Origin of the sequence: Massilia horti (assembly GCF_004614195.1) — a bacterium.
GTDB lineage: Bacteria > Pseudomonadota > Gammaproteobacteria > Burkholderiales > Burkholderiaceae_D > Telluria > Telluria horti.
On sequence record NZ_SPUM01000146.1, the window covers coordinates 1 to 94014 of the forward strand.

General features: G+C 63.4%; 78 protein-coding genes and 1 tRNA gene. 33 read left to right on the forward strand and 46 right to left on the reverse strand.

The annotated features are described in order from the left end of the window. The 3 genes from tssM to tssK form a co-directional block, all read right to left on the reverse strand. Nucleotides 1–1893: type VI secretion system membrane subunit TssM (gene tssM, locus E4O92_RS22925; protein WP_135191958.1), on the reverse strand; the 1893-nt coding region annotated here is incomplete at its 3' end. Between the two features lie 18 nt (nucleotides 1894–1911). Next, nucleotides 1912–3174, reverse strand: a complete 1263-nt coding sequence (gene icmH / locus E4O92_RS22930) for a type IVB secretion system protein IcmH/DotU (RefSeq protein ID WP_135191959.1) — start codon at nucleotides 3172–3174, stop codon at nucleotides 1912–1914. Nucleotides 3175–3188: 14 nt separating this feature from the next. Further along, on the reverse strand, nucleotides 3189–4532 hold the full coding sequence (tssK, locus tag E4O92_RS22935) for a type VI secretion system baseplate subunit TssK (RefSeq protein WP_135191960.1): 1344 nt from the start codon (nucleotides 4530–4532) through the stop codon (nucleotides 3189–3191). Nucleotides 4533–4952: 420 nt separating this feature from the next. Here tssK and E4O92_RS22940 point away from each other — a divergent pair, with 420 nt between their 5' ends. Beyond that, nucleotides 4953–5735 carry a hypothetical protein gene (locus tag E4O92_RS22940; protein ID WP_135191961.1) on the forward strand — a complete coding sequence of 261 codons (783 nt, stop codon included), beginning with the start codon at nucleotides 4953–4955 and terminating at the stop codon, nucleotides 5733–5735. 21 nt (nucleotides 5736–5756) lie between these two features. Here E4O92_RS22940 and E4O92_RS22945 read toward each other — a convergent pair whose 3' ends face one another. The 4 genes from E4O92_RS22945 to E4O92_RS22965 form a co-directional block, all read right to left on the reverse strand. Further along, the gene (locus E4O92_RS22945; RefSeq protein WP_135191962.1) at nucleotides 5757–6824 is read right to left on the reverse strand and encodes a hypothetical protein; all 1068 of its coding nucleotides are present in this window, start codon (nucleotides 6822–6824) and stop codon (nucleotides 5757–5759) included. A gap of 202 nt (nucleotides 6825–7026) precedes the next feature. After that, complete coding sequence (locus E4O92_RS22950; protein WP_135191963.1) at nucleotides 7027–9255, reverse strand: zinc dependent phospholipase C family protein; 2229 nt, start codon at nucleotides 9253–9255, stop codon at nucleotides 7027–7029. 130 nt (nucleotides 9256–9385) lie between these two features. Beyond that, nucleotides 9386–10462, reverse strand: a complete 1077-nt coding sequence (locus E4O92_RS22955) for a lysylphosphatidylglycerol synthase domain-containing protein (protein ID WP_135191964.1) — start codon at nucleotides 10460–10462, stop codon at nucleotides 9386–9388. 228 nt (nucleotides 10463–10690) lie between these two features. Then, the gene (locus tag E4O92_RS22965; protein WP_135191965.1) at nucleotides 10691–10891 is read right to left on the reverse strand and encodes a glutathione S-transferase family protein; all 201 of its coding nucleotides are present in this window, start codon (nucleotides 10889–10891) and stop codon (nucleotides 10691–10693) included. Between the two features lie 80 nt (nucleotides 10892–10971). Here E4O92_RS22965 and E4O92_RS22970 point away from each other — a divergent pair, with 80 nt between their 5' ends. The 3 genes from E4O92_RS22970 to E4O92_RS22980 all read left to right on the forward strand — a co-directional run bounded on the left by E4O92_RS22970 (nucleotide 10972) and on the right by E4O92_RS22980 (nucleotide 18166). Continuing rightward, nucleotides 10972–14385: a DUF4450 domain-containing protein gene (locus E4O92_RS22970; RefSeq protein WP_135191966.1), complete on the forward strand. Its 3414-nt coding sequence runs from the start codon at nucleotides 10972–10974 to the stop codon at nucleotides 14383–14385. Nucleotides 14386–14425: 40 nt separating this feature from the next. After that, entirely contained in the window at nucleotides 14426–15187 is a 762-nt protein-coding gene (locus E4O92_RS22975; protein ID WP_135191967.1) for a nucleotidyltransferase domain-containing protein, read from the forward strand. A gap of 66 nt (nucleotides 15188–15253) precedes the next feature. After that, the gene (locus tag E4O92_RS22980) at nucleotides 15254–18166 is read left to right on the forward strand and encodes an FAD-binding and (Fe-S)-binding domain-containing protein (RefSeq protein WP_229483682.1); all 2913 of its coding nucleotides are present in this window, start codon (nucleotides 15254–15256) and stop codon (nucleotides 18164–18166) included. 45 nt (nucleotides 18167–18211) lie between these two features. Here E4O92_RS22980 and E4O92_RS22985 read toward each other — a convergent pair whose 3' ends face one another. Continuing rightward, nucleotides 18212–18946, reverse strand: coding sequence for a DNA-binding protein (locus E4O92_RS22985; protein ID WP_229483684.1), 735 nt, complete (start codon nucleotides 18944–18946; stop codon nucleotides 18212–18214). A gap of 38 nt (nucleotides 18947–18984) precedes the next feature. On the opposite strand from E4O92_RS22985, the gene E4O92_RS22990 reads away from it, so the two are divergent. Beyond that, a complete protein-coding gene (locus E4O92_RS22990; RefSeq protein ID WP_135191969.1) occupies nucleotides 18985–19428 on the forward strand; it encodes a GNAT family N-acetyltransferase in 444 nt (147 codons plus the stop codon). On the opposite strand, the gene E4O92_RS22995 is transcribed toward E4O92_RS22990, so the two are convergent. Next, entirely contained in the window at nucleotides 19421–19768 is a 348-nt protein-coding gene (locus E4O92_RS22995; RefSeq protein WP_135191970.1) for a c-type cytochrome, read from the reverse strand. The genes E4O92_RS22990 and E4O92_RS22995 overlap by 8 nt on opposite strands. Before the next feature lie 191 nt (nucleotides 19769–19959). On the opposite strand from E4O92_RS22995, the gene E4O92_RS23000 reads away from it, so the two are divergent. Next, nucleotides 19960–21660, forward strand: coding sequence for an oleate hydratase (locus tag E4O92_RS23000; protein WP_135191971.1), 1701 nt, complete (start codon nucleotides 19960–19962; stop codon nucleotides 21658–21660). Here the strand turns inward: E4O92_RS23000 and E4O92_RS23005 are convergent. Further along, nucleotides 21611–24835 carry an AAA family ATPase gene (locus tag E4O92_RS23005; RefSeq protein WP_135191972.1) on the reverse strand — a complete coding sequence of 1075 codons (3225 nt, stop codon included), beginning with the start codon at nucleotides 24833–24835 and terminating at the stop codon, nucleotides 21611–21613. The genes E4O92_RS23000 and E4O92_RS23005 overlap by 50 nt on opposite strands. 383 nt (nucleotides 24836–25218) lie before the next feature. On the opposite strand from E4O92_RS23005, the gene E4O92_RS23010 reads away from it, so the two are divergent. Continuing rightward, nucleotides 25219–25995 carry a glutaminyl-peptide cyclotransferase gene (locus tag E4O92_RS23010; RefSeq protein WP_135191973.1) on the forward strand — a complete coding sequence of 259 codons (777 nt, stop codon included), beginning with the start codon at nucleotides 25219–25221 and terminating at the stop codon, nucleotides 25993–25995. A 5-nt stretch (nucleotides 25996–26000) separates the two neighbouring features. Here E4O92_RS23010 and E4O92_RS23015 read toward each other — a convergent pair whose 3' ends face one another. Together E4O92_RS23015 and E4O92_RS23020 are read right to left on the reverse strand one after the other, a co-directional pair. Beyond that, on the reverse strand, nucleotides 26001–27014 hold the full coding sequence (locus tag E4O92_RS23015) for a zinc-dependent alcohol dehydrogenase family protein (RefSeq protein WP_135191974.1): 1014 nt from the start codon (nucleotides 27012–27014) through the stop codon (nucleotides 26001–26003). A gap of 310 nt (nucleotides 27015–27324) precedes the next feature. Continuing rightward, a complete protein-coding gene (locus tag E4O92_RS23020; protein ID WP_135191975.1) occupies nucleotides 27325–29808 on the reverse strand; it encodes a TonB-dependent receptor plug domain-containing protein in 2484 nt (827 codons plus the stop codon). Nucleotides 29809–30163: 355 nt separating this feature from the next. Between E4O92_RS23020 and E4O92_RS23025 the strand changes: the two genes are divergently transcribed. From E4O92_RS23025 to E4O92_RS23040, 4 genes are all read left to right on the forward strand, one after another. Continuing rightward, nucleotides 30164–30373 (forward strand): BrnA antitoxin family protein, encoded by a 210-nt coding sequence (locus E4O92_RS23025; RefSeq protein WP_135191976.1) that lies wholly within the window; start codon nucleotides 30164–30166, stop codon nucleotides 30371–30373. Between the two features lie 57 nt (nucleotides 30374–30430). Next, nucleotides 30431–30757, forward strand: a complete 327-nt coding sequence (locus E4O92_RS23030; RefSeq protein ID WP_267873799.1) for an HU family DNA-binding protein — start codon at nucleotides 30431–30433, stop codon at nucleotides 30755–30757. Nucleotides 30758–30850: 93 nt separating this feature from the next. Then, nucleotides 30851–31489, forward strand: a complete 639-nt coding sequence (locus E4O92_RS23035) for a LysE family transporter (protein ID WP_135191978.1) — start codon at nucleotides 30851–30853, stop codon at nucleotides 31487–31489. A gap of 155 nt (nucleotides 31490–31644) precedes the next feature. Further along, a complete protein-coding gene (locus E4O92_RS23040; RefSeq protein WP_135191979.1) occupies nucleotides 31645–33750 on the forward strand; it encodes a DUF6600 domain-containing protein in 2106 nt (701 codons plus the stop codon). Between the two features lie 302 nt (nucleotides 33751–34052). On the opposite strand, the gene E4O92_RS23045 is transcribed toward E4O92_RS23040, so the two are convergent. The 4 genes from E4O92_RS23045 to uraH form a co-directional block, all read right to left on the reverse strand. Continuing rightward, the gene (locus E4O92_RS23045; protein WP_135191980.1) at nucleotides 34053–34895 is read right to left on the reverse strand and encodes an outer envelope protein; all 843 of its coding nucleotides are present in this window, start codon (nucleotides 34893–34895) and stop codon (nucleotides 34053–34055) included. Next, nucleotides 34892–36388: a nucleobase:cation symporter-2 family protein gene (locus E4O92_RS23050; RefSeq protein WP_135191981.1), complete on the reverse strand. Its 1497-nt coding sequence runs from the start codon at nucleotides 36386–36388 to the stop codon at nucleotides 34892–34894. Before E4O92_RS23050 ends, E4O92_RS23045 begins: the two co-directional genes overlap by 4 nt. A 93-nt stretch (nucleotides 36389–36481) precedes the next feature. Next, complete coding sequence (locus E4O92_RS23055; RefSeq protein ID WP_135191982.1) at nucleotides 36482–37693, reverse strand: urate hydroxylase PuuD; 1212 nt, start codon at nucleotides 37691–37693, stop codon at nucleotides 36482–36484. Between the two features lie 212 nt (nucleotides 37694–37905). Beyond that, nucleotides 37906–38262: a hydroxyisourate hydrolase gene (gene uraH / locus E4O92_RS23060; protein ID WP_135191983.1), complete on the reverse strand. Its 357-nt coding sequence runs from the start codon at nucleotides 38260–38262 to the stop codon at nucleotides 37906–37908. 129 nt (nucleotides 38263–38391) lie between these two features. Here uraH and E4O92_RS23065 point away from each other — a divergent pair, with 129 nt between their 5' ends. From E4O92_RS23065 to E4O92_RS23080, 4 genes are read left to right on the forward strand one after another with little or no spacing between them, the layout of a single operon-like run. Further along, nucleotides 38392–39144 carry a GntR family transcriptional regulator gene (locus tag E4O92_RS23065; protein WP_135191984.1) on the forward strand — a complete coding sequence of 251 codons (753 nt, stop codon included), beginning with the start codon at nucleotides 38392–38394 and terminating at the stop codon, nucleotides 39142–39144. A gap of 8 nt (nucleotides 39145–39152) precedes the next feature. Beyond that, nucleotides 39153–40097 carry an allantoinase PuuE gene (gene puuE, locus E4O92_RS23070; RefSeq protein ID WP_135191985.1) on the forward strand — a complete coding sequence of 315 codons (945 nt, stop codon included), beginning with the start codon at nucleotides 39153–39155 and terminating at the stop codon, nucleotides 40095–40097. A gap of 2 nt (nucleotides 40098–40099) precedes the next feature. After that, nucleotides 40100–41875 carry a 2-oxo-4-hydroxy-4-carboxy-5-ureidoimidazoline decarboxylase gene (uraD, locus tag E4O92_RS23075; RefSeq protein ID WP_135191986.1) on the forward strand — a complete coding sequence of 592 codons (1776 nt, stop codon included), beginning with the start codon at nucleotides 40100–40102 and terminating at the stop codon, nucleotides 41873–41875. Continuing rightward, nucleotides 41872–43101, forward strand: coding sequence for an ArgE/DapE family deacylase (locus E4O92_RS23080; protein WP_135191987.1), 1230 nt, complete (start codon nucleotides 41872–41874; stop codon nucleotides 43099–43101). The genes uraD and E4O92_RS23080 overlap by 4 nt, the downstream gene beginning before the upstream one ends. Before the next feature lie 150 nt (nucleotides 43102–43251). Here E4O92_RS23080 and pyk read toward each other — a convergent pair whose 3' ends face one another. From pyk to gcl, 4 genes are all read right to left on the reverse strand, one after another. After that, the gene (gene pyk, locus E4O92_RS23085; RefSeq protein WP_135191988.1) at nucleotides 43252–44676 is read right to left on the reverse strand and encodes a pyruvate kinase; all 1425 of its coding nucleotides are present in this window, start codon (nucleotides 44674–44676) and stop codon (nucleotides 43252–43254) included. A gap of 216 nt (nucleotides 44677–44892) precedes the next feature. Beyond that, nucleotides 44893–45783 (reverse strand): 2-hydroxy-3-oxopropionate reductase, encoded by an 891-nt coding sequence (glxR, locus tag E4O92_RS23090; protein WP_135191989.1) that lies wholly within the window; start codon nucleotides 45781–45783, stop codon nucleotides 44893–44895. A gap of 41 nt (nucleotides 45784–45824) precedes the next feature. Then, complete coding sequence (gene hyi, locus E4O92_RS23095) at nucleotides 45825–46604, reverse strand: hydroxypyruvate isomerase (protein WP_135191990.1); 780 nt, start codon at nucleotides 46602–46604, stop codon at nucleotides 45825–45827. Nucleotides 46605–46619: 15 nt separating this feature from the next. After that, nucleotides 46620–48392 carry a glyoxylate carboligase gene (gene gcl / locus E4O92_RS23100; protein ID WP_135191991.1) on the reverse strand — a complete coding sequence of 591 codons (1773 nt, stop codon included), beginning with the start codon at nucleotides 48390–48392 and terminating at the stop codon, nucleotides 46620–46622. A 111-nt stretch (nucleotides 48393–48503) separates the two neighbouring features. Between gcl and E4O92_RS23105 the strand changes: the two genes are divergently transcribed. The 6 genes from E4O92_RS23105 to E4O92_RS23130 all read left to right on the forward strand — a co-directional run bounded on the left by E4O92_RS23105 (nucleotide 48504) and on the right by E4O92_RS23130 (nucleotide 52813). Continuing rightward, nucleotides 48504–49421 (forward strand): LysR family transcriptional regulator, encoded by a 918-nt coding sequence (locus tag E4O92_RS23105; protein ID WP_135191992.1) that lies wholly within the window; start codon nucleotides 48504–48506, stop codon nucleotides 49419–49421. Nucleotides 49422–49498: 77 nt separating this feature from the next. Continuing rightward, nucleotides 49499–49765: a DUF493 family protein gene (locus E4O92_RS23110; RefSeq protein ID WP_135191993.1), complete on the forward strand. Its 267-nt coding sequence runs from the start codon at nucleotides 49499–49501 to the stop codon at nucleotides 49763–49765. 95 nt (nucleotides 49766–49860) lie between these two features. Next, nucleotides 49861–50568: a lipoyl(octanoyl) transferase LipB gene (gene lipB, locus E4O92_RS23115; RefSeq protein ID WP_135191994.1), complete on the forward strand. Its 708-nt coding sequence runs from the start codon at nucleotides 49861–49863 to the stop codon at nucleotides 50566–50568. Between the two features lie 129 nt (nucleotides 50569–50697). After that, the gene (lipA, locus tag E4O92_RS23120) at nucleotides 50698–51681 is read left to right on the forward strand and encodes a lipoyl synthase (RefSeq protein ID WP_135192032.1); all 984 of its coding nucleotides are present in this window, start codon (nucleotides 50698–50700) and stop codon (nucleotides 51679–51681) included. 194 nt (nucleotides 51682–51875) lie between these two features. Then, nucleotides 51876–52322 carry a BPSL0067 family protein gene (locus tag E4O92_RS23125; RefSeq protein WP_135191995.1) on the forward strand — a complete coding sequence of 149 codons (447 nt, stop codon included), beginning with the start codon at nucleotides 51876–51878 and terminating at the stop codon, nucleotides 52320–52322. 56 nt (nucleotides 52323–52378) lie between these two features. Further along, nucleotides 52379–52813, forward strand: a complete 435-nt coding sequence (locus E4O92_RS23130; RefSeq protein ID WP_307721762.1) for an STY0301 family protein — start codon at nucleotides 52379–52381, stop codon at nucleotides 52811–52813. Nucleotides 52814–52948: 135 nt separating this feature from the next. Here E4O92_RS23130 and E4O92_RS23135 read toward each other — a convergent pair whose 3' ends face one another. Then, nucleotides 52949–53179: a hypothetical protein gene (locus E4O92_RS23135; RefSeq protein ID WP_135191997.1), complete on the reverse strand. Its 231-nt coding sequence runs from the start codon at nucleotides 53177–53179 to the stop codon at nucleotides 52949–52951. A gap of 511 nt (nucleotides 53180–53690) precedes the next feature. Here E4O92_RS23135 and E4O92_RS23140 point away from each other — a divergent pair. After that, entirely contained in the window at nucleotides 53691–54215 is a 525-nt protein-coding gene (locus E4O92_RS23140; RefSeq protein ID WP_135191998.1) for a hypothetical protein, read from the forward strand. Nucleotides 54216–54361: 146 nt separating this feature from the next. Here the strand turns inward: E4O92_RS23140 and rtcR are convergent, their stop codons facing one another. Next, entirely contained in the window at nucleotides 54362–55966 is a 1605-nt protein-coding gene (gene rtcR / locus E4O92_RS23145; RefSeq protein ID WP_135191999.1) for an RNA repair transcriptional activator RtcR, read from the reverse strand. A gap of 198 nt (nucleotides 55967–56164) precedes the next feature. On the opposite strand from rtcR, the gene E4O92_RS23150 reads away from it, so the two are divergent. From E4O92_RS23150 to rtcA, 4 genes are all read left to right on the forward strand, one after another. After that, nucleotides 56165–57718 (forward strand): vWA domain-containing protein, encoded by a 1554-nt coding sequence (locus tag E4O92_RS23150; RefSeq protein WP_135192000.1) that lies wholly within the window; start codon nucleotides 56165–56167, stop codon nucleotides 57716–57718. A gap of 9 nt (nucleotides 57719–57727) precedes the next feature. Further along, on the forward strand, nucleotides 57728–57958 hold the full coding sequence (locus E4O92_RS23155) for a hypothetical protein (RefSeq protein WP_135192001.1): 231 nt from the start codon (nucleotides 57728–57730) through the stop codon (nucleotides 57956–57958). 285 nt (nucleotides 57959–58243) lie between these two features. Beyond that, nucleotides 58244–59479: an RtcB family protein gene (locus E4O92_RS23160; RefSeq protein WP_135192002.1), complete on the forward strand. Its 1236-nt coding sequence runs from the start codon at nucleotides 58244–58246 to the stop codon at nucleotides 59477–59479. 59 nt (nucleotides 59480–59538) lie between these two features. After that, entirely contained in the window at nucleotides 59539–60582 is a 1044-nt protein-coding gene (gene rtcA, locus E4O92_RS23165; RefSeq protein ID WP_135192033.1) for an RNA 3'-terminal phosphate cyclase, read from the forward strand. Here rtcA and E4O92_RS23170 read toward each other — a convergent pair. From E4O92_RS23170 to E4O92_RS23190, 5 genes are all read right to left on the reverse strand, one after another. Next, nucleotides 60570–60782, reverse strand: a complete 213-nt coding sequence (locus E4O92_RS23170; RefSeq protein WP_135192003.1) for a hypothetical protein — start codon at nucleotides 60780–60782, stop codon at nucleotides 60570–60572. The two genes, rtcA and E4O92_RS23170, sit on opposite strands and share 13 nt — an antisense overlap. A gap of 221 nt (nucleotides 60783–61003) precedes the next feature. Then, complete coding sequence (locus tag E4O92_RS23175; protein WP_167759866.1) at nucleotides 61004–62224, reverse strand: ABC transporter permease; 1221 nt, start codon at nucleotides 62222–62224, stop codon at nucleotides 61004–61006. Then, a complete protein-coding gene (locus E4O92_RS23180; protein ID WP_206076931.1) occupies nucleotides 62221–62910 on the reverse strand; it encodes an ABC transporter ATP-binding protein in 690 nt (229 codons plus the stop codon). The genes E4O92_RS23175 and E4O92_RS23180 overlap by 4 nt, the downstream gene beginning before the upstream one ends. Next, nucleotides 62907–64130, reverse strand: a complete 1224-nt coding sequence (locus tag E4O92_RS23185) for an efflux RND transporter periplasmic adaptor subunit (RefSeq protein ID WP_135192005.1) — start codon at nucleotides 64128–64130, stop codon at nucleotides 62907–62909. The genes E4O92_RS23180 and E4O92_RS23185 overlap by 4 nt, the downstream gene beginning before the upstream one ends. Nucleotides 64131–64134: 4 nt before the next feature. Then, nucleotides 64135–64836 carry a YIP1 family protein gene (locus E4O92_RS23190; protein WP_135192006.1) on the reverse strand — a complete coding sequence of 234 codons (702 nt, stop codon included), beginning with the start codon at nucleotides 64834–64836 and terminating at the stop codon, nucleotides 64135–64137. Between the two features lie 290 nt (nucleotides 64837–65126). Between E4O92_RS23190 and E4O92_RS23195 the strand changes: the two genes are divergently transcribed. Beyond that, nucleotides 65127–67124, forward strand: a complete 1998-nt coding sequence (locus E4O92_RS23195) for a helicase-related protein (RefSeq protein ID WP_135192007.1) — start codon at nucleotides 65127–65129, stop codon at nucleotides 67122–67124. On the opposite strand, the gene E4O92_RS23200 is transcribed toward E4O92_RS23195, so the two are convergent. The 6 genes from E4O92_RS23200 to E4O92_RS23225 all read right to left on the reverse strand — a co-directional run bounded on the left by E4O92_RS23200 (nucleotide 67121) and on the right by E4O92_RS23225 (nucleotide 71356). Next, nucleotides 67121–67750 (reverse strand): hypothetical protein, encoded by a 630-nt coding sequence (locus E4O92_RS23200; protein WP_135192008.1) that lies wholly within the window; start codon nucleotides 67748–67750, stop codon nucleotides 67121–67123. The genes E4O92_RS23195 and E4O92_RS23200 overlap by 4 nt on opposite strands. Nucleotides 67751–68078: 328 nt before the next feature. After that, nucleotides 68079–68600 (reverse strand): peroxiredoxin family protein, encoded by a 522-nt coding sequence (locus E4O92_RS23205; protein ID WP_135192009.1) that lies wholly within the window; start codon nucleotides 68598–68600, stop codon nucleotides 68079–68081. A gap of 63 nt (nucleotides 68601–68663) precedes the next feature. Next, nucleotides 68664–69314 (reverse strand): BON domain-containing protein, encoded by a 651-nt coding sequence (locus tag E4O92_RS23210; protein WP_135192010.1) that lies wholly within the window; start codon nucleotides 69312–69314, stop codon nucleotides 68664–68666. Beyond that, nucleotides 69311–69904, reverse strand: a complete 594-nt coding sequence (locus tag E4O92_RS23215) for a phosphoheptose isomerase (protein ID WP_135192011.1) — start codon at nucleotides 69902–69904, stop codon at nucleotides 69311–69313. Before E4O92_RS23215 ends, E4O92_RS23210 begins: the two co-directional genes overlap by 4 nt. Nucleotides 69905–69960: 56 nt before the next feature. After that, nucleotides 69961–70308, reverse strand: a complete 348-nt coding sequence (locus E4O92_RS23220) for a YraN family protein (RefSeq protein WP_135192012.1) — start codon at nucleotides 70306–70308, stop codon at nucleotides 69961–69963. Nucleotide 70309: 1 nt separating this feature from the next. After that, a complete protein-coding gene (locus tag E4O92_RS23225; protein ID WP_229483688.1) occupies nucleotides 70310–71356 on the reverse strand; it encodes a penicillin-binding protein activator in 1047 nt (348 codons plus the stop codon). Between the two features lie 155 nt (nucleotides 71357–71511). Between E4O92_RS23225 and rsmI the strand changes: the two genes are divergently transcribed. Together rsmI and E4O92_RS23235 are read left to right on the forward strand one after the other, a co-directional pair. Further along, a complete protein-coding gene (rsmI, locus tag E4O92_RS23230; protein ID WP_135192014.1) occupies nucleotides 71512–72420 on the forward strand; it encodes a 16S rRNA (cytidine(1402)-2'-O)-methyltransferase in 909 nt (302 codons plus the stop codon). Between the two features lie 95 nt (nucleotides 72421–72515). Next, a tRNA-Pro gene (locus E4O92_RS23235) sits at nucleotides 72516–72592 on the forward strand. A 49-nt stretch (nucleotides 72593–72641) separates the two neighbouring features. Here E4O92_RS23235 and E4O92_RS23240 read toward each other — a convergent pair. The 13 genes from E4O92_RS23240 to E4O92_RS23300 form a co-directional block, all read right to left on the reverse strand. Continuing rightward, nucleotides 72642–74111, reverse strand: coding sequence for a glycosyltransferase family 39 protein (locus E4O92_RS23240; protein WP_167759867.1), 1470 nt, complete (start codon nucleotides 74109–74111; stop codon nucleotides 72642–72644). A gap of 250 nt (nucleotides 74112–74361) precedes the next feature. Then, nucleotides 74362–75273 (reverse strand): hydroxymethylglutaryl-CoA lyase, encoded by a 912-nt coding sequence (locus E4O92_RS23245; protein WP_135192016.1) that lies wholly within the window; start codon nucleotides 75271–75273, stop codon nucleotides 74362–74364. Between the two features lies 1 nt (nucleotide 75274). Beyond that, complete coding sequence (locus E4O92_RS23250; RefSeq protein WP_135192017.1) at nucleotides 75275–76204, reverse strand: 2-hydroxyacid dehydrogenase; 930 nt, start codon at nucleotides 76202–76204, stop codon at nucleotides 75275–75277. Between the two features lie 3 nt (nucleotides 76205–76207). Further along, entirely contained in the window at nucleotides 76208–78235 is a 2028-nt protein-coding gene (locus E4O92_RS23255; protein WP_135192018.1) for an acetyl-CoA carboxylase biotin carboxylase subunit, read from the reverse strand. 122 nt (nucleotides 78236–78357) lie between these two features. Further along, on the reverse strand, nucleotides 78358–79392 hold the full coding sequence (bioB, locus tag E4O92_RS23260; RefSeq protein WP_135192019.1) for a biotin synthase BioB: 1035 nt from the start codon (nucleotides 79390–79392) through the stop codon (nucleotides 78358–78360). A gap of 19 nt (nucleotides 79393–79411) precedes the next feature. After that, nucleotides 79412–80224 carry a dethiobiotin synthase gene (gene bioD, locus E4O92_RS23265; RefSeq protein ID WP_135192020.1) on the reverse strand — a complete coding sequence of 271 codons (813 nt, stop codon included), beginning with the start codon at nucleotides 80222–80224 and terminating at the stop codon, nucleotides 79412–79414. Nucleotide 80225: 1 nt separating this feature from the next. Next, complete coding sequence (bioF, locus tag E4O92_RS23270) at nucleotides 80226–81407, reverse strand: 8-amino-7-oxononanoate synthase (RefSeq protein ID WP_135192021.1); 1182 nt, start codon at nucleotides 81405–81407, stop codon at nucleotides 80226–80228. Between the two features lie 4 nt (nucleotides 81408–81411). Then, nucleotides 81412–82752 carry an adenosylmethionine--8-amino-7-oxononanoate transaminase gene (gene bioA / locus E4O92_RS23275; protein ID WP_135192022.1) on the reverse strand — a complete coding sequence of 447 codons (1341 nt, stop codon included), beginning with the start codon at nucleotides 82750–82752 and terminating at the stop codon, nucleotides 81412–81414. 18 nt (nucleotides 82753–82770) lie between these two features. Continuing rightward, nucleotides 82771–83559: an enoyl-CoA hydratase/isomerase family protein gene (locus E4O92_RS23280; RefSeq protein ID WP_135192023.1), complete on the reverse strand. Its 789-nt coding sequence runs from the start codon at nucleotides 83557–83559 to the stop codon at nucleotides 82771–82773. 10 nt (nucleotides 83560–83569) lie between these two features. After that, nucleotides 83570–85177: a carboxyl transferase domain-containing protein gene (locus E4O92_RS23285; protein ID WP_135192024.1), complete on the reverse strand. Its 1608-nt coding sequence runs from the start codon at nucleotides 85175–85177 to the stop codon at nucleotides 83570–83572. A gap of 16 nt (nucleotides 85178–85193) precedes the next feature. After that, nucleotides 85194–85634 carry a YchJ family protein gene (locus E4O92_RS23290; RefSeq protein ID WP_135192025.1) on the reverse strand — a complete coding sequence of 147 codons (441 nt, stop codon included), beginning with the start codon at nucleotides 85632–85634 and terminating at the stop codon, nucleotides 85194–85196. Between the two features lie 93 nt (nucleotides 85635–85727). Next, complete coding sequence (locus E4O92_RS23295) at nucleotides 85728–86960, reverse strand: D-amino acid dehydrogenase (protein WP_135192026.1); 1233 nt, start codon at nucleotides 86958–86960, stop codon at nucleotides 85728–85730. A 112-nt stretch (nucleotides 86961–87072) separates the two neighbouring features. Next, the gene (locus E4O92_RS23300) at nucleotides 87073–88437 is read right to left on the reverse strand and encodes a serine hydrolase domain-containing protein (protein WP_135192027.1); all 1365 of its coding nucleotides are present in this window, start codon (nucleotides 88435–88437) and stop codon (nucleotides 87073–87075) included. A gap of 329 nt (nucleotides 88438–88766) precedes the next feature. Between E4O92_RS23300 and murQ the strand changes: the two genes are divergently transcribed. The 4 genes from murQ to E4O92_RS23320 all read left to right on the forward strand — a co-directional run bounded on the left by murQ (nucleotide 88767) and on the right by E4O92_RS23320 (nucleotide 93956). Beyond that, nucleotides 88767–89648: an N-acetylmuramic acid 6-phosphate etherase gene (gene murQ / locus E4O92_RS23305; protein ID WP_135192028.1), complete on the forward strand. Its 882-nt coding sequence runs from the start codon at nucleotides 88767–88769 to the stop codon at nucleotides 89646–89648. A gap of 134 nt (nucleotides 89649–89782) precedes the next feature. Next, complete coding sequence (locus E4O92_RS23310) at nucleotides 89783–91102, forward strand: MFS transporter (RefSeq protein ID WP_135192029.1); 1320 nt, start codon at nucleotides 89783–89785, stop codon at nucleotides 91100–91102. A gap of 105 nt (nucleotides 91103–91207) precedes the next feature. After that, nucleotides 91208–92350: an acyltransferase family protein gene (locus tag E4O92_RS23315; protein WP_135192030.1), complete on the forward strand. Its 1143-nt coding sequence runs from the start codon at nucleotides 91208–91210 to the stop codon at nucleotides 92348–92350. A gap of 73 nt (nucleotides 92351–92423) precedes the next feature. Then, the gene (locus tag E4O92_RS23320; protein ID WP_229483690.1) at nucleotides 92424–93956 is read left to right on the forward strand and encodes a glycoside hydrolase family 10-like protein; all 1533 of its coding nucleotides are present in this window, start codon (nucleotides 92424–92426) and stop codon (nucleotides 93954–93956) included. The last annotated feature ends 58 nt before the right edge of the window (nucleotides 93957–94014 follow it).

The following is a 94014-nucleotide window of genomic DNA, read 5'->3' on the forward strand; positions in this document are numbered from 1 at the left end:
GTGCATGGGCATCACCCAGCACCACGTCGGCACCGCCAACGTGCGCGCGCTGTCGTCGCGCTCGCCCGGCGGCAGATGGGGTGCCCAGTCGGCCACCGTCCACGCCTCGACCGTACCCGGGTCGAGCCGCTTGTCGTCATACAGCATCAGGTAGGTCTTGAGCGCTTCGTACTGGCTTTCGCCCTTGGCGCCCTGGCGTAGCTGCTCCTCGAGGCGCAGCGCGATGCGCGCGAGCAGCACGTCACGCAGCAGTCGGCGGTAGAGCGTTACCGACTGCTCGCCCAGCTTGTCGCCCTGGAACAGCCCGAAGCGCAGCGCCAGCGGCACTTCGCGGCCACTTTCGGCATACCCCCAGGGCAGCGCGCGCGCCTGGTCCAGCAGCGCGAGCGAGGGCGCCAGGTCGGCCGTGCCGGCAGGCAGCGCCGCGGCTTGCGTCTGCAGCGCCCGCAGGCGCGCACCGTCCTCGCGCACCAGCTCCTGGTTGCGCGGGTAACTGGCGCCCCATCCTGCCAGCAGCGCCAGTGCGCCAACACACACCGCGCACACGCCGGCGCGCAGCAACCAGCGGTTGCGCCGCTCGCGCGCCGCGTTCAAGCCCGCCAGCCCGGCTTCCTGGAATACCACCTCGCGCAGCAGCCGCATCAGGAAGTAGCTCTTGCCGGTGGCGGCGGGCGCGGCCAGCAGCTTGTGCTCGAGCTCGAGCGTGCGTGCGAGCGTGCCGAGCACGCGGTCGAGCGGGGTCCCCTCCTGGGTGCCGCTGGTGAGGTAGACCCCGCGCAGCAGCGGCTGCTGGGCGAAGCGGCTGGCCATGAATGCCTGGCCGATGAAGTGCGCCACCAGCGGCCCGGCCAGGCTGACCTGCTGCGGAAAGCCGAAGATCGCGGCACGCCGCTGCGGGTCGCGCTCGGCCCGCAGGCGCTCGGTCAGGCCGGCGTTCACCCGTCGCTCGAGGTCGGCGAAGCCGGCCTGGAACGCGGCCTGGGCATCGAACCCCTGCACCTGCGCCTCGTGGTACGGGAAGGTCATGCCCCACACCTGGGTCCGTTCTTCTTGTCCGAGGTCGGCAAAGTATTCGGTGAAACCAGCCAGCAGGTCGGCTTTGGTGACGAGCAGGTAAACCGGGAAGCGCGTACCCAGCTTGTCGTACAGCTCGGCCAGGCGGCTGCGCACGGCGTCGGCATATTCGGCGCGCTTGGCCTGTGGCTGGGTCAGCAGGTTCGCCAGGTTGAGCGTGACGATCGCGCCGTTAAGCGGGCTTTTGGGGCGGAATTTGACGAGCAGGTCCAGGAAGCCCTGCCAGGCAGCGGCGTCCGCCTTGCGGTCGCTGTCCTGGGTGGTGTAGCGGCCGGCGGTGTCGAGGAACACCGCTTCATCGGTGAACCACCAGTCGCAGTTGCGGGTCCCGCCCACGCCCTTTACCGCGGCGGCGTCGCCGTCTTCGGCAAGCGGAAAGCGCAGCCCCGAACGGGTCAGCGCGGTCGTCTTGCCCGAGCCGGGCGCGCCGATGAACATGTACCAGGGCACCTGGTACAGGTACTGCTTGCCGCCTGCGCCGTCGAAGCGCATCCTGGACAACACGCTGGTGGCGTGCTCGAAGCGCTCCTTGAGCTGCGCCATCTCGTCGCGCCAGCACTGCGCGCCCGGGTCCTGGGTGACATGCCCCAGCTGGCCCAGCAGCTTGCGGTTGGCGTGCCACTGGCGCAGCGCGCGCACGCCCTCGTACCCCAGCCAGGCCAGCGCCAGCAGCAGCGCAGCCAGTGCCCGCGCGGCGCGCGTCTCGAGCGGGTAGCGGCCGGCGAAGCCGACCAGGTCGCCCGCCATCCAGACCAGCAGCATCAGCGCCAGCACGCCCATGCCACCCAAAAACCATCGATGTGTCAGCAGCTTTATCATGATCGGGAAAAATCAGGTTCAGGCGCCGCCCGTGCGCAGGGTGATTTCGACGCGCCGGTTGCGCGCCCGGTGGACACTGGAATCGTTGGGCACCAGCGGCTCCTGGTCGGCGCGGCCCTCGGCAGAGAGCCGGCGCGGGTCCTTGAGCATGGGCGCCATGTGGCGCAGCACCGAGCGCGCGCGTTCCTGTGACAGCTGCCAATTGGAGGGGAAGCGCGCGCTGCGGATCGGCAGGTCGTCCGTGTGGCCGGTGATGGTGACGCTGCCGGCGACCGCGTTCAGGGCCGCCGCGATGCGCGCCAGGGATGGCTCGAACGCCGGCGCGATGCTGGCGCTGCCCGATTCGAACAGGTCGCTCCCGCGCAGCAGCACCCGGCTCTCGCCCGCCGTTTCGATGACCTCGACCAGGCCCTCCTCGATTTCGGGCGCGAGAAAGCGGCGCAGCAGCGGTTGGGCGGGAGGCACGGGCTGCGGCACGTACGCCGGCATTTTCACCTGCACTTTGCCGAACGCGAGCGAGTCGGAAACCTCGTTCAGCGAGAAGCTCAGCCACAGGTAGCCGCACAGCAGCAGCAGGGCCGTGCCCGCCGCGGCCGGCCACAGCATCAGGAAGCGGTTGTGCTTGCCGATGGGCGCGTGCTCGCCGCGCCATGCGGGGCTGAGCTCGCGCTCGTACGACCCGCGCACGGGCCGGATGATGCCGGCCACGCGCTCGCGCAGCGCATCGAGCTGCGCGGCGCCGTTGTCGACGACCCGGTAGCGGCCCGCGAACCCCAGGCACAGGCAGACGTACAGCAGTTCAAGCAGGTCGATGTTGCGGGCCGGGTCTTCCGCCAGGCGATTAAGCAGGTGGAAGAATTTCTCGCCGCCCCAGGTCTCCTTGTGCAGCGTCACCAGCAAGCTGTTGCGGACCCACTCGGCGGTGCCGCCCCACGGGGTGCCGGCCACGGTTTCGTCGGCCATCGTCGCCAGCGCGTAGCGCGCGATCAGCACCGTTTCCGCAGCCACCCCGCGCGAGCGCGCGCCACTTTCAAACTGCTGGATCTGCTGCAGCAGCTTCGGGCGCAGGCCAGCCGGGTCGGGGTGGGTGATGCTGGCGCGGATCGTCGCCAGCGCGGCCAGCAGCCCACTGGCGCAGGCCACCAGCGGGTTCAGGCCGGCGAAGGCCTGCAGTTCGGCCAGCGACGCGTCAGGCAGCGGGGCAGCCGCGGCCAGCGCGGCGGGGCGCTGCCCGAAGACGCGCGTGGCGTCGTGGTCGTCGTACTGTATGGAACTCGACATGATGGGTGGCCTCTTCACACTGCGTCACGGACCGCCCACAGCTGCAGTGCCAGCCCTGGGAAGTCGCCGGCCACGTGCAGGGCCAACATGTGCGCCGCTTCCACCCCCTTCCAGAATTCGCTCTGGCGGTCCAGAGCGAAATAGGTATAGCCGGCGTGGTAGGGCAGCTGACGTGGCGCCACCGGCAGGGCCTGGGTGGCAATGCCGGGCAGGTGCGACATCACGAGGTCGCGCAGCTTGTCCGGCGGGCCGATCTTGATCTGGGTCGGAAACCCGCTGCGCAGCTGCTCCGACGGCATGTCGGCGCTCACCGCCAACACGAAGCTGGCGCCGCGCAGCAGCTGCACATCGCGCACCTCGCCGAGGAAGGCGCCGCGGCCCTTGTCGGCCAGCGGGATCGCGATGGCGGTCTGGTCCAGCACGGCGGTCAGGGCCTGCCGGATCTGCTCGATCACCGGGCGAAAGCTGGCCTCGGGGTCGCGGTGCTGGTATGGCTGGAACGAGACGGCGCGCCGGTCGCGCCGGGCGAAGCTCGCCAGTTCACCGGCCAGCATCAGCATCTCGCCGTACAGGTGCTCCGGATGCAGCCGCGCGCGCTGGCCAAGGTGCGTGAACAACGGGTCGACACGGTTGCACAGCTGCAGCAGCAGGAAATCGGCGAACTCGGCCACCCCTTTGCCGCCGGGCTGGGCGACCCGCGCCGCCAGGGCGGCTGCGCGGTGGCGTACCAGGCCGGCGACTTCATTGACATAGTCGAACAGGCGCGCCGACACCCGCACATCGAGGGATACCGGGATGAATTCGTCATCGAGGACCAGGCCGCCGTCAGCGCGCTTCTCACGCACACGCGCCAGGGGCAAGTCGCATTGGGCAGAGCTGACATCGGCCGCCAGGCGCAGCCGCAGGTTCAGGGTGCCAGCCTTGAGCACGGCCACAGCGTCGTGCTCCGCGAGCGCGTCGCGCACCTCGAATTCGCAGCCGTGCCAGCGCAGCACGTCGGTCGCCAGGCCCTCGGCCAGCGTGGCATCGGCCATCCCGGGGCGACGCAGCGGCAGGCACAGTGACACAACCGCATCCTTCACCTCGTCACCGACGTCCAGCGGCTGCGGCAGTGGAGCGTCGTCCGGCACACGGAACGGCGTGCCATCCGGCATGATGCCGGCCGCTGCCGCCAATCCTAGCTTGCCCAGCTTGAGCAGCTCGCGGTCCACTTGCAGCTCGGTAAAACCGAAACCATAGGCGAAGTGGCTGTCGAACCGCTGTTCGAGAAGGTGTTCGTGATAACGGTCTTGCTGCTGGAAATGGTGCGGCCGGACAAATAATCCTTCCGACCATAGCACCCGATTATGTTGTGACATTCTGAATTCTTTCCCGGTGGGCTTAAAACCGCTTTTTAATCCGCAACAGAAGCGTCGATTTTTGAATCCATTCAGAAATATTTGCTTGGAAAATACGAGTTCTATTTGCAAAATATTCTTTCCGAAATCAACTCGATTTCGGCTCGGTTTCCAAGCAACTCTTTTAAGGATAGCAGGGCCGTTAAGAGAGAAATTGTTCTAGCTCTAAATCTCCTGCGAAAAATCCTCACGTCAAAACCTAGGCTGGAGGGAAATATTTACTCCTAAAAACACCCGATCGGCAAATGGGTTATTAAGGATGTGCGGGACAGCGGAAAGGCGGGGAGAATAGAAAGTTGCCGAGCAAATCGCTGTAGGCAATAAAATGCGGACTTGTCCAGATTCAACGATTAACGCGTTAAAGCGATAAGGGAAAAATAAATGCCACGCTCCGTCCGTTTGCTTGCAGGCGTCTGCGTTATGCTGGCTTCGATTTCGGCACGCGCCGACTTGTACGATGAAATTCAGGTGTATGACGATTACATCAATCGTCCCAAGCAGTTTGGGCTTGAACTGCACCTGAACAGAACAATGAGCGGCCGGTCCACGCCCGACTATCCAGGCGAAATTCCGCCAGCGCACGGGACCAGGGCGACTTTCGAATTTTCCTATGGGTTGACCGAACAGGTGGAATTGGGCGCTTATCTCCCCACAGTGTTCGACCAGCACGGCAATTACTATCTGGCCGGCAGCAAGTTGCGATTGAAATGGGTGCCGCGCCGTGCTCCTGAGGAAGGCGGCGTCTTCTATGGCGCGAACTTCGAGTTGGGAAGCATCCGGCACCAGTTCGAAGCCTCGCGCTACGCGTTCGAACTGCGGCCGATCATCGGCTATCGAGACCCTGACTGGTTATTCGTTATAAATCCGGTTTTGGGATATCCACTCAGCCGAGGCTATCGTGCCGACGGTTTCGATTTTTCTCCCCAATTGAAGGTGTCCAGGAACGTCCAGCCGGGGATTGGCGTCGGCATCGAAACCTATATGAGCTTTGGTAAATTATTCAAGCCGACACCGCTGAGAAAGGGAGCACAAACCTTGTACCTGGCCTTGGACGTCGACCGGGCCCCCTGGGTGTTCAACGTTGGTATCGGGCGCGGCTTGACTGCCGCCAGTGACCGCTGGACGATCAAGGCAATCTTCGAGCTACCAGTCGACGTGCGCTGACCTGGTACGCGCAAGGCAGGTTCAGCTGCCGACCAGGATTACCGTGTAGCCGCCTACCAGTGTGCCGTTCATCCGCTGGCGCACGCGCAGCACGGCCGCCTCGCCGCGCTTGATGTCGGCAATGCTGGCATGGAACGGGATCGCCTGCGGATCGCAGCCGCGGCGTACCTTCTCGACGCGCTGGAGCAAACCCTGGCGTAGCTCGAACGGCAGCGTCGCCAGGCGCTGCAAACGGCTGTCAGCCACCACGGCCGGCGACAGGCCGTAACTGACCGGATTGGCCGGCAGGTGAAGCCCAGGGTCGGCCAGACCAGTGTACAGTTTGAGCCAGGGCATCGTGTCGGGCGCCTCGAGTACCGCTTCCACCTCGGCGTTGCCGGGCTGCCCCACGTAGCCCAGGCTCAGCGCGAGGTCAATCGCCGCGGGCGAGGACGAGGGCACCACCGCAATGTTGCGCTGGGCGACGTGGCGGTCCTCGGCTGCCGCGAATTGGTCGGGTGCAACCGGATCGAGGATCGGTTCGTGCACCCGCACCACCAGGCACTCGTGGCCACCGTTGATGATGCTCGGCACCCAGGTTTCAGGGCACTTGACGATGGCGTGGCAGCCGTGGCTCAAGTAGCGCCCGTCCGGGCCGTCGACTTCCTGCCATTCCGTGGCGTTGTTGAATCGGTTGCCCAGGTCGACCGTGACCGCGCCGATGAAGTTGGCGTCGGCGCGCGAAATCCCAAGCGACGGGTTAAACCAGTAGAACTCGACCCGCACGAAGTACGCCGGCGCCTTGCCGAGGTTCCAGACGTGCGCGTACAGCGTGTTGGGTGCGTCGGCACGCGCGACGCCGCCGGTAGTGGCGGGCCGCAGCGGTGCGGTCGATGCTTCCTGGCCGGGCACCACGTAGATGTCGGGCGATTCCCAGAACACGCCCGACAGCCTGCGGGCACCGCTGTCGCCGGCGTTGGCACGCACGAACAGGAATGGCACGAATTCGTCCTTGCGCGGCCCGAAGGTCGGCCCGTCGCGCAGGATGCCGGCCAGCTGGCCGCGGAACCACGGGATTTCACCGGCGCTGCCAGGTGGCGGGCGGTTCACCGTTTCTGGCCGCTGAGGCGCGGTCTTCGTCTGGGGCGGGGCCGGTTGCGGCAACTCTACCGTTCCCGGAAACGGACAATGCGCGGGCGGGGGACAGTGGGGCGGCCGGGACGGTCCGCAGCGGTGGGCGTCGCAGCAGCGCGGGCATGGGTCGCTGCCGCCGTGCTGATGACAGTTACAGCGGCAGGGATGATCTTTGCCATCAGTTTTCATGCTGCCCCCTGTCGGAATCGGGTTGTACCAAAGGTTGCGCGCTTTCGCGTTTGGCGCGCGCCAGCGTAGCCTGAATCCCCGCCAGCCCGATCACGCCGCCGCAACCCGGATCGGGCAGGCCCGGGCCGGTCCAGTGGATCTGCAAGGGCACGTTCGGATTGTATAGCGCGTTGTACGGCGGGTCAGCCTGCGACGGCCAGGTGCACGGTGGCTGGTACTTGTAACCTTCCGGGTCGCCCACGCCGTCCGCGTTCGCATTGCGGTTCCAGTCCCAGCAGTGGTGGCCGTAGCCGCGGTCGGCGTCCAGGTTCCAGTCGACCAGCGGTACGGGCGTGCCCCCTGGCTGCGGGTTGGTGCGCGACTCGAGCCAGATCAGGTAACTGGAAAAGCCGACCGCATCGCCAAGGTGGCGGTTGGCGCGCAGCAGCGGCCCGACTTCGTTGGCGGCATCCTGGTCGGGCGCAATTTCGAGCTTGTCGCGAATTTCGGCGTCGGTTGGGGTGTTCTGGAACAGCACGTCCGGGCTGGCACGGCGCGGGTAGGGGCTGGACCAGGTGAGCGGCAGTTCCGCTTTCTGGTCGAGCGGGTATTTCCACGGATGTTTGTATTCGTCCCCCGGATGCAGGCGCGGGTAGTTGGGGTCGCGGAAGGGGCGCTGGTCCAGCGGCGCCGGCTCGAAGCCCGGAAAGATGTTGCCGACATCGTCGAGCGCGCTGCGGAAGGCTTGCGCGTCGGGGATGCCGATTTTCACCAGCCCGATCGCGATTTCGTCCTTCATCGGCACCAGGTAGCCGGCCATGACCAGCACCGCGCGGAAGTTCTTCAGCAGGTGGAACAGCGGCAGCTCCAGCGCGTAGTACAGGCCCAGGCGCAGCGGGTAGGTGGCGATGTCGGCCAGGACCGCCCATGGCAGCGTGGCCAGGTACACCGCCACCTCGACGATGTACATCAGCACTTTGATGACAGACAGGATGAAGTCCAGCACATCGTCCCACCAGTCGCCGTCCTTGCTGCCGCTGCCCGGTGCCCCTTCCTGCGGGTCGCTCATGGTCGGGAACTGCAGGTTGGGGAACAGCTCGGGCGGCTCTGGCGGCTCGTGAGCGAAGCCGTCCACCGTGGTCAGCTTGAGGAACTGGTACAGCAACCGGTAGGTTTCGCCGATCAGTTCCGCGTTGGGTTTGCCGTCGTTGTCGCGCAGGATTCTCGGGTGCTTGCCGTCCTTGTAGTAGACCGCGGTGATCGTGTTGTACAGCAGCTCGCCGATCGGGGCGGCCAGCTCTGAATCGAGGTCGAGCCGGCGCCGCCGGGTCCAGTTGTCGCGCAGCGTGCCGCCGCTCGGGTAGGCCGGGCGCGGCACGGCGGATTGGTCGCCTTCGTCGAACGCGATGTCGTAGTAGAGCGCCGATTCGGTCAGTTGCGGGTACTGGTCGCCATGCGCGGGGCCGGTCGGATCGCGCAGGTAGCGGAATGCGTCCATGTGGTTTTCAACCAGATGGTGGCGTTGCCAGTGCAGCCGGAAAGGGCCGCCGGCGATCGCATTGACCAGCGCGTGTCCGGTGACGTCGGTGGCGACGTGGGTCATGTAGCCCAGTGCGTATGCGCGCGCCCTGTCGCGCGCGTCGGCGTCCTCGAACTTGCCGGCCTGGTTCCACAGCTCGCGGCCGAACTGGCCGGTTTGACGGTAATGCAGCATGTCCGACCACAGGAACGCCTGTTCGTCGAAGCCCTTGTTCAGCCCGAGCGAGAAGAATTCAAAGATGTCGCCCTGCTGGATCACGAAGTCTTCCAGCGCCGTGACCAGGATGCCCGACAGATCGCCCGCGATATTGCCAACCACCTCCGACAGGCCGCCGGTCAGGCGGCTCATCTCCTCGGCGGTATCCTCCGAGATGGGCCCCAGATAGCGCTCGTACTTGCTGATGTACGGGTCGATCGCGTCGTAGATCTTCTGCAGGTAGTGCGACACATTTACCAGCACGCTTGAGAGCGGCAGCGGCCCCTGGTCGCGAAAGTCGGGAAGGAAGAAGAACAGGTCCGGGCCGATCGCACCAAGGCTGGCGAAATTTGGATGGCGCAGCATCAGCTGCGCCAGTTGCGCGGTGTCGGTTCCGACCCAGGCCGGGTTGATCCGGTCGCTGCGCACCGGGGTGAACTTGCCGCGGCTTAGCGCCAGCGCGGTGGCGCGCATAGCATTCAGGTGAATGTAAGGTCCGGGCATGGCGCCTCCCACGTACGCGAGCGGTTGTGCTCGCTGGAAGGTTTACGATAGGCGCGAAACTTGGCGACTTTTTGATCTATATCAAGACATGCAAAAGTATTATGAACTTTTGGGCAGGTCTAAGACATCTTCATCGGCGATCCCTTCCACGATCATCGGGAAAATGCGCCTGCCGGAGAGTGTCTGGTGCGGTTTCGTTGATAGATGTCGCCTGGCCGGGAAGCACGATGTGGCGGGCCTCCACGAGTTGCCAGAAAAAGAGCCCCGGAAGTCCCAGCGTGACGTCGGGTACTCGCTTGACCAGCGCGAGCGCGAGCGCGAATTCCACCGGTATGCCGTACGCCCGGCCAAGCAGGAGAAAAGCTGCCTCCTGCACGCCGAACGAGCCCGGCACGGGAAAGGCGGCAGTGCGTATTCCCTGGGCGAGACTCTCCAGCACCATTGCTTCCACAATGCCGGGTTTGGCTCCCATCCATTCGAGCGCAATCCACACTTCCCCTGTTCCAAAAAACCAGCCCAGCAAGTGAACCAGGATGGCACTGAAAATCGCCCCGTGATTTGCGTAGATGGCCTGCAGGTTCTCATGCAGCTTCGGATCGCCATGGAGGGGCACCTTTGACCAGCGGGCCGCCGCAAGCATGCGGCGTTCGATGAAGGAGAAGAAACCGGCGCGTTGCGCCACATAGAAGCCGGCCATGGCTGCTGCCCCGACCACGATCCCAACCAGTGCCCACCCGATGATGACACCCTTGCGCCCGCCTGCTGCGAGCAGCATTAGTCCAATGGCCGCGAACAGCAGTCCGCAAAAGGCCTGAATCAACAGGTCAGCCAATATTGAGGCAGCTGCAAGGCCAGCGGACACGCCGGTAAAAGTCAACAACCGTCCGCCGACGATCTCCCCGCCGACCGACGCGACGGGCAAAAGCGCGTTGACTGCCTCCCTCAGCCAGCGCAGGAAGACGAACAGCTTCAGGCTCTGTGCCGTCATGGGGCGGGCGATCAGGCCCCATGCTGTACCAGCCAACGCGATGATGACGGCACGGACAGCCACGATTGCGATAATGCTCCATCCAATGCGCATGATGGCATTCGCCACTTTAGCCGCGTCATTGTGCACGACGAGTGCAATGGCCGCCAGGAACCCACATGCAGCGAGAACCGCGCCGATCACCACGCCGCCGCCTTTCGTTGAACCATTACGCTTCATGCGACTTACATGGTTTGCAAATTCTGCGTCACGGGCTACATGCCGCCTTCGGACGGATTGATTTCAAAAGAAAAGGTATGAGTGCCCGCTTCGATTTTCGTTCGTCGCGCTGCGGGCGCCGCCAAAAGCCCGTTAAGCCTTGCGCTCAATTTTTTCGCAGCCACACGCTCATGCTTTTTGCTCAGGGCTCGCCATTGCGGCCAAATGCGCGAAAGCCCGGGCGTTCGCTCAACCGTTCGTAATAGTCGACCACCGCCGGGTACCGCGGCCGCTCGCTGCCAGTTGCTGGTCGAGGATTCCGATATGCCGGTTCCAGTTCGCGACGCTGGCTTGTATTTGGTCCGGGTCACGATAAGCCGGGTTGCCGCGCACCTCCAACAGAGGTAAGTCGAACTTCGCATCCTGGAAGCCGGCGCTGCGAATATTCATTTCTTTGATCGGAATTTCGCACACACCAGCAATTTGAACGCCCTAGAATCGAACCAATTCTTATCCGACGGAAAAGCAACATGACCACACGTCCAGGCGCCATGCGCGCAATTTTCCATGGCTGTGCAATGGCATGGGCGATCGCAACCGCCTACGCTGCCGAACCTGCGCCTTCCGCCACCGGTGGCTTGCGTCCTAATCTGGAAAATCAAGTCTCTCAGGCGCTTCGCTATCGGCCGGAGGGCGAGGATTTCGTCATCAAGAATGGCGGCGAGTTCTTCAACCGCCCGCTGTACGGTGGTAACACGGCGTTTCGTGTCGATGGCGGCGACAAGCCCGAATTCACGCTGTATCTGCCTGGCCGCGGCGGCAATCTGCGGCTGGCGGTACGCACTGCCGCAGGCATCAAATGGCTGCATGACGCGGCCACCATCGTCACCCGTTACCGGCCTGGCGAGCTGCGTTACGAGATCCGCGACCCCATTTTGGGGAACGAAGGTACGGTGGAGATCGTGGCGTTGGCATACCACTCCAGCGAGGGCATGGTGGTGCGCGCGCAGGCCCGCGGCCTGGCCTCGCAAGCCGAACTCGTGTGGGCTTATGGCGGCGTGAACAGGGAGCGCGGCAAGCGTGATGGCGACATCGGCACGGAGCGCGTCCCCATCAGCCAATACTTCCAGCTGCAGTCTTCCTTTGCCAAAGGTAACGAGATCACGCTCGACCAGAATGGGTTCACACTCAAAGGGGCCGCGACTATTGCCGGGGTCGTGCCAAGTGGCGCGGTGCTGCATGTGGCCGACGCCGCATTGTGGAACGATCTGCCGGCGTTGCTGCAAGCAGGCCAGGCGGCGACCAGTACCCCGGTCGTCGTCGGACGAGTTCAACTGCGCAACGACGCACCGCTGCTGCTGTCGCTGCAGCGCCTGGACCGCGCGCAGATCGGCGATCTGGCAACCTACGCTGAGGTGGGCGCACGCAAGGGGGCGCAACAGGCGCAGGCTGCTCCGGTGCCGCGCTACAAGCCCGACCAGCTACCGGCCGCGTTCGCGGCTACCCAGCAGCACTTCGCGGCGTTGCGCCATCAGGTCGTGATCGACACGCCCGACCCGTATCTGAACGCTGCGGCAGGCGCGCTCAACGTCGTCGCCGACGCGCTGTGGGATGATCAAGCACAGGCCATCATGCACGGTTCCATTGCTTGGCGCACCAAGCTGTTAGGCTGGCGCGGTCCGAATGCGCTGGACGCCTTGGGTTGGTACGACCGCGCCCGTCTTAATTTCGACACTTGGCTGACCAGGCAAGATACCTCCCCGATCCCGGCCAAGCTGCCGCCTGCCGACGCCGACAGCCATCTGGCCCGCAGTGAAGCCGCGCTCCATTCGAACGGCGACATGTCGCACTCGCACTATGACATGAACATGGGGTTTATCGACGCCCTGTTCCGGCATCTGCTGTGGACTGGAGACCTGGACTACGCGCGCCAGGTTTGGCCGATGATCGAGCGCCATCTCGCCTGGGAGCAGCGCCTGTTCCGGCGCGAATATGGACCGGATAAGCTACCGCTGTACGAGGCCTATGCGGCGATCTGGGCCAGCGACGACCTCTTTTACAGCGGCAGCGGCGCCGCCCATTCGAGCGCCTACAACTACTATGCCCACCGCAGTGCTGCCCGGCTGGCGCGCCTGATCGGCAAGGATGGCAGTGCATATGACCGCGAGGCGGACCTGATCGCGCAAGGCATGCGCAAATACCTGTGGCTGCCGGAACGGGGCGCGTTCGGCGAATACCGCGACCTGTTGGGCCTGCAGCGCCTGCATCCGAGCTATGCACTCTGGACCTTCTACCACACCATCGATTCCGAGGTGCCCTCGGCCCAGGAGGCATGGCTGATGGCGGCCGATCTGCGGCGCCATCTCAAGCCAATCCCCGTCACCGGCCCGGGCGTTCCCACCGATGCCGGCTACGCTGTCTTGCCCTCCACTGACTGGATGCCGTATTCCTGGTCGATTAATAATGTCGTAATGGGCGAGAACGTGCACACCGCGCTGGCGCTGTGGCAAGCCGGGCGCGCTGAAGAAGCCTATACGCTGACCAAGAGCGCGCTGCTGGCCAGCATGTACATGGGAATTTCGCCGGGTAATGTCGGCACGCTGAATTACCTGGACGTGTACCGCCGCGAATCCCAACGTGATTTCGCCGACGGCGCGGGTGTCACCGCGCGTGCACTGGTCGAAGGGCTGTTCGGCATCCATCCGGACGCGCTGGCACACACGCTGACGGTTCGCCCTGGATTCCCCGCCGGCTGGTCGCACGCGAGTCTGCGCCATCCTGCAGTGGGCCTGGCTTATCAGCGAACGGGCAAGACGGAACGCTGGACTCTCAGCCAGCCTGGGGATCGCTTTGGAAAGCTGGTCCTGCGCATTCCCGCACGTTATAACCAAATCAGGGAGGTGACGGCCAACGGCAATGCCGTCAGCTGGCGGGCCGCCCCGGACGCGGTGGGCAATCCGGCCGTGCTGATCGACACCCTGATGGGCAAGCAAACAGAGATCGCCATCGTGTGGGACGGCGAGGCCATTCCGGCATCCAAGCCGCAGCAAGGGGCCGGCACGGCCACAGGCGGCTTCGTCCCACAGCGCAGTGGGGAATTCACCTGGCTGGCGCCTACGGACGCGATTGCATCGTCGTCACCGTATCCGAAACCTGTGCTGGAACCGCTGGATTGGACGCGGCCACGCACCGGAACGCAATTGACCATGGTGGACCTGACGCCATGGTTCAATGACAGCGTGACCGAGATCTACAAAGCGGGCAAATATCTGTCGCCCCGTTCGCCCTATGTGTCGCTCAGCCTGCCTTCCCAAGGGCTGGGCGCATGGGCCGGCCACGTCAACGACATGGCGAAAATCGATGACAACGGCCTGCGCCAGAAGGCACCTCTGACAATGCCCAACGGCGTGCAGTTCACGACGCCGAGTGCGGCTGGGCAGCACAACATTATTTTCGCTTCACGCTGGGACAACTATCCCGCCCAGGTCGTTGTGCCGTTGTGCGGCAAGGCGTCTGACGCTTGGGTTTTAATGGCGGGTTCCACCAACTATATGCAGAGCCGCATCGATAACGGCGAAGTGGTCGTGACGTACGACGACGGCACCGAAAGCCGGCTGGCGCTGACCAATCCGGAGAACTGGTGGCCCATCGAAGAAGACTACTTCATCGACGATTATCAGTTCCAACGTCCAGGACCTCGGCCACCACGGATTGACCTGAAAACTGGCCGCATCCGGCTGTCTGGGGAGGGCAAGCCCGGCCAGCGCGTGGACGGCGGAGCGGCGAGCGCACTGCATTTGTCACTCAATGCCGGCAAATCGCTGCAGAGCCTGACCCTTCGCACGCTCAGTAACGACGTCGTGATCGGCCTGATGGCTCTTACGCTTGAAGGGCCCAAGTCTGCGAAGCCGACCGCGGCGGGCGCTGCGTGCCTGAGCAAATAACAGCTTCTTCAAGCTATGTTCTCATCGGAGGATTTTACAAATGAATTTGGATGAAGCGCGCCGCCTGGTCGAGCGTCAGATTCTGCCCCGCTTTGAAAATGTTGAAGCAGCTGTCATAGGCGGCTCCATCGCGCGTGATCAGGGAACGAATACTTCGGATATCGATTTGCTCGTCCTGTTTGGTAACGTTAAGAATGCTTGGCGTGAAACGCTCAGGATAGATGGCCAGACCGTGGAGCTCTTTGGCCACGACTTGAGCTCATTCGACTATTTTTGCAGGCAAGTAGATCGGCCTGCTGGACGAGTCCCGCTGGCGATGATGGTGATCGAGGGGAAAAATGTTCTCGAACACTCAGCGATATACGATGACCTCTATCGGCTTGCACGCGTCATTTACGAAGAAGGGCCGCCCGTCCTGTCGGAAGATGCCCTGGCAAGTCGGCGATATGAAATTACTACATTGCTTGAAGATTTGGTCGACAGCACCGCCTCAGATGAAACGCTCGCTACTGCCAACAAGCTGTACGACGTCTTGGCGAATTTCGTCCTCAGAGCGAGTGGCAACTGGACTGGAGTAGGCAAGCACCTTGCTCGTCGTCTCAAAGCATACAGTCCAGAAATCGCCCAGGGTCTTCACTATGCCATGACCCAAATTGTCACCGATACCCCTGCCGGTAAAGAAGCGTTCACTCAGCTGGTGGCCAGTGTATTACATCCTTACGGCGGGCTCTTATTGGACGGCCATATTTTGCATGCGCCTCCAGAATGGAAAAGTGCCATACCAATAGTTTCGGGCGCGTGAACAGGCGCCGTTGGATGCAGTCTAACCACGGGAAGCCGTACCTCGTCAGGCGAGTGAAGGACCATCGTGGGCAACATCGGATCACCTGCATTTCTTCAGTCGCCGGGGCTCACGCTCGATGCGCAGGCCCTGGCAGTCGAACTGTCGCGCGAGATTTCGGGCGAAGTCAGGTTTGATGGCGGAAGCCGCTCCTTGTATGCGACCGACGCCTCCAATTATCGCCAGGTGCCGATCGGCGTCGTGATTCCGCACACGGTCGACGGGCTGTTGAAGACGCTGGAAATTTGCCGCAAGCACAACGCCCCCGTTCTGGCGCGCGGTGCCGGTACCTCACTGTGCGGCCAGACCTGCAACGTCGCTGTCGTCATCGACACTTCCAAATACCTGAACCGGGTAATTTCGGTGGACCCGCAATCGCGCCTGGCCCGCGTGGAGCCCGGCGCAGTTTGCGACTCGCTGCGCCACGCCGCGGAAAAACACGGGCTTACTTTCGGCCCCGACCCTGCCACGCACAACCGTTGCACACTGGGCGGCATGATTGGCAATAACTCCTGCGGCGCGCACTCGGTCATGGCTGGCAAAACGGTCGACAACATCCACCGCTTGGAAATCGTCACCTACGACGGCTTGCGTATGTGGATCGGCCCGACCTCGGATCAGGAATTGGAGCAGATCATCCGCGAAGGTGGCCGCCGCGGCGAAATATATGCGGATTTGAAAGCGCTGCGCGACCAGTATGCCCAGCAGATCCGTACGAGATTCCCGAAGATTAAACGCCGCGTCTCCGGCTACAACCTCGACCAATTACTGCCGGAAAACGGCTTTAACGTTGCACGTGCGCTGGTCGGCACCGAAGGCACCTGTGTCTGGGTGCTGCAGGCAGAAGCGCAACTGGTGCACAGCCCGCCCGAGCGTGTAGTGGTGGTGCTGGGCTATTCCGACATTTACGCCGCGGCCGACCAGACGCCCGCGATTCTCCCCTTCGGGCCCATTGCACTGGAGGGACTCGACGGGAGCCTGATCGAGGACATGCGGCGCAAGCACCTCGACCTGAGAAATGTCGCCTGTCTGCCCAAGGGCAACGCCTGGCTGCTGGTCGAATTCGGCGGCGACACCAAGGACGAGGCGCAGGCCAAGGCCAAGGCCATGATTCAGGCGCAAGCGCAGCATACGGTCGCCCAGCAAATCTATCTGGACCGCGAAACCCAGAACCGGGTGTGGGCGATCCGCGAAACGGGTGCGGCGGCCCGCAATTCTGTCCCCGGCCAGCCGGAAGTCTATCCGGGCTGGGAAGACGCCGGCGTCGACCCACACCGGATCGGCGACTATCTGCGCGACTACATGAAACTGCTCCACAAATACGGCTACGACACGTCGCTCTACGGGCATTTTGGCGATGGCTGCATCCATGGCCGTATCAGTTTCGATTTCAGTACCAGGGAAAGCGTCGCGCACTGGCGCAAGTTCCTGTTCGAAGCGGCCGATCTGGTGGTGGCTTACGGCGGCTCATTATCTGGCGAACATGGCGATGGCCAGGCACGCGCCGAACTGTTGCCGATCATGTTCGGCGAAGAGCTGGTGAACGCTTTCCGCATCTTCAAATACATCTGGGATCCGCAGGGCCGCATGAACCCAGGCAAGGTTGTCGATGCGTATCCTCTCGATGCCAATCTGCGCGTGGGCCCGGAATACAAGCCGGTCCCGCTCAAGCCGATACACTTTGCCTTCCGCAAGGACAACGGCAGCTTCCTGCATGCCGCACAGCGCTGCGTTGGCACCGGCAAATGCCGCCGCATCGAAGGTGCCGCGATGTGCCCGAGCTATCGCGCCACGGGTGAAGAAAAAGATACCACCCGCGGTCGTGCGCGACTGCTGTTCGAAATGATGAACAGCGACTCGCCCATGGATCACAGCTTCCGGAATGAGCATGTGAAGGAAGCGCTCGATACCTGCTTGTCGTGCAAGAGCTGCAAGAGCGAATGTCCGGTACAGGTCGACATGGCATCGTACAAGGCGGAGTTCTTTTCGCAGTATTACCTGGAAAAACATCGCCCTATCCAGGCCTACACCATCGGCCAGATCGCCCGCTGGGCGCGCATCGGTTCCTTCATGCCCGGCGTTACCAACTTGTTCACCCAATCGCCCGTCCTGCGCGACGTGATGAAAATGTTGGCGGGCATCGCGAAGCAGCGGCAGATTCCGCGTTTCGCCAGCCAGACTTTCGTTCAGTGGTTCCAGAAGCGCCCGCCGAAGAACGAGCAAAAACAGAAACTCCTGCTATGGCCAGACACGTTCAACAACCACTTTCATCCCGAGGTGGCGCAGGCCGCGGTTGACGTGCTCGAACATGCCGGCTTCCAAGTCATCATTCCGAAACAACATCTGTGCTGTGGCCGTCCGCTGTTCGACTTTGGCATGCTGGACCAGGCAAAAAAACAGTTCAGCGAGATTCTTGCCGCGCTGCGCCAGCACATACTCGACGGTATTCCCCTGGTCGGCCTTGAGCCGAGCTGCGTCACCGCGTTTCGCGATGAATTGCTGAATATGTTCCCGGATGACGAGCTGGCGAAAAAACTCAGCGGCCAGTCTTACCTGCTTAGCGAGTTTCTCGACAAGGTGGGATACAAACCGCCGAAGATGACAGGCAAAGCCATCGTGCATATCCACTGCCACCACAAGGCCGTGATGGGCGCGGAGGCGGAGCGCAACATTTTGAATAAAACCGGATTGGCCATCCAGATTCTCGACTCAGGCTGCTGTGGCATGGCCGGATCATACGGATTCGAACCGCAACATGTGGAGGATTCGCTGAAGATCGCGGAAAAGGTACTGCTGCCGGCAGTGCGTAATGCGGAGCGAACCACGCGCGTGATCGCCGATGGTTTCAGCTGCCGTGAACAGGTATATCAGAGCACGGAACGGCGCACGCAGCACCTGGCCGAGGTGCTGCGCGACGGCATCAGGAATGCCAGTGACTGAGCTGCCATGAAAACGTCATCCTGCTGGTGACGCTTTCCGCGGTTCTTACCGGCTGGCGCGCAGCACTTCCATTTCGGCCCGCAAGGTGCTGCGTTCGGCATGGGCGGCGTCGAGCTGCGCACGCAGTTCCCTGACCTCCGCCGCCAGATTGTCACGCGCGGTGGTGGCCCCGATCAGCTCCATTTCGGCGGCAAGGCGAGCATCCGATTCCGCCGCCGACGCCGTCACACCGCGCTCGACCTGCTGGCGCAGTTCCGCCAACTGGGCATCCTTGCCTTCGATGGCCAACTGGTCTTTTGCCTTGCCGACCAGGGCATCCATCGCGACCTGGCGCGCATTGCGCAGCTCGACCGTCAGGCGCTCGATGGTTTCGGCGTGCTCTGCTGCCGTGGCCAGGGCCTGGTCGCGGGCGCTCGTGATGCTGGCCACCTGCGCGAGCAGTTCGTCGCGCTCGGCTTCGAGCTCCTCGCCCGCCTTGAGCAGGGCGTCCATATCGCTTTCGGCCTGCGCAAGCGCGTCGTTGGCGCCGGCGCCGGCTTGTTGGGCGAATTGCTGTGCCCAGCGGCCCAGGTCGGCGACAATCGACTCCGGAATTTCAGGCTTGGGCGCTTCCGGCTTGGCTTGGCTGGCGCGCCATTCAACCAGATGCTTGTGAATTGTGCTGGGGGAACCAGTGCCGAGGGCCTCGCGCACCGCTTCAATGGTTACCCGCATGCCGTCGTCTTGTAAGCTGATGGCCGCCGCCGTAACCTCGTCCAATGTGACTTCTTGGCGTGCCATATCCATCTTCATTCGGGGTATCGTTGTTGGAAGCTCATATGATACTCGAAATAAAAGACGACAAAGTTGTCTCAGAGCAACGATTTCGTTACGCAGCCGTGGCTGGTCATGGTGAACAACAATGGCGAGAGCGGGCCTCCTCCCGGACCCAACCGGAATTCTGGCTGGCCTACTGTTGCGGTGAAGCGGTCGGCATGGTCGGCGGCGGCGTCGATTCAGCAGGCCGATTCAACTTGATTGCCATGTGGGTGAGGCCGGATTGCCGCGGAGCGGGAATCGCCGCTGGCCTGGTCGATGCCGTAAAAAACCGGGCAATCGCCAGGGGACACACGCGCGTGATTTTGGACGTATCCCCAACTAATACCAGGGCGGCGGATTTCTATCGCAAGCAAGGCTTTGCATTCATTCCCGAATGGGAACCGCTTGCCAGTCATCCGCACATCCAGGTGCAGACGATGGAATGGCTGGCGCCGGCTACTTGAACGTGCGCAGGTAGGCCAGCAGGTTGTCGACCTTTTCCTTGTCGCTCATCCCCCAAAAGCGCATCTTGGTGCCCGGTACCACGTCGCTTGGCGAGGCGATAAATTGGCGCAGGGTGGTCTCGGTCCAGACGATTTTCGAGTTTTTCATCGCCGGAGAATACGCGTAATCGGTTGTGGCGCCGGCCTTGCGGCCGATGATGCCGTTCAGTTGCGGTCCGAATGCGCCGTGCGCGGAAGGTCCCACGCTGTGGCAGGACGCACAACGGCTGTCGAACACCGCTTTCCCCGCCTGTGGGTCGCCCGCTGCAGCCGCAAACAGGGGGACAGCCAGGGTAAACATAACAGCTACTTTTTTCATCATAAAACGCCGAATTCGAGGTGGACGTTACTCTAGCACTGCTGGCGTGCCTGGGGCGTCGCCCAAACAACAGTGCCGTATCAGTGCGGTATCAGTTGCGGTTCGCCTGATTTTTCGTTGTTCTTTCCTCGTAGAATCGCCACACAGATAATTACAAAGGGAAGGCAACCATCATGCAAAAAGCAATTCAGCCATTGCGCGTGGCAATCATCGGCGGCGGCATTTCCGGCTTGTCGAGCGCCTATTACCTGCTCAAGCAGGCCGACCGCCCGCTCCAGATCGACATCTTCGAACGCAAGGAAGTGCTTGGTGGCAACGCCGATACGGTCGTGGTCGACTTGGGCAGCTATGTCGATAGCCGGGGCTGCCGCCATGCCTACTTCCGCTGGGCCGATCTGGGCGTGAACGACGTCAACCTGGCCACGTACGTGGAGCTGAAGAAGGTGATGGAGGATATTGGTTACCTCGACCAGCTCAAGCCGCTGCAGGACACGGCGTGCTATTTCAACCGCGAAGGCTCGCTGACCATCACCGACGATGGCGCCCTGCGCGATGGCGTCAGCAATCCGCAATTCAGCCTGGCCAACGCGGATAACGGCAAACTCGCACCGCTGATCAAGGTCGTTCATCAGAGCGCGTTGAACCTGCTCGATACCGTCAACCCGCAATACACGGTCGGCCATTTCTTTAATGCGTGCGTGGTCCAGCCCGCGCAAATGCTCGGCAAGGCCGCCGCCCAGCTGAAGATCGAGATCGATTGGGACGACCCGAAACTGCCGGAACGCCTGGCCAAGGTCCGCGACGATATCTATTACCCGCGCATCGCCGCCATGTACTTTACCGACGAGCGCGGCCCCGCCTTTTTGCCCTTGCAGTCGCCCTTCCAGTACTACCGTCTGCAGGAGGGCGCCGAAGCGACCAATCCCGACCGGCGCTATTTTGATAATGGGGCGCAAAAATGGCTTGAGGCCCTCGAGGATCACCTGCGTAAGAAGTCTGGCAGGCATGTAAAAATCAACATTTACACGAATGCCGAGGTGGGTGTCCACGTGCGGCCGGGAAGTGTACTGGTGTTTGGCGAAGGCCATCCGCCTGCGAACTACGATTTGTGCGTACTCGGCACCCACGCGGACGATACCATCGGCCTGTTGAGCTTTGACCACGACATGACCGACTGGGGCCGGCGCATCAACGCGGTACTGTCAAAGGTCACCTATACGCGCACCTATGCCGTGTGCCACACCTACGGGGGCAAGCTGCCCCAGAACATCAATGTCTGGCGTACTTACAACGTGCTGCAGCGCGAGTCGACCGATACCAGTTTTCCGTATCGAATGACGTATGTGGAAAACCTGCACCAGAACGACCCGGTGAACCCGCGCTACTCGCGCGCGGGCCTGCCGCTGTTTTTGACGTCCATGGTCAAGTCGCTGGACGAGATTCCGGTCGAGTGCATGCTTGACCGTGTGCGCAGCCCGGAGCGCATGGACGCCAGCATGTTGGACGCCCTGCCCAAGGCCACCCAGCGCCAGCTGGAGGGCAAGATGATGCGCACCGGCTATCGCGCCAATCACGACATGCTGCATGCAGGCCTGGCGGACAAGGCCTGGACCGTGTTCAAGCACAACGTGCTGGACGCCGAGTGCATTGCGGCCCAGGAAAGCATCCAACTCTACAACCGCAGCGTCGCACAACAGATCGGCGCCGGCCAGCAGCCGACCTGCGCCCTGCTGTTCGGAGGCGGCTGGACCAACGGCGCGGGCTTGCACGAGCAGTGCCTGCTGCAGTCGAAACAGATTGCTACGTGGATCCTGCGCGGCGAGGTCAGTCCAGCGGCAGGTCTTGCGCCAGCCGCTGCCGCCACAACGGCATGACCCAGGCCAGACCCGCTACGCGGCCGTCGCGCATCAGGTCCAGCATGCCGGCCTGGTGCGCCGGCGTCGGCTGTTCGAGCCATGCCGCGCTGCTTCTGGCCAGCGCGATGTGATGGCTGGCCCAGGCGCATGGCTCCTGCGCCACCAGCTGCTCGAAACGATCGGCCAACTGCCGCGCTTGGGCCGCCTGCCGGTGCAGGAGCCGGTTTTCCATCGCGCTGACGTGGAAGCGATACAGGTTGTGCGCCACGCAGCCTTGTTCGAGCAGTTCCTGGCCGCGCGCCAGCATGCTGGCGCTGGTTTGTTCGTCGGGCTCGACCAGCGCCAGCGTCGACAGCACCCACGGCCCGATGAACTTGTAGAGCTTGAGCCGCTCCACGCTGTCCCACGCTTGCAAGGCCAGCGCATGCGCTTCGTCGTGCTTGCCCTCGAGCAGCAGCACCCGGACCATGCTTTCGTTCAGGAAGGGCTCGAAACGGCTGGCGCCGATCTTGCGCGCAAGATCGAGCCCCTGCTCCACCTGGGCGCGCGCATCAAACGCCTGCCCGGTCGACAGCAGCGTCCAGCCGGCCGTCAGCCGCGACACGATTTCCGCGCGCCGATTGCCCACCTTGCTGCCGAGCTCGGCGGATGCAAGCGCATCGGCCATGGCATCAAGCGTCTGGTTCAGGTAGATGCGCGTGGTTCCGAGCATGAAACGGTTTGACGCTTCGATGTCGGCCAGTCCATGCGCTTCGCACAGGGCGAGGCAGTCGCGGAACACCTGCTGGGCGGTAACCATGCGCCCTTGCGCGTAGTACGAGTCGCCGATTCCGCTGAGCGCGCGGGCCTGGGTCTCCTTGCTGCGCGCATGGTGCTGGGCTTGCTCATGCAATTGCCGGCTCATCGCAAAATCGCCGCGTGGAAAATAGATGTTGCCCTTGAGATAGTACAGCTCGCCCAGGCCTTCGTCGCTGCCCGCCGCCGCGGCTTCACCGATCGCCTGGTCGAGCAAGGCCTCCTCCGTGCGCAGGTCTTCCAGTACGTTCAGGGCCGTTGCCAGCCCGATCACGGCTGGTACTCTCTGGGCCTGCCCTTCGGCCAATCCCAGCGCCGCCGCGAAGGCATCCCTTGCCTGTGCGGTATGACCCATCTTGGCGTGGCACTGGCCGGCGAGCAGTTGCAGCCGGTATTCGTCACGCGGGGCATAGTCGACGCGCTGGCAGGTTTCGATCAGGTCGAGCGCGGCGTGGTACTGGTAGCCGGCGATGCATGCGGCAGCCACGTCCAGCAGCGCGGCGGGCGCGTCGCGATGCCGGGCCTTATCCAGGTGCCGTGCGCGCAGTTGCGGATCGACGTTCCCGTAGCGCTGGGCGAGCGCGACGTGGATCTCGGCGCGTTGCCCGGGCGGGATAGATTCATAGATGCCTTGCATCACCAGATCGTGGACAAACGCGTAGTTGTCGCGCTCGATTGGACGCACGATGTATTGCCTCACGCAGTCGAGCAGGTCATGGCCGGGCTGTTGCAGCACGTCGCGCAGGAAGGACAGCGAAAAATACTGGCCGATCGCCGACGCCACCCGCAGCGCGCGTCGTTGCTGTGGTGGCAGCTGGTCCAGCTTGGTCTGGACCAGGTTGGACAGGCTGCCGGGCAGCGCCTGCCCGCGATCGGCCAGCAGCAGCTGGGTCAGGAATAGCGGATTGCCCTGGGCGCGCGCCACACAGCGGGCATGAAAATCGGGATCGGAATCGCCGGCGTGGCGAGCCATCGCCATCGCTTCCGCATTGCGCAAGCTGGCCAGGTCGAGCATGGTGACCGGCATGCCGTGCAGGTAGGGGCGCAGCGCCTGCTCGAACGGGTCTTGCTCGAAGCGCGATGACAGCAGCCAGATGATGGGCGCTTCTTGCACATCGGGCAGCAGGGCTGCCAGCGTGGCCGTCAGTTCCGGCGAGCTCCAGTGCACATCTTCCAGCACCAGCAGCAACGGCCGCTCGACAGCCCGGCGCAGGATCAGCTCCCGGATCGCCTCGACCTGGCGCCGCTCGCGCGTTTCGTGGGCCATTGCGCCGTACACGGCCGCCGCCGGGGCGGGCTGCGGCATGCCCAGGATGGCGCGAAAGTACATCGCCAGTTCTTCTGGCAACCGGGCTTGTTGCAAATGCCGGGCAAGCTGGCGTTCGGTTGTCGCCTCCGGCGGCAGGCCGAGCAGGCTGCGCACGAACTGCGCCAGCGGGGTGGCGTCGTCGCGCACGCCAAAATCGAGCACGACCGCGGTGTGGCAGTCGATCAGGTTCTGTACCGCGATGTCGGTAAATTCCTGGACCAGGCGGCTTTTGCCGATACCCGCCACCCCGCGCAGGTACAGGATGTGGCCGCACTGGTAGGCCAGTGTCGTTTCCAGCGTTGCCTTGAACTGCTGCACTTCGACATGGCGCCCGATCAGCGGGTACTGCGCGACCTGCAAGCCCTGGCGTTCGTGCGTCAGGTGCAGCAGGCCGTCCGCGTAGACGGTGGGTTCAAAGACGAAGTGCTCGCCGACTTGCCTCGCAAGATTGTGCTCGGCGAAGACAAAGGGAATGCCCTGCGCCGCCGCACAGGCAGGCAACAGCGCCAAAAGGTGGTCCTGGAGCGCGGCGGCGGAATCCTCAGCCGGCCATTGCCGGTTGCGTACCACGAGCGCTGTTGCGCGGCCGCGCAATAGGTTCGCCAGCGCAAGGCCGCACTGCAGGCAGCGCACGGCATCGCTGCCATAGGCGCGCGGCAGTCCGAACACGGCAAGCCCTGGCCCCTGCTGCTGTCCCCCGTACTGGGCAATGATGTCGGCCATCTGCCCGGCCAGCTCAGCTGGCGCCGGCTCGGCCAGCAACAGCTGCAGTTCGAGCACATTGCGCTGCTCCTGCTCCTCTCCGTCTTGCTGCTCCGGCGCTGCCCCCGCGCGTTCAGCCGGCGCCTGGACCAGTTCTTCCAGTTCCCGCGCATACACCCGGGCCAGGTGGCTGGCGGTCCGGTACAGCACTGGCTTGCCGGTTTCGGCGCGCTTGATCGACGCGATCGACACGCACAGCCGGTGCTTCATGCACAACTCGGCCAGCGCATCCTGGCTGAGCCCGAGCTGTTTGCGCAAGGCTTTCAGCCGGTCAGGATTGAGGATGACTTTGCCGTCCTGGATCGACGCTTGCTCTTCGCCTTGCATTAGTGCCGTCTATTATGCATATGATAATTGAATGGCAATATATCATGAACTGCTGGCTGATTTTCCACTGGTTCGACGCGAGTGCCGATTTGCTTAAAAAATAAACAGATAAATCGTTTAAATGGGATAAATGAATTAAATCGTTAATACCGTTTATTTTGTTCTCTTTCGCAAGGAAATCGGAAAACCTGCTGTTTCTATTTTGTAACCACGATTTACCTTCGGCAACCCGCAGAAATGCATAGCGGGTAAAGTTGTCCACGTAGATATCCACAGCGGCGCGAGTCGACCCGTGGCAGCATCGGTGCCGCTGGCGTACTATACGGCTGCGCCCGGCGCGGCTGATCCTGCGCCGCCTGTTGGCCAACCTGATTGGAGTCGTCTTGAGAAAACTTGCCACCATCGCCCTCGCCTGTTCCCTGCTCGCGGCGCACGCGGCGCAGGCCGCCATTCCGGTCTATGGATTCCTGGTCAAGAACACTTATCCACATGATCCGATGGCGTTCACGCAGGGCCTTTCCTACCGTGATGGCTACCTGTACGAGACCACCGGCCAGAATGGCCAGTCCTCGGTGCGCAAGGTCGAACTCAAAACCGGCAAGGTTTTGCAGAAAAAGGAACTGGCGTCCGAATTTTTTGGCGAAGGCTCCGCACTTGTCGATCAGGAACTCATCGGCCTGACCTGGACCTCGCATGTCGGCTTCGTCTACGACCTCAAGAGCTTCGCCCTCAAGCGCCGTTTCAACTACGCTGGCGAAGGCTGGGGCCTGGCGAGCGACGACCGTTATTTGTACATGAGCGACGGCAGCGCCGACATCCGCGTGCTCAATCCGAAAACCTTCGAGGAAGTGCGGCGCATCCGGGTAACGGCCGAAGGCAAGCCGATTACCAACCTGAACGAGCTGGAGGTGGTCGACGGCCAGATTTTTGCCAACGTCTGGACCACCGACGTCATTGCCCGCATCGATCCCGCGAGCGGCAACGTGGTCGGCTGGATCGACCTCACCGGCCTGCTGCCACCCGACAAGCGCGGCACTACCTCGGTCGACGCGGTGCTCAACGGCATTGCCTACGACAGCAAGCACCGCCGGCTGTATGTCACCGGCAAGCTGTGGCCGAAGTTGTTCGAGATCGAGCTGGTGCAGATCAAGCGTCCGTAAGACGCCTAGCTGCCAACCGTAATGACCACTTTGCCAAAGTGCGCGCCTGACGCCAGGTAGCGGTAGGCTGCTGCGGCCTGGTCGAAGGTGAACACGCGATCGACCACCGGCTTCAAGCCGACCACGTCGGCGAACCGCACCAAGTCCGCAAGCATGGCGCGGCTGCCGACGACAATGCCGACCATGCGCTTGGCACCGGACAGCAGCGATGCAACATTGGTTTCGTCGCCAAACCCGCTGGCCCCGCCGATGATGGCGACGCTGCCGCCCATGCTCGCAGCCGCCACCGAGCGGCTCACCGTATCCTGGCCTTCGAGCACGACGTTCGCGCCCAACTCGTCCGTCAACCGCAGCACTTCCTCGTGCCATTCGGGTGTGGTGAGGTGATTGATCGTGTGGTGTGCGCCCAGCTCGCGCGCACGCCGCAGGTGTTCGTCGCTGTTTGAGGTGATGATGGTGCGCATGCCCGCCGCCTTTGCCATCTGCAGGCCGAGCACCGACACGTCGCCCGTTCCCAGCAACAGCACCGTGTCGCCCGGCTTGATCCGTTCGTTTGAGGCGAAGATTGCATTCCATGCGCTGACGCCGGCGCACGGCAGGGCGGCCGCATCGACAAAGCTCAGGCTGGGCGGAATCTTGACCAGCGCGCGTTGGTCGATAATGACTTCCTCGGCCAGCATGCCGTCGATATCGCCGCCGAGCGAATGGCGGATTTTTTCCGGCGACATTCCCCCCTCTTCCCAGCAAGGAAAAAAGGACGCCGCCACGCGGTCGCCCACCTTGAACCGGGTCGTTCCGTGGCCGACCGCCACGACTTCGCCGGCGCCGTCGGAACAGGGGATGATCGGGTCGTCGACCGTCATCAGGTAGTTGCCGCTCGCCACCATCAAGTCGCGATAGTTGAGTGATACCGCATGCACCCGTATCCGTACTTCGCCGGCCCCGAGCTCTCGGTCGGGAAGGTCCGCACAGCGCAAGCCGTCGATGTTTTCGCCGGGAAGTATTTGGTAAGCGCGCATCCATTCCTCCGGTGTCTTGGCCAACATCAGCCGCTACGGCATTCTAGCCGTGAGGAATAATTGGCAGCGCGCGTTCCGGGTAAGTACAAACCCCAACCGCTTGCACCGTCGTTCCCGGCACTGCCGGAAACGACTTCCTGCGGAGGCGGGAACCGCGCCACTGGCGCTGTTCCCCCCATAGGCCGCATGCTACGCCGGCTCAGTATGGGCCCCCGCCTTCGCGGGGGCGACGTGGTGAGGTAGCGCAGCGTGCTGGGTTTAACAGCGTTCCAGGTCGCGCTGCGCGCGAAGCACGCGCAGCGCGATTGGATCAGAACCCGTAGGTGGCGCGTGCGTAGACGAAACGGCCCGAGTGCCCGAACGGACCGTAGTTCGAGAACGGCGCGTTGTTGGTCGTGTTCAGCGCCGGCGGCAGCGTTTCTGGATAGACGTCGAACAGGTTGTCCGCGCCCAGCGCCAGGTTCAGGTTCTTGCTGAGCGCGTAGCGCGCCTCGAGGTCGACCACGGTTTTGGCGCCCATCTTGAAATCGAACGCCGCCGTGGTGCCTGGCGAGAGCACTTCGCCGTAACGGGTCGCGCGGACCGTCGTGCCCCACTGGCCCAGCTTCCAGTTCATGTTGGCGCTGAGCTTGTTCTTCGGCTGGCCCTGTTCCAGAGTCAGCACGTTGACGCGGTCAAACAGCGACGGCGCCGGGTTCAGTGCCGTGAGCTGGGCGGTGGTCGGCACCTTGGTCACTTCGGTGCGGTTGATGTTGCCGGCGACCGTGAAGTCGAACTTGCCCGCGTCGCCAAGGTTGACCGGCCAGCTCACCACCACGTCCAGGCCCTGGTTCTTGGTGTCGACGCCGTTGATGAAGAAACGGCCGCCGCCCACGCCGATGAAGCCCTGCGTGGTCAGGTAGCTGCGCACGTTGGCCTGGGTCAGGTTCTCCGACAGCACGATGCGATCCTTGACGTCGATGCGGTAGGCGTCGACCGTCACGTTGACCGGATCGAAACGCATCACCGCGCCCAGCGACAGGTTGACCGATTTTTCGGCCTTGAGCGGCGTGGCGCCGAGTGCCTTCGCGACCGGGTCGGTCGGCTTGAAGGTGGTGATCTCGAACGGCACGCCGTTGATGAAGTTGGTCGCGGTCGAGGTGTAGTTCTGCTGCTGCATCGACGGCGCGCGGAAGCCATTCTGCAGCGAGCCGCGCAGCGCGAACTGCTTGGAAAAGTCGTAGCGGCCCGCGACCTTGCCGGCCAGGCTGTTGCCGAAATCCGAGTAGTGCTCGGCGCGGATGGCCATCGAGCCGAGGAACTCGGGCGTCAGGTTCGCTTCCAGGTCGACGAAGGCGCCGACCGCAGTGCGGCGCTGGGAGGTCTCGTTGGCCGGACGGAAGCCCGGGAACACCTGCGCACCCGGGGCGGCCGGGGTGCCGTTCGCCAGGATTTCGCCGCCGTAGCGGTAGGAGTCCGGCTCACCGGCCTTCAGCTCGTAGCCTTCGCGGCGCGCCTCGGTGCCAACCGCCACGTTCAGGGGCGAAGCCAGGCCGCCCACCGCGACCGAGCGCACGCCGGTCAGGTTGAACACCAGCTGGTCATACGAAAAGCCGCCGGCATCGAACCGGGTCTTGCTGGATGGGCCGATCGAGCGGTTCAGCGTGTTCTGGATCTCGTAGCGCATCTTGTTCTGGCCGTAGCCGAGCGAGGCGTCCATGTCCCAGTCGCCGAGCGTCCAGGTCACGCCGCCGGTGCCTGCAAAGTCGTCCACCGTCGGCGCGATGATCGGCAAGAAGCCGTCCGGGTAGATCGACATGATGTTGCGCGCGTCCTGGGCCGGGCGGAAGTAGCCGGCCGAGCGCGCCTTGCGGTTCTGGTAACTTGCCCAGCCATACAGCTTGACGCCGTCGCCCAGCGTGTTGCCGGCGTTGGCGAACAGGGTCGACTGCTTCATCTCGGGGTCGCCGAACCAGGCGTTGAAGCGGTTGAAGGTCATCTCCTTCGGGTCGTAGGCGTTGTTCACCTTCGGGTACTGCTGGCGCATGTCGTAGCCGCCGCGCTCGGTGCGCGCCTGGTCCTTGTATTCGGCCGCCAGGGTGATGTAGCCGGTATCGCCCCAAGGCAGGCCCTTCCAGGCGCTGACGGTGGTGGCCTGGCCGTCGGTGCGCTTGCGCGAGGCCGGCGCGGTCCAGGTGCCGCCGGCCGGTGGCACGTCGTTCGACAGGTCGTATTCGGTGATGCGCGCGCCATAGGTGAGCGTGCCCTCGCCGCCGCTCTTGTCGGTGCGCAGGCGGACATTGACCACGCCGGCGATCGCGTCCGAACCGTACTGGGCGGCCGCGCCATCGCGCAGCACCTCGATGTTCTTGACGATCGCGGTCGGAATCGTGTTCATGTCGACCGCCGCCGAGCCGCGGCCGATGCTGCCGTTGACGTTCACCAGCGACGAGGCGTGGCGGCGCTTGGAGTTCACCAGCACCAGGGTCTGGTCGGGCGCCATGCCGCGCAGGGTGGCCGGGCGCACGGTGTCGGTGCCGTCGGTGATGGCCGGGCGCGGAAAGTTCAGGGACGGCAGGGCGACCGAGAGCGCCTGGTTCAGTTCGGTGGTACCGCTGGTCTTGAGCGTATCGACCGGGATGATGTCGACCGGCGAGGCCGTGTCGAGCGCGGTGCGGTTGGCTACCCGCGTGCCGGTCACGACCACGGTGCCGGCATCGGCGTTGGCAGTTTCCTGGGCAGAGGCACCAGCCGCGAACAGCGAGGTGATTGCGATGGCGAGGACTTTCTTTTTCGATACGACTTTCTTGTGCATATTATTGTCTCCCTGTTTGTTTTACGGCGCTTGTCGCGCACTTTGTTTTCTTCGCAACAAGTGCCGCAGCCATACTGGGGCGCGCACAGGTGGATGTCAATACTGACAACGAACCCTTGTCGGGGGAATAACAACAGTCGGGGCAGCTTGCAGGTCAGGGCGCGCCGCAGTCGGCTCAGGTTTTCGTGCCGCTGCCGGGCGTGCGCGGCGCCTGCATACGGTTTAGCCCGGCTTTTTGCATTTCATCCTTGAAAATCTGCAGCTCGTCGCGTTTCCGGGGCGGCCCCGATGACCGATACGTATAGTGTCAGCATCTCTGGCTGCGGGACTGCAGCTGGGTATTCAAGGAGACGACATGAACCTCGAAGCAAACGTGACCACCGCCCCGATCCGCCGCGCCCGCCAGGTCAAGCGCAAGACCCGCATCACGATCTACCTCGACGACGAAGTGCTGGCCGAATTCCGCTCGTTGTCCGAACGCAGTGGCACCGGCTACCAGACCCTGATCAACGCAGCGCTGCGCAGCGGCTTGCCGGCCGGCGGGGCCGAGCCGCGCCTGGCCTGACGGATTGGCGTTTCCGGGGCTTCCGCCCAAGGGGGGAAATGATTACACTTGGCAAGTATTTGTGCTAATCTTCCCGCTCTTTTAACCCCGGAGGGACTTATGAAAAAAGGCGAACTGATCGCGGAATTTGCGAAGCGCACCGAGATGTCCAGCGCCGCCGCCAACGCTGCGGTGAACACGGTCATCGACATCATCACCGAGCGTCTGAAAAAGGGCGACACGGTGGGCATCACCGGCTTCGGCACCTTCTCGGTGACCAAGCGCGCAGCCCGCAAAGGCCGCAACCCGGCAACCGGCGACGTGATCAAGATCGCTGCGTCGAAGACCCCGCGTTTTGCTGCCGGCGCCACCCTGAAGGCCGCCGTCAATCCGAAGAAGAAGTAAGCTGCACCCCCCACGGCAAGGCGCCGCAGCCCGGTCCTCGCGACCGCTGCGCGCCGCGCCTGCTTTTCCCTCCTCCCTGCCCCGAGCTGTCGCATGAGCTTTGCCACCTGGTTTTCGTTTTTCGTCGCCGGCGTATTGATCGCCGTGTCGCCCGGCTCGGGCGCGGTGCTGTCGATGTCGCACGGCCTGGCGTACGGCTTGAAGAAGGCCAGCGCCACGGTGATCGGCCTGCAGCTTGGGCTGATGCTGGTGTTTGCGATCGCCGGCGCCGGGGTCGGTTCGCTGCTGCTTGCGTCCAGCGTCGCGTTCATGGTCGTCAAGACGGTCGGCGCGCTGTACCTGATTTACCTGGGCCTGTCGCAATGGCGCTCCAAAGCCGAAGCCAGCGCGGTCTCGACCGATGGCCTGGCCGCGCATCCCTCGTTCGGCCAGCGCGTGCTCACCGGGTTCCTGACCAACGCCACCAACCCCAAAGGCATCATCTTCATGGTCGCGGTGCTGCCGGGCTTTATTTCGGCCCACGCGCCGCTGCTGCCGCAACTGCTGATCCTGGGCGTGACGATGATGGCAATCGACGTCACTGTCATGCACGGCTACGCATTCCTGGCCGCCTCGATGCAGCGCTTTTTTCGCGACCCGAGTGCGGTCAAGCTGCAGAACCGCTTCTTCGGCGGCATGCTGATGGTGGTCGGCACCCTGCTGTTCTTCGTCAAACGCACCCACGGCGCGTGACGGCCGGGGGCCATCGCTGGCCCCGGTCTTACACCTACTATTTACTGGCAGAGTGAAACTTTCTGTAACCCACGTCGTCCGACGTGGCATAGTTGCGTTATAACAGTTAAACGCCCTGAGTCCCGCCGGGACACGGTTTTTTGCTGGAGCCTTCGATGAGTAACAGTTTGCGCAAGACCGTGACGCTGCTGGCGTTCACCTTCGTCTGCACCACCGCATTGGCCGACGATCCACCGGCCAGGGTCGGCCGCGTATCCCTCACCCAGGGCCAGGTTTCGATCAGCGACGACGTCGGCGTGCCGGCTTTGAGCGCGCAGGTGAACTGGCCGGTCACGTCGCACAACACCATCACCACCGCGCCTGGCGGGCGCACCGAGCTGCGCATCGGCTCCACATCGGTGCGGCTGGATGGCGATTCGGCGCTCGAAGTGACCGAACTGGATGACGACAACCTGCGCCTGCGCCTTTACTACGGCAGTGCCAGCATTCGCATCGCCGATGCCGGTGTCCTCCCGGGCTTCGAGCTGGCCACGCCGCAGGCACGGGTGCGCTTGCAGCAGCCGGGCCGTATCCGGGTCGACGCCGAGCGCGTGCTGGACACCAGCACCGTCCAGGTGTTCGACGGCGTGGCCCAAATCGAGGGCGGCGGTACCAGCCTGACGATCCGCGCCGGCCGGCGCGTCGACGTCCAGAACGACGAGGTGCGCACCTTTCAAGCCACCAGCGACGCGTTCGACGACTGGTCGTCCACGCGTGACCAGTACGGTGACCGTTCGCAGTCGACGCGTTACGTCACGTCGGAGATGACCGGCTACGAGGACCTGGACCGCTATGGCAGATGGACCTCCAGTGCCGAATATGGCCCGCTGTGGACACCAACGGTGGGGCCGGACTGGGTGCCGTACAGCGACGGCAGCTGGACCTGGATCGAGCCGTGGGGCTGGACCTGGGTCGACAACGCGCCGTGGGGCTATGCGCCGTTCCACTACGGACGCTGGGTGTATGTGAACAGGCGCTGGTGTTGGGCGCCGGGTGTGCGCGACTATCGCCCTGTGTGGGCGCCTGCGCTGGTCGGCTGGGTCGGCGGCGCCAACTGGGACCTGACCTTCCGCGACCGGCGCCGGGCGCCTGCGCTGGGCTGGTATCCGCTCACGCCGCATGACCGCTTCGAACCGTGGTTTCGCACGTCCGACGACCACCGCCGCTCGTGGAACCGTAATCTGCGACCGGATAACAAACGCGACCAGGGGCATCGCGCCGGCCTGACCGTGGTGCCGAATGACGCCTTCCGTCAACGCGACCGGGTCGAGGTGTCGCGCATATCGCGCGTCACGCCGCCGACGCTGGCCTTGCAGAACGCGCCGTCCGTGCAGCCGCCGTCGCGCGAGGGCGCGCGGCCGGGCCGCGACCGGTTTGCGCCGGGTGGCTTCGATCGCGGCCAGCGCCCGCCGGTGCTGACCGCACCGACCGTGGTGGGCGCGCAGCCACAGCCCCGCCCGAGCCCTAGCTCGAATCCGAGCCCGAGCTCGGCACCGGTGTTCACTCCCGCGCCGGCCATGTCGAATGAGCAGGCGCAGGGCGCGCCGCGTGCAGGTCGTGGCGAGCGTGGAGAGCGTGGAGAGCGTGGAGAGCGTGGGACGTTCGACGAGGGCCGGCGCCGTAACCCGATGCCGATCGAGACTGGTGGACAGCCGTTCGAGCGGACCGCACCCGCGCCGGTACCGGGAACGGTGGTTAGTTCGCAGCCGGAGAACAGGCCGGTGCCAGGGACCGTGGTCGGGTCGCAGACGCGCCCGGGGCCGGTGCCGGGTACTGTAGTCGGATCGCAGCCGCGAATGGGGCCGGCACCCGGTACGGTGGTCGGGTCGCAGCCGAACATGGGACCGGCGCCGGGCACGGCGATCGGCTCGGAGCCGCCTACGCCTGCGCCGCTGTTCGTGCCCCGGCCGGAGCGGTCGCACCGCGAAGATGGCCAGTTCGAACACCGGGGCCAATTCGAAAACCGGGGTCAGTTCGAAAACCGCGGCCAGTCCGAACACCGGGGCGAGTCCGAACGCCGGGGCCAGAACGAACCCCGCTGGCGCGAAGCGAATGCCACCCCGCGCCCTGCACCGCAGCCAGCCGTTGCGCCGGCACCGCCGCCACCCGCAGCGCCGCCGCCCATGCCCATGGCGGCCCCGCGCGAGGCCCCTGCTTCGGCTCCGGCCAGAGAGCACCGGCGCGGCAGCAGCGAGGATCGCGGGCGCCAGGAGGAGCGTTGATGCAGGTAATGGTGCAAGCAAATTGCACCGTGAATTGCTAGCGTACGAAAGATTGCACGTCGTTCCCGGGCTCGGCGCCCCCCTTGGCGGGAACCCATGCTGAGCGTCATTTCACGCTGCCTATGGGGGGAACAGCGCCAGTGGCGCTGTTCCCGCCTGCGCGGGGACGACGATTGCGGGGGGCGTTTGGCGTGATTCATGATACGGGGTGGCACACCGCAGTTTCATATGAAAAAAGCCCCGGCTGGAGTAACCGGGGCTTTTTCATTTTGAACTCTCGTCCGAGGAGGAGGGCAGCCGTTCTAGAAGTGATAGTCGGCCCTGATCATCGGCGTTCTGGCAGTCGCGCCCGGGACGGTGCTGCTGTCATTGCCGAATTTGTTCTTCCAGTATTGATACGCCAACCCGACACGCAAGGTTTTAGGCTTGGCATCGAAGAAGTGACTCACGTCGTACATGAGCTGCACATCGATGTTGGTTTCGGGCGCCGTATCCTTCCCAAACTCGTTCTTTCCTTTGGCAGCGATAAAGTTGGCGTAGCCTTCCAGCGACAGCCCCGTCGAACCTAGCGGGATGCCCCACGCTGCGCTGAGCATGGGGTGTGTGTCATACCGGTAGCGTGGCGTGCTCACTTGGGTGAAGGTGCTGTAGGGCGCGTTGCTTTCCCAGAGGGCGAGCAGGCTCACGTTGAGCATGCCAGGGACGTCGAACATGACTGTCGGGCCCGCTACCAGCATGCGCTTCTTCGAGTTGTAGCCGGCATCGGTCTTGGTGTTGAGGTCGAATCCCGCGGTCAGGCCGACACCGCGCACCGGCCCGAACTGGATAGGCGTGCCTGTCACCTTTCCCAAATCCACGGTATTGCGATAGACGATATAGACCTCGTGCGCGCCGTTGGTCGAGCCCTTGGCGGACGGATCATTTTTGTCGGACAACAGCATGTCGACATTGAAGAAATTGGTTCCGTACTTGTAACCGCTGGCATGGTTCAGGTTCAGGATATTCTTGCTGATGTCATTGGTGTTGAACGGCTCGGCGAATCGGTTGCCGGTGCGATAACCGATGGAGGTGTCACTCCAGTCAGCGGCCTGGCTGGCCGCGGTGCCGCCGGCAAGGAGGGCGATGGCGAGCGCGGTGCGTTTCATGCTTTGCTTCCTTGTGCGATCGAATGTTCTGCTGCGCCGGCTTCTTCATGATGGGCTTCGGGTGCGATGTCCTTGGTGCCATTGAAGAACAGGTTCATCGCCACTGCGGCCACGGCGGTCAGCAAGATGCCGGAGTCCAGCAGTGGGTGCAGGTTGTGCTCCATTTGCTGCGCCCAGTGCGGCGCGACCAGGGGGACCAGGCCAAACCCGACCGATACGGCAACGATGTAGAGGTTAAACCTGTTTTTCCTGAAATCCACCCTGCTCAGGATGCGGATCCCGGAGGCGGCGACCATGCCGAACATGACCAGCCCTGCGCCGCCCAGCACAAACTGCGGGATCGCTTCGACCAGTGCCGCCATCTTGGGCAACATGCCCAACACGATCATGATGATGCCCCCTGCCACGCAGACCCAACGGCTCTTTACCCCGGTGACCGCCACCAATCCGACGTTCTGCGAGAAGCTGGTATGGGGGAAGGAATTGAAGATGCCCCCGATCAGGGTTCCCAAACCATCGGTACGCAGACCCGCCGCCAATTGCGCCTGGTCGATCTTCTTGCATGTCATGTCCGACAACGCCAGGAACATGCCCGCGGACTCGATCATGACGACGATCATTACCACGGTGATGGTCAGGATCATGACGATGTCAAATGTCGGCATGCCAAAGGCGAACGGGGTGATGAGCTGGAACCAATCTGCCTTGCCGACTTTGTCGAAGTGCATCTTGCCGGTCGCGATGGCGATGGCACACCCCGCCACGATGCCCAGCAGGACGGAAATGTTGGCGATAAAGCCGCGGGTGTAGCGCACAAGCAGCAGGATGGACAGCAACACGAAACCGGCGATCGCCATGTTGTCCAGTGCACCGTAGCCCGGGTTGGCAACCATCGGGATCGGGCCGGACAGCTTCATCACCGGCGCGGCCCCCGCGCTGGCTTTGGCCTGGTCGACCATTGCGATCAGTTTGGCCGTGTCGACGTTCTGCGCGAGCGAATCCGGACCGCCCATGGCCCAGCCCACGCCGACCCGCATCAGGCTGATGCCGATGACCAGGATGATGGTTCCCGTGACGACTGGCGGAAAGAAGCGCAGCATTCGGCTCATCAGCGGAGCGATCAACAAGGCGAGCGCGCCCGCGCCGATGCCGGCTCCGAAGATCGCCCTGGCGCCCTCGACCCCGGGCACGGCGGTGGCGATCGCTACCATCGGCCCGACGGCAGCGAAGGTCACGCCCATCATGACCGGCAGCCTGATGCCGAACCACGACGTCAGTCCGAACGACTGGATCAGGGTCACCAGGCCGCAACAGAACAGGTCGGCGGAAATCAGCATCGTCACTTCTTCGGGGCTCAACTTCAGTGCCCGGCCAACGATCAATGGCACCGCGATGGCCCCGGCATACATCACCAGTACGTGCTGCAAGCCGAGTGCGGTCAAACGCCCGAGGGGCAGTTTCTCGTCCACCGGGTGGACGCTGTGATGGGTCATGCTTGTCTCCTGATCATTATCGAATTGTCCGAGCACCAACGATGCGGCTTGTCGGAACGGTGAGCCGCAATGCGGCATCACCTCGCAGGGCGGTTAGTGGGTGGACGCGCCCTGCTCGTACCAGCGCTTGAGCAAGTCCCGCTCGTCGGCGGTTATCTGCGTAGCGTTGTTCAATGGCATGAGCTTGAGTACCACGGCTTGTTGGTACATCTGCTGGGCATGCTTCTGGATCGATTCGGGCGAGTCGAATGCAATGCCTTTGCTTGCCATTTGCGCCGAGTGGCAGAGCACGCAGCGTTGGTTGATCACCCCCCTGACCTGCTCGAAGCTGACCGCCTGCGGGGCGGCCGCGGCGGCGACGGAAGCTGCCGGTTGCGGCGCCGGCGCCATCCAGAACACCAGTGCGAGCAGGACAGCGACGCCGGCGGCGGCATGGGTCCAGCTCACGCGCTTGCCCTGAACCATCGCCTTGTGGCGGGCGACGAAGCTGTGACGGATGAGTGCGCCGGCCAGCATCATGAGCACCAGTACCGCCCAGTTATGCTCGCCGGCATAGAGCCAGCCGTAGTGATTGGAAAGCATCGCAATCAGGACCGGCAGGGTGAAGTAGGTGTTGTGCACGCTGCGCTGCTTGCCGCGCCAGCCATAAATCGGGTCGACCGGACGGCCGGCCTTGAGCTGGGACACCACCTTGCGCTGGCCGGGAATGATCCAGACGAAGACGTTGGCGCTCATGGTGGTCGCGAGCATGGCGCCCACCAGCAGGAATGCGGCGCGGCCGGCAAACAGCTGGCACGCGATCCATGCCGCGGCAACGACCACGCCGGCCACGATGGCACCGACGATCATGTCGCCGTTCTTTTTGCGGCCGAAGGTGCGGCAGATGATGTCGTAGATGAACCAGAAAGCCACCAGGAAACCCAGCGCGCACGAGATGGCAGCGCCGTTGGACCAGCTGTGGACGGACTTGTCTACGAGGAAGGTCCCGGCATTGAACAGGTACAGCACCGTGAACAGGCCAAAGCCGGAGAGCCAGGTGGCGTAGCTTTCCCAGTAAAACCAATGCAGGTTCTCGGGCATTTGCTTGGGCGCCACGAGATATTTTTGCGGGTGGTAAAAGCCGCCGCCGTGTACGGCCCACAGCTCACCGTCCACACCCTTGGCCTTCAGGTCCGGGTCAGTCGGTTTGGTCAGGCTGTTATCGAGAAAGACGAAATAGAACGATGCCCCGATCCAGGCAATCGCTGTGATGACGTGGGTCCAGCGCAGCAGCAGGTTGACCCAGTCAAGCAGGTAAGTTTCCATAGAGCCCCAAGCGAATAGAAAGTACGGCGTTACTGAACGCTGTACTGTCCCATCACCACAGCGGGCTCTGTGAAGGGCGAAATATCGCGACCATCAGCGACCAATCCCAGCGGTCAGCTGCCGATGTGCTCCGCGGCGACGCAGCTTAACTGTATACGATCCCCGAGCTCATGGGTACAAATTTTTGAGCTCGCCAGAAATCTGAATTCCCGTCACGAACCGCGGTAGGTCGAGTAGGCCCACGGGCTGACGAGCAGCGGGACATGGTAGTGCCCGGCAGCGTCGGCGATGCCAAAATCGATGGGTACTTCATCGATAAATGGCGGACTCGGCAAGGTAACTCCTCTTTCCTGGAAATACTTTGCCACAGAAAACACCAGCCTGTATCGTCCCGCAGACATGCCCGCCGCGTCAAGTAGCGGACCGCCATCCGTGCGGCCATCGGCATTCAGCGTGACCGTTTTGACAGTGGTGATGGTGTTGCCGTTGATCAGTTGTAACTGAACACGCATGCCAGCGGCCGGGCATCCGTGCATGAGGTCGAGCACATGGGTGGAGAGGTGTCCCATCGGGTTCCTTTCTTGAGTAGTTGATGTTCGGAAATCAGGTGGATTGCATACACTTTCTATTTTCTTTTTTTTGAAAAGTGTATACACTCTGAAGCCAGTGTCAATCGAATTATTGATTCGCCGCCATATATGCCACGCAACCCCTCGCCCCTGAAAATCGTGTCTCCCAAGCCCGAACCGAGCGACTCGCTCGGTGCCGGCGTCTTGCCCGGCGATGCGTCCGCACCCCAGGGGGCGACGCAGCGCATCGTCGATTCCATTACCAATGCCATCGCGGAACGCCGGCTGATGCCGGGCACCAAGCTGTCGGAGCAAAAGATCGGCGATATCTTCAAGGTGTCGCGGACCGTGGTCCGGCAAGCGTTCAACCAGCTCAGCCGTGATCGGCTGGTGGTGCTGGAGCCGGCGCGCGGCGCGTTTGTCGCCACGCCGACGGTCGAGGAGGCCAGGGACGTGTTCGAAGCGCGCGGCATCCTGGAAGCGGCGGTGACCAAGCGCTTGTGCGCGGTGATCACCGACGAGCAGATCAAGCAGTTGCGCGAGCATCTGGAACTGGAGCGGGCCGCGGTGGCCAATGCCGAAGTCCATGGCCGCACCCGCTTGCTGGCCGATTTCCACCTCGTCCTGGCGCGAATGCTGGGCAATCAGGTGCTGGTTCAGATGTTGAGCGAATTGCTGACGCGTTCATCGTTGATTGCGCTGATGCACCAGTCCTCGCATTCCGCCGAGGTGTCGCACAGCGAACATCTGGCCATCGTCGATGCATTCGAAAAGCGCGACGTGAAGGCGGCGCTGCGCCTGTTAAGCAAACACCTCGACAACGTCCAGCAAAACCTTCGGCTGGATCCGCAGCGCGTCGACCTGGCCGATATTCTCAAATAGGAATCACCATGAACCAAGCCTATCCACGGGACTTAGCTGGCTACGGCCGTAACAAGCCGCATGCCAATTGGCCAGGGCGCGCCCGCGTCGCGGTGCAATTCGTCCTCAATTTCGAAGAGGGCGGAGAGAACAGCGTATTGCACGGCGATGCCGGCAGTGAGCAGTTTCTTTCCGAGATGTTCAATCCGGCCGCCTTCCCGGCGCGGCACCTCTCCATGGAAGGCATTTACGAATACGGCTCGCGCGTCGGCGTCTGGCGCATCTTGCGCGAGTTCGAAAAGCGCGGCCTGCCGTTGACCGTCTTTGGCGTGGGCATGGCGCTGGCGCGCTGCCCCGACGTCACCGCTGCCTTCAAAGAACTCGGCCACGAAATCGCCTGCCACGGCTGGCGCTGGATCAGCTACCAGAACGTGGATGAAGCGACCGAACGGGAACATATGGCGCTCGGCATGCAAGCCATCGAGCGTTTGATTGGCGAGCGGCCCCTGGGCTGGTACACCGGCCGCGACAGCCCCAACACGCGCCGCCTGGTGGCCGATTTCGGCGGCTTTGAATACGACAGCGATTACTACGGCGACGACTTGCCGTTCTGGCTGCGCGTGCGCAAAACGGATGGCGCCCAGGTCCCGCATCTGGTGGTGCCCTACACGCTGGACTGCAACGACATGCGCTTCGCTCTGCCGCAAGGCTATTCGCACGGCGACGAGTTCTTCGAGTACTTGCGCGACGCCTTTGACGTGCACTACCAGGAAGGCGACGAGTCTCCCACGATGATGAGCATCGGCATGCACTGCCGGTTGCTCGGCCGGCCGGGACGGTTGAGGGCGCTGCAACGCTTCCTCGATTACATCGAAAAGCACGACCGCGTCTGGGTCACGCGGCGCATCGACATCGCGCGCCATTGGAAGAGCGCGCACCCCTTCAACCCGGACAGCGCATTTGCATGGGAGTGAACATGTTGACGCTTGAACTTCTGAACGCCGCGAACCAGGCGGACTTTACCGCCCTGCTCGATGGCGTCTACGAGCACTCGCCATGGATTGCCGGGCAGGCCTGGAGCCAGCGGCCGTTCAAAAGCCTGGCACAGCTCAAACTGGCATTGGCCGAGGTCGTCCGTACGGCGCCGCAGGAGGCCCAGCTCGGATTGATCCGCGCCCACCCGGAATTGGCCGGCAAGGCGATGGTGGCCAAGTCGCTGACCGCGGAATCGACCAACGAACAAAGCAAGGCCGGGCTGACGAACTGCACGCCGACGGAGTTCGAGACCATCCAGCGGCTTAACGCGGCCTACAACGCCAAGTTCGGCTTTCCTTTTATTCTCGCCGTGCGCGGCCCGCGCGGCCTGGGACTGACCAAAAGCGAAATCATCGCCACTTTCGAACGTCGCTTGGGCAACCAGCCCGACTTCGAATTTGCCGAGTCCCTGCGCAACATTCACCGCATTGCCGAAATCCGGCTCAACGACAAGTTTGGACATGAGCCGACGCTTGGCAACGCAGTTTGGGATTGGGCCGAGGAACTGGCCGTCGACAGCGACCCCGGCTACTTTGAGCGGGGCGAACTGTGCGTAACCTACCTGACCGACGCGCACCAATCCTGCGCCAAGCGCCTGGCCGGCTGGATGGCGGACGACTGCGGCTTTGACGAGGTGCAGATCGACGCCGTGGGCAATGTGGTTGGCATCTATCACGGCACCGACAGGCAGGCCAAACGTCTGCTGACCGGCTCGCACTACGACACGGTGCGCAACGGCGGCAAATACGACGGCCGACTGGGCATCCTCGTGCCGATGGCGTGCGTGCGCGAACTGCACAAGCAGGGCCGCCGCCTGCCATATGGCATCGAGGTGGTTGGGTTTTCAGAAGAGGAGGGCCAGCGTTACAAGGCGGTGTTCCTCGGATCGGGCGCGCTCACCGGGCAGTTCAATGCCCAGTGGCTGGACCAGGCCGATGCCGACGGCGTGACGATGCGCGAGGCGATGGCCCAGGCCGGCCTTGATATCAACGAACTAGCCAAAATCAAACGCGACCCCGCCCGTTACCTCGGTTTCGTGGAAACGCACATTGAGCAGGGCCCGGTGCTCAATGCACTGGACTTGCCGCTGGGCGTCGTCACCTCGATCAATGGCAGCGTTCGCTACCTCGGCGAGATCGTCGGCATGGCCAGCCATGCAGGCACCACGCCTATGGGAATGCGGCGAGACGCCGCCGCCGCAGCCGCCGAACTGACGCTCCATGTCGAAAGGCGCGCCGCCGCTGTGCCTGACCTGGTCGCCACGGTGGGCATGCTGGAAGTGCCCAATGGATCGATCAACGTGGTGCCCGGGCGCTGCCGGTTCAGCCTCGACGTGCGCGCCACGACCAATGAAGTGCGAGACGCCTGCGCACAGGACATTCAAGCCGAACTGCGCGCAATCTGCGACCGCCGCGGCCTGCACTTTACGCTTGAAGAGACGATGCGCGCCGCCGCCGCGCCCAGCGCCCCGGCCTGGCAGCAACGCTGGGAGCATGCGGTGCAAGCGCTTGGATTACCCGTCTTCCGCCTGCCCAGTGGCGCTGGGCACGACGCCATGATGCTGCACCAGGTGATGCCCCAGGCAATGTTGTTCCTGCGCGGGCTGAACGCCGGCATCAGCCATAACCCGCTGGAGGCCATCACCAACGACGACACCGAACTGTGCGTGCGCGCCTTCCAGAATCTCCTTGATCAACTTGCCTCGGATTTGACATGACTACTTCCCCCTACGATACCCTCGACGCCTGGGTCGACGCCCATTTTGACGAGGAGGTGCGCTTCCTGCAGGAACTGGTGCGCGTCCCGACCGACACGCCGCCGGGCAACAACGCGCCGCACGCAGATCGCACCGCGGCACTGCTGCAGGATTTCGGCTTCGAAGCTGAAAAACACGCCGTTCCGGCGCAAGTGGTCCAGGACGCCGGCCTGCAAACCATCACCAACTTGATCGTGCGCCGCAAGTACGGAGAGGGCAAGACCATCGCCCTCAACGCCCACGGCGACGTGGTGCCTCCCGGCGAAGGCTGGACCCACGCGCCCTACGGTGGCGAAGTGGTCGACGGCAAGCTGTACGGCAGGGCCGCCGCGGTCAGCAAATGCGACTTCGCGACCTTCACCTTCGCCACTCGAGCGATCGAAGCGTTGAAGACGCCGCTCAAGGGCAGCGTGGAACTGTATTTCACCTACGACGAAGAATTCGGTGGCGAGCTCGGCCCGGGCTGGTTGCTCGAGCAGGAACTGGTCAAGCCGGACCTGTTGATCGCGGCAGGTTTCAGCTATCAAGTGGTGACTGCACACAACGGCTGCCTGCAGATGGAAGTGACGGTGCACGGCAAGATGGGCCACGCGGCCGTGCCGGAAACCGGTGTCGATGCCTTGCAGGCGGCAACGCGGATCCTGAACGTGCTGTATCACCAGAATACGCTCTACAAGCAGATCAAGAGCCAGGTCAAGGGCATCAACCACCCCTACCTCAACGTCGGGCTGATCCAGGGCGGCACCAACACCAACGTGGTGCCGGGCAAGGTCGTGCTCAAGCTCGACCGCCGCATGATCCCCGAGGAAAACCCGGTTGAGGTCGAAGCGGCGCTGCATCGCCTTATCCACCAGGCGGTGGCTGACTGCCAGGGCATCACGGTGGAGGTCAAGCGCATGCTGATGGCAAATGCGCTCAAGCCGCTGCCTGGCAATCAGCCTCTGGTTGACGCGCTGTCGCAACATGCCAGCACGGTTTTCGGCGAATCGATCGAGGCTGCCGGCACGCCGTTGTACACGGACGCGCGTCTGTTCGGCGAACGCGGCGTTCCCGCGGTGCTGTATGGTTGCGGGCCGCGTACGGTTTCGGAGAGCAACGCCAAGCGTGCCGACGAACACATCTCGCTGGAAGATTTGCGCCGAGCCACCAAGGTGGTGGCACGTACGCTGTTTGATTTGCTCGATTGAGCATGAGAGCCGGCGCCTGACAGCGCCGGCTGCGTCAAGCTAAGGCGTAGGGTGCGCACCTGTGCGCACGTGGTCACCGCATACTGACTTGCGGCTGCTGCTTCGCTACGCTGCTTGCGCGAACCGCGTGCGCACGGGGTGCGCACCCTACTAATCGCGTTGCGGCACCCGAACCACGTGCAGCAGATTCGTGCTGCCTGGCTGCCCGGACGGAAAGCCTGCAATCACCACCACCTCGTCACCCGGCGCCGCAAGCTGGCAACGCACCGCAGCCTGGGCAGCATCCGCCACCATCTCATTGAGCGTCTTGGCTTCCTCGAAGCGCACCGGATGTACGCCCCACACCAGCGCCAGCCTGCGCGCAATCTCATTATGTGGCGTGAGCGCCAGGATAGGCGTAACTGGACGCTCACGGCTGGCACGAAGGCAGCTCGATCCACTAACCGTGTAGGCAACCGTCGCCGCCGGCGCCAACAGGCCGGCAACGCGCCGCAGTGCGCAGCAGATCGCATCGGACGTCGTCGCTTCGGCCGGCGTGTGGCTTGCATCCAAGCCGGTGCGCCATGCCGGGTCCTGTTCGACTTCCTTGATGATATTGTCCATGATCGCGACGGACTCGACAGGGTATTGGCCCGATGCCGACTCGGCCGACAGCATCACCGCGTCCGCCCCCTCGTAGATCGCCGTGGCAACATCGGACACTTCGGCCCGGGTCGGCACGGGCGCGGTGATCATCGACTCGAGCATCTGCGTGGCCACCACGACCGGACGCCCAGCCCGGCGCGCCGCGTGGACGATCCTCCGCTGCAAAATCGGCACCTGCTGCGGCGGAAGCTCGACGCCAAGATCGCCGCGTGCCACCATGATCCCGTCGGCCACCGCGACAATCTCTTCCAGGCAAGCGATTGCGGCAGGCTTTTCCAGCTTGGCCATGATCCAGGCCTGGTCGCCTACCAGTTCGCGCGCCTCGATGATGTCTTGCGGTCGCTGCACGAACGACAGCGCGACCCAGTCCACCCCAAGGCTCAAACCGAAGGCGAGGTCGGCGCGATCCTTTTCCGTCAGCGGCGAGATCGGCAGCACCACGCCGGGCACGTTGACGCCCTTGCGGTCCGACAGCACTCCGCCCACCAACACGGTGGTTTCGGCATGATCCGGGCCGCATGCGTCCACGCGCAGGCGCAGCTTGCCATCGTCGAGCAGCAGTTCCGTGCCGATTTCGAGCGCGGCAAAGATTTCGGGATGCGGCAGGTTGGCGCGTTGGCCATCACCTTCTGCAGGATCAAGGTCGAGACGGAAATGGCTGCCCGCCCCGAGAGTAATCTTGCCACCGGCCATGCGTCCGACGCGCAGCTTCGGCCCCTGCAAGTCCATCAGCACGCCGACCGGCCGGCCGATTTCACGCTCGACCTCACGGATCATGCGATACCGCTGCGCATGATCGGCATGGCTTCCGTGGCTGAAATTAAGACGGAACACATCGGCGCCGGCCTGGACCAGCGCATGGATGCGTTCGAAACTGGAACTGGATGGGCCAAGTGTGGCGAGAATGCGCGAACGGCGGTTGCGTATCATGAATTTTCCTAAGATGTGGTGATACTAGAGCAGAAGGATAGCCCGGAAGTCATTCACGTTGGTCAATTTTGTACCAGTCACGAATGAGCCGCCCAGCGCCCCAGAACGCAACGCGGCGCTACCGGCTGGCCATGCCGGTGCGCCGCGTGATGTTCATTGAGTTTCCTTTTCGCATCGGCACCCGCCAGGGCCGGCGATGCCGATTGCGAGCAGGGGTTATCGTCCCTGGCCGATTTCGAAGTTGGCCATGATCTCCAGCGCGCGCACCATGGCCGAGTGATCCCAGCCGGCGCCGTCATGTGCGGCGCAGGTGTTAAACAGCTCTTGCGCGGTGGCGGTATTGGGAATCGACACGCCGAGTTGCCGGGCCGTGGTCAGCGCCAGGTTCAGGTCCTTCCGGTGCAGGTCGATCCGGAAGCCCGGCGCGAAGGTGCGCTTGATCATGCGCTCGCCATGCACTTCCAGAATGCGCGACGAAGCGAAACCACCCATCAGCGCTTCCCGTACCCGTGCCGGATCGGCCCCGGCCTTGGCCGCCAGCAACAGCGCTTCGCCCACCGCCTCGATGGTCAAGGCCACGATGATCTGGTTGGCCACTTTCGTGATCTGGCCGTCGCCGTTGCCGCCCACCAGGGTGATGTTCTTGCCCATCAGCTGGAACAGCGGCTTGACCTGTTCGAACGCGGCCTCGCTGCCGCCCACCATGATGGTCAGGCTGCCGGCCTTGGCGCCCACTTCGCCGCCCGACACCGGGGCGTCGAGGTACTCGCAGCCCAGTTCATTGATGCGGCGTGCGAAATCCTTGGTGGCCACGGGCGAGATCGAACTCATGTCGACCACGATTTTTCCCTTGCCCAGGCCCTTGGCAACACCAGTCTCGCCGAACAAAACGTCCTCGACATGCGGCGTGTCGGGCACCATGATGATGATCACATCCGCATTGGATGCGACCTCGGCGCTGCTGGCGCATACGCTGGCGCCGGCCTCGATCAATTGCGAGGGAGTCGTGCCGTGCGTGAAAGTGAACAGGGTATGGCCGTTGTTGACGAGATGTCCTGCCATCGGGGCGCCCATGATGCCCAGGCCGATAAAGCCGATTTTTGCCATGTCCTTCTCCTTGTAATCGTTTTCGAAATTCGTTTGTTGGTTCAGCCGGCCAAAGCCTTGATCCAGCCAAGCCCCGCGCGCGTGTCGGCGGCCGGTTTGTATTCGCAACCGATCCACCCGTCGTAGCCCAGCTTATCGATATGGCGGAACAGCCACGGATAATTGAGCTCACCCGTGCCGGGTTCGTGGCGCCCCGGGTTGTCCGCCAGCTGAATGTGGCCGATGCGGGCCAGGTGCCTGGAGATCGTGTTGCCGATCTCGCCCTCCATGCGCTGGGCGTGGTAAATGTCGTATTGCAGGAACAGGTTGTCGGACGCGACTTCATCAAGAATGCCGATGGCCTGGTCGGTGCGGCTCAGGTAAAAGCCCGGGATATCGAAGGTATTGATCGGTTCGATCAGCAGGCGAATGCCGGCTTGCTTGAGCTTGGCGGAAGCGAAGCGCAGGTTGTCGACGAATGTCTGGTAAAGCGCCTCTTCGCTCACGCCGGCCGGTGCGATACCTGCCAGGCAGTTGATCTGCTTGCAACCGAGCGCGGTGGCGTATTCGATGGCGCGGCCCACACCGTCCTGGAACTCGGTCACGCGCTGCGGGTGGCAGGCAATGCCGCGTTCACCGGCTTCCCAGTTACCGGCGGGCAGATTGTGCAGTACCTGAGTCAGCTTATGTTTATCCAGCTGCGCGGCAAGCGCATCTTTGTCAAATCCATACGGGAAGAGGTATTCGACGCCCTTGAAACCCGCCTGCGCGGCGGCCTCGAAGCGTTCGAGGAAGGGGAGCTCATTGAACAGCATCGTCAAATTGGCTGCGAATTTTGGCATGTTTGTGTTCTCCGTTTAAGCGGCGCCAATGGCCGTGGGGGCGTCTTGAGCATGCTCGGCCAGCGGTTCAAATTCATTGACCGCATTGATTTCCGTGCCCATCGAAATATTGGTGACGCGTTCGAGGATGATTTCGACCACCACTGGCACGCGGTACTCTTTCATCCAGGCGCGCGCCTGGGCGAAAGCGGGCTGGATATCCTCGACATGGTGTACACGGATCGCCTTGCAGCCTAGTCCTTCGACGACTGCGACGTGATCGACCCCGTAACCCGCCAACTCCGGCGCGTTGATATTTTCGAAAGCGAGCTGTACGCAATAATCCATGTCGAAACCGCGTTGCGACTGGCGGATCAGCCCAAGGTAGGCGTTATTGACCACCACGTGCAGGTAAGGCAGCTTGAATTGCGCGCCGACGGCCAGTTCCTCGATCATGAATTGGAAGTCGTAATCGCCAGAGATGGCCACGACCTGGCGTTGCGGATCGGCTGCGCACACGCCGAGCGCGGCGGAAGCCGTCCATCCGAGAGGGCCCGCCTGGCCGCAGTTGATCCAGTGGCGCGGCTTGTACACATGCAGGAACTGGGCAGCGGCGATTTGGGACAGGCCGATCGTGCTGACATAGCAGGTATCCGGGCCGAAAGCGCGGTTCATTTCTTCGTACACCCGCTGCGGTTTGATCGGCGCGGCATCGAAATGGGTCTTGCGCAGCATGGTGCGCTTGCGCTCCTGGCATTGCGCTACCCATGCGCTGCGATCCGGCAGGCCGCCGATCGAAGCGAATCCACGCGCCACCTCGATCAACAGGTCAAGCGCGGCACCCGCATCGGAGACGATGCCGTAATCGGGACCGAACACGCGGCCGATCTGTGTAGGTTCGATATCGATGTGAACGAACTTGCGCCCTTGCGTATAAACTTCGACCGAGCCGGTATGACGGTTCGCCCAGCGGTTGCCGATACCGATGACAAAATCCGATTCAAGCAGCGTGGCGTTGCCGTAGCGATGAGAGGTTTGCAGGCCGACCATGCCGGCCATGAGCGGATGGTCATCCGGAATAGCGCCCCAACCCATGAGGGTCGGGATCACCGGCACGCCGACGATCTCGGCGAACTCCTGCAAGCGCGCGGCGGCATCGGCATTGATCACGCCTCCACCGCAGACAATCAGCGGACGCTCGGCGGCATTAAGCATCGCCAGCGCCTTTTCCGCCTGGGCGCGGGTGGCAGCGGGTTTGTAGGTCGGCAGGGGTTCGTAGGTGTCGATGTCGAATTCGATTTCCGCCATCTGCACGTCGAAAGGCAGGTCGACCAGCACCGGACCGGGACGGCCAGAACGCATGATGTGGAATGCCTGCTGCAGCACGCGCGGCACCAGCGCCGGTTCGCGTACCGTGACTGCCCATTTGGTGACCGGCTTGGCGATCGATTCGATGTCAACCGCCTGGAAGTCTTCCTTGTAAAGCCGCGCACGTGGCGCCTGGCCGGTCAGGCAAAGGATCGGGATCGAATCGGCCCATGCCGAGTACAGGCCGGTGATCATGTCGGTTCCGGCCGGTCCCGAGGTGCCGATGCACACACCGATGTTGCCTGCCTTGGCGCGGGTATAACCCTCCGCCATGTGCGAGGCTCCCTCGACATGCCGCGCCAGCACATGTTCGAAGCCACCGTTCTTCTTCATTGCGGAATACAGCGGATTGATCGCTGCGCCGGGGACGCCAAAAACCGTGCTCACGCCCTCTTTGCGCAGGACCTCCGCTGCCGCGTCAATTGCTCTCATACGGGCCACCTTCGCCTCCATTTCCTAAGTTTCGATGGGAATAATGGATTCAGAATATCGATAAAGCCGAGCACGAAGAATTGCTGCTACCATCGGCTCTGTCGATACTTGGAGTATTGAATGGACCGCTATACAGAAATCCGGAGCTTCGTTCTCGTCACCGAAAAAGGCAGCTTCGCCGCCGCCGCGCTGGTTGAGGGCGTCACTCCGGTTGTCATGGGCCGCAGGCTGGACGCGCTCGAGCAGCGCCTTGGCGTGCGCCTGATGCATCGCTCAACCCGCGGCCTGACCCTGACCGCCCTGGGCGAACAGTTCATCGAGACCTGCCGCCAGTTGCTGCGCGATTTCGATATTGCCGAGAACAGCATCAGTGCGGGGCGCAGCACGGTGCGCGGCCATCTTGTGGTTTCCGCGCCGGCCGCGTTCGGGCGCTCGCACGTAGCGCCGCACGCACCGGCCTTCAAGGCGATCAATCCCGAGTTGAAGATGTCGTTCAACTTCACCGACAGCGTGGTGGACCTGGTGCGCGAGGGGTACGACATGTCGATCCGCATCGGCGAAGTGCAAGATCCAAACTACGTGGCTGTTCCCCTTTTCCCAAACCGGCGAGTGGTATGCGGCACGCCCGAGTATTTTGAACGCTACGGCGTGCCCCGAACGCCCGAAGACCTGTCCCACCACAACTGCCTGGCCTTCAATTTGCAAGGCGGGCAGCAGCGCGGATGGACCTTCCAGCGCGACGGCAAACTGTTCGCGGTGCGTGTCGATGGCGATCTAGCCTGCAACGATGGCGAACTGCTGTTCGGCTGGGTCAAGCAGGGACTGGGGATCGGATGGCGCTCCACATGGGAAATTCAGGCCGAGCTCAAGCGCGGCGAACTGGTGACCGTGCTCGATGAATTCGCGGTGCGCAGTTACCCGATCCAGGCTGTGTATCCCCAGCAGCACTATCTGCCTGCCAAGATCCGGCATTTCATTGATTACCTGAAAGGTATCTACAACGCCCCGGGATATTGGGAAAAGCAAGGACTGAGCTGAATCGCGACACTTCTGCCGAGAGGACGATCCAAACTGGCGACTTTGGCTACAATGCGATTTTTGCACTGGATACCCCCATGGACCCGAAAGATTCCCTCATCGAATATCCCAGCGACTTCCCCATCAAAGTGATGGGCACGGCGCACGAGGACTTCGTCGCCACGATCACCGATGTGATACTCGAGTACGACCCGACCTTCCACGTCGGCCGGATGGAACAGCGCCCGTCGGCCAAGGGCACGTACATGGGCCTGACGGTGATCGTGCGCGCCACCAGCCGCGAGCAGCTCGACGACCTGTACCGCAGCCTGTCGGCCCATCCGATGGTCAAGGTGGTGCTGTAAGCACAGCGTTTGTGATGCGCTGGCGGCATGGTCCCGGCGGCGGGCATCCGCCTGGCTTATAATGACGGGGCTGTCCATTTCCCCACGACTTCCCCATGCAAGCGACCCGCCCCGCCATGCCGATCATTCGCGAGCTTGGCCGCGCCGACTACGAGCCGACGTTCGCCGCAATGCGCGCCTTCACCGACGCGCGCACCCCCGACACGGTTGATGAGCTGTGGATCGTCGAGCACCCGCCGGTGTTCACGCTTGGCCTTGGCGCCGACCGCGGGCACCTGCTGGCCGGCCCCGGCATCCCGACGCACCAGATTCCGGTAGTGCAGACCGACCGCGGCGGCGAAGTGACCTACCACGGCCCGGGCCAGGTGGTGATCTACCTGCTGATGGACCTGCGCCGCAACAAGCCTGGCGGCAAACTGTACGCGCGCCAGTTTGTGGCAAAAATCGAACAGGCGGTGATCGATGTGTTGGCGGCGTATAATCTCGACGGCGAACGCGTTGCCGGCGCGCCCGGCATCTACATCGCGCAAGGCCCGCTCAAGGGAGCCAAGATCGCCGCGCTGGGGCTGAAGGTGCGCGGCAACGGCTGCACCTACCACGGCGTTTCGCTGAACGTGGCGATGGACCTGGCGCCGTTCTCGTGGATTAACCCGTGTGGCTATTCGGGCCTGGCCACGGTCGACATGCGCACCATGGGCGTGGAAGCGCCGCTGGCCGACGTCCAGCACGCGCTGGCCCAAGCCCTGGTGGGCCACCTCGCTAACCTTGACCCGGTCCAGCCGCAAGAGGTCGTTTCAAAATGAGCAGGGCAAGGCGCGGCGACGAAGACAGTGCAGTTGCACGGCAAGGAGCCGCAACGCAGCCATGCTCAATTTGAAATGACCTCTTAACCGAACAACCCAAACTGAACGCCCCAAAAGGGCATGAGCCAGATGACTACCAACACCGACACCGGTACTGTTCCCTACAACGCCAGCGAAAAGCAGAAGGGCGCCAGCAAGACCTCGCGCATCCCGATCAAGATCGTGCCGGTCGAGCAGACCGAGCGCCTGAAGAAGCCGGACTGGATCCGCGTGAAGGCGGCGTCGGCTTCGTCGCGCTTCTACGAGATCAAGGACATCCTGCGCGCCAACAAACTGGTGACGGTGTGCGAGGAAGCGAGCTGCCCGAACATCGGTGAATGCTTCGGCAAGGGCACCGCGACCTTCATGATCATGGGCGACAAGTGCACCCGCCGCTGCCCGTTCTGCGACGTCGGCCACGGCCGCCCGGACCCGCTGGACGTGAACGAGCCGCACAACTTGGCAAAGACCATTGCCGATCTGCGCCTGTCGTACGTGGTGATCACTTCGGTGGACCGCGACGACCTGCGTGACGGCGGCGCTGGCCACTTCGTGCAGTGCATCCAGAAGACCCGTGAGATGAGCCCGAGCACGAAGATCGAAGTGCTGGTGCCCGACTTCCGCGGCCGTCTGGAAAAGGCGATCAACATCTTCGCCGAGGGTCTGCCGGACGTGTTGAACCACAACCTGGAAACCGTGCCGCGCCTGTACAAGGAAGCGCGCCCGGGCGCTGACTACAAGCACTCGCTGGTGCTGCTGCGCGACTTCAAGGAGAAGTATCCGGGCGCGGTGACCAAGTCGGGCCTGATGGTGGGCCTGGGCGAGACCGACGAGGAGATCCTCGAGGTGATGCGCGACCTGCGCGAGCACAACGTGGACATGCTGACCATCGGCCAGTATCTGGCGCCGTCGAATTCGCACTTGCCGGTGCGCCGTTATGTGCATCCGGACGTCTTCAAGATGTTCGAAGAGGAAGCGTACAAGATGGGCTTCGTGCACGCGGCCGTGGGCGCGATGGTGCGATCGTCGTACCACGCGGACCAGCAGGCGCATGAGGCAGGTGTGGCGGCGTAAGCGTCTCACCACTGAGCCAAAGCCGGGGTCAGGCAGCAGCCTACCCCGGTTTTTTTCTGGATCGGCTTTGATCGTCGCCGCTCTGTGAATTACTTTTGGTTAATGAGATAAATTGTCAATCTTCCTTTCGGTACGTCAATAGCGTTTCCGATAGGCACACCACAATGAGGCATGTACTTCTCGTGGAGAACGTCATGTCTTTCGTCTATCACGGTGCGCTCTTCCTAGAAAACAAACCGAAGGTCGATGGAGGAGAGTGCGCTCGGCTCATCCAAAACCTGCTGCCGTGGGTCGGCCACACATCGCGGTGGCAACCAGGGGAAAACGTCATTGACGTGCTGGCATCCGGCAGGCAAATCGAGCAGGGAACTGCCATCGCTACTTTCGTTGACGGCCGCTACCCTACCTATGGCCACCGTCACGCTGCATTGTTTCTGTGGCCCATTACCAGCTGCACATTCGACCCGAAGACTGGGCAGTGCAAGATTATGGCGATCAAGATGATGGACCAGTGGAATCCCCACCCCGGCGCCCACTTCAAGAAGGACCATATCAGTAGCCGTGACGTTCTGCCATACGGTAAGAACGCCGCTGCTTGGCCAATCTCGGACAATGCCAGCATGTTCTACATCATCGAGTAAAGGCCGCCATGCGCGCAAACGACATCAAGCACTTAACCTTAGCCACATTAGCCTTAATGCTCCTTTGTGTCCTGTTTTCTGGGGTTGCGAGAGCTGGACAGCGCATTGCCTGTCCCATGATGGTCGATGTCCGTCAGGTGACCGTTGAATCACCGGCTGGATGGACCGGAATCTACGGTCCTTCCGGCACGCGTCCTTTGCTCGGCGCTGAGGCGATTTTCACTACTGGATCGCTGCGAGATTCCTGGGGTGAGTTGCGCGATCCGCCGACCGTTAAGAAGAAGGGTGGGGCCGTGATCGAAACCAAGTACCCTCTGCCGCCAGAGCGGGAGCTGGGCAAGTGGATCATCTGCCACTACGGGGAGAGCTTGTACCAAGCCATGAAGCTGCCGACTGCGACGAAGGAATGCGCTGTGACGTATAACCGTGAATATACCGATTCCGCCAGCAAAAAGCCGGTGTATCGAGTCGCCGACATTACGTGTAAGTAGGGACTAGATGTGTTCCCTGTCGCAATTCAGTCCTTACTGCACAACTCTTTTTTGGCCAAGCCGGCCAGCTCTTCCGGCTCAAGCGAGAGAATTGTATTCGCATCTGGAACAAGGTCTGAAAGTGTGGCCATGCATCTATGCGTAAGGAATTTGGATGCTGAAGTCTTGCCCTTTAGCGTCCTTCCCCCAGACTTCGACACTTCTTGGCGGAGGCCCCCAGTCGTCACTTATCAGTTCATGTACAAGACGCTTTCCTGCAAGCCCCTGTGACTGAAGTAGATGCAGTCGGGATAAGAAATCCAGGTCTTTAGCATATTCCTGAAGACCTCCATCGACGAAGCGAATGGATACGTTGATTTCGCTCATAAGCTCTCCGTATTCGAAGTCAGGCCTCTAGCCTGAAACTATTTGCTCCTATGGGGATGAGCCGAAACTTTGGTGGGTGGTATGGCGGCCAAGGTATTGCTGATTCACGGAGGAGCCATTGTTCAATCCAGTTGGTGCCCGAATCCCTAAGCTCGGGACAGTTCTTCCAGAATCCGGGTGTCAGTTTGAATGGACGGATCGTACCGCCGAGGTCCAGAGTAATTTGACTCCACGCTGGTTTGAAGAATGCATCTCGATTGGCGCGTCCCACACGGACGCCGTAAGTCCCTTTACCGTTCGACCAAGGTGTTACATGCATTTGGTTTCCTTCTAGTTGATCTTGTGCCTTCTAGAGATCGGCCGCCATGGCGAGGGCTCAGCCCACCGGACATCCCATATCGCCCCCTCAGCTAAATAATGATCATACTAAAATTGCCAAGAGGAAATAAATCCAATATTCTGTACTTGCCGGCGTTTCTGCCGCGCTAACTCCAATTTGAGGGTATCTAAATTGAACATTGACACAGTACGACAGTCCCTCGAATGGCGTTTTACTTTCACCTACATTATCAGCTTTGTCGCCTTGTGCGGTTATAAGGTTGTCTTAGATAGGAACTACTTTCGAAAGCATTTGAGCATGGTCAGGTTTGGTCTTGCTGTAACTTTCCTAGCTTGCTATTTATACGGAATGCAAGCCGTTCTAAATGCGGGTAGCAACATGGAAGACGCCGTAAACAAAGTGGTGCAAGATTCCCCTGGGACGCAAGAGCTACTACGCGCTCATTGTCAGCGCGCTTGGGTCAATGACGTAACCGGCACCGCAAAAAATGGGCTGTCCGACCTTTCGCCGTGCATAACCCTGATTGCAGTGATATCCAAAGAGCAAAAAGACATTGCTGACGGAAAAGCGGCCCTGCCTTCATCGTTGATGACGCTTCTAATTGCTTTTTTAAGCGCTTTTCAAGGTGGGCTTTGTGCGACCTTCATGTATGCGTGGGCTACCACCGTCCGTGAGCCTTTCGACACCCGGGATTAGTTCACTGCCAACGGGAGCCCTGGGCTCCCTGGGGCGCCGATCGTGACTCCGTGTCCGGCTGCTGTCTCGGGTTAATCGGCGCCGAGAGTGGCTCATTAATTACCGCATTTTGTGTCAGTAATTTTTTAACTCCCAACTCCATTTTTTCATTGCCGCACGTCATCCCATACCAGGTCAAACCGTGCCAGGTATTTCTTTAGCCTATCCGCGTCATTTGGTCGCTCCTTGGCACTGCGGGAGATGGCAAACAGCTTCCTTCCCGCATCCGAAAGGGTCTTCGATTTTCGGCAAACTTCGATAACCGCCTTGAGCTGTACGGCATCGAACAGGTCCAGCCCAGCTGCTTTTTGGCCAAGGACTTCCACCAAATCGATCTCACTTGGTTCTGCCGCCTCATCTGAGTAGTGCTGCCACAGACGCCGCAGTCGTCCAACTTCGTCCTGCACGATTACATCTGTGATACGTCCCGCCTCCGCAAGCGTCGCCATACGCTGCACTGACGCGGACAGGTCGCGGAAATTGCCCACCCACTGCGCTTCCGCCGACATGGCGAAATCCATGTAACGGCTGCGCGCTTCCTTATTCAGGCGCACGACCTGCGAGTTCTCCGCGCCGAATTGGGCGAGCAGGTAATCGATGTTGGGCTCAATGTCTTCGGCTCGCGCGGTCAGGCCGGGCAGTTCATATGTCCACAGATTGATACGCGCGAACAGGTCTTCGCGAAAACGGCCCGCGACCACTTCCTTCGACAGGTCCCGATTCGTGCCGGCGATCAGCAGGAAGTCGCTTTGGACTTCGTTGTCCGAGCCGACCGGGTGGAAGCGCTTTTCTTCGACGGCCTTGAGGAGCATTGCCTGCTCGTCCAGGCCCAGCTCACCGATCTCGTCAAGAAAGAGCAGACCCTTGTGTGCACTGCGCAGCAAACCAGCGCGATCCGATGCCGCACCGGTAAACGCTCCCCTGGTATGCCCGAACAAAGTCGAACCGGCGCCGTCACCACGCAGCGTCGCGCAGTTAATCTCGACGAACTTGCCGTCGATCTGGTGCCGGGCCCGGCGCAGTTCGTATATGCGGCGCGCCAGGAATGATTTGCCGGCGCCGGTCGGCCCCATCAGCAGCATCGGTGCCTTCGACTTGATGGCCACACGTTCGATCTCATCGATCATTTTGTTGAAGCGCGCATTGCGCGTGGCGATGCCAGACTTCAGGAAAGCGACGCCTTCTTCCTGTTCGCGTGTGAAGCGTTGGGCGATCTGGTCGTACTTCGACAGGTCGAGATCGATGAGCGCGAAGGTGCCCGGTTTGCCCGCTGCATGTCGGGGTGGCGGCGCTGTCTGTAGCAGGCGGCCGGGGAAGTAACGCGCCTCCGTCATCAGGAACATGCAGATCTGTACGACGTGCGTGCCCGTGGTGATGTGGATCCAGTATTCCTCGTTGTCCGGATCGAATGCATAGCCGCGCGCGAAATCGAACAGCGCGGCATACACCTGTTCGAAATCCCATGGATCGTTCATTTGCACGCGATGCGAATTAACTTCTGTCTCCGGCGAAACGGAGGCGATATCGACTTTGACCAATTCCGCCAAGTCGCCGTGCCTGCCGTTAAACAGCAGTTCGATACGATCGATCACCACTTCTTCGTGCTGCGTCAGGGCCACGGTCGGACGCCATTTTTCCCAGCGGGTGGCGCCTTTGCCGCTATCGAGCTGGCTGCCGACAAAGCCGATCACTACGGTACGTTTCTTCTTCATTTTTTGGATAAATATTTATCTGAAAAGATAATTTATCACATATTTCCTCGAATCAGGTAAATGAGATCCGGCCTGCGATTATCAAAATAAAATTCATAAGAATCAGCTACTTACAAGGCAGGCAAGGGCGTCAAAAGGAGAGCTGGCACGGCCATTGCAATAAGGAAGGTACAAACCAAGAAAAACGAGGAAATGAAAATGGCAAACGCTAACTTGTTCCAGAGTCTGAAGAGCAAACTCTTGCCGGCCACCGATACCATGAACGCCGAGTTCGCCCCGGCCTATGCCTTGTCGCCGAAGCAGCAACTGGCGCAGTACGCTGCGACGGGCTGCCTGAATGCCACTTACTACGCATCGGCCCAAGCGCAGCTCGACACGGTGCTCGCCCTTGGCAAAGAAGTGGATGCACGTTTCATCGCGCAAACCGCGATCTATTGCCGTGAGCGCGGCTACATGAAGGACATGCCTGCGCTACTGGCCGCCGTTCTGGCCTCCAAAGGCGCTGCGGAATTGACGCCGGCATTTGGCCGGGTGATCGACAACGGCAAAATGCTGCGCAATTTTGTGCAGATCATTCGCTCCGGCGCGACCGGCCGCAAATCGCTGGGCACGCGGCCAAAAAAGCTGGTGCAAGCCTGGCTGAACAATGCGTCGGAAAAGGCGCTGCTGTCTGCCGCGGTCGGCGACAATCCGTCGCTGGCGGACGTGGTGAAGATGGTGCACCCGAAACCGGCCGAAGCCTGGCGCGAAGCTTTCTTCGCCTGGCTGATCGGCAAACCGTACAACGCGGCTAACCTGCCGCCAGCCGTGAAAGCGTTCGAGGCTTACAAGCAGGACCGCTCGCAACCGTTACCGGACGTGCCGTTCCAGATGCTGACCGCGCTGGACTTGCAAACGGCGGACTGGGCGCAGATCGCCCGGCAAGGCGGCTGGCAAATGGTGCGTATGAACTTGAACACGTTTGCGCGCCACGGCGTGTACGAATTGCCCGGCATGACGGAAGCGATCGCGGCAAAGCTGCGCGATCCGGCGGCAATTGCGAAGGCGAAGGTCTTCCCGTACCAGCTTCTGTCCGCGTGCCAGTCGGCTGGCGACAACGTGCCCTTTGCGATCCGAGAGGCGCTGCAGGATGCGCTGGAAATCGCGCTGGCGAACGTGCCGGCGCTGGAAGGCAAAGTCGTGGTGTGCCCGGACGTGTCGGGTTCGATGCGTTGGCCGGTGAGCGGCTACCGCACCGGCGCGACCACGGCGGTGCGTTGCGTTGACGTGGCCGCGCTGGTGGCGGCCGCCATCCTGCGCAAGAACGAGGATGCCGTGGTGCTGCCGTTCGAGGTGGATGTAGTGAAGCTCGGCCTGAACCCGCGCGACACGGTTCTGACCAACGCGCAAAAGCTGGCATCGATCGGCGGCGGTGGTACCAACTGCAGCGCGCCGCTGGCAGCTATGAACAAAAAACGGATGCAGGCCGACTTGGTCGTGTTTGTATCGGATAACGAATCGTGGATCGACGCGACGCGCCATGGTGCGACCGCCACGATGCGCGAATGGGCTGTGTTCAAGCAACGCAATCCAGACGCCAAACTGGTTTGCATCGACGTCACGCCCAATGCCACGACGCAGGCCAAGGAAAGCAAGGATGTGCTGAACATCGGCGGTTTTTCGGACGATGTGTTCAACATCATCGCCGCCTTCGCTGCCGGCCAGTTGGGTGCGGCGCAGTGGGTGGGTGAAATCGAGTCGATCACAATTTAGGAGAACGTCATGGGCTGGACCATCAGCGTTGGACGTACAGATTTTGGGCAGAGGACGAATGCCGGTGTGACTACAAACCTGACGTGTGCCGTCACGCCGATTACTCGTCGGGCCAATGCCCAAGTAACGGTTTCCCTGAATGCAGGCAGGACTACATCTGGTGACGCCGGTTCGATTCCGGCCTGCCAGGTCGAACAGGTCTGGCAGAATGTCCTGTCGATCCTTGTCGGGGAGCTTTAACAACTTTCGGCGAATGCCGGTGGAACTACATCACTGTTAATGAGGCTGTCGCGGGTTCGAATCCCGCCGGAGGCAAAATACCGCCACCGTAGCTCAGTTGGTAGAGCACCTGTTCCACCCAACCTTGTCGCCACTTTTTTCGATGAATGCAGATGGAATTACATGGACAGAGCACCGGGGCAAACCCGGAGGCCCCGGTTCGACTCCGGGTCGGCGCAAGCCGATAGCTCAGGGAAACATTCCATCAATCCTCGTCATCACTTGTTATCACTAACGAAGAGAACTATGGAAAAGCAAACTTTCGACGTCATGGCGGTAGAGGGAGGCAGCCCGGTCAAGATGTGGACGCGCGGCGTGCCGGTCGAGGAAGAAGCCAAAAAGCAGCTGTCGAACACGGCAAAGATGCCTTTCATCTACAAGCACATCGCAGCGATGCCAGACGTGCACCTGGGTAAAGGCTCGACCATCGGCAGCGTGATCCCGACGCTGGGCGCGATCATCCCGGCGGCCGTGGGCGTGGATATCGGCTGCGGCATGATGGCTGCCAAGACCACGCTGACCGCGAACGATTTGCCGGATAACCTGGGCCCGCTGCGTTCGGCCATCGAGCGCTCGGTCCCGCACGGCATGTCGCCAAAAACGCGCGGATTCAAAGGCCGCGACAAGGGTTCGTGGGACACGCCGCCGAAACCGGTTGATATCGCCTGGCTGCAGTTGAAGGACGAGTTTGACGCCATCTGCGAAAAGACGCCGAAGCTGAAAAACACAAACAACTACAAGCATCTGGGCACCCTGGGCACGGGGAACCATTTCATTGAAATCTGCCTGGACGAGGTGGGCTTCGTCTGGTTCATGCTGCACTCGGGTTCGCGCGGGGTTGGCAATGCGATCGGGACTTACTTCATCGAGCTGGCGAAGAAGGATATGCGCACGCATTTCATCAACTTGCCGGATGAAGACCTCGCTTACCTGCCGGAAGGCACGCAGCACTACGACGACTACGTGGAAGCGGTCGGTTGGGCGCAGAAGTTCGCCCGCATGAACCGCGAGGTGATGATGCAGAACCTGATCGCCGCGGTCCGCACCGTGATCACCAAGCCGTTCGAGACGCACGTGGAAGCGGTGAACTGTCACCACAACTATGTGCAGAAAGAAAACCACTTCGGCAAGGACGTGCTGGTCACCCGCAAGGGCGCCGTATCGGCGCGCGAAGGCGAGTTGGGCATCATCCCGGGCTCGATGGGGGCCAAGAGCTACATCGTGCGCGGCAAGGGCAACCCGGAAAGCTTCCACAGCTGCAGCCACGGCGCCGGCCGCACCATGAGCCGTAACGAGGCCAAGCGTCGCTATACCGTGGAAGACCAGGTCAGGGCTACCGAAGGCGTGGAATGCCGTAAGGATGAACACGTCATCGACGAAATCCCGATGGCCTACAAGGACATCGATGCGGTGATGGAAGCGCAGCGTGACCTGGTCGAAGTTGTGCACACGCTGAAACAGATCGTCTGCGTGAAAGGCTGAATTTTGCAATCCGGATGCCCACGCAGGCGGCCAATAACAAGAAGAGAGATCAAGAAGAAATGATCGAATTAGACGGCTCTGCAGGAGAAGGCGGCGGCCAGATACTGCGCTCTGCGCTGACCCTGTCGATGCTGACGGGCCAGCCTTTTCGCATCCAAAACATCCGCGCGAACCGTTCCAAGCCAGGGTTGATGCGCCAGCACCTGGTGGCCGTGCAAGCGGCGGCCGAGGTGTGCGGCGCCCAAACCGAAGGCGCACAAGTGGGTTCGCTGGCGTTGACGTTCACGCCTGGCGCGATCCGTGGCGGCGACTACCGGTTTGCCATCGGCACGGCCGGCAGCTGCACGCTCGTCCTGCAAACGCTGGTACCGGCATTGTTGTTCGCGAACCGTCCTTCGACCGTGCGGGTCGTGGGGGGAACGCATAATCCTATGGCCCCGCCGGCGCATTTTCTGCAGCGCGCCTACGCGCGGACGCTGGCCGATTTGGGCGCGACGGTCGACTTTCAGCTGCATCGCTTCGGTTTCTACCCGGCTGGCGGCGGTGAAGTGACTGCCACGATCCTGCCATGCAGCGGCTTGCGTCCTTTCGAATGGATGTCGCGTGGAGAACGTGTGTCCGCCTATGCCGAGAGCTTTGTCGCCGGCATCCCGGCTGGCGTGGCGAAACGTGAGCTGGAAGGCATCCGCGCTGGCATGGGCTGGGAAGCCTCTCAACTGCGCGAATGCATCCTGCCCGCCGACCAAGGCCCTGGAAATGCCCTGCTGATCACCCTGGAATACGAGCACGTTACCGAGGTGTTTACCGCCATCGGCGAAAAGTCCTTGCGTTCTGATGTTGTGGCGCGCCTGGTGATAAAGGAAGCGCAGCGTTACCTTGCTTCCGATGGTGCGGTGGGTGAGCATCTGGCCGACCAGCTGATGTTACCGATGGCCCTGGCCGGCGGCGGACGCTTCACGACTGCCAAGGTCTCCCTGCATGGCAGGACAAATGCACATGTGATCGAGCGATTTCTGCCGGTGCGTTTTTTATTCGATGAGCAGAGCGGCGTATATACCTGTTCGGTCGAATCCAGCACGGGCCGCGAAACTCAGTTTTCGTGACTGATAACGCTCGGCGTGTCCTCGCAGTTCAGCAGCAATGCGAAACGGTTATTGAATTTGCCTACCAAGGAAATCGGAACGGAAGACGCGCCTCCATCTATTGAAATGCGCGCTTCCATATCCTGGTTCTCAAAGGACTGCAATTCCTTTATCAATTGCGATACCGACTTTCCCCGGCTTGGCCAGTCTGCATTGGACATAGATCCTCCTGCTCTGCTTTTCGATAGGCTATGTCACCGGTAAGTGTGGGTTTCGTAGGGTGCGCACCTGTGCGCACGCGGTTCGCGAACGTAGCGTAGGGAAGCAGCAGCCGCAGGTCAGTATGCGGTGACCGCGTGCGCACTTCGTGCACACCCTACGGAGACTTTGCGCCCGCTGGGCGGACCTCCCACACTTAGCGATGACATAGCTTTTCGGTATGCTATTCATAGCGTAACGCCTCGATGGGATCGAGACGCGCCGCCTGGCTGGCTGGCACCACCCCGAACACCACACCCACGGTCCCCGAAAACAGCACCGCCAGCGCCACCGCCCACCACGGAACGACTGCGGGCGGGAAGTTGGGAATCATGCTGGCGATTGCCACTCCCAGCGCGTAGCCGATCGCCAGCCCGAGCAGGCCGCCCAGCAGCGACAAGGTGACCGCCTCGATCAGGAACTGCAGCAGGATATCCCGGCTGCGGGCGCCGATCGCCTTGCAGATGCCGATCTCGCGTGTCCGCTCCTTGACCGACACCAGCATGATGTTCATGATGCCGATCCCGCCAACCAGGAGTGCGATGCCGACCACGCCGCCCATCACCAGCGTCACGGTGGTGCTTATCTGGTCGAAGGACTTCGCGATATGGTCCGCCGATTCGATCTCGAAATCGTCGCGCTCGTCCCCCGTCAGTCGGTGGGTTTGGCGCATGACCGTACGGATGTGGCTACGCGTCTCTTCTATTTTGCTCAGGTCGCGCACCGCCAGCGTAATTTGCAGTTGCGGCCGTGTGTTGTTGCCGATAATGCTTTGCCCGGTCTTGTACGGGATGATCATGTAATTGTCTTGCGACATCCCGAAGATCTCGCCGCGCTTTTCCATGACGCCGATGATCTTGAACCACTCGTTCGCATACAGCACGAATTGTCCTACCGGATTGGCCGGCAGGTGCAGCTCCTCGATCAGCTTTTCGCCGATCACGGCCACGCGGCGCGCGCTGGCGTTGTCGGAATCGCTGATGAAGCGCCCCACTGTCGCATAGCGCTGGTTCACTTCCTGATAGCTGGCCGTGGTGGCGAACACCCGGGCGGTGGTCGACATGCCCGTGAAGCGCACTTCCGAGGCGTTGGGCGAGAAGACCGGACTGAGCTCGCGGATTTCGTCGACCCGCAGGCGAAGCTGCTCGACGTCGTCGAAGCGCAGGTAATTGATCTTGCCGCGCATGATGTCTTTGAACTCGTTGTGCGGCCGCAGCGTCAGGCCGTTGCCGCCCAGTCCTTCGAACTGGTCGCTGACGCTCTTGGACAGGCCCTGGATCAGCGAGATGACGGTGATCACCGAGGCCACCCCGATGATGATGCCAAGCGATGTGAGGAAACTGCGCAGCCGATGCGCGCGGATCGACATCAGCGCCGAGCGCAGGCTTTCCAGAAGCAGGTTCATGTCGCTCCCCTTGCTGCCGTCATGTCCGACACGACTTTGCCATCGCGCAGACGCACCACGCGCTGGCATTGCTCGGCGATCTCGGGCTCATGGGTCACGATAATGACGGTCTGGCCGCCCTCGTGCACTTCGCGGATCAGGTCCATGATCTCGCGGCTGGTGGTGGAATCGAGGTTTCCGGTCGGTTCGTCCGCCAGCAGGATCGACGGGTTGCCGACCAGCGCCCGCGCGATCGCCACCCGTTGGCGTTGGCCGCCTGATAGCTCGTTCGGGCGGTGGTGCATCCGTTCGCCTAATCCGACGCGCTTGAGCGCCCGTTCGGCCTGCGCCAGGCGTTCGCGCAGCGGGGTGCCGCGGTAGATCAGCGGCTGGGCCACGTTGTCGAGCGCGCTGGCGCGCGGCAGCAGGTGAAAGCTCTGGAAGATGAAGCCAATCTCCTGGTTGCGCACGCGCGCCAGGTCGTCACCGGACATGGCGGCCACCTCACGGCCGTTGAGCCAGTACTGGCCGCTGCTCGGCTGGTCGAGGCAGCCGACGATGTTCATCATGGTCGACTTGCCGGAGCCGGACGCACCGATGAACGCAACCATCTCGTTGCCTTCGATGCCCAGGTCGATGCCCTGCAGCGCATGCACTGTCTGGTCGCCCATCCGGTATTGTTTGGTAATGCCCTGCAGGCGGATCACTTGCCGGCTCCGGCTGCCGTCTTGACGTCCGCGATCTTCAGCTCAGGTTTCTTGACACTCACCAGGTCGCCGTCGCGCAGCTGGCGCAGCAGGCGCGCCGGGCCGACCGCGATCGTCTGGCCGGTCGCCAGCCCCTTCGTCACTTCCTGATTGGCGTCGTCGGATAGTCCCAGGTCCACCGTCGTCTTTTTCGCCTTCCCGTCCTGGATGACGAACACGTAGCTGACGTTCTTCGTGCGGTCCTTGGCGCCGGCGACTTCCTCGTTCAGGATCGCCTGGATTGGCACCGCAGGCTTGGCGGCGCTGCTGCCGACGACAATCTCGACGCGGCAGGTCATCCCGGAACGCAAGGCCAGCTTGGGGTCAATCAGGTGCAGCTTGACCACATAGCTGCGTCCCTGGCTGGCCTGGGCCAGCATGCTCTTGGGCGCCATCGCGACGCTCTCGACGCGGCCCTGGAGGGGCTGGTCGGGAAAGGCCGCCGGGAACACTTTGGCCTGCTGGCCGACCGCGACCCGGGCGATGTCGGCTTCGTCCACGTTCACTTCGGCCATGATGGAGCCGACGTCGGCGATTGTCATCAGGGAGGAGCCGGCAATGCCGGTCGCGCTGGCGACGGCGGTCTCGCCGACCTTGATCGGCACCGCGGTCACGGTGCCGTCGATCGGTGCGCGCACCTCGGTCTTGGCCAGGTGCTCGCGCGACTGCGACAAAAGCGCGCTGGCCTGTTCGAGGTTCTCGCGGCTGGCGCGCAGTTGAACCTTGGCCACATCGACCTGATGCACGGCGTCGTCATACTTGGAAATGTCGATGTAGTTTTCCTTGTACAGCCGCCCGGTGCGCTCCAGGCTACGCTCCTGGTTGGCCAGGTCGATCTGCGCCCGCTCGATGGTGATCGCGGCATTGCGGCGGTTGGCTTCCTGTTGCGCTACTGTGGCCAGGTACACGGTCGGGTCGAGCCGCAGCAGGGGCTGCCCGCGGGTGACGTGATCGCCTTCCTTCACCAGCACCGCTGCCACCTTGCCGATCACCTCGGCCGATAGCTGGACTTCTTGCCGGAACACCAGGTTGCCGGTGGCGAGAATCGTCGGGCGGATTTCCAGCTTTTGCACGGTCGCCACCTCGGCTTCGTGGCGCGGCTTTCCGCCGGAGAATTTGACCGCCACCGGGACGATGAGGAAGGCCGCCACGACGGCCGCGCCAATCAGTTTTTTTCGCATGCGTTCACCCGACGACGGCGATCTTCGTGGCCCACAGGCCGTACACGATCAGGTAGGGCAGCAGGGCGACAGTCACGCAGGTTCCGGTCGAACGCCCGGTCCAGGCTTTCAGGCCAAACACCGCCAGGGCAATGCTCCAGATGGTGGTCAGGTCGATATTGCCGGCCAGGCCAGCCCACGGATTCGATTGCGGGAGGTGGAACAGCAGGTAGTTGAGCGAGACCATGTTCAGGTCTTCTGGCGCCAGTTGTCCATGCGAGGTCATGATCTGCAGCATCGACAGCGGCACCCCGAGCAGGCGGGGCAGGCTAATCCAGACGGAGAAGCCGAACCACTTGCCATAATTGATATCGGCGGCGGTTCCAATAATCTTGCCGGCCACCAGGTAATACAGGGCAGCCACCGCGCAGATCAGCAGTGTGCCGATCACGGCGCCGAGCCCTGCCATCCACATCATGGTCGTGGGCGTCATAAAGCGCTCCATGGCCGCGCGCGCTTCGGGCTTTACATTCGGTTTCGCCGATAGCATGTGCTCGCGTAACCAGTCGAAGTCGAGGGTGGCAACCCACCAGTAGGTGACAGCCAAGCTCAGCAGGATCAGGATGAGCAGAGGAAGCCAGGCATGGGTCTTGGTCTTCAGGCGCGCGAAGGTGCGCGTGGGTTCCAGAAAAACATTACCGATGTCGAAGAACGCTTGCGTAGCCATATAGTCTCCTTTATTCGTAGCAACTTATTGTATGTCATTTGAGCATGTAACCGACCATTTGTCACAATGAGTTATTTGGGACATATGCATGTCGTAATGCATATCGCGCAGATTGAAGAACTACAGGCGGCTGCTGGCGAGAATGGCGCGCGGATCAAGGTCAGCCTGATTACCGGCGAGGAGGTCTATTGCTGAGGGTGTGCAACTTGGCGGAGTGGTGCGTTTCGATGCCACCTGTCCCCTTCTTCCGCGATATAGTGCGTATCAATCAGAAATCGCGCAGTCGCAACATGAAATATTCACCTAATCACAACGAACCCGATCACGCCGCGGCGGAAGACGACGACGCCTTGCTGGCGCATGAACTGAACCTGGCCGAACGCGGCATCGAGCTGGTCAAGATGGAAGGCCGGGTGTTCCTGCGCTTTGACGGCGAAGTCCGCTACGAAGGCCTGCGCGTGCCTTACCGGCTGGTGCCGTCGCGCGGGGTGCTGGCCAAGCCCAGCAAGTGGCGCCGGATGGAGGCCGATGCGCGCCGCCAGCTGATCGTGGAGCGCGCCACGCCCGAAGCCATCGAGGAGCTGCAGAGCGAAGCGGAGGCGTTCGTGCGCGAGACCGCCGAGCGGGCCGACGAGGCGGGCTATGATCCGATGCTGTTCCTGCATGTGCTGGCCGAGCTCGAAACCTCCGAGCCGGCCGAGTATGTGTTCGAGCGTCTGGCGCAGCGCCTCGAGCACGCGATCGAGCGCGAGCAGGAGGAGCGCCACGCCCAGCGCACCAAGGAGAGCATCAACCTGGCCGAATATCCCGCCTCGTTCGAGGTGGCGAGCAAGATGGCGCGCAAGTTCATCGCGCTGCTCGGCCCGACCAACTCGGGCAAGACGCACAAGGCGATGGAAGCGCTGGCCAAGGCGGAAAGCGGCATGTACCTTGCGCCGTTGCGGCTGCTGGCGCTGGAGAACTACGAACGGCTGCAGGAGGCCACCGGCCCGAATGGCGCGCCGATCAAGGTAAGCCTCATCACCGGCGAGGAGCGCCGCCTTGCGGACGGCGCCACGCACGTGGCCAGCACGGTCGAGATGCTCGACACCAGGACGCCGGTGGAGGTGGCGGTGATCGACGAGATCCAGATGCTGTCCGATCGCGACCGCGGAGCGGCCTGGACCGCCGCGGTGTGCGGCGCGCCGGCGCATACCGTGTACCTGGTCGGGGCACCCGAGGCGCGGCGCGCGATCGAGGCGCTGGCCGAGCGGCTCGAGTGCCCGCTCGAGGTACATGTCCTGAAGCGCAAGGCGCCGCTGTCGATGGAGTCGGGCCCGGTGAGGAAGCTGCGCAACCTGCGCCGCGGCGACGCGGTGATCGCGTTCTCGCGGCGCGAGGTGCTGATGTGGCGCGATATGATCACCGAGACCGGGATGTCCGTGTCCACCGTCTACGGCAACCTGTCGCCGGAGGTGCGGCGCGCCCAGGCCGCGCGCTTTCGCGAGGGGCAGGCCGACGTGGTGGTCGGCACCGACGCGCTGGCGATGGGCCTGAACCTGCCGATCCAGCGCGTGGTGATGACCACCGCGGTCAAGTACAACGGCATCGAGGAGGAAGAGATTTCGGCGGCGCTGGCCAGGCAAATCGCCGGCCGCGCCGGGCGCTATGGCGTGCACGAGGAAGGCTTCGTGGCCGGCTACGACGACGAGACGCACCACGTGATGCGCTCGCTGATGCGGGAGAAGGTGCCGCCGGTGCCGGCTACCGGCTTCGCGGTTGCGCCTTCGCTCGAGCAGCTGCACCGGATCGCGTCGGTCACCGGCGAGGACTCGCTGGTCAAGCTGCTGCGCCGCTTCGTCCACAACATCGACGTGCCGGACGGCTTCTTCTTCCCCAAGATCACCGAGGAGCAGAACGAGCGCGCCGAATGGCTGGACAGTCTGCCGCTGTCGGTGGCGGAAAAGTATACGCTGTCGCTGGTGCCGATTTCGACCAAGGTGCCGAGCCTGCAGCACGCTTGGGAGCATTGGGCGCTGTCGCTGTCGAAGAAAAAGGTGTGCAAGCTGCAGCCGCATCCGCAGGAGCTGTACTGGCAGAACCTGCAGGAGGTCGAGGATACCTGCCGCATGTATTCGGCCTACGCCTGGCTCGGCTACCGGATCGCCGAATACTTCCCGAGCATCGAAGAGGCGCAGGAACTGGCGCGCGATGCGTCCGAACGGGTCGACTCGCTGCTGCGCGAGCAGAACGCGGCGGCGCGCAGGAAGGGCAAGCGCGAGGGCAAACGCGGACGCTTCGACCGCTAGGGCAGGCAGCGCGCGGCGATGCCGCCGCCGCTGCCGCCCGCCACACGGATATCGGACGGCGGATAGCCGTTGTCGTGCAGGATCGCGGGCTGGCCGAGGTAGCGCAGTTGCAGAGGTTCGCCCGCGTAGTTCGGCAGAGCGCGCGGCACGAAGATCGCAAAGCGGAAGTGCAGGTCCGTGAAGTGGCCGCGTTCGAAAACGGTGCTGCGCGGACCCTGGTGGATCTCGGCGCCGATCGCCTGCACGATCAGGGGCGTGTCCTTCGGCGTGTTCAGGTCAAGCGATCCCTGGTAGCGCAGGGTGTAGGGCTGCAAGGGGCCGAAACGGTATTTGCCGTATTGAATGCGTACGTCGTCCACATTGAAACGAAAGCCCGGCAGGACGATGTCACTGGTATCGGCCTCGCACAGGACGAACACGGCCCAGAAGCCGCTGCTGTCGCGCGGCCGGACAAAGTCGACCGGTTCAAGGCGGCTTGGTAGCTGGACCGGGTTGGTAAAGCGGATTTCGTGCACGTTGGCGACGTGCTGGTAGCGCAGCACCGCCGGATGTTCGCGAACCGAGCTGGTGGTGGTGCAGGCGGACAAACACAACAACAGTGCGGCGGTGCCCCATAGCGTGCGCATCACATTTCCCTTTCGCCAGCATGAGCGCGGGCTGGCAGTGGACGAATGGGTCAAGCTTGGCTGAATGTCCCGTTATCGGGTTGAGTTAGCGCAGGCGTGCTGTGGCATTGGCGCGAAGCGTATTCGCTGTCGTTTCCGGACACTGCTGGACTTCCTGCGGAGGCGCCGTGCTGGCTCGACCCGATTCTGAGCTAGGGTGCGTACCTGTGCGCACGCGGTTCGCGAACGCAGCGCAGCGATGCCGTAGCCGCAAGTCGGCACGCGGTGACCGCGTGCGCAGCAAAGCTGCACACCCTACGCAGGCTGTCGCTCCGTGATGTCATGCGCCTCAGCCTGCGGCCAAGGCTTTTTGCAGCAGCGCATGCAGCGACGGGAACTCCGGCTCGCCCACATAGCGCTTGATGATCTTGCCGTCTTTGCCGATCACGAAGGTGGTCGGCGTCAACTTCACATCGCCAAACTGCTTGGCGATGTCGCCGCTGGCGTCCAGCGCAACCTTGAACGGCAGCTTACGCGTCTCGGTGTAGTTGAGCACGTAGTTCGGCGGGTCGTAGCTCATTGCCACCGCCACGAATTCCAGGCCCTGTCCCTTGAACTTGTTATACGTGTCGACCATCGCCGGCATCTCATGGATGCAGGTGGTGCAAGAGGTAGCCCAGAAGTTGACCATCACGACCTTGCCGCGCAGCGACTGGGTGCTGATCTTTTGGCCATCGATGCTGATGAAGGTGACGTCGGGCGCCGGCACGCTGCGCGCGAAGGTCGCGTAGCCGATGCCGGCAAGTACGAGCAGGGCCGCGCCCAGTGCAACCGGGGTTTTCCAGGAACGGGGGGAAGCGGGAGCGGTCATGATCTTGTCCTCATGCTGGCGGCCTGGCCATTATAGCCCGGCCGCCGGCGCCTGGAACCGCGTTCAGGAGTTGGTGGTCGAGGTTTGCGCGGACTGCGGCTGCAACAGCTTCAGGTCTTCTTCGCTGATGTATTCGAAGATCTTGACCACGCGCTGCACGCCCGATACGCCCTGTGCCACCTGGGCCGCGATATTGCCTTCGCGCGGGGTCACGATGCCCATCAGGAAGGTGGTGCCGTTCTCGGTCACGACCTTGAACGACACTGCCGACACGGTTTTCTTGTCGATCAGGCTGGCCTTGACCTTGGTGGTGACCAGCGCATCGGACGAGCGCGAGGTGTAGCTCGACGGGCCGGCGATGATGAGCTCATTGATCACGTTCTCGACGTTGGCGATGCCGCGCACTTCGCGCTCGACCGCCCGCTTCGCTTCCTCGCTGTGGACTTCACCGGTCAGCAACACCTTGCGGTTGTAGCTGGTGATGTTGACGTGGGCATTCGGCCCGGCGATCTTGGGCACCTGGAACTCGGCCTTGACCGTGATCGCCTTGTCCTCGGTTTGCGCGCCCAGGGTGCGGCGGTCGGCGGTGGCGACCGCGCCGACAACGGCGCTGCCGACCATCATTTCGACGCATCCCGCGAGCGATGCCAGCAGCGCGCCGCACAACACGGCTTTTGCCAGCGGACGGATCAGGGTCTGGCCAGTTTTATTCATTCGTCATCTCCTCCGAATAGCGCGACGTCGATGCCGTCGCAGATGCAATGGATTGTCAGTAGGTGCACTTCCTGGATGCGCGCGGTGCGCGCATGCGGGACGTTGATATGCACGTCGGCATCGGTGAGCAGCTTGGCCAGCGCGCCGCCGTCCTTGCCGGTCAGTGCGACGATGCGCATCTCGCGTTCGAGCGCGGCTTCGGCCGCGGCCAGCACGTTCGGCGAATTGCCGGACGTCGAGATCGCCAGCAGGATGTCACTGGCCTGGCCGAAGGCCTGGACTTGTTTGGAAAATACTTCCTTGAAGCTGTAGTCGTTGGCCACCGCCGTCATGATCGAGGTGTCGGTGGTCAGCGCAATGGCCGGCAGCGGAAAGCGCTCGCGCTCGAAACGGCCCACCAGTTCGGCCGCGAAGTGCTGGCAGTCGGCAGCGGAGCCGCCATTGCCGCAGGCGAGGATCTTGTTGCCGTTGGATAGGGCGCTGAACATCAGTTCAACGGCCTGCGAAATCGGTTGGGACAGAGCCGCCGCGGCCCGGGTCTTCAGGTCGGCGCTCTCCTGGAAATGAGCGAGGATGCGTTGAGTATTCATAGCCGAGGATTATAGTGCAGTGGAAACCCCCGGCGGGCAAGCCTTGAATAAATTGCTTACACTTCAATGACATTGCGCAACCAATGGAGCTGATCGCCGTCAATTGTGATGACATCGAAGCGACACGGCGGGGGGCGGGAAAAGCGCAGCAGGTAGGTCTGGGCGGCGCGCACCAGGCGCCGGATCTTGTCCGGGGTGATGCTGGCGGCGGCGCCGCCATGCTGGTAGCCGGCGCGCTGCCTCACTTCGACGAAAACGAGGGTGTCGCGTTCGCGCATCACGAGGTCGATTTCGCCGCCGCGGCAAGTAAAGTTGGCTTCGACCAGCGCCAGCCCGTGCCGTTCCAGGTGCATACGCGCGCTGCGCTCCCACAGCCGGCCCTGGTCCTGTCTGGGCGAGCGCATGTCAGCGCGTACCCTGTGCCGGGTGGAACGCGCCGTCCTGGTAGATGACGGGCGCCTCCTTGCGCGCGAAGCCTTGCGTGGTGCCGTCGAAACTGATGGTGAGCAGGCCCGTGACCCCGTCCAGCGTGAACGGGGCGTTGGGATGCTGGACGACCTGGCGCGCGATGCGAAACGCGTCGATGCCCAGCGCGTACATGCGGTCCAGGTCGAGCGCTTGGCCGCTGGCGTGCCGGCGCGGGTAGGCCATCACGCCGGGGTTGTCGTGCAGAACTACCCACGGCAGGTCGACCAGGCGAATGCCGTCCAGCTCGGGCACCTTGGTCCCGGGTTCTCCCGGATTGATGGACGAGGTGCCGTAGCTGGGAATCACGAGCACCAGCGCGGAGCGCACCTGCCGCAATTCGTTGGGATCGAGTGCGGCGAACAACAGCTCCGGGCGGTCGACGCCGACCCGGACCCCGAGCTGGTCGAGCGCGTCCTTGTCGACCGTGTTATTTTCGATTGGCAGGTCGACGCGCTGGCTGTAGCGGCCAAGGTCGGCCCAGCTCGCCTCGAACGCCTTGGCGATGCGCTGCTGCCAAACGGCCGGGCCGGCCAGGACCAGCGCCCGCCCGTTCGGGTGCTCGAGCGCCGCCCATTGCGCGACCTGGTCGGCCTCGGACTCGTTCGACAGCCCGACCGCCAGCATCTGGCGTGGCAAGGCCACTCCCTGCGAGTGGCTGAGCGCGATCGTGGGCCGGATCAGTACCGCGCTGCCGGCCAGCAGGTCGATCGAGGACCGGGTCAGCGGGCCGACGATGATGTCCGCCTCGGCGGCGGCGCGCGCATAGGCGTCCAGCCCTTCCTGCGGGGTGTCGCCGGTGGCGATCACGTCGATCAGAAATCCGTCCCGGTCGTGATCCCACGCCGCCATGAAGCCGTCGCGCACAGCCTCGGCGGCTTTGGCGAGGGTGCTAGACTTGAGCGGCAACAGCAGGGCGATGCGGATGGTGTGGTTGGGCGTCGGCTGCGGCATGGCAGCCGGGCCGGGCGGCGCGGGGATTGCCACGGGCGGCGGCGGAGGCGGCCCACTTGTGTTTGCCACCTCGGGCGCGCAAAATGCCCCGGGCTCGGCGCACATTGTGCTGCAGCCCGCAAACAAGCCCAAGGCTGCGGCGGCAATGAGGCCAGCGAGACTTTTTATCAGCATATGGTTCCCCTACGATGACAGAATCCCAGTCCAGCCTGATTGCACGGCTCCCCATCCTGCAAGAGGCAGCCCAGCAGTCCTATCCTACCGCAACGCTGTACGTGGTGGCCACACCCATCGGTAACGTGACGGACATTACCTTGCGCGCGCTGCACCTGCTGGCGCTGGCCGACGTGGTCGCGTGCGAAGACACGCGCAAGACCGGCGCCCTGCTCGCCCGTTTCGGCTTGTCCAAGCAGATGGTCGCGGCGCACCAGCACAACGAGCGCGAGGCGGCGGACAAGCTGGTCGCTCGCCTGCGGGCGGGCGAACGGGTGGCGCTGGTGTCCGATGCCGGCACGCCCGCCGTGTCCGATCCGGGGGCGCGCATCGTCGATGCGGTGCGCGATGCGGGGCTCAACGTGGTGCCGGTGCCGGGTTGTTCGGCAGCGGTGACGGCGCTCTCGGCCAGCGGGCTGGTGAATGACCGCTTCCATTTCGTCGGTTTTCTGCCGGCCAAGGCGAAGCAGCGCGAGGCGGAGCTGGCCGGGCTGGCGCGCATGTCCGCCACGCTGGTGATTTACGAGGCGCCGCACCGGATCGTCGACTGCGTGGCGTCGCTAGCGGCGGCGTTCGAACCGACCCGGCAGGTGGTGTTCGCGCGCGAGCTGACCAAGCTGTTCGAGGAAATCCATCGCTGCCGGATGAAAGAGGCGCTGGCCTGGATCAAGGCCGATCCGAACCGCGAGCGTGGCGAATTTGTCGTGCTGGTCGAAGGCGCTGTTGCCGAGAACGACGACGCACTGGAGGCCGAGGCCGACCGCGTCCTGCAAATCCTGCTGGCGGAGTGCCCGGTCAAGCAAGCGGCGCACTTGGCGGCGCAGATCACGGGACGCAAGAAGAACGCGCTGTACGACCGCGCGCTGCAGCTCAAGGGCGGGTGATGGCGCCCGGCTGATACCAAAATGCCTGAAAATCAGGGTTTCTGCCGTTTCGCCTTGACCGGAATGTGCATAGCCGGTATGATCTGCCTCCTCGTCGGAGTGTAGCGCAGCCCGGTAGCGCATCTGCTTTGGGAGCAGAGGGTCCAAGGTTCGAATCCTTGTACTCCGACCAAGTATAGCGAAGGCCAGCATCGAAAGGTGCTGGCCTTTTGTCGTTTTGATCACCGAGGCCGGGCGCCGTGTAGAACGAGCGCGTAATCGAACAGCAGGCTCTCAACCGGCACCTCCCTTGAACGGACCGCCATCTGTCCTGCCTCGATCACTTCCTTAAGGCACCCATTGGGGTGGAATTTGCTGCCGGGTTGCAGCAGCACCAGGACCTTGCCCGTGCCCGCTGGCGTATCCCGGCACAGTTCGCCCGGGAGCCGCACACGGAAATGCGGCGGCTGGATATGCAGGTTGCCGCCGACGATGCGGTCTGGCACCACGATCGTGCCGACGCCCGGAAAGCGCCGCGCGATCTCGTTTGATAATTCCGGATACGGCTGGTTGATCCGCGGATGCCGCCCGAATGCCGACTGCACGTACGGGCGCAGCCCCAGCACAATCGTGATCATCCCCCCACATACGGCCGCATACACTAGCAGGCGGCGATAGACCGTCGCCTGTTGCGGCGGAAACCAGACGAAGCAGGCGAGCGGCAGCGAGAACAGCAGGGTCTGCAGCCAGCGGCTCTTGGTGTGCGCCAGTTGCCCGCTGAAAATGAGGACGGTGATGCATGCCAGGCCGCCTACATACAGCCACAGGAACAGGCGCGCATCCGGCGTGTGCAGGTGCGGCCGCGCCTGGCGGGGGGAGCGGTAAGCGGCGACGAGCGCGATCCAGAGCGGGGTGATGTACGACACAATGCTGTAGATCAGGTTTTTTACGCCGGTCTGCACGCTCACGGTGTAGCTCGAATAAACATTGCCGTCGTTCATCTTGTTCAGGGTGTCCTGCGTGGCGGTCTGGAACTGCTGGACGAACCAGAACCCGTGCGGCAGCAGGCACAGCGTGGCCACCGCGATTGTGATCCATATGTCCCTGGTCCAGATCACCTTGCGGTGGGCGGGTACGGCCAGGCTGGCCATGGCAAGGCCGAGCAGGAAGATCACAAAGTTGTACTTCGATTGCATGCCCAGTCCCAGCAGCAGCCCGAGCAGCATGCGCCGGGCCGTGCCAGGCTGGCGCAGGAGGGCAAAGTAAGTCCACAGCGCGGCGGCGGCCAGGGCGGTGGCAAGGATGGAATGGGAGCGGTCCATCTGGGCTTCCCAGCCGAGCGGGACGATCAGGACGAGCGAAGCGGCGATGGCCGACGCGGCCAGCGACCCCAACAATTGCCTGGCCAGGCCGAACACGCTCCCATACAACATGAACAGCAGGGCGTTTTTCAGCAACGACAATCCGACATGGCCGGTGCCGAAGACCTCGAAGAACAGCCATTGGAGCCAGACGTACAGGGGCGGCTGGCTGCCGTAGCCGAGCGTTATTTCCTGGGCAAAGAAGACGCTTTCCGCTTCGTCCCACTCCAGACCGTCGAGCTGGGCAACACGGATCACGACCTGGGCCGCGAAGTACAGGGCCAGTGCCAGGACGAAGGCCTTCCCGGTTTGCTCGCTGCCGACATTTACCGGTTCCGAAAGCGTCGTCACGTCAGCTCCCCGCGTGGTGGACACGAGGACCAAGGCTAGCGAAAGCTCTGCCGGCGGGGTCAACCGGCGTCAAACGGAATCAGATTTGCACAGTCACGGTCACGTGCGTGTGCAGAGGCGTAGGGTGCGCACCAGTGCGCACGCGGTTCGCGAACGCAGCGTCATGAAGCAACAGCCGCAAGTCAGCATGCCGTGACCGCGTGCGCACAGGTGCGCACCCTACGCCTCAGGGCAAGCCGTTCGAAAAGAATCAACCTGCCCGTTTGGCCGCGATCGCGTTACCCGCGCGGCTCACGCCTTTGCGCCCGAGCTGTTGTGAGATGAACAGGCCCGCATCCACCACCTGGTCAAGATCGACGCCGGTCTCGATCCCCAGCCCGTTCATCATGTACAGCACGTCCTCGGTGGCGACGTTGCCGGTCGCGCCCTTGGCGTACGGGCAACCGCCCAGTCCCGACACCGACGAGTGGAAGATCGCCACGCCCACTTCCAGGCTGGCGTAGATGTTGGCCAGCGCCTGGCCGTAGGTGTCGTGGAAGTGGCCGGACAAGGACTCGAGCGGAAACTCGCGCGCCGCGCGCAGCATTACCTCCTGCGTCTTGCGCGGCGTCGCCACGCCGATCGTGTCGGCGATGTCGATTTCGTCGCATCCCAAATCGCGCATGCGCCTGACCACGTCGGCCACCGCGTCAAGCGGGACCTCGCCCTGATACGGGCAGCCGAACGCAGTGCTGATGCTGCCGCGCAGGCGCAGGCCGTGGTCCTTGGCGGCCCTGGCCACCGGCTCGAAGCGCGCGATCGATTCGGCGATCGAGCAGTTGATGTTCTTTTGCGAGAACGCTTCCGATGCGGCGCCGAAGATCACCACTTCATCCGCCTTGCTTGCCAGCGCGGACTCGAAGCCCTGCAGGTTGGGCACCAGCGCCGAATAGATGGTGCCGGGGCGGCGCGTGATGCCGGCCATGACCTCGGAGGAGGACGCCATCTGTGGCACCCACTTTGGCGAGACGAACGCCGCCGCCTCGATATTGGCAAAGCCGGCGCGCGACAACCGGTCGACCAGCTCGATCTTGGCCGCGGCGGATACCGGCTCCTTCTCGTTCTGCAGGCCGTCGCGCGGCCCCACTTCGACAATCTTGACCTTTTTCGGCAGGTTGTTCATCTCAGTATCCCCGGTTGCGGTCGACGATGTCGTCGACGGGTTGGCCCTGTTCGAGGGCATCGATCTTGGCGGCGATCTGGCGCACAGCATCAAGCCGCATGGTCAACGCCGAGATGTGCGGCGTGATCGTGATGCGCGGCTCGTGCCAGAACGGGTGCTGCGGCGGCAGCGGTTCGTCGTGGAACACGTCCAGCGTGGCGCCGGCGATGTGGCCGGCACGGATCAGCTCAAGCAGGTCGGGCTCGACCACCTGCGCGCCGCGCGCAACGTTGACCAGGTAGGCGCCTGCGGGCAGCCGGGACAGCCGGCGGCGGTCGAGCAGGCTTGTCGTCTCTTGCGTGAGCGGCAGCAGCGAGACCAGCACCCGGCATCCCGCCAAAAATTCGTCGAATTCCTCCATGCCGGCAAAGCAGCGCACGCCGTCAAGCGCCTTGGCGCTGCGGCTCCAGCCCCGCACCGGAAAGCCGAAGTGCTGCATCGCCTCGACCACGCGCAGACCCAGTTTGCCAAGGCCCATGACGCCGATCGTAAACTCTTCCCTGTCATGCAGCGCCAGCGGCGACCACAAGCCGGTACGTGCCTGGCGCTCGTAGTCGTCGAAGCGGCGGAAGTAGCGCAGCACGGCATGCGTCACGTACTCGGCCATCTGGATCGCCATGCCGGCGTCGCCCAGCCGGATCAGCGGCACGCTTGGTATCGCATCGCCGAACCTGAGGAGGCCGTCCACGCCGGCGCCCATCAGGAAGATCGCCTTGACCTCTTTGAGCTGGCCGAGCAGTTCGGGCTGCGGGTTCCACAGCACCGCGTAGTCGCAGGGAAGGGCGGCATCGCCTTCGTTCCACTTCACACTGCGCGCATGCGGCATGATGGCCGCGAACTCGCGCATCCACGGTTCGATGACGCCGTCGCCACGGTGCAGGAGGATGCGCATCGGTCAGGCCGCCTTGAAGGCCAGCAGCGGCGCGCCGTCCGCCACCTGGTCGCCGACCTGGTACAGCACTTCCTCGACCACGCCGTCGGCCGGCGCGGCGATCGTGTGCTCCATCTTCATCGCTTCCATGATGACGAGCGGCGTGCCCTTCTTTACTTCCTGGCCGTTCGATACGAGCACCGCGACCACCTTGCCCGGCATCGGCGCGGTCAGGCGTCCCCCGCCGGTTTCGACTTCGCCGGCATGGGACAGCGGGTCGTTGTAGGCCAGCGCGTAATGCTGGCCATTGGTGAAGACGTGGAACATATCCCCGTCGCGGTACACACTGCCCTGCAGTGCGGCCGCGCCGAGATGGATCGAATAGCATGCGTCGTTGCGCGCGACCAGTGCCAGCGGGCTGGAGCCGCCGGCCGCCTCGATCACCCAGCCGTGCGGGTGGTAGGTCAGGCCCAAGGCATAAGCCCCGGCATCAAGGCCGGCCGCATAGTCGTCGGTGAACGACAGCTGGCGCTTGTAGGCGCCGTTGAGGCGCCAGCCGCACGCCTTGCCCCACGGGTCGGCCGCCACCGCCTGCGGCTGTTCGTCGTCCAGCAGCGCGAGTGCCGCCAGCGCCAGCGCGCCCAGCGGCGCCGCTTTCGGCGGCGGGAACAGCGCATCGCCGTGGCGCTCGATCAGGCCGGTGTCAAGGTCCGCGCCTGAGAACGCGGCGCTTTCGACCAGCCGCTTGAGGAAGGCGATGTTGGTGGCCAGCCCGACGATCCGGAACTCGGACAGCGCCTGCGACATGCGCGCCAGCGCCTGCGTACGGTCCGCGCCCCAGACGATCAGCTTGGCGATCATCGGGTCGTAGAACGGCGTAATGGTGTCGCCTTCGCGCACGCCGGAGTCGATGCGCACCGGCGCCGGATCGCCGCCGGGCAGGCCGCCCAGCTCGAACGAGACGGCGTTTGGCGTATCCATGTGGCGCAGCGTGCCGATTGACGGCAGGAAGCCTTTCTCTGGATTCTCCGCGTACACGCGCGCCTCGATCGCATGGCCGTTCAGGTTCAGCTCATGCTGCTGTTTCGGCAGCGGCTGGCCGGCCGCCACGCGCAGCTGCCACTCCACCAGATCCAGCCCGGTGATCATTTCGGTCACCGGGTGCTCGACCTGCAGGCGGGTGTTCATCTCCATGAAGTAGAAGCTGCCGTCCTGGTTGGCGATGAATTCCACGGTGCCCGCGCCGACGTAGCCGACCGCGCGTGCTGCGGCCACCGCCGCTTCGCCCATCGCGGCGCGCCGCTCATGCGTCATGCCGGGGGCAGGCGCCTCCTCCAGCACCTTCTGGTGGCGGCGCTGCACCGAGCAGTCGCGCTCGTGCAGGTAGACGCAGTTGCCCTGGCTGTCCGCGAACACCTGGATTTCGATGTGGCGTGGGCGGATCAGATATTTTTCGATGAGGACCTTGTCGTCCCCGAAGGAAGAGAGGGCCTCGCGCTTGCAGGACGCGAGCGCGGCGGCGAAGTCTTCCGAATGTTCGACCACCCGCATGCCCTTGCCGCCACCGCCGGCGCTGGCCTTGAGCAGCACCGGGTAGCCGATGCGGTCGGCTTCGCGCTGCAGCAGCGCCGGGTCCTGGTCGTCGCCGTGGTAGCCCGGCACCAGCGGCACGCTGGCGTGCTCCATCAGCTGCTTGGCCGCCGACTTCGAGCCCATCGCCCGCATCGACGATGCCGGCGGGCCGATGAAGGCGATGCCGGCCGCTTCGACCGCATCCGCGAATTCCGCGTTCTCCGACAAGAAGCCGTAGCCGGGATGGATCGCCTGCGCGCCAAGAGCCTTGGCCACTTCGATGATCTTGTCGCCGCGCAGGTAGCTTTCCTTGGCGGCGGCGGGGCCGATCAGCACCGCCTCATCGCACACCGCCACGTGCTTGGCCGTCGCGTCGGCTTCGGAATAGACGGCGACGGTACGAATGCCCATGCGGCGCGCGGTGGCGGCGACACGGCAGGCGATTTCGCCACGGTTGGCGATGAGGATTTTGGTGAACATGTTTGTCTCGGTTGTTGTTTTCGTTACCCCTGTAGGGTGGGCACCCCGTGCCCACGCGGATGCCAACACTATGCATACGTCCGCGTGGGCACGGGCCTCGCCGGCCGCGTGCACCCTACGCTTTAGCAGCCGCAGCTGGCCTTCGGCGCCGACTCGAGCGTGGCCGAGCGAGTCGACAGGCCCAGCTTGGCCAGCAGTGCACGATCGTCGTTCGCTTCCGGGTTGTCGGTCGTGAGCAGCTTGTCGCCATAGAAGATCGAGTTGGCGCCGGCCATGAAGCACATTGCCTGCACCGCCTCGCCCAGCTCGCGCCGGCCGGCCGACAGGCGCACGCGCGCTTGCGGCATCGTGATGCGCGCCACCGCGATGGTGCGCACGAACTCGATCGGATCGAGCGGCGGCAGGCCGTGCAGCGGCGTGCCTTCCACCTGAACCAGGTGGTTGATCGGCACCGATTCCGGATACGGGTTCAGGTTGGCCAGCTGCGCGATGAGGCCCGCGCGCTGCTCGCGCGTTTCGCCCATGCCGACGATGCCGCCGCAGCACACCTTCAGGCCAGCCTGGCGCACCCGGCCCAGTGTGTCGAGGCGATCCTGGTACTGACGGGTGGAGATCACGTCTTCGTAGAAATCGGGCGAGGTGTCGATGTTGTGATTGTAGTAGTCCAGACCCGCTGCGCGCAGCTGCTCGGCCTGACCTTCTTCCAGCATGCCTAGGGTGGCGCAGGTTTCCATGCCGAGCGCTTTCACTTCGCGCACCATCGCCTCCACCTTTTCCATGTCGCGCTCTTTCGGGCTGCGCCAGGCGGCGCCCATGCAAAAGCGCGTGGCGCCGTTGGCCTTGGCCTGGCGCGCGGCGTCGACCACGGTGTCCAGGTCCAGGATCTTCTTCGCCTCCACGCCGGTGTCGTAGCGCGCGGCCTGCGGGCAGTAACCGCAGTCCTCTTCGCAGCCGCCGGTCTTGATCGACAGCAGCGTGGCCAGTTCCACGTCGCCGTCCGGGAAGTTGGCGCGGTGCGCGCTCTGGGCGCGGAACATCAGCTCGGGCAGCGGCAGCTCGAACAGCGCGAGCACGTCGGCCACCGGCCAGGTGGCGTTCGGAGCTTCCTTGATCGGCGCGGTCGGACGGTGCAGGGAGACGGCTTGGGTGTTGGACATCTTGGTTCCTTCGGTGTGTTTAGGCTCGCGACGACGGCCAGCCCGGCACGCCTGCGAGGTCGATGAATTCAGCGGCCGCGGCGGCCGTCGGGTGTTCCAGGCGCGGCACGCGGCCCAGCAGCGGCGCCGGGATGCGCTGTGCCAGCGCTTCGATATTCTCGTCGAGGAAGCGCATGTTCGGGTCCGCGACGTTGGCGACCCAGCCGGCCAGCACCAGCCCGCGCGCGACGATCGCCTCGACCGTTAGCAGCGCATGGCTGATGCAGCCAAGGCGCATGCCCACCACCAGGATCACCGGCAGGCCAAGCTGCGCGGCCAGGTGGGCGCTGTCGAAGCTGTCGGTGAACGGAACCCGGAAGCCGCCCACGCCCTCGACCACGGTGGCGTCGGACGCCGCCGCGATCTCGGCATAGGCGGCCAGGATCGGCACCGCCGTGATCTGCACGCCGTCGATCCGGGCTGCGATGTGCGGCGCGCACGGTTCGCGCAGCATGAACGGCGTCGTGATGGAAGACGGCAGGTGTACGTTCCCGGCCGCTGCCAGCATGTCGGCGTCCTCGTTGTGCAGCACGCCGTCACGCAATTCGGCGCCCGCGGCGACCGGCTTCATGCCGCATGCGCGCTGGCCGGCGCGCACCAGCTTGTGCAGGATCGCGGCGGAGATCAGCGTCTTGCCGATCTCGGTGTCGGTGCCGGTGACGAAGCAGGCAAAGCGCGAAGGCACACCCTCGGCGGCCAGCGCTTCGGGCACCGGTTCGAGAGCAGGCGCGGTCCTGGGTTCGATGCGCACCGGGCTGGCGGCGCCCGGTTGTTCGTGATCGTCTAGGCTCATTTCACGTCCTTTCCAACTTGTTCAGCGCAGCGGCCAGCTGCGCGACGTCCTCGTGCGTGTGCGCGGCCGACAGCGTCACCCGCAGGCGCGCGGTGCCTGGCGCCACCGTCGGCGGGCGGATCGCCGGCACCCACAGCCCCTGCTCGTGCAGCGCTGCGGCCGCGCGCAGCGCCTCGTCATTGCTGCCGATGATGATCGGCTGGATCGGCGTTTGCGAGGCCGGGCGCTGCCAGCGTTCCAGCCTGAGCTCGTGGTCCAGCTGCGCCACCAGCGCCGACAGGCGATCGCGCAGGGCCGCGCCTTCCTCACCGCCAATGATATCAAGGCTGGCGAGCAGTGCATGGGCCAGCGCGGGCGGCGCGGCGGTCGTGTAGATGTAGGGACGGGCGCGCTGGATCATCAGCTCGATCACGCTGGCGTGCGCCGCGACGAACGCGCCTCCGACTCCGGCCGCCTTGCCAAGCGTGCCGATATAGACCAGGTGGGGCGAGCGCAGGGCGAAGTGTTCCAGCGCTCCGCGGCCGTGTGCGCCGAGCACCCCGAAGCCGTGCGCGTCGTCGACCACCAGCCAGGCGCCGTGGCGTTCGCACAGCTCCAGCAGGCCGGGCAGGGGGGCCAGGTCGCCATCCATCGAGAACACGCTGTCGGTGACGACGATCCTGGTGCTGGCGCTGCTTGCCGTGAGCTGGCAGGCCAGCGTGTCGAGGTCGCCGTGCGGGTAGACCGTCACGCCGGCTTTGGCCAGGCGCGCGCCGTCGATCAGCGAAGCATGGTTGAGCGCCTCGGAGAAGATCATCGCGTCCGGCTCGCTACCTAACGCGGTCAGCACCGCCAGGTTGGCCATGTAGCCGGTGCACAGGTACAGCGCCCGCGCTTCCACCAGATGCGGCGACACGAACTGCGCAACCCGCTCTTCGAACTGCGCGTGTGCGGCGCTGTGGCCGCTGACCAGGTGCGATGCGCCGCTGCCGGCGCCGTATAGTTCGGCGCCGGCGCGAAGCGCTTCGATCACGCGCGGGTGCGCCGCCAGGCCCAGGTAGTCGTTGCTGCAGAAGGCCAGCAGGGGCCGGCCGTCCACCACTTGGCGCGGCGCGCAGCGGGTTTCGGCCACGCGGCGCCGGCGTGTCAGGCTTTGTGAGGCAAGCTGGTCCAGCTTGCGGTCGATGCTTGCGATCAGGTCCATGGCTTCAACCCGCGATCACAGATTCGAACACCCTGATCGTGCGCGCGGCCAGCCCTTCGATCTCGTCATCGTTAAGCACGTAAGGCGGCATCAGGTAGACGGTGCGGCCGATCGGGCGCAGCAGCAGTTCATTCTCGACCGCGCTGGAAAAGAAGCGGCGCGAGAAGGTGGCGGCGCGCTCGGGGTCCGGCTCGATGGCGTCGAACGCCAGGATCATGCCGCGCTGGCGGAAGTGGCGCGTGCGCTCGTGCCCGGCCAGCGGCGCAAGTGCCTGCGCGAGTTTGGCTGCGCGGTCGCGGTTGCGGGCCAGGACGTCGTCCTCGCGGAAGATCTGCAGCGTGGCCAGCGCAGCGCGGCAGGCCAGCGCGTTGCCGGTGTACGAGTGCGAGTGCAAAAAGCCGCGCGTGACATCCTGGCTGTAGAAGCCCTGGTAGACCTGGCCGGTGGTGAGCACCAGCGACAGCGGCAGGTAACCGCCGCTGATACCTTTGGACAGGCACACGAAGTCAGGCCAGATCGCAGCCTGCTCGCAGGCGAAGAAGGTGCCGGTGCGTCCGCAGCCGACCGCGATCTCGTCGAGGATCAGGTGTACCTGGTGCTTGTCGCACAGCTCGCGCAGCAGCTTCAGGTACAGCGGGCTGTGCATCGCCATGCCGGTCGCGCACTGCACCAGCGGCTCGACGATGATGGCGGCGATCTTGTTGCCGCGTTCCTCGAACAGCTGCTCGACCTCTTGAATCGCGCGCCGTGCCACGTCCTGCTCGGTTTCGCCTTCCGTGGCGCCGCGCGCGTCCGGCGAGGCGACCACGTGCGAGGCGCGCAGCAGCGGGCCGTAGGCGTCCTTGAACAGCGCCACGTCGGTCACCGCCAGCGCGCCAACCGTCTCGCCGTGGTAGCTGCCCTGCAGGCAGACGAATTCCTGCTTGTCCGCTCTGCCGCTATTGCGCCAGTAGTGAAAGCTCATCTTGAGCGCGATCTCGACCGCCGACGCGCCGTCCGACGCGTAGAACGCATGGCCCAGCGCGTGGCCTGTCAGGGCTGCCAGCTGCTCCGACAGTTCGACGACCGGCTCATGGGTGAACCCGGCCAGCATCGCGTGTTCGAGCTTGTCGAGCTGGTCTTTCAGCGCGGCGTTGATGCGCGGGTTGGCGTGCCCGAACAGGTTGACCCACCACGAGCTGATGCCGTCCAGGTAGCGCCGGCCCTGGTGGTCGTACAGCCAGGGGCCTTGGGCGCGGCTGACGGCGATCAGCGGTACCTGTTCGTGGTGCTGCATCTGGGTGCACGGATGCCACACGCTTTTCAGGCTGCGTGCGACCCAGTCGGACGATGTTTCTTGCTTCAAAATCTGGTTCCTAATACCTTAATTCTCCAGCCAGGATGGCTTGCGTTTTTCGAGGAAGGCCGCAACGCCTTCGCGTGCCTCGTCGGACGCGCGGATCTCGGCGATGCGGCTGGCCGTGTCGGCCAGGAGCGCCTCGTCGACCGCCCGGCCGGCCATGTCGCGCACCAGCTTTTTCGCTTCGCGCACGGCGTGCGGGCTGTTCCTGCACAGGGTGGCCACGATGCCCGCCACCGTTTCGTCCAGCGCTTCCGGCGGCACCACTTCGTGCGCCAGGCCCATGCGCTTGGCTTCGCGCGAGTCGAAGCGCTCGGCGCTCAAGAAGTAACGGCGCGCTGCCTGTTCGCCCATCGCCTTGATCACGTACGGCGAAATGGTGGCCGGGATCAGGCCCAGCTTGGCCTCGGACAGGCAGAAGTTGGCGGCCTCGGACGCCACCACGATGTCGCATGCGGCCACCAGGCCCATGCCACCGGCGTAGCAGTCGCCCTGCACCTTGGCCACCACCGGCCGCGGGCAGCGGTAAATCGTGTACAGCATGTCGGCCAGGCGCAGCGCGTCGGCGTGGTTCTCGTCGCGCGAGAAGCCGGCCATTTTCTTCATCCAGTTCAGGTCCGCGCCGGCGCAGAAGGCCGGTCCGTTGGCGGCCAGCACGATCGCCCGCACCAGCTCGTTCTGGCCCAGTTCATCGAAGGCCAGCGCCAGTTCGGCGATCGAGTGCTCGTTGAAGGCGTTGCGCAGGTCCGGGCGGTTGAGCGTGACGGTGGCAACCGTGCCGGTGATCGAAATGTCGAGGGTCTGGTAGTCCATGGTGAGCCCCTTACATGCGGAAGACGCCGAACTTGGTGTCTTCGATCGGCGCGTTGAGCGCGGCGGACAGGCCAAGGCCGAGCACCATGCGCGTGTCGGCCGGATCGATCACGCCATCGTCCCACAGACGCGCGGTGGCGTAGTACGGGTGGCCCTGGTGTTCGTACTGTTCCTTGATCGGCTGCTTGAACGCCGCCTCTTCATCAAGCGACCAGGTGCCGCCCTTGGCCTCGATGCCGTCGCGCTTGACGGTCGCCAGCACCGACGCCGCCTGGTCGCCGCCCATGACGGAGATGCGCGCGTTCGGCCACATCCACAAAAAGCGCGGCGAGAACGCGCGGCCGCACATGCCGTAGTTGCCGGCGCCGAAGCTGCCGCCGATGATCACGGTGAACTTGGGCACCGAGGCGGTGGCCACGGCAGTGACCATCTTGGCGCCGTTGCGGGCGATGCCTTCGTTTTCGTACTTGCGGCCGACCATGAAGCCGGTGATGTTCTGCAAAAAGACCAGCGGGATCTTGCGCTGGCAGCACAGCTCGATGAAGTGCGTGCCCTTGAGCGCGGACTCGGAAAACAGGATGCCGTTGTTGGCGATGATGCCGACCTTGACGCCGTAGATGTGGGCGAAGCCGCACACTAGCGTGGTGCCGTAGCGCGCCTTGAATTCGTCGAACTCGCTGCCGTCGACCACGCGCGCGATCACCTCGCGCACGTCGAAGGGCTTCCTGGTGTCGACCGGGATCACGCCGTACAGCTCTTGCGGCGCATACTTCGGCTCGGCCACTTCGCGGCGCGCGCCCTGGACCGGCTTGGTGCGGTTCAGGTTCGAGACGATCGTGCGCGCCAGTGCCAGCGCGTGCATGTCGTTCTGGGCCAGGTGGTCCGCCACGCCGGACAGGCGGGTGTGCACGTCGCCGCCGCCCAGGTCCTCGGCGCTGACTACTTCGCCGGTGGCGGCCTTCACCAGCGGCGGGCCGCCGAGGAAGATCGTGCCCTGTTCCTTGACGATGATCGATTCGTCGCTCATCGCCGGCACGTACGCGCCGCCCGCGGTGCACGAACCCATCACCACCGCGATCTGCGGAATGCCCTTGCTGGATAAGTTGGCCTGGTTGTAGAAGATGCGGCCGAAGTGGTCGCGGTCGGGGAACACGTCGTCCTGGTTGGGCAGGTTGGCGCCGCCGGAGTCCACCAGGTAGATGCAGGGCAGGTTGTTCTGGTCGGCGATCTCTTGAGCTCGCAGGTGCTTCTTGACCGTCATCGGGTAGTAGGTGCCGCCCTTGACGGTGGCGTCGTTACAGACGATCACGCATTCCTGGCCGGCCACGCGGCCGATGCCGGTGATGATGCCGGCTGCGGGCGCGGCATTGTCGTACATCTCGAACGCCGCCAGCTGCGAGAATTCGAGGAAGGGTGTGCCGGGATCGAGCAGCATTTGCACGCGGTCGCGCGGCAGCAGCTTGCCGCGTGCGACGTGCTTTGCGCAAGCCGCCTCGCCGCCGCCCTTGGCCACCTGCGCCACCTTGGCGCGCAGGTCGTCGACCAGAAGCTGCATGGCGGCGGCGTTGGCCTTGAAATCGTCGCCGCGTGGATTGAGTTTGCTCTCGATGTGGGGCATTGCCGTAACCTCTTTCTTATTCGGGGAAACTGCCGTCCAGGTAGAACCAGCGATTCGCGCCATCTGGGCCGGGTTCGCGCACGAAGCGGCTGATTTCATGCAGCCGGTGGGCGCGCCCGTTGACCTTGAAACGGGCGACGAATTCGACGGTGTCACTATCTGGTGGTTCCGGCAATTCTGCTTTACGTTGACGTAAACGTAAAGCAGATTCTATCTTAAGCCCGAGCCACTGGATTTTTTCATTCTGATCAATTACTGGCTCGGTGGGACGGGTGCTCGGATGCCACGTTGCAAGCAGATACGGCTCGTTTTTCAGCACGTAAGCCGTGTAACGCGAGCGCATCAGGGCTTCGGCCGTGGGCGGGATTGCTTCACCGGCAACATATGGGCCGCAACAGGTGGCGAGCGACGGGCCGCCGCAGGGGCAGGCGTCGGAAGTCTTGGGGCGAGTAGGCATGGCGGCAATTATCCGCCATTTCCCCGGTCCCCGGTTTTTAGAGGTCGTTCCAAAATGAGCAGGGCAAGGAGCCGCGCCCCCTACGCCTGGCAGCTAGCGCAGCGTCAGCCCGTCGAGCGCAAACGGCGGCGCCTTGCCTTGCATGAGGTCGGCCAGCAGCGAGGCGGTGCCACAGGCGAAGGTGAAGCCCAGCGGTCCGTGACCCACGTTCAGCCACAGGTTGCTGTACGGCGTGGCGCCGATGATCGGCGCGCTGTTCGGCGTGGCCGGGCGCAGGCCTGCCCAGGCTTCGATCCTGCTGTAATCCGCTGCGCGCGGCATGGTCTCGCGCACCTGGCGCGTCAGGCTGGCCACCCGCTTTTCGTTCAGCGACAGGTCTTCGCCCACCATGTCGACCATCGCCGCCACCCGCAGCTTGTCGCCGATGCGCGCGTACAGGACCTTGCGTTCGAAGTCGGTCACGCTGATTTCCGGCGCCACGTCGCTTGGCCGGATCGGCGCCGTGAGGCTGTAGCCCTTGAGCGGGTACAGCGGCAGCGTGATGCCGGCGCTTGATGCCAGCACGCGGCTCTGGATGCCGGCCGCCAGCACATAGGCGTCGGCCGACAGAAAGCCGGCCGAGGTCTGCAGGCCCAGGACCTTGCCGTGTTCGGTGATGATATGGTCCGCCTGGCCCTGCACAAAGCCGGAAAAGCGCGGGTGCGATTGCAGCCGCCGTGCCAGCGCTTCACAGAACGCGTGGCAGTCCGCCACCGCTTCGCCGGTGTTGTAGATGCCGCCGGCGAACAGGTGCCCGGCCGCCGCCAGCGCGGGTTCGTTGGCCACGCATTCGGCCGCGGACCAGACCTGGCCGGCGCCGGCCTTGCTCCTGGCCTTGTCGAATGATTTTTGCGACCGGTGCACCACCAGTTTGCCGGCGTCGCGCCATTTGAATTCTTCGAGCGGGATCGCCAGTTCCAGCCGCGCCATCGCGCTGCGCGACAGTTCGCCCAGTTCGAGCAGCTTGGCCGTGGTCTTGCGGTTCAGGTCCGCGCGGCAGTTGGCGAGGAACTGGCCCAGCCAGCGCCACTGGCGCAGATCGAATTCGGGACGAAAGCGCAGCGGGCCGTTTTCCTGGAACAGCCACTGGACGGCCTTGAGCGGCACGCCTTCGTCGGCCAGCGGCGAGACATAGCGGTAGCTGAGCTGGCCGCCGTTGGCATAGCTCGCGCCAGTGCCCACCTGGGGTGCACGTTCGAGCAGGGTGACACCGAAACCTGCTTCGAGAAGCCACCAGGCTGATGTCACGCCGACTACGCCGCCGCCGATTACGATTACTTGCTGCATCCCACCACGCTGTTATTCTTGGTCATAAAGCAAAAAGCTTAGGGGCTCGCCGCGTTCCCGGCTAATGAATGTAGAGCGAGACCTCATAACCGCCGGTCATGCATACGGCCTCTCAGGCTTTTTGCATCAGGATGGCGCGCCGGTACATGCCGGTCAGGATCTGCTCCTGGAAGCGCGCGAGCGCCGAGTATTTACCTTTGTACGCCTGCGGATCGGTCGAAGTGCCGCCGACCAGCGCGATCATGCCGTTGCGGTTTTTTAGATCGGCCGCGAACACCGACATCAACCCGTAGGCGTCGCCCAAGTGGCCTACCGCGGCAAAGCCGCCGCCCTCGACGATGCGCGTTCCGTTCGACGGATCATCCGGGAACTGCTCGTTGCCCAGGCCCCAGCAGTTGAACAGGCCGTCCAGCGAGTCGCCGTTGCCGCCCGTGCCGTCGTAGGTCCACTGGCGGGTAAACATCTGGTCCAGCGTCGCCTGTTTCAAGACGCGGCGGCCGTTGTGCACGCCGCCGTTCATCATCATCAGCATGATCACGCCCATGTCGTGCGCGCTGATGCGCAGTCCTCCCGTGGGGCTGAATGGCGTGGCGTTGGCGCCGATGACGTAGTTTTCGATCCCGGGCGGCTGCTGCACCGGCTTGTTCGAATAGTCGTCGGCCTGCGCGATCCACGGCCCGTTCGGGTCCCAGATTTCGGTGTCGGTGGTGCGCTTGCGGTACAGCGTGGCGACGTTGGCCAGCACCGGCGGCGGCAGATCGGCCGGGTTGTACCCGCCTTGCAGGCCAAGCGGGTCGAGCAGCAGGCGCTTCATCAGGCGGTCGAAGCGCTCGCCGGTCACGCGTTCCATCACGGTGCCGATCACGCCCCAGCCCAGGTTGCAATACGTGAAATAGTCGCCCGGGCCGGCGTTGGCCGCCCACATGCCGCCCTCGCCGTACAGGCGGCTGCCCGGCACCAGCACGTCCTTGAGCGCGGTAGCGGCCGGGTAGGAATAGCCGGCATCGTCGCGCAGCGAGGAACGGTGCGTGAGCAGCGTGCGCAGGGTGATCGGGCGCTCAGGGAAGTGCGGATTGCGCAGCGTGAAACCAAGGTAATCGGAGACGTCGGCGTCAAGATTGAGCTTGCCATCTTCGACCAGCCGCATCAGGCCCAGCGTGGTCATCATCTTGGAAATCGACGCGATCCGGAACAGGGTGTTGCGGTCGACCGGCTTGCCGGGAGCGCCATCCTGGCCGATCACGCGCTGGCCGAATTGCTGTTCGTAGCAGATTTTGCCATTGCGGATCGCCAGCACCGACAGGCTGGCGAGCTGGCAGGCTGGGTCGGCGGCGATCGCGGCCAGTTCCGCATCGAGCTGGCGCGCCACGCCAGGTGGCAGCGGGGAAGCAGCGGCAGGGCGCTTCGGCGCCGCAAGCAGCGGGTTGATCGTGCCCAGCAGCGCCAGTCCCAGCATTGTTCGCCTGCCCTGTTTCATGTCCGGTCCCTTTTTTGTTGGTTTATTTAGGCGCTGTCAGCGGTAAGGCGTAGGGTGCGCACCTGTGCGCACGCGGTCACCATATGCTGGCTCGCGGCTGCTGCTTTGTTACGCCGCGTTCGCGAACCGCGTGCGCACAGGTGCGCACCCTACGCTACTTTTTAATTCTCTCGGATCGGACCAGCATACGGGCCTACTTAACGCCGGGCCAATGAATAGCCTTGGGCGGCGCATAACTTTACGGTATAACGACGGCCGATCCTTTCATAAGAAGGATGGGCAAATTGGTATTACACTGGTCCCATCGAATAATCCGACATAAGAAAGCGATGCTGAAAACCGAAACCCCTGCGCAGAACCACGCGCAACTTGACCAGTACCCAACCGTGGATCTGGTGAACGTGTTCGCGGACGACCAGATCAACGCCGTGGGCGCCGTGCGCGCCGCCGCGCCGCATATCGCCGCCGCCGTCGAGGCCGCGCTGCCGCGGATGGAGGGGGGCGGGCGCCTGATCTACGCCGGTGCGGGGACTTCGGGCCGCCTGGGTGTGCTCGACAGCGTGGAACTGTACCCGACCTTCTCGTGGCCGCACGAACGCGCGGTGGCGCTGCTGGCCGGCGGCGCGTCCGCCATGTACGTTGCGGTGGAAGGCGCCGAGGACGATGCCCAGCAGGGCGCGGCTGATGTCCGTTCGGTCAATGTGGGCAAGGACGACGTGGTGCTGCTGATCGCCGCTTCCGGCGCCACCCCGTACGTGCTGGGCGCGCTACGCGAAGCGCGCGCGGCGGGGGCACTGACGATCGGCTTTGCCAACAATGCCGACGCGCCCGTCGCGGCCGAGGCCGAGATCGGAATCATCCTGGACACCGGCTCGGAGGTGATCTCCGGCTCCACGCGCCTGAAGGCGGGCACCTCGCAAAAGATCGCGCTGAACACATTTTCCAGCGCGTTGATGGTGCGATTGAACAAGGTTTATGGCAACCTGATGGTAGACTTCAAGGCGACCAATGCCAAGCTCGTGCGCCGCGCGGTCCGCCTGACCATCTTTGCCACCGGCGCCGACGAGGCCGCCGCGCGCGCCATGCTGGAGCAGTGCGGATTCCACGTCAAGGTCGCGATCGTGGCCTTGTCCAAGAACGTCAGTGTCGAGCAGGCCAAAGCCTTGCTGGAGTCGGCGCGCGGCAGCGTGCGCCGGGCCTTGGGCGCATAACGTCGTTCCCGCGCAGGCGGGAACCCATAGGCAGCGTGAAATGACGCTCAGCATGGGTTCCCGCCTGCGCGGGAACGACGCGTAGCGGCCCGGTCTTGTTCGCGCGGCACACTGAGTCCAACCACGAAAGAGTTATGCAAGCGACGCCAAACCGTACCCCGTGGCTGTGGGTGCCCTCCCTGTACTTCGGCCAGGCGATTCCCTATTGGACCGTGTTGACCCTCTCGGTCATCATGTACAAGGACATGGGAATCGCCAACAGCGACATCACCTATTACACCAGCCTTCTGTACCTGCCGTGGGTGATCAAGCCCCTGTGGTCGCCGCTGGTCGACATGTTCGGCACCAAGCGCCGCTGGACGGTGCTGATGCAGCTGGTGGTGTCGGTCGGATTCGTCCTGACCGCGCTTGCCATGCACCTGCCGAACTACTTTGCGGTGACGCTCGCGGTGCTGTGGGTGATCGCGTTTTCCTCGGCCACCCACGACATTGCGGCCGACGGTTTTTACATGCTCGGCCTGCGCCAGCACGAGCAGGCCGCTTTCGTCGGCGTGCGCAGCACCTTCTTCCGGCTTGCCTCGATCACCGCGCAGGGCGCGCTGGTGTACCTGGCCGGCTCGCTGGCCACGTCGCTCGGTGACGTGCACCGGGCCTGGACCATCGTGTTCTTCGTCGTCGCCGCGCTGTTCGGTGTGTTGTGCACATGGCACCAGCTGGTGATGCCCAAGCCTGCCGCCGACCATGCGGCGCCGGCCGGCGCCAACCCGATGCGGGACTTTATCGACACCTTCGTCTCGTTCTTCAAGAAGCGCGACATCTGGCTGATCCTCGGCTTCATCCTGACCTTCCGCCTGGGCGAGTCGCAGCTGCTCAAGCTGGTCTCGCCGTTCCTGATGGACCCGCTGGCCAAAGGCGGGCTGGGCATGAGCACGAAGGAGGTCGGCATTGCGTACGGCACCATCGGCGTGATGTCGCTGACCCTGGGCGGCCTGGCCGGCGGCTACCTGATCTCGCGCTGGGGCCTGAAGCGCTGCCTGTGGCTGATGGTGTTTGCGGTGCACCTGCCAGACCTGGTGTTCGTCTACCTGTCGCATGCGCAGCCGCAGAACTTCTACCTGGTTTCAAGCTTCCTCGCGCTGGAGCAGTTCGGCTACGGCTTCGGCTTCACGGCGATGATGCTGTACATGATCATGATCTCCGAGGGCGAGCACAAGACCGCGCACTACGCGATCTGCACCGGCCTGATGGCGCTGGGGATGATGGTGCCGGGGATGTACAGCGGCGACATCCAGGAACACATCGGCTACAAGCACTTCTTCGTCTGGGTCTGCATTTCGACCATCCCGGCCTTCATCATGGCCGCGCTGGTGAAGATCGATCCGTTGTTCGGCAAAAAACAGGAAGAGCCGGCGGCAAGGCATGAAAAGCTGGCCGTCAAGGATAGCCAGCAGTGAAACATGGTTCCGTGCCCGGCGCTGGCCGGGCGGGAACCTGCTTGAGCGCGTGACGAGTTGGCGCATCGTCATGAATACAAAAAAGAACAGGAGAAGACGCTACCTATGACCGCCACCGCCGGCCGTTTGACCTCGCTTGACGCCTTCCGCGGCTTTACCATCGCCGCGATGGTGCTGGTGAATAACCCGGGCGACTGGGGCAATCTCTATTCCCAGCTCGAGCACGCCAAGTGGCACGGCTGGACGTTCACCGACTGCATCTTTCCGTTCTTCCTGTTCATCGGCGGGGTCTCGATGGCGCTGTCGCTGGGGCGCCTGGCGGCCGCCGGCGCCGACAAGCCACGCCTGCTCGCCAAGCTGGCCAAGCGCGCGCTGCTGATCTTCTTGATCGGCTTTTTGCTCAACCTGATCCCCTATTTCAACTTCGATAGGGTGCGCATTCCCGGCGTGCTGCAGCGTATTGCATTGTGCACGCTGCTGGCGGCGCCGATCGTCGTCTACTGCGGCTGGCGCGCCCAGCTTGCGATCATCGCCGCGCTGTTTGCCGTGTACAGCGCGCTGCAATTGCTGGTCCCCGTGCCCGGCATCGGCGCCGGCATTCTCCAGCCCGGCATGGATTTCGGCGCCTATGTCGACCGCAGCTTATTGAACGGTCACCTCTGGGTCCAGTCAAAGACCTGGGATCCGGAAGGGCTGATCAGCACCCTGCCTGCCCTGGCCAGCCAGCTGTTTGGCGTTTTGACTGGCCGGTGGCTGCGGTCGCGGTTTTCGCGCACCGAACAGATCGTGTGGATGTTGCTTGCCGGTTTGCTGTTCCTGTGGCTCGGCGTGATTTTCGATACCATTCTCATGCCGATCAACAAGAGCCTGTGGACACCGTCTTATTGCCTGCTGATGACGGGCTGGGCGCTGGTCGTGTTCTCCGGGTTTTTCTGGCTGCTTGACGTCAATCCGCACCCTGCGGTGCGCGCAGCCGCCGCGCGCTGGAGCAAGCCGTTCGTCATCTACGGCATGAATGCGTTGTTCGTGTTCGCGCTGTCCGGGTTCATTGCCAAGATGTTCGGTTACATCAAGTTCGCCCAGCCGGACGGCAGCCAGGTTTCGCTCGGCAAAATGCTGTACGCGCCCATCCGTGCGCTGCCGATCGGGGAAGTGAATACGTCGTTGCTGTATGCGCTGCTGTTTAACGCTGTCATGTTCGCCATCGCCTGGTTCATGTGGCGCAGGCAGTGGTTTGTCAAAGTTTAGGGAAGGAATTCGTTTGCAACCAGATATCAAACGACGCGCATTCGCGCTTGCGGGAGTCGCCAGTGCGCTGGCAATGAGTGGCCTCTTGGCCAGCTGCTCCACGACCAAGCCGGGCCAGGCTGTTGGCGCCGCCGGCGACAATCCGCCGCCCGCCCCGCGCGAATTTCGCGCCGCCTGGGTATCGACCGTGGCCAACATCGACTGGCCGAGCAGGCAGAATCTCTCCGCCGCCCAGCAGCAGGCCGAGGCGCTGGCGATCCTCGACAAGGCCCGCGCGATGAACCTGAACGCGATCGTGCTGCAGGTGCGCCCGAGCGCCGATGCGATCTACGCTTCGACCATCGAGCCGTGGTCGGAATACCTGACCGGCACCCAGGGCAAGGCGCCGCAGCCGTGGTACGACCCGCTCAAGTTCTGGGTCACCGAGGCGCACGCGCGCGGGCTGGAACTGCACGCCTGGTTCAACCCGTACCGCGCGCGCCACAACGGCGCCAAATCCGCCGCCGCGCCGAACCACATCTCGCGCACCAACCCGGCGGCTGTGAAAACATACGGCCAGTACCTGTGGATGGACCCGGGCGAAGAGTCCGCAGTCAAGCAGACGCTGGACGTGGTGCTGGATGTGGTGCGCCGCTACGACATCGACGGCGTGCACATCGACGACTACTTCTATCCGTACCCGATCGAGGCGCCAAGCGCCGTCAACTCGGAAGGAGCGGCGCTGGAGGGCAAGCAGGCCAAGGGAGAGCTGGACTTTCCTGACCAGCCGTCGTGGCAGCGCTACGTGGCCAGCGGCGGCACGCTCGATCGCGCCGCGTGGCGGCGCCAGAACGTGAACAAGCTGATCGAGGCGATGTACCAGGGGATCCACCGCGAAAAGAACTGGGTACGCTTTGGCATCAGCCCGTTCGGCCTGGGCCGCCCGGATCGCCGTCCGCCCGGCATTTCCGGCTTCTCGCAATACGACAAGCTGTATGCGGATGCCGAGACCTGGCTGCAGAACGGTTGGGTCGACTACTTTACGCCGCAGCTGTACTGGCCGATTTCGCAGACTGCGCAGGCGTACGACGTGCTGCTGGACTACTGGATCGGGCAGAACACCAAGGGCCGCCACATGTGGCCCGGGATGTACACGAGCAGGATCGGCGCGCCGAGCAAGGAATACGCCCCGCAGGAGATCGTGCAGCAGATCAGCGTGACCCGCGCGCGGCCGGCCGCCGGGGGGCACGTACACTTCTCGATGGCGGTGCTGATGCAAAACCGGGGCGGCATTGTCGACCAGCTGCGCGCGAGCAGTTACAGCGCTGCGGCCCTGGTGCCGGCCACGCCATGGCTGGGCAAGGAGGGGCCGGGCAAGCCTGTGGTCAGTGCGGCGCACAAGTCTGGCGCGGTCAAGCTGAAGCTCACCGCGGGCAAGGGCAATGCGCTGTACGCGATCTGGTCGCGCTTTGGCGACGAGTGGCGTTTCGAAGTGGCGCCGGCGTCGCGCGGGGATTGGTCGGTGCCGGATGACGTCAAACTGGGCGCCGCGGACGTGGTGGTGGTCAGCGCGGTCGACCGGCTTGGCAACGAGGGTGAACGCGTGCAGGTGTGGCGCAAGAGCTGATTTTCGTAACGTGAAAGAAAGCACTGTACGGACGTGCAGCGTCCTGACCTGAGTAGGC

Coding starts and splice junctions, on each gene's coding strand:
- E4O92_RS22990 (WP_135191969.1), top strand. CDS start 18,985: ATGATACTCGAAATAAAAGACGACAAAGTTGTCTCAGAGCAACGATTT.
- bioB (WP_135192019.1), bottom strand. CDS start 79,392: ATGTCCAACACCCAAGCCGTCTCCCTGCACCGTCCGACCGCGCCGATC.
- E4O92_RS23020 (WP_135191975.1), bottom strand. CDS start 29,808: ATGCACAAGAAAGTCGTATCGAAAAAGAAAGTCCTCGCCATCGCAATC.
- E4O92_RS23285 (WP_135192024.1), bottom strand. CDS start 85,177: ATGCCCCACATCGAGAGCAAACTCAATCCACGCGGCGACGATTTCAAG.
- tssK (WP_135191960.1), bottom strand. CDS start 4,532: ATGTCACAACATAATCGGGTGCTATGGTCGGAAGGATTATTTGTCCGG.
- E4O92_RS23110 (WP_135191993.1), top strand. CDS start 49,499: ATGGACCCGAAAGATTCCCTCATCGAATATCCCAGCGACTTCCCCATC.
- rsmI (WP_135192014.1), top strand. CDS start 71,512: ATGACAGAATCCCAGTCCAGCCTGATTGCACGGCTCCCCATCCTGCAA.
- E4O92_RS23080 (WP_135191987.1), top strand. CDS start 41,872: ATGACTACTTCCCCCTACGATACCCTCGACGCCTGGGTCGACGCCCAT.
- E4O92_RS23170 (WP_135192003.1), bottom strand. CDS start 60,782: ATGTCCAATGCAGACTGGCCAAGCCGGGGAAAGTCGGTATCGCAATTG.
- E4O92_RS23105 (WP_135191992.1), top strand. CDS start 48,504: ATGGACCGCTATACAGAAATCCGGAGCTTCGTTCTCGTCACCGAAAAA.
- E4O92_RS23055 (WP_135191982.1), bottom strand. CDS start 37,693: ATGGAAACTTACCTGCTTGACTGGGTCAACCTGCTGCTGCGCTGGACC.
- E4O92_RS23295 (WP_135192026.1), bottom strand. CDS start 86,960: ATGCAGCAAGTAATCGTAATCGGCGGCGGCGTAGTCGGCGTGACATCA.
- E4O92_RS22970 (WP_135191966.1), top strand. CDS start 10,972: ATGACCACACGTCCAGGCGCCATGCGCGCAATTTTCCATGGCTGTGCA.
- uraH (WP_135191983.1), bottom strand. CDS start 38,262: ATGGGACACCTCTCCACCCATGTGCTCGACCTCATGCACGGATGCCCG.
- uraD (WP_135191986.1), top strand. CDS start 40,100: ATGTTGACGCTTGAACTTCTGAACGCCGCGAACCAGGCGGACTTTACC.
- E4O92_RS22955 (WP_135191964.1), bottom strand. CDS start 10,462: ATGAAGCGTAATGGTTCAACGAAAGGCGGCGGCGTGGTGATCGGCGCG.
- E4O92_RS23200 (WP_135192008.1), bottom strand. CDS start 67,750: ATGCGCACGCTATGGGGCACCGCCGCACTGTTGTTGTGTTTGTCCGCC.
- E4O92_RS22950 (WP_135191963.1), bottom strand. CDS start 9,255: ATGCCCGGACCTTACATTCACCTGAATGCTATGCGCGCCACCGCGCTG.
- bioD (WP_135192020.1), bottom strand. CDS start 80,224: ATGAGCCTAGACGATCACGAACAACCGGGCGCCGCCAGCCCGGTGCGC.
- E4O92_RS23250 (WP_135192017.1), bottom strand. CDS start 76,204: ATGCGCATCCTCCTGCACCGTGGCGACGGCGTCATCGAACCGTGGATG.
- E4O92_RS23310 (WP_135192029.1), top strand. CDS start 89,783: ATGCAAGCGACGCCAAACCGTACCCCGTGGCTGTGGGTGCCCTCCCTG.
- E4O92_RS23195 (WP_135192007.1), top strand. CDS start 65,127: ATGAAATATTCACCTAATCACAACGAACCCGATCACGCCGCGGCGGAA.
- E4O92_RS23000 (WP_135191971.1), top strand. CDS start 19,960: ATGCAAAAAGCAATTCAGCCATTGCGCGTGGCAATCATCGGCGGCGGC.
- E4O92_RS23155 (WP_135192001.1), top strand. CDS start 57,728: ATGGGCTGGACCATCAGCGTTGGACGTACAGATTTTGGGCAGAGGACG.
- E4O92_RS23045 (WP_135191980.1), bottom strand. CDS start 34,895: ATGAAACGCACCGCGCTCGCCATCGCCCTCCTTGCCGGCGGCACCGCG.
- E4O92_RS23150 (WP_135192000.1), top strand. CDS start 56,165: ATGGCAAACGCTAACTTGTTCCAGAGTCTGAAGAGCAAACTCTTGCCG.
- murQ (WP_135192028.1), top strand. CDS start 88,767: ATGCTGAAAACCGAAACCCCTGCGCAGAACCACGCGCAACTTGACCAG.
- rtcR (WP_135191999.1), bottom strand. CDS start 55,966: ATGAAGAAGAAACGTACCGTAGTGATCGGCTTTGTCGGCAGCCAGCTC.
- icmH (WP_135191959.1), bottom strand. CDS start 3,174: ATGTCGAGTTCCATACAGTACGACGACCACGACGCCACGCGCGTCTTC.
- E4O92_RS23255 (WP_135192018.1), bottom strand. CDS start 78,235: ATGTTCACCAAAATCCTCATCGCCAACCGTGGCGAAATCGCCTGCCGT.
- E4O92_RS23245 (WP_135192016.1), bottom strand. CDS start 75,273: ATGAACAACCTGCCGAAAAAGGTCAAGATTGTCGAAGTGGGGCCGCGC.
- E4O92_RS23025 (WP_135191976.1), top strand. CDS start 30,164: ATGAACCTCGAAGCAAACGTGACCACCGCCCCGATCCGCCGCGCCCGC.
- E4O92_RS23015 (WP_135191974.1), bottom strand. CDS start 27,014: ATGCGCGCTTACCAAATACTTCCCGGCGAAAACATCGACGGCTTGCGC.
- E4O92_RS23300 (WP_135192027.1), bottom strand. CDS start 88,437: ATGAAACAGGGCAGGCGAACAATGCTGGGACTGGCGCTGCTGGGCACG.
- E4O92_RS23160 (WP_135192002.1), top strand. CDS start 58,244: ATGGAAAAGCAAACTTTCGACGTCATGGCGGTAGAGGGAGGCAGCCCG.
- pyk (WP_135191988.1), bottom strand. CDS start 44,676: ATGATACGCAACCGCCGTTCGCGCATTCTCGCCACACTTGGCCCATCC.
- E4O92_RS23190 (WP_135192006.1), bottom strand. CDS start 64,836: ATGGCTACGCAAGCGTTCTTCGACATCGGTAATGTTTTTCTGGAACCC.
- E4O92_RS23065 (WP_135191984.1), top strand. CDS start 38,392: ATGCCACGCAACCCCTCGCCCCTGAAAATCGTGTCTCCCAAGCCCGAA.
- rtcA (WP_135192033.1), top strand. CDS start 59,539: ATGATCGAATTAGACGGCTCTGCAGGAGAAGGCGGCGGCCAGATACTG.
- E4O92_RS23290 (WP_135192025.1), bottom strand. CDS start 85,634: ATGCCTACTCGCCCCAAGACTTCCGACGCCTGCCCCTGCGGCGGCCCG.
- E4O92_RS22975 (WP_135191967.1), top strand. CDS start 14,426: ATGAATTTGGATGAAGCGCGCCGCCTGGTCGAGCGTCAGATTCTGCCC.
- E4O92_RS23035 (WP_135191978.1), top strand. CDS start 30,851: ATGAGCTTTGCCACCTGGTTTTCGTTTTTCGTCGCCGGCGTATTGATC.
- lipA (WP_135192032.1), top strand. CDS start 50,698: ATGACTACCAACACCGACACCGGTACTGTTCCCTACAACGCCAGCGAA.
- E4O92_RS23135 (WP_135191997.1), bottom strand. CDS start 53,179: ATGAGCGAAATCAACGTATCCATTCGCTTCGTCGATGGAGGTCTTCAG.
- E4O92_RS23315 (WP_135192030.1), top strand. CDS start 91,208: ATGACCGCCACCGCCGGCCGTTTGACCTCGCTTGACGCCTTCCGCGGC.
- E4O92_RS22985 (WP_229483684.1), bottom strand. CDS start 18,946: ATGGCACGCCAAGAAGTCACATTGGACGAGGTTACGGCGGCGGCCATC.
- E4O92_RS22940 (WP_135191961.1), top strand. CDS start 4,953: ATGCCACGCTCCGTCCGTTTGCTTGCAGGCGTCTGCGTTATGCTGGCT.
- E4O92_RS23210 (WP_135192010.1), bottom strand. CDS start 69,314: ATGAATAAAACTGGCCAGACCCTGATCCGTCCGCTGGCAAAAGCCGTG.
- E4O92_RS23040 (WP_135191979.1), top strand. CDS start 31,645: ATGAGTAACAGTTTGCGCAAGACCGTGACGCTGCTGGCGTTCACCTTC.
- E4O92_RS23185 (WP_135192005.1), bottom strand. CDS start 64,130: ATGCGAAAAAAACTGATTGGCGCGGCCGTCGTGGCGGCCTTCCTCATC.
- E4O92_RS23320 (WP_229483690.1), top strand. CDS start 92,424: ATGAGTGGCCTCTTGGCCAGCTGCTCCACGACCAAGCCGGGCCAGGCT.
- puuE (WP_135191985.1), top strand. CDS start 39,153: ATGAACCAAGCCTATCCACGGGACTTAGCTGGCTACGGCCGTAACAAG.
- lipB (WP_135191994.1), top strand. CDS start 49,861: ATGCAAGCGACCCGCCCCGCCATGCCGATCATTCGCGAGCTTGGCCGC.
- E4O92_RS22995 (WP_135191970.1), bottom strand. CDS start 19,768: ATGTTTACCCTGGCTGTCCCCCTGTTTGCGGCTGCAGCGGGCGACCCA.
- E4O92_RS23130 (WP_307721762.1), top strand. CDS start 52,379: ATGCTCCTTTGTGTCCTGTTTTCTGGGGTTGCGAGAGCTGGACAGCGC.
- E4O92_RS23220 (WP_135192012.1), bottom strand. CDS start 70,308: ATGCGCTCGCCCAGACAGGACCAGGGCCGGCTGTGGGAGCGCAGCGCG.
- E4O92_RS23005 (WP_135191972.1), bottom strand. CDS start 24,835: ATGCAAGGCGAAGAGCAAGCGTCGATCCAGGACGGCAAAGTCATCCTC.
- E4O92_RS23215 (WP_135192011.1), bottom strand. CDS start 69,904: ATGAATACTCAACGCATCCTCGCTCATTTCCAGGAGAGCGCCGACCTG.
- bioF (WP_135192021.1), bottom strand. CDS start 81,407: ATGGACCTGATCGCAAGCATCGACCGCAAGCTGGACCAGCTTGCCTCA.
- E4O92_RS22965 (WP_135191965.1), bottom strand. CDS start 10,891: ATGAATATTCGCAGCGCCGGCTTCCAGGATGCGAAGTTCGACTTACCT.
- E4O92_RS23175 (WP_167759866.1), bottom strand. CDS start 62,224: ATGAACCTGCTTCTGGAAAGCCTGCGCTCGGCGCTGATGTCGATCCGC.
- hyi (WP_135191990.1), bottom strand. CDS start 46,604: ATGCCAAAATTCGCAGCCAATTTGACGATGCTGTTCAATGAGCTCCCC.
- glxR (WP_135191989.1), bottom strand. CDS start 45,783: ATGGCAAAAATCGGCTTTATCGGCCTGGGCATCATGGGCGCCCCGATG.
- E4O92_RS23205 (WP_135192009.1), bottom strand. CDS start 68,600: ATGACCGCTCCCGCTTCCCCCCGTTCCTGGAAAACCCCGGTTGCACTG.
- E4O92_RS23280 (WP_135192023.1), bottom strand. CDS start 83,559: ATGGACTACCAGACCCTCGACATTTCGATCACCGGCACGGTTGCCACC.
- E4O92_RS23050 (WP_135191981.1), bottom strand. CDS start 36,388: ATGACCCATCACAGCGTCCACCCGGTGGACGAGAAACTGCCCCTCGGG.
- E4O92_RS23125 (WP_135191995.1), top strand. CDS start 51,876: ATGTCTTTCGTCTATCACGGTGCGCTCTTCCTAGAAAACAAACCGAAG.